This window comes from Pseudomonas sp. ADAK2 TE3594, assembly GCF_053628675.1.
Map to the genome: position 1 here is coordinate 115343 of NZ_JBRJGV010000001.1, position 114473 is coordinate 229815.

Consider the following 114473-nt stretch of genomic DNA (forward strand, 5'->3'; position numbering starts at 1 on the left):
AGCAGGAAAGCGCTTCGACCGGCGCCAAAGGCCCGACCAAGCAAGAGAAAACCGGCATCTACAAGCACCTGCTGACCGGTGTCTCGTTCATGTTGCCGATGGTGGTGGCGGGCGGTCTGATGATCGCCTTGTCGTTCGTGTTCGGCATTACCGCGTTCAAGGAGGAAGGCACGCTCGCGGCGGCGCTGATGCAGATCGGCGGCGAGACGGCATTCAAGCTGATGGTACCGCTGCTGGCGGGGTACATCGCCTACTCGATCGCTGACCGCCCGGGCCTGGCGCCGGGGATGATCGGTGGTTTGCTGGCGAGCACCCTGGGCGCCGGTTTCATCGGCGGGATCATTGCCGGTTTCATCGCCGGCTATGCGGCCCAGGCGATCAACCGTTATGCGCGTTTGCCGCAGAGTCTCGAGGCGCTGAAACCGATCCTGATCATCCCGTTGCTGGCGAGCCTGTTCACCGGTCTGGTGATGATCTACGTGGTCGGCAAACCGGTGGCCGGGATGCTTGCAGGGCTCACGCACTTCCTCGACAGCATGGGCACCACCAACGCCATTCTGCTGGGTGTGCTGCTGGGCGGCATGATGTGCGTCGACCTCGGCGGGCCGATCAACAAAGCGGCTTACGCGTTTTCGGTAGGGCTTCTGGCGTCGCAAAGTTATGCACCGATGGCCGCGACCATGGCCGCCGGCATGGTGCCGCCGATTGGCCTGGGCATCGCCACATTCATTGCCCGGCGCAAGTTCGCCCAGACTGAGCGCGAGGCTGGTAAAGCGGCGCTGGTGTTGGGGCTGTGCTTTATCTCCGAGGGCGCGATTCCGTTTGCGGCGAAAGACCCGCTACGGGTTATTCCGGCAAGCATCGCCGGCGGCGCGCTGACCGGTGCATTGTCGATGTATTTCGGCTGCAAACTCATGGCGCCCCACGGTGGGTTGTTCGTGATGCTGATCCCGAATGCGATCAACCATGCGCTGTTGTATCTGCTGGCGATCGTGGCCGGGAGTCTGCTGACGGCGGTGACGTACTCGGTGCTCAAACGGCCTGAGACGGTGGAGTTGGCAGTAGAGCCGGTCAGCGCCTGACCTTATAGGTAGGAGCGAGGCTTGCCCGCGAAGGCGCAAGAGGCCTTAACATCTAAGTCGCCTGAAACGACGCCTTCGCGGGCAAGCCTCGCTCCTACGGGGGAGTGGATTGGCATTCGGACGCATCTGTCTGTCATACCGGTTTCATACAGCCATGCTTAAGTTTTCCTTTTTCAGGGAGAACACCATGAGCGAATTCGACCTCAGCCGTCGTCGTGTCATGCAAGTCGTCGGCGCCGGGCTGTTGCTGCCCGGCTTGGCCCCGGCGGTGATTGCTTCGGTCAAGGATCGGCCGCAACTCACCGATGGCGTGCAGTCCGGCGACCTGATGGGCGACCGGGCGATGATCTGGAGCCGTAGCGACCGTGCAGCGCGGATGGTGGTGGAGTGGGACACGCGCAGCCTGTTCAGTAATCCTCGTCGATTCGTTTCGCCATTGGCCGATGCCCACACCGACTTCACCGCCCGGGTCGAACTCACTGGCCTGCCCGCCGACCAGGCGATTTTCTACCGCGTGACTTTCGAAGACGCCCAAAGCGGTGTCACCAGTGAACCCTGGTTTGGCCATCTGCGCAGTGTGCCCACCGCTCGACGGAATATTCGGTTTGTCTGGAGCGGCGACACGGTCGGTCAGGGCTTTGGCATCAACCCGGACATCGGCGGCATGCGCATCTACGAAGCCATGCGCTTGCGCCTGCCGGACTTTTTTATCCACAGCGGCGACACCATCTACGCCGATGGCCCGGTGCCGGCGCAACTGACCACCGAAAGTGGTCGGGTGTGGCGCAACATCACCAGCGAAGCCAAGAGCAAAGTCGCCGAAACCCTCGACGACTATCGCGGCAATTACCGTTACAACCTGATGGACGAAAACATCCGTCGCTTCAATGCCGAGGTCCCACAGATCTGGCAGTGGGACGACCACGAAGTGGTGAACAACTGGTCGCCGGGCAAGCAACTGGATGAGCGTTACAAAAGCAAAGATATCCACAGCCTGGTGGGCCGTGCGCGCCAGGCCTGGCTGGAATACGCGCCGATGCGCTTGCAGAGCGCCGATGACGGCGGGCGGATTTATCGCAAGCTGAGTTATGGGCCGATGCTTGATGTGTTCGTGCTCGACATGCGTAGTTATCGCGGTGCTAACGACGATAACCTGGGTGCCGCCAAGCCGTTTCTCGGTCGAGAACAATTGGACTGGCTCAAGCGTGAATTGAAGGGTTCCCAGGCCCAATGGAAAGTCATTGCCGCCGACATGCCCATCGGCCTCGGCGTACCCGACGGTGAGGTCAGCCCCGGTGTGGCGCGGTGGGAAGCGGTGGCCAATGGTGATCCAGGCCCGGCTCAGGGCCGTGAAGTGGAGATCGCTGAATTACTCGGTTTTCTGCGGGCGCAGCAGGTGCGCAATTTCGTGTTTCTGACGGCCGATGTGCATTACTGCGCGGCGCACCATTACCACCCGGACCGCGCGGCGTTTCAGGACTTCGAACCGTTCTGGGAATTTGTCGCGGGGCCGTTGAATGCGGGGAGCTTCGGGCCGAATGCGCTGGATAAAACCTTCGGTCCCGAAGTGGTGTTCGAGAAAGCACCACCTGCGCAGAACACCTCGCCGTTTGCCGGGTTTCAGTTTTTTGGCGAGGTGAACATCGATGGGCAGACGGGGGAGTTGAGTGTGGTGTTGCGGGATCTGGATGGGGTGGGGGTGTTTGAGCGTAAGTTGCAGCCGGTTTAAGGCTGGCAACTATCGTTTGATTGGACATCGATCAAATGTGGGAGCGGGCTTGCCCGCGATAGCGGACTGTCAGCAACATCAATGTTGGATGTGATGGCCTCATCGCGGGCAAGCCCGCTCCCACAGGGGATCAAGGGTGTCAGTAGACGTCGCGGCGGTAGCGGCCTTGTTCGATCAGGCGGTCGACCTCTTCAATGCCGAGCAATTCGTTGAGCACGTGATCCACCCCTGAAGCCATTCCCTGCAAGCTGCCGCAGATGTAAATCACGGCGCCATCGGCCAGCCATTTCTTCAACTCATCGGCAGACTCGCGCAGGCGATCCTGCACATAGATCTTCTCGGCCTGATCTCGCGAGAATGCCAGATCCAGTCGCGTCAGATCACCGTTGATCAACCACTCTTCCAGTTCCGCGCGGCACAGGTAGTCGTGCTCGCGATGACGCTCGCCGAACAGCAGCCAGTGACGCTGCTGCCCGTCGGCAATCCGCGCCTTGAGCAAACTGCGCAATCCGGCCAGGCCGGTGCCGTTGCCCAGCAGGATCATCGGCACGGGTTCGTTCGGTAGATGGAAACCACTGTTGCGTCGTACCCGCAAACTGATGCTGCTACCCACGGGAGCGTGTTCGGTCAGCCAACCGGAACCGACGCCCAGGCTGCCGTCGGCATGCAACTCCTGACGCACGATCAATTCCAGCACGCCGTCGGCGGCGATCGAGGCGATGGAGTATTCGCGCATGGCCAACGGCACCAGGGCGTTTGCCAGCGCTTGCGCGTGCAGGCCGACCAGATGCGCGCGGTTTTCGGGCAGTTGGCGGCTGGCGAGGGCTTGTTCCAGCGTTTGCGACAGGCCATCGAACTCAACCGTGGCCCGACCGTCGATCCCCAGGCCGTCGAGGAAATGCTCAATGGCCCACGGACAATTGCGTGGCAGTACTTCCACCAGATCCCCGGCCAGCCAGCTGCTGGTGGTGGGGGCGCTGAGGCCGAGCAAATACACGGGCGAACCGCTGCTGTCCGGGTTCATCAATTCGCGGCGAGTCAGGGTCCAGTTGTCGTAGCTTGGCGCTTGCCAGGTATCTACCGGTGCCTGACCCGTCAGCAGGCCGAGTTGCTGTTGCCAGTGGCGCAGGGCGTAGGGGTCACCGCTGTCGACTTCCACCGGGGCAAACAAGGTCTTGCCGCCGTGCTCGCCCAACCAAGCGTGCAAGCGGCGGGCAAAGCCGCAGAAGTGTTGATACTGGCGGTCACCGAGGCCGAGCACGGCATAGTTAAGGCTGTCGAAGCTCAGCGCACGTCCCAGCACTTTGCGTTCGAATCCTCGGGCGCTGTCCGGTGCTTCACCGTCGCCGAAGGTGCTGACCACAAACAGCGCGTTGCTGGAATCCTGCAGGTCCTGTTCGCTGACATTGGCCAACGGTTGGACCTTCACCGGCAACCCGGCGGCCTGCAATTGTCCGGCGGTCTGCCAGGCGAGCTGTTCGGCGAATCCGCTCTGGCTGGCGAAGCCGATCAGCCATGCCGGTGCATCACCGCCCGGTTGCGCGAGGCCTTTGCGGGCATCCTTGATCTGACGTTTCTTGCGTCGACGATCCAGGTACAGCAACCAGCCAGTGATGAAAAACAGCGGCATGGTCAGCGCGGCGATTGTCAGGATAATCCGCCCGATCATCCCGAAATAACTGCCGACGTGCAGCGCATAGATGCTGGTCAGCAGCTGCGCCTTGAGGCTCTTGTCGCTGTAACGGTCATGACGGCTGACGATGCCGGTCGCCGGATCGAGGGTGATCTGGTTCCGCGCCTGGTCGTGGGGCGAATCTTTCAGCAGGTAGAACACGGTTGCCGGTTGCCCGGCCACGGGCGGCATACGCACGTTGTAGGACGAAAGACCAGGGCCGGCGGCGCTGTAGATGCTGCTCCATATCGCGGCGTAATCGGCGGTGGGGGCCGGGCCGCTTGGCGCGGGACCGCGACCACTGCGCACCCGCTCGTTCTGCGGCGAGTCGGAAAGCAGCCGAGTCAGGCCTTTGTTGTACCACTCGTACGACCAGGACAACCCGGTCAGCGCCGCCAAAAGGTAGAACACCAGGCACCAGGTACCGGCCACCGAGTGCAGGTCCCAGTTGAAGCTGCGACCCTTTTTCTTCCAGTCCAGCGTCAGCCAGGCGCGCCAGCTTTTCCACTGGCGTGGCCAGCGCAGGTACAGACCGGACAGGCAGAAAAACACCAGAATCAGCGTACAGGCACCGGTGATTTGCCGGCCGATATCGCCCATGGCCAGGACCCGGTGCAGTTGCAGCATCAGGCCAAAGAAGTCCTGGCCCGTGACGTCGCCCATGAACTCGCCGGTGTACGGGTCGAAGTAACGCATCGGCCCGCGACGTTCACCGGGTGGCGCGGTGAAGATCACCCGCGCGGCGTTGCCGCTGTCGGTCTCGACCCAGAGCATCGAGACGGTCTTGCCCGAGGCGCCTTCGATTTTCTCCACCAGTTCGGCCGGTGGAAGAACGCCGGCAATCTGCTTCTCGACGTGCAGCACAGAGGGGTTCAACGCCCGCAGGATTTCATCCTGGAACGATACCGCCGCCCCGGTAATGCCCATCAGGGCCAGGACCAGTCCGGCGCTGATGCCGAAAAACCAGTGCAACTGGAACAGGGATTTCTTCAACACGTCGCTCGCCTTGTTCGTTCAAAAGTCATCATCACGGCGCGCATTATGCCGTGAGTTGTCGAGAAGCATTCTTTTTTACACACAAAAGCCCCGTTCACTTCGATGAACGGGGCTTTGGCCTTCACGCTTCTATTATCAGAAGTGGAAATTGGCACTCAGCAGAGCGGTACGGCCCGCCGCCACATGGGCGTAGTGGTTCTGGAGTATCTGGTCGAAGTAACGCTTGTCGGTCAGGTTCTGCACGTTGAGTTGCAGGTCGACATTCTTGGTCAGGCGGTAGTGGCCATCGCGTCTTAGCGCCAGTAGGACGGAATCTCCATCGCGGGGAAGTCCTCGACGGCGATCGCCTCAGACGATTCTGATTGCCGCTTTTTAACTTGGCCGATAATGCATGGCAGTTGGGTGTGTGTTTGTATATTTGTTCTTGGTGACTGACGGTGGTGAGTGATCATTAGTGTGTTGGGTATGTGCGTACATTTTGAATTGGCTTGGTTGTTGGGTAATTTTGTTTTGTTGTTTAGTCTTTGTATGAGGTCTGGAAGTTATATTCGGTTTTAGACTTTTTATCCAGCTTTCTAGTTTTGACTTATTAATGGCTAATTAAAGGAATGATTATGTCCAATGAAAACCTGTGGGGCGAAGCATTAAAAAATGCAACCCCTGATGAAATCGTGCGTATCGCAACTGCAGCGCCAAAATTATTTAGTGATGCTTCCACTTCGCAAAGTGAAAGTGTTGTTCGTGATACGGGTCTGTTGCTGACCAAAAAACAAATCATTGATTTGCGGAAATATGAAGCGGCCGGCCTGGCGCTGCCCTATACATTGAATGATGTTACGGACTATCTCCGTTTTGGTGCAGGGCAGGACGGTGGTTCGGGGCTGAGGCCTGAAGACTTCTTAAGTACTTTTTTAAATACCAGAAATCATGCCAGACGCTGGTCGCCATTACGTGAGCGGATCATGATGACGGGCCGCGGTCTCAAGGATTTTGCCAAAAGCATGCTGACCTATGGTGCCTCGATGAAAGAGGTCTACAGTGAAGTGAAAGCTTCCGGTCTGCTGGATCAACACAATGTAAAGACTCTGGAACAACTGAAGAAGCTTGAGTTGGAGCTGGGCGATAAATTTCCAGGTGTCGAGCTGGAGGATGACACTGTCAGTACGCTGGATTATTACCTTCAACGAATTTTCGAGAAGATTGATTATAATCTTCAGGTGGTGGAAGGTATTAAAACAGATCTTGATATGTTTGGTTATGATCTGCGCGAGTACATCTTGCCGGATATCAAGCTGAGAGTAGGGCTGATTGAAAGCAGCTCTTTGGCTGAAGATATCAAGCAGCTGAAAATAGTTATCGATGAGCGTGCAAAAGAAATCGATATCAAAAATACCGAGTACAAGGCCGCTGTTCAAGAGGCGCTGAAGGCTGCCGCAGGGATGAACATTGTCGGACTGGCGATGGCCATTTACATGGGCGTGGAAGCGGAAAATATCCGCGCTCGGCGCAATGAGCTGTATGCCCAGCAGGAAAAGGATATCCAGATTCTCACCAGCAAGAACCAAACTCTGGGTTCGCTGGCACGGGTGAAGCATGATCTGCAAAGCCTGATGATTGTAGCGATCGATGCCGATATTGCCACGCAGAACCTGATGCACGTGTGGAGCGTCCTGCACCTGTGCATCAAAAATTCTACGGGGGCGGCAGGTCGTATCAATGACGCATTGAGTCTCAGGATTTTCATGACCGAGTTTGAAGAGGTGGTTAATCCGTGGCAGCAAATCGAATCTGATTCGGACAAGCTGATCCGGGTCTTCAAAGAGGCCGATGAGGAATATGAGCGCAATTACGGGGTAAGGGGGCGTGCAATGGGGTTCACTGTGCCGCTTCAGCAGGCTTATCCGACACTGGATCTGGCCACGTTGCGCCTTGCCCGTGAGCAGATGAGCGATCACCGCACCCAGGCGCAAGTCTGGCGGGTAAAGCTGAACTATCTGCCGGATCTGTTCGACCGCTTCAATCGGCTCGTTCAAGGTGTCGGCCAAAGTTCGAGCCAACTACAAAGTACCGCGTTTGAAGGTATTAATGAGCTTGAAAACGGTTTGCGACGGCTCGCCAGAATCGAGAAGGATCTGGACGAAACGAGCGATGCGCAGGAGATTGAAGAAATCAAGGACGAGCGCCGAAAGCTGTTGAGTCATTGCGCAGAATCGATTCGCCAGCAAGGTTCGCGGATCCGCAGTTGCCTGAATGAAATCCGTGACCCGTTCGACCGGCGTTTGACCCTGGGTTATATCGCTGACTTTGAGCGTGAAGAAGCGCTGGCAAACGCCGAAGTCATTCAATTGCGAGCAAAAGTGATCGCTTTCCAGGCTGAGCGAAAAGTCATTGCTGATGCTATCGCTTTGCTGGAAAAGAAGGGCATTGAAGGGCTGGGCAAGGACATTACGCTGACCATCGAAAAAGTGAAGGCGTTGGGTCTGGCACCGCCAGAGGTCCAGCTGGTGATGTTCGCCATTGAACAACTCAAGAAAACAATTGGCGATATCGGTAACGGTATTCGTTTTCTGGATATGGTTCGTGAGAGCGAAAAACTGCGAGAAAAAATCGAAGCGGTCACTGCAGAGATCGATCGTCAAGACGGCGTTGTCAGTGCATCGGCCGGCAAGATCAAGTACCTGCAAGCCATCCACTCGATTGAAGATCAACGCAAAGTCTATGTAGCGGGTTACAGTCCAGCGATTACAGCATTTGAGCAATACCTGGCTGCTACCGACGAGATTTCATTTACTGATGATGACGCCCGCAGCGCCGGGTTCAAACAGCAAGCGAATCTGTTTATGGCGTTCCTTGTGCCTGTATCGGTGCCTAACCGTTAAATTCAACTTCGTCACCCTCGGTGCCAAGCGATCGGTTGACACCGAGGGTTGGTGATGATGAGGAACCTGCAGATGCTCGATTACTTACTGGCACAAAAGAACTTTGTTACATTGAAAGAGTATGTCGACTTTCTGAATGAGCTACCTGAGACTTTGGCGGAAATCAAACATCTTTCCGATAACATTGCGCGATCAGGCCACACTATGTTGCCGCCGCCTAATGCCGAGGCATTGATTGAGACGGCAATGGTAAACGCCACTCACTGGCGGACAATCACCGCAGATGTACCTGTGTTGGGCAATGTAACGGCGCAGACTTTTGAAGAGACTTATGGTTTTACCCAAGAGTTTCGTCAAAGGACAGCAGGCGTAAGCCCAAAGTCCCCAGTCAGTGAGCTTGATGCCACACAGTTTAGTGTGGTCAAGTCCAGAGATTGGTACTTGCCTCCCCCTGCGGATGTAATCGATGTCATGCGTGAACTTTGGTCTCGGCTGGAACGGTGTAAGTCAGGCGTATCAAGATTTAAAGAAATAGTACGCAGCGTCGGTGAAACGATACACAGTATTTTTGTTCGATTCATCGAATCGATCGGGCTTCCCTTATGCCAATGCCACGATCCTATTCCCAAGATCGAAGCCTATTACTCGCAAGGTCGGATTGGTCTTCCGGGCATGCAGTTTGACCCCAGCCGGCCCTATTCTCAGCAGGAACGGCTGGGCATGGCGAGAGAGCATCTTGCTCGGCTGTCCGAGCTATACCGGCGCACCACAGGGGCGGTGAACAATCTCAGCGACTTCTGTTATCGGCTGACGTACATCCTGGGTGAAGCCCAGCGGGATCTTCAAACCAATCATCCCGGGCAAACCGTGGCCCGTGCCAACAGCTCGCTCAGACTGGTGGATTTTTCGCTGGCTGAAGTTAAAGCCATGTCTGATCAACTTTTACAGACAATGAATGCGGTCAAATAAAAAAAGCCCATGACACGTCATGGGCTTTTTGATTTCTGCGTGTAGCGCTTACACGTAGAAAGATTTCAGCGGCGGGAAGCCATTGAATTCAACGGCGCTGTAGCTGGTGGTGTAAGCACCGGTCGACAGCCAGTACAAACGGTCACCGATCGCCAGGTTCAGCGGCAGACCGTACTTGTAGTTTTCGTACATGATGTCGGCGCTGTCGCAGGTTGGACCGGCGATGACCACTTCTTCCACTTCGCCTTTCTTCTCGGTCCAGATCGGGAACTTGATGGCTTCGTCCATGGTTTCGATCAGGCCAGAGAACTTGCCCACATCCGTGTACACCCATCGCTCGACGGCGGTACGGGATTTACGCGCCACCAGCACCACTTCACTGACCAGGATGCCGGCGTTGGCGATCAGCGAACGGCCTGGTTCCAGGATGATTTCCGGCAGGTCGTCGCCGAAGTCTTCCTTGAGGAAACGGATGATTTCTTCAGCGTAGGTTTCCAGGCTGTTGGTACGGGTGATGTAGTTGGCCGGGAAGCCGCCACCCATGTTGATCAGCTTCAGGTGGATGCCGTCTTCTTCTTTCAGGCGTTCGAAGATCACTTTGACCTTGGCGATCGCTGCGTCCCAGACGCTGATGTCGCGCTGCTGCGAACCGACGTGGAACGAGATGCCGTAAGGTACCAGGCCCAGGTCACGAGCGAGGATCAGCAGGTCCATGGCCATGTCGGTCTGGCAGCCGAATTTGCGCGACAAAGGCCAGTCGGCGGTGGTCGAGCCTTCGGTCAGGATACGCACATAGACTTTCGAACCCGGTGCAGCCTTGGCGATGTTGCGCAGGTCGGCTTCGGAGTCGGTGGCATACAGACGCACGCCCTTGTCGTAGAAGTAGCGAATGTCTTTGGATTTCTTGATGGTGTTGCCGTAGCTGATGCGATCCGGGCCGACGCCCTGGTTCATCACTTTGTCGAGCTCGTAGATCGAGGCGATGTCGAAGTTCGAGCCTTTCTCTTTGAGCAGGTCGATGATTTCAACGGCCGGGTTGGCCTTGACTGCGTAGTAGACCTTGGCGAATTCGAAACCGGCGCGCAGGTCGTCGTAGGCCTGGCTGATCATCGCGGTGTCGATCACCACGAACGGGGTTTCTTGTTTGTCGGCGAACGCCTTCATTTTCTGGAAGGTATCGCGCGCGAAATAGTCTTCGACGTTGATCGACATGCTGGGAACTCCTACTGGCAAACTGAAATTATCAATGGGTGCAAATGAACGCCCTCCGTATCCCCACTTTGGTTCGCCTACTTCCCAAGGCATGTCGCCGAAAGCAAAAAGGCCATGGGAGGCGGTGCTTTCCCTTGGCCTTGCTGTCTCGTCGTCAGTACTTGAGCCGGATGGATCGTTTCCAGCATGGACGTTCGGCGCGAACTTTAGGGCGTGAGGCGCTTGAGATCAACAAAAAATGTCGCGTTTTTGCACGCATCCGTCGTGCGGTGCCGCTCTGTCTCTGATGTAACCGACCCACATGACAGGTTGATGTTCCACTTGATCGCATTTTTTCGCTGAAGGTCTGGATGAACGGATGGCAATAGCGCCGATGTTTTTAATTTCGATAAAGTATTGAAATGCCCTCAATACTGTTATTTCTGACAGGTGTTGGATGGGCGGAATCTTATTAAGGTAAGAGCGCTTATTGGTATTTTTTCGGGCTTTTCTAAAGACGTAATAGATTTGAACCGAAGTTGTGCGGTGGCGCTGCCTGACGTTCATTAAGTCTGATGGGGAAAGTGTGCGTCTTGTTGTCCATTAATATCATTCACGGGAGTGCATAAAAATGTACAGGATAATTACCTTGCTGTTGGCGTTGGTGATAGCGGGTTGTGCAACACAAGACATTACACCGATCAACGTGTCGGGCTCTGACGGGCAAGTAGTCGAATCCCGCTCGGTCGGAGCCTTGGGTGCGGCTTCCGGCCCGGTAACTGCGCAATACCTCACGGAACGCTACAAAAACAAGATCAACATGTGCCGGAGTAATCCCTCTGCACCGGCCTTCCTGTGCTCTGGTGTGCTGTTGCGGGCGACCGAGCACTCCACACAATTCCACTTCTGGAACCCGAACCCTTCTTCTACCGGGGTTTCGTTTTCTTATCTGCGGGCAGATGCCAAGTTTAGCAAGTTGGTGTTTGGCTATAACAATGGATTTATTTTTTATCCGGTCTTTTATGCCCCCGTCGATAAGATAGATCCAGAAATACTGTGTTTCTTCCCGGTGGACGGCGCAACGGGCAGTCGTGATCAACAAGGTTGTGGACAGGTGGCTGGAGTGCCTTCGGGGCGTGAGTGTCAGTCCCAAGGTATTAACAGCGCGGCTCAATACATCGCCCATTACAACAGCTACCCGAGCAAGTACGGATATTTGTGTGGGTTTAACGTGCGCGACAGTTTGAACCAAGGGGCAACCACTGCTTTTAATGAGGCGATCAAGGCGCAGGGCATGGGCGGCACGTTTGCCTTTAATACGCAGAACGAATTCCGCCTGGCCAAGTGGGGCCAGAATCTTGGTAAAACCCTGCCGGTCGAGGCGGTTTTCTACGTCAACGAAGCTGGCAAGGCGGGTGCGCAATACGATCAACGGGATTTCAAGGCGCAAACCGGTATCTGGATCCCTGTAATCCGTATCACGCTTCCGCAAACGACCACTGCTGATGTGATCTTCCAGTTCATTCCCGCCGATCAGGCGATTTCCTCCTGATTGAACAACCGGGCCGTGCTCCCACAGGTACTGTGTAAAACCTGTAGGAGCGAGGCTTGCCCGCGAAGACGTCAAATCAGGCGACAGCAGTCTCGGCTGGCGAAACAATACTGGTCTTGCCCCCACGAGACTTGCCGGAACTCAAATACTCGGCAATCGATTCCTGAGTCACCTCGCCGAGGAACACCCGCTCGGCATCCATCACCGGCAACCACGAACGGTTGAACTCGTACATGCGCGACAGCAGGATGCGCAAATGCTCATCGTAGACCGCGGTGGCGTTGAACTCGCGCAGGTATTGCGCGCAAGTGCCGGTCTGACGGTGCAGATCGCGGCGGCGCACGTAGCCCAAGGCCTTGTTCTCGGCACAGGTCACCACCACGTAGCGACGGTCCAGTTCGTCCATCAACTCCAGCGCTTCGGCCACCGGCGTTTCCGGGCTCACCGAGGGCGCGTTGTCCGCCGCGTCTTCGGCTTTCACCAGCAATAGACGCTTAAGGGTGCTGTCCTGGCCGACGAAGTTGCTGACAAAGTCGTCCGCCGGGTGCGCCAGCAGCGTATCCGGGTGATCGATTTGCAGCAGTTTGCCCGCGCGGAAAATCGCGATCTTGTCGCCGAGCTTGATGGCTTCGTCGATGTCGTGGCTGACCATGATCACGGTCTTGTTCAGCGCCCGTTGCATCTCGAAGAATTCGTTCTGGATCATCTCGCGGTTGATCGGGTCGACCGCGCCGAACGGTTCGTCCATCAACAACAGTGGCGCATCCGCCGCCAGGGCGCGAATCACGCCGATCCGCTGCTGCTGGCCACCGGACAATTCACGCGGATAGCGAGTCAGATACTGCTTGGGTTCGAGCTTGATCATGCTCATCAACTCGCGGGCGCGGTCGTGGCATTTCTGTTTGTCCCAGCCGAGCAGGCGCGGAACGATGGTGATGTTTTCTTCGATGGTCATGTTCGGGAACAGACCGATCTGCTGGATCACATAACCGATGTTGCGACGCAGGGTCACGGCGTCGAGGTCAGTGGTGTCTTCGCCGTTGATCAGGATCTTGCCCGAGGTCGGTTTGATCAGGCGGTTGATCATCTTCAGCGTGGTGCTTTTGCCGCAGCCCGATGGCCCGAGGAACACGCAGATTTCGCCTTCATTGACGGTCAGGCTTACCGAGTCCACGGCTTTCACATCTTTGCCGTTGCTTTGGAAGGTCTTGCTGAGGTTTTGAAGTTCGATCATTTGAGCAGTCCTTTTGGAGTCAGCGTGCGTTGCAGCCATTGCAGAAGCAGGTCGGCGAAGATGGCCAGGAGACTGACCAGCACGGCGCCGACAATCAGCATCGACATGTCGCTGCGGCTGATGGAAGCGAGAATGAGTACACCGAGGCCACCGGCGCCGATGGTCGCGGCGATGGTCATCACACCGATGTTCATGACCACGGCGGTGCGCACGCCGGCGAGGATCACCGGCACGGCAATCGGCAGTTCGACCATGCGCAGGCGTTGGCCGAAGGTCATGCCGATGCCACGCGCCGCTTCACGAATGCCAGGTTCCACACCGGTCAGCGCCAGGTAGGTGTTACGCATGATCGGCAGTAGGGAGTACAGAAATACTGCGGTGATCGCCGGCATCGGGCCGAGGCCCTGGCCGAATTTCGAATAGAACGGCAGTAGCAGGCCGAACAGCGCAATCGATGGCACGGTCAGCAACACCGTAGCGCTGGCTTGCAACGGGCCGGCCAGCGTCGGGAAGCGGGTCATCAGGATGCCCAACGGCACGCCGACCAGAATCGCCAGGGTCACGGCGATGCCAACCAGGGTGATGTGCTGCCAGGTCAGGTGCAAAACCTGCGGCCAATCGAGATGGGAAAAGGCGTTCAAGAATTCCATGGCTTTTCCTCCTCAGTGGATGGGGTGCTGGCGCAGGAAATCTGCAGCAACGGATGAAGGACTTTCGTGATCGACGTCGACCCGCGCATTGAGCTGACGCATGGTGGCGTCGTCGAACAGTTCGGCCAGCGGCTTGAGCTCTTCGGCGAGTTTCGGGTGGGCGTCGAGGTAAACCTGACGCACCACCGGCGCGGCGGTGTAATCCGGGAAGTAATGCTTGTCGTCTTCCAGCAACTTGAGCTTGAAGGCGTTCAAGCGACCGTCGGTGGTGTAGACCAGACCGGCAAACACCTGGCCATTGCGCAGGGCGGTGTAGACCAAACCAGCGTCCATCTGCCGGATGTTTTTGCGGGTCAGGTTCATGCCATAGAGGTCCACCATGCCATCGAGACCGTCGGAACGGTTGGCGAACTCGGTGTCCAGGGCGACGAGGTGATGGGTCTTCGCTTCAGCCTGCATCACCGTGTTCAGCTCGCTGATGGTGTTGATCTGCGGGTAAGCCTTCGCGGTGTTTTCCGGCAGGGCCAGCGCGTAGGTGTTGCTGAATTTCGACGGGGTAAGCCAGATCAGGCCTTTTTTCGCGTCGAGTTCTTTCACTCGGGCGTAGGACTGAGCGCTGTCGAGCTTGTCAGTGATGTGGTTGTAGGCCACCAGCGACACGCCGGTGTATTCCCACATCAAGTCCAGTTGGCCACTTTCGTGGGCACTGCGAGCCAGGTTGCTGCCCAGACCGCCGGTCACCTGGGTGTCGTAACCCTTGGCGCGCAGGTATTGGGAAGTGATTTCCGCCAGCAGGGTTTGTTCGGTGAACACCCGGGCGCCGATGCGGATAACGGGTTTTTCAGCGGCTTGGGCAAAACCTGCGAACAGCAGAACGCAGCCTATTAAAAAGCTTAATTTTTTCATGAATATTCCTTTGCCGAGGCTTAAGACGGGCGCAAGCCGCGTTCGAGCCAGAGGCGGCTGGCGAGTGTCACCAGGCCGTCGAGCAGCAAGGCCAGCAGGGCGGTGCACGCCGCGCCGAGCAGCAGTTGCGGCTGATTGTTCAGGGCGATGCCGGGGAAAATCAGGCTGCCCAGGCTGTTGGCGCCGATCAGGAACGCCAGCGGTGCGGTACCGACGTTGATCGCCAGCGCCACGCGCACGCCGCCAATGATGATCGGCACGGCGTTCGGCAGTTCGACCCGCCATAGCACCTGAGTCGGTGTCATGCCGATGCCGACGGCCGCTTCCTTCAGCGAACCCTGAACATTTTTCAGGCCTTCATAGGTATTGCGCACGATCGGTAACAGCGAGGCGAGGAACAAGGCGAAGATCGCCGGGCCACTGCCGATGCCGAGAATCCCCAGGGCGATGGCCAGTACGGCGAGTGGCGGCACGGTGTTGCCGATGTTGAAGATCTGCATGAAGCGTTCGGCGCGTCCAACCATGGTCGGGCGGCTGAGGAAGATACCGGCGGGTATGCCCACTACAAGGGCGGCCAGCATGGAAGCGAGGACGAGAATCAGATGAGCTTGCAGGTAAAACAACAAATCGTCGCGGTACTGTTCGATCGTGTTGATGCCAATCCAGTGGACCAGCAGGGCCAGAAGGGCGACGACAACCGCACCTCCTATCAGCCCTTTGCCATAGCGAATAGCCACAGGCGGACTCCTTTTTTCAGTCGGCGGACGCAGTCCCGTGTGGCATGCCATTCCTGGCTGCCGGGAAATCAACGTTCGCGAGAAGCAGCTCTATCAGTGCCGGTAAACGGCATGAAATCGAGCCATAAGCGCAGCCTCGTCAGACTAACTTGCTGATTTTTCAGCCCCTGACGATGGGTCGTAACAGGGGAGTGGACGCCTCCACCTTTTAAAAGGTTCCATAATTAACAGCATTTAGCTACCACGTAGGAGCTGCCGAAGGCTGCGATCTTTTGATCTTGATCTTCGGTGGCCTTGAAAAAACAAGATCAAAAGATCGCAGCCTTCGGCAGCTCCTACAGGGGGGGCGGTGTTCGGGAAGCCCTACGGACGGTGGTTCGTCGGTTAATTTTTAAGCTATACTCGCCGCCCTTTTTTGAATCACCTGCCAGGCGATTTCCCATGACCAAACAGGCCGCCGAAGTCGCGAAACGCCGCACTTTCGCCATTATTTCCCACCCCGATGCCGGTAAGACCACCATCACCGAGAAGCTCTTGCTGATGGGCAAGGCGATTGCGATTGCTGGCACGGTGAAGTCGCGTAAATCCGACCGCCATGCCACCTCCGACTGGATGGAAATGGAAAAGCAGCGTGGTATCTCGATTACCACGTCGGTCATGCAGTTCCCGTATCGCGATCACATGATTAACTTGCTCGACACCCCGGGCCACGAAGACTTCTCCGAAGATACCTACCGCACCCTGACAGCGGTCGACTCGGCATTGATGGTCCTCGACGGCGGTAAGGGTGTAGAGCCTCGGACCATCGCGCTGATGGACGTTTGCCGTCTGCGTGACACGCCGATCGTCAGCTTCATCAACAAACTCGACCGTGACATCCGCGACCCGATCGAACTGCTCGACGAAATCGAAGCGGTCCTTAAGATCAAGGCCGCGCCGATCACCTGGCCGATCGGTTGCTACCGCGATTTCAAGGGTGTTTATCACCTCGCCGACGATTACATCATCGTCTACACCGCTGGTCATGGCCACGAGCGCACCGATGTGAAAATCATCGAGAAGCTCGACTCCGATGAAGCCCGCGCGCACTTGGGCGATGAGTACGATCGCTTCGTTGATCAGCTGGAACTGGTGCAGGGCGCCTGCCACGAATTCAATCAACAGGAATTCCTCGACGGCCAACTGACGCCGGTGTTCTTCGGTACTGCACTGGGCAACTTCGGTGTCGATCACGTGCTCGACGCTGTGGTCAACTGGGCGCCGAAACCGCTGGCCCGTGTCGCCAACGAACGCACCGTGGAACCGGTTGAAGAGAAATTCGCCGGCTTCGTATTCAAGATCCAGGCGAACATGGACCCAAAACACCGCGACCGTATCGCCTTCATGCGTATTTGTTCCGGCAAGTACGAAAAAGGCATGAAAATGCGCCACGTGCGCACCGGTAAAGACGTGCGGATCGGCGACGCGCTGACGTTCTTCTCCTCCGAGCGTGAGCAGCTGGAAGAAGCCTTCGCTGGCGACATCATCGGTTTGCACAACCACGGCACCATCCAGATCGGCGACACCTTCACCGAAGGCGAAGTCCTGGGCTTCACCGGCATTCCGCACTTCGCCCCGGAACTGTTCCGTCGCGTGCGTCTGCGTGATCCGCTGAAATCCAAGCAGCTGCGTCAGGGCCTGCAGCAACTGGCCGAAGAAGGCGCCACTCAGGTGTTCTTCCCCGAGCGCAGCAACGACATCATCCTGGGTGCCGTTGGTGTGCTGCAGTTCGACGTGGTCGCCAGCCGTTTGAAAGAGGAATACAAGGTCGAGTGCTCATATGAGCCGATCACTGTTTATTCCGCGCGCTGGATTGATTGCGACGATAAGAAGAAGCTTGAGGAATTCCGGGTCAAGGCCGTGGAAAACCTTGCGGTCGATGGTGGTGGTCACCTGACCTACCTGGCTCCGACCCGGGTCAATCTGGCGCTGATGGAAGAGCGCTGGCCGGACGTGAAATTCCGCGCGACGCGTGAGCATCACTAAGCGCTGAGCCGTAACCCCCAAAGCCCCGATGCGTAAGCCTCGGGGCTTTTTTATTGACCACTGTTCCCCTGTGGGAGCGAGCCTGCTCGCGATAGCGGTCTGGCATTCAGGTATGTGTCGACTGGCTGTCCGCCATCGCGAGCAGGCTCGCTCCCACAGGGGCATTGTTGTTAGTGGGTTTGGATATAACCCTTATTCGAAACCAATCTCTTCGCCAGCGGCATTTTCTGCTACCCGGTAGCGTCTTGTCTGGAGAACCCGGTCAATCGGAACTAAATTTCACTCAGTACCTTTCAGGCATCCACGCGTCACTCAAGAAAGGATGGAATCGGCTATGAGTATTTTTCAACGCATTGTGTTGTTGCTTAAGGTTTTGGTGATGCTGTCCCTCGGCACGTCGGCGGTGGCGTGGGCAGAGTGTGAGGACCATGAAAAACAGGCCTTGAACGGGCAAGGCGTGCACAGCGAGCAGATGATCGCCGCGACCGAATCAGACGATGACGACCCAGACGCCGATGAGGATGAGGAAGACAAGCAAACGTAATTGACGGACCAAAGAAAACCCCTCCTGCCGGACTGATGCGCAATCTGGCGGAAGGGGTCTGGTCAACTCGGTAAAAGCGCGCCCCGATATCCGAGGCGCGTTTTTTTATGCCGCGCCGTCGAGGAATTGCTCGGCGTAGTGGCAAGCCACCTGACGGGTGTCGACCAGGCGCAGAAGCGGTTCTTCTGTGGTGCAGCGCTCGGTCGCGTACGGGCAGCGCTTGTGGAAGGCGCAGCCGGACGGCGGGTTCAGCGGGTTGGGCAACTCGCCGACGATCTTGATTTTTGGCTTGTCCGGATCCGGGTGGATGGTCGGAGTGGCCGACAACAGCGCCTGGGTGTACGGGTGCAGAGGGCGAGTGTAGATGTCTTCTTTCGGGCCCATTTCCACCGGGCGACCGAGGTACATCACCATCACGTGATCGGCAACGTGACGCACCACTGCCAGGTTGTGGGAGATGAACACGTAGGCAGTGTTGAACTCTTGCTGCAAATCCATGAACAGGTTCAGTACCTGCGCCTGAATCGATACGTCCAGCGCCGAGGTCGGTTCGTCCGCCACCAGCACTTTGGGTTGCAGCATCATCGCGCGGGCCAGGGCAATCCGCTGGCGCTGACCGCCGGAGAACATGTGCGGGTAGCGCTGGTAATGCTCAGGCCGCAAGCCCACCTGTTTCATCATCGCCTGGACTTTCTCGCGACGTTCCGAGGCGCTCAGGTTGGTGTTGATCAATAAAGGCTCTGCAAGCTGATCACCGATCTTCTGCCGTGGGTTCAGCGATGCGTATGGGCTCTGGAACACCATCTGCACGTCTTTGCGCAGCTGCTTGCGCTGAGCCTTGTCGGCGCCGGCGACTTCCTGCCCGGCGATTTTCAAGGAACCGGAGGACGGTTCTTCGATCAGCGTCAGGGCACGGGCCAGGGTGGATTTGCCGCAGCCCGATTCGCCCACAACGGCGAGGGTCTTGCCGGCTTCCAGTTCGAACGACACACCGTTAAGGGCGCGCACGGTCGCATGACCCTTGAACAGGCCACGGGACACTTCGTAGTGACGGGTCAGGTTTCGGGCGGTAAGTACGACGGCCATTACGCCACCTCCTGATTCAGCGGGTAGAAGCAGCGGGCGAGGCTGTTGCTTTTCGGGTCAAGGGCCGGACGCTGGGTGCGGCAGTTGTCCTGCACGTAGGGGCAGCGCGGCGACAGCAGGCAGCCTTGCGGGCGGTCGTAGCGACCGGGAACGATGCCCGGCAGTGTCGACAGGCGCGCAGCACCCAGGCTGTGTTCCGGAATGGCCTTGAGCAGCGCTTCGCTGTACGGGTGCGCCGGGATGTCGAACAGTTGTGGCACCTGACCGACTTCAACCGCCTGGCCGGCGTACATCACGCACACGCGCTGAGCGGTTTCGGCCACGACCGCGAGGTCGTGGGTGATCAGCACCAGGCCCATGTTCTGCTCTTTTTGCAGGGCCAGCAGCAGGTCCATGATCTGCGCCTGAATCGTTACGTCGAGCGCGGTGGTCGGTTCGTCGGCGATCAGCAGTTTCGGTTCGCCGGCAATCGCCATGGCAATCGCCACGCGCTGGCTCATACCGCCGGACAGTTGATGCGGATAGGCGTCCATGCGGCTGGCGGCGCCCGGGATTTCCACTTTTTCCAGCAGTTCGATGGCACGCTTGCGGGCGTCCTTACGGGACATTTTCAGGTGCAGGCGCAGCACTTCCTCGATCTGGAAACCGACGGTGTAGCTCGGGTTCAGCGCGGTCATCGGGTCCTGGAAAACCATGGCCAGGTCTTTGCCGACGATTTTGCGACGTTGACGGTTGCTGAGCTTGAGCATGTTCTGGCCGTCGAAATTCAGCGCGTCGGCAGTGACGATCCCCGGATGCTCGATCAGGCCCATCAGCGCCATCATGGTCACGGATTTACCGGAACCCGATTCGCCGACGATGGCCAGCACTTCGCCCTTGTCCACGGAAATGTCGAGACCGTCGACCACCGGAACAGCGTTGGCGTCGCCGAAGCGAACGTTGAGATTCTTGATTTCTAACAGTGACATTTGAATCTCCTCAGGCGGCGTTCTTGAGTTTCGGGTCCAGCGCATCGCGCAGGCCGTCGCCCATCAAGTTGATTGCCAGCACGCTGAGCAAAATGGTCAAACCAGGCAGACTTACCACCCACCAGGCGCGTTCGATGTAGTCGCGAGCCGAAGCCAGCATGGTGCCCCACTCAGGCGTTGGCGGTTGTACGCCAAGGCCGAGGAAGCCCAGTGCCGCGGCATCGAGAATCGCCGAGGAGAAGCTCAAAGTGGCCTGAACGATCAGCGGTGCCATGCAATTTGGCAGCACGGTGATGAACATCAGGCGCGGCAGACCGGCACCGGCCAGGCGCGCGGCGGTCACGTAGTCGCGGTTCAGTTCGCCCATCACCGCGGCGCGGGTCAGACGAACATAGGACGGCAACGAAACCACGGCGATGGCGATAATGGTGTTGATCAGGCCAGGGCCGAGGATGGCGACAATCGCCACAGCCAGCAGCAAGGACGGCAGGGCCAGCATGATGTCCATCAGACGCATGATGGTCGGGCCGAGCACGCGCGGGAAGAAGCCGGCGAACAGCCCCAGCAGAATGCCCGGGATCAGCGACATCACCACCGACGAAAGGCCGATCAGCAGCGACAGGCGCGAGCCGTGAATCAAACGCGACAGCAGGTCGCGACCGAGTTCATCGGTACCCAGCAGGAATTGGATTTGCCCGCTTTCCAGCCAGGACGGCGGGGTCAGCAGGAAGTCGCGGTACTGCTCGCTTGGGTTATGCGGTGCGACCCATGGGGCGAAGATCGCGCAGAAAATCACCAGCAGCATGAACATCAGGCCGGCGACGGCACCTTTGTTTTTTGAGAATGCTTGCCAGAATTCTTTGTACGGGGACGGATACAGCAGGCTTTGATCGACTGCTACCGGTGTAGTGAGAGTGGTCATGGTCTTGATCTCAGCGCTGGTGACGAATGCGTGGGTTGGCAAAGCCGTAGAGGATGTCCACTACGAAGTTGACCAGAATCACCAGGCAGGCGATTAACAGGATGCCGTTCTGCACCACGGGATAGTCCCGTGCGCCAATGGCTTCGATCAGCCATTTGCCAATGCCGGGCCAGGAGAAAATGGTTTCGGTCAGGACCGCACCGGCCAGCAGAGTGCCGACTTGCAGGCCGACCACGGTCAGTACCGGAATCAGTGCGTTACGCAGGCCGTGAACGAACACCACGCGCGATGGCGACAGGCCTTTGGCGCGGGCGGTACGGATGTAGTCTTCACGCAGCACTTCGAGCATCGACGAACGGGTCATCCGCGCGATCACCGCCAGCGGGATGGTACCGAGCACGATGGCCGGCAGGATCAGGTGATGCAGGGCATCGAAGAACGCCCCGACGTCATCGGCCAGCAGCGTATCGATCAGCATGAAACCGGTGCGCGGCTCAATGTCGTAGAGCAGGTCGATCCGCCCGGACACCGGGGTCCAGCCCAGGCTCACCGAGAAGAACATGATCAGGATCAGGCCCCACCAGAAGATCGGCATCGAGTATCCCGCCAGGGAGATGCCCATCACCCCGTGGTCGAACAGGGATCCTCGCTTGAGTGCCGCAATCACCCCGGCCAGAAGGCCCAGGATGCCGGCGAACAACAGGGCGGCCATGGACAGTTCCAGGGTCGCGGGGAATAGAGAGCTGAACTCGGTCCAGACGCTTTCACGGGTACGCAGGGATTCGCCGAGATCGCCGTGGGCCAACTTGCCGATGTAATCCAGGTATTGGGCATACAGGGGTTTGTTCAGACCTAGGCGTTCCATTGCCTGAGCATGCATTTCGGGGTCGACTCTACGTTCGCCCATCATTACTTCCACGGGGTCGCCTGGAATCATGCGAATCAACGCGAAAGTCAGCAAGGTGATGCCGAAGAACGTGGGGATCAATAACCCCAATCGGCGGGCAATAAAACTAAACATCTTGTGTGGTACCTCATCAGCCGGTTAGGCGTGCCCGGCAGCGCTGGGGTCAGCGATGCCGGGCGTTTCTTATCTACTTCACCTGGGTGGTGGCGAAGTTATTCGTGGTGAGGGGGCTAATGTGATAGCCCTCTACGTTGGTGCGCATTGCGGTGAACATACGGGTGTGCGCCATGCTGATCCACGGCTGGTCCTGATTGAAAACAGCCTGGGCCTGTTCGTAGAGCGCCGTGCGTTCGTCCGGGTTCACTTTAGCCCGTGCTTCGTCGATCAGCGTCTGGAACTTTTCATTGCACCAGCGAGCGTAGTTTTCGCCGTTTTTGGCGGCCTCGCAACTGAGCATAGGCGTCAGGAAATTATCCGGATCGCCGTTATCGCCAGCCCAACCGGCGGACACCATGTCGTGCTCGCCGTTTTTCGCGCGCTTGAGCATTTCGCCCCATTCCATGACCCGAATATCGACCTTGATCCCGACTTTGGCCAGGTCGGCCTGCATCATCTGCGCGCCGAGCATCGGGTTCGGGTTGGTCGGGCCGCCGCCGTTACGGGTGAACAGGGTAAACGTGGTGCCTTCCGGTACGCCGGCTTCCTTGAGCAGGGCGCGAGCCTTGTCCAGATCACGCGGCGGGTTGGTCAGTGTGTGGTTGTAGCCCAGCAGGGTGTCCGGGTACGGGTTGACCGCCACGGTCGCATTGCCTTTGCCGAACAGCGCGTTGACGTACGCAGCCTTGTCGAAGGCGATGTCGATGGCTTTACGCACGCGCACGTCGCTCATGTACGGGCGTGCGGTGTTCATGGCGACATAGGACACGGTCATCGCGTTCAGCTCATCAACCTTCAGGTTGGCGTCTTTCTTGATGCTCGGGATGTCATCCGGTTTCGGATACAGCGCGATCTGGCACTCATTGGCCTTGAGCTTTTGCAGGCGCACGTTGTTGTCGGTGGCAATCGCCAGGACCAGCGCTTCAGCCGGTGGCTTGCCACGGAAGTAGTCCGGGTTGGCCTTGAAGCGAACCTGAGCATCCTTGGCGTAACGCTGGAAGACGAACGGTCCGGTGCCGATCGGCTTGTTGTTCAGGTCGCCGGCCTTGTTGGCCTTGAGCAACTGATCGGCGTACTCGGCGGAGTAGATCGAGGAGAAGGCCATGGCGATGTCGGCCAGGAACGGCGCTTCACGGCGGGTCAGGGTGAATTTGACCGTGTTGTCGTCGACTTTCTCGACGCTTTTGAGCAGTTCTTTGAAGCCCATGCTTTCAAAGTACGGGAAGCCCACGCTCGACAGTTTGTGCCATGGGTGTTTCGGGTCCAGCTGACGCTGGAAGCTCCAGACCACGTCGTCGGCATTCATGTCGCGGGTCGGCTTGAAGTAGTCGGTGGTGTGAAACTTGACGCCTTTGCGCAGGTGGAACGTATAGGTCAGACCGTCGTCGCTGATGTCCCACGACTCGGCCAGTGCCGGGATCACTTCAGTGGTGCCGGGCTTGAAGTCCGCCAGACGATTGAAGATGGTTTCGGCCACCGCATCGGCTGTGACTGCAGTCGTGTACTGGACCATATCGAAGCCTTCCGGGCTGGCTTCGGTACAGACCACCAAGGGTTTGGCCGAGACGCCGACGGCGACACTCAGCAACGCGGCAGCGATGGCCGCTCGTAGGGGAAGCATTTTCATCTAGAGCCCTCTGCAATCGGTTGAACAGGAAAAAACCGAACGGCCGACTCGTCATGAGTCAGCCGCCGGCATGCGCTTTACAAAATGTTGAACGGGATGGTGGTCACGAGACGGAACTCGTTGAGGCTGCCATCGGCCTGGTTTTCGCTGGCGCGGTGAGCGGTGTAGGTTGCGCGAACAGTGGTGGCCTTCAGCGGGCCGCTCTGTAGGGCGTAGGTAGCACCGATACCGTATTCGTAATGGTGTTCGCCATCCTGGGACTGGATGCCGTCATAACCCTTGCCCGCCACACCGCCGTTGCCGGTGTACTGAGTGCCGTCGATACCCCAGCCACGAGCCTGGTAGATGTTGAACTTCAGGCCCGGGACGCCGTATTCGGCCATGTTCAGGCCGTAGGCGATCTGGAAGGATTTTTCGTTCGGGCCGTTGAAGTCCGACAGCAGGGAGTTGGCAAGGTAGATGCCGTTGGTTTCGTGCAGGTAGTCGAAGTACTCGTTACCGTTCACTTCCTGATACGAGAAGGTCAGGGTATGAGCCTGGTGGGTCAGACCGAACGACAGGGAGTAGGTGTCGTTGTCGATCCTGCCGATAAGGGCTTTACCTTCTTCCTGGGTTTTGTAGTAGTTCAGGCCGGTGGTCAGGCTCAGGACCTGGCTGTCGCCCAGCACATGGCTGGCGCCGAAGTAGTACTGGTTCCAGATGTCTTCGGCCTGGGTTGCCCAGAGGCTGGTGGTCAGGCTGGCGAATGGGGTGTAGGTAATACCGCCGGTGTAGACGTGATCGGTTTCAACAATGCCGTTGGCGTATTCGGTACGGAATTTACGCTGGCTTTCTTCGGTACGCGGAGAGTTGCGATCGAAGGTGGCCAGGTCGAAAGCCAGGTTATTCAGCTCTTCGCTGTGGATGGCCACACCCTGAAAGCTCGAAGGCAGCGCACGGTTACCGATGACATCGACCATCGGGCTACTGAAGTTCTGGCGGCCAGCGGTCAGGGTGGTGTTGGACACACGGGCCTTGACGTTGGCCAAGCCCAGTTTGCTCCACTGGCCGACGGCGTCGCCACCTTCTTCGGTCAGGGTACGGTTGTTGCCCGCGCCAGGACGGGTACCTGGTGCGCCACCGTTGTTGGATGCCAGATCCTTGCGATCACGATCCAGAGCGATAGCGTTGTAGGCCGCCACTTCGGTGCTGAAACCTACAGTGCCTTCTGTAAAACCGGAGTTGTACTTGAGGATGGTGCCCTGAACCCAGTTGATACGACGGTCAGTCTGGTGAGTTTCACCATTCTTACGGTAGTTGAGTGTTGCACCCCGCTTGAAATGCTCGTTGGCATACCAGTTACGCGTGCTGCCGGTGATCGATTGACCTTCGACAAAACCAGTGGCTTCGCTCTGGGCACTTTTCTCGTTAACGGTAACCGGCGTGAACGCCTGGCTCTGGGATTCTGCGTACGCCGTGGCGGTCACGCTGCTGATGGCCAAGGCCAATAACGCGGTGCTGCTCAGTTTCATGGATGAAGCTCCTTACTTTCTTTTTTTTAATGCCGGTCTTTTTCGGTGATCCGGCTATTTGGTTTAGAACTCATGCAGGCATCGCAAACGTTTGCTATAGGCCTGATTGGCGAATTACGGCAATACGCTTGCGTGAGGGCGCAATTCGCCCCCAGCGTTCTGACTAATCGGTTATTGGTCGATACTGACGCCCGAGAACACGTTACGACCGAAAGGACTCACCTTGAATCCTTCGATTTTGGCGCTCAACGGCTGGTTGACCGTCGAGTGGGCGACCGGCGTGATCGGCACCTGCTGCTTGAGGTACTGTTGCGCCTGTTTGTAGAGCACGGTTCGCTGATCGCGATCGGTCACGACCTTGGCTTGCTTGATCAGCTTGTCGTAAGCCGGATCACACCACATGGAGTAGTTGTTGCCGCCAATGGCATCGCAGCTGTAAAGCGTGCCGAGCCAGTTGTCCGGGTCACCATTATCACCGGTCCAGCCGATCAGGCTGATGTCGTGCTCGCCGTTCTTGGTGCGCTTGATGTATTCGCCCCATTCGTAGCTGACGATCTTGACCTTGAGGCCGATCTTCGCCCAATCCGCCTGGAGCATTTCGGCCATCAACTTGGCGTTGGGGTTGTACGGACGCTGGACCGGCATGGCCCAGAGGGTGATTTCGGTGCCTTCCTTGACGCCGGCAGCCTTGAGCAGCTCCTTGGCTTTTTCCGGGTTGTAGGCGGCGTCTTTGATGGTCTCGTCGTAGGACCATTGGGTCGGTGGCATGGCGTTGACCGCCAGTTGACCGGCACCTTGATAGACGGCGTTGAGAATCCCTTGCTTGTTCACCGCCATGTCCAGCGCCTGGCGCACTTCGAGCTGGTCGAACGGTTTGTGCCGCACGTTGTAGGCGATGTAACCGAGGTTGAAACCGGGCTTCTCGATGAGCTTGAGCGTCGGGTCGTTTTTCAGCGCGGTCACGTCGGCGGGGCGCGGGTGCAGGGTGATCTGGCATTCGTTGGCCTTGAGTTTCTGCACGCGCACCGAGGCGTCGGTGTTGATGGCGAAAATCAGGTTCTCGAGCTTGACCCGGCTCGGGTCCCAGTACTGCTTGTTGCCGCTGTAACGGATGTTGGAATCTTTCTGGTAGCTCTTGAACACGAACGGCCCGGTGCCGATCGGCTTCTGGTTAATGTCGCTCGGCTTGCCTTCGGCCAGCAGTTTGTCGGCGTATTCGGCGGACAGGATGGCGGCGAAGCTCATGGCGATGTTCTGGATGAACGCGGCATCGACGCTGTTCAGCGTCATGACCACGGTCAGCGGCCCGGTCTTCTCGACTTTGGCGATGTTCTTGTTCAGGCTCATCCCGTTGAAATACGGGAACTCGGTTGGATAAGCCTTTCGGAAGGGTTGCTGCGGGTCGAGCATGCGATTGAACGTGAACAGCACGTCATCGGCGTTGAAATCGCGGGTCGGTGTGAAGTATTTGGTGGTGTGAAATTTCACCCCTTCGCGCAGATGAAAGGTGTACTTGAGACCGTCCTCGGAAATATCCCAACGGGTTGCCAGGCCCGGTACGACGTTGGTGGCGCCTTTTTCAAATTCTGCCAATCGGTTGTACAGCGGCTCGGCGGCATCATTATCGGTCGCCGTGGTGTACTGCGCGGTGTCGAAGCCCGCCGGACTGCCTTCGGAGCAGAACACCAGGCTGTTATTGGCGGCCTGGCTAATGGACGTGGCGGCCAGCAGGCCGGTGCCCAGCAATGCGGATAAAACCAAGGTATGGCGCATGACGCTCCCTCTTGTTTAGTGTTTTATCAATGAGCCGTATCCCTTCCAGGGACGTTGAGGCCATTGATCTCAAACCATCGCGTGCAGCGATTACCGAGAGCCCACGCACAAACTGGTCAGATCCCGACGGTATGAGCCGTAGGTCTGGCAGTAAATGCGTAAATGCCTGAAAGACTCGTAGGAAAAGGCGACGCGTCCTAAGCCTCTGCTGCGGTGCGCAGTGGATTGGGATGTCAGTGAATTCCTACTTTCTCGGCAGATAAAGCAACGGCGACGTTAATAACGTCGCCGTTGCAATCCTTATTTGCTGACGCTGACGCCGTAGAAGGAGTTCAAGCCGAATGGGCTGATCTTGAAGTCCTGCACGTTGGCGCGCATGGGTTGGAACACCGTCGAGTGAGCGATAGGTGTCATTGGAACGGCGTCTTTGAGGACGTGTTGCGCCTGTTTGTACAGTTCGGTGCGCTTGGCCTGATCGGTGGTGCGCTTGGCTTCCTTGACGATGCCGTCAAACTTCTTGTCGCACCATTTGGAGAAGTTGTTGCCGCTCAGCGAGTCGCAACCGAACAGCACGTTGAGCCAGTTGTCCGGGTCACCGTTGTCGCCGCTCCAGCCGATGATCATCGCCTGGTTCTCGCCACCTTTGGAACGCTTGATGTACTCGCCCCATTCGTAGCTGGTGATCTTGACGTTCAGGCCGATCTTCTTCCAGTCGGACTGCAGCATTTCAGCCATCAGCTTGGCGTTCGGGTTGTACGGGCGCTGTACCGGCATCGCCCACAGAACGATTTCGGTGCCTTCCTTGACGCCGGCTTCCTTGAGCAGCGCCTTGGCTTTCTCGGGATCGTACTTGGCATCCTTGATGGTGGTGTCGTAGGACCATTGGGTCGGCGGCATGGCGTTGACGGCCAATTGGCCCGCGCCCTGGTAAACCGAGTCGATGATCTGTGGCTTGTTGACTGCCATGTCCAGTGCCTGACGCACGCGCAGGTCGGCCAGCGGGTTCGGCTCGTTGCTGCCCTTGACCTTGTCCATCACGTTGTAGGCGATGTAGCCCAGGTTGAAACCAGCCTGGTCAGGCATCTTCAGTGCCGGGTCTGCTTTCAGTGCCTGCAGGTCAGCCGGACGCGGGAACAGAGTGATCTGGCACTCGTTCTTCTTCAGTTTCTGGATACGTACCGACGGGTCGGTGGTGATGGCGAAGATCAGGTTGTCGATCTTCACGTCGTCAGGCTTCCAGTAGTCCTTGTTCCCGGTGTAACGGATGTTGGAGTCTTTCTGGTAGCTCTTGAACACGAACGGGCCGGTGCCGACCGGTTTCTGGTTGATATCGGCAGCCTTGCCTTCCTTGAGCAGCTGGGCGGCGTACTCGGCGGACTGGATCGAGGCGAAGCTCATGGCCATGTTCTGGATGAACGCGGCATCAACTTCTTTCAGGATGAACTTGACGGTGTGGTCGTCGACTTTATCGATCTTGGTGATGTTGGTGTCCATCCCCATGTCGGTGAAGTACGGGAATTCGGTCGGGTACGCCTTACGGAACGGGTCATCCTTGTTAATCATGCGATTGAAGGTGAACAGCACGTCGTCGGCGTTGAACTCACGAGTCGGCTTGAAATACGGGGTGGTGTGGAACTTGACGCCTTCACGCAGGTGGAAGGTGTACGTCAGGCCATCATCGGAAATGTCCCACTTGGTCGCCAGGCCAGGAATCACGGCGGTGCCGCCGCGCTCGAACTGGGTCAGGCGGTTGAACATGGTTTCTGCAGAGGCGTCGAAGTCGGTTCCGGTGGTGTACTGACCAGGATCGAAACCGGCCGGGCTCCCTTCGGAGCAAAACACCAGGTTAGTCGCCGCTTGGGCGAAAGGTGCGCTGGCTAATAAGCTTGCGCCGACTAAAAACGGAATGACCGCGTGTTTAAGCATGGTGGCCTCATGATTTGTTGTCATTTTTGGAATTAGAGGACGACCTCGTGAGTCGACCTGCGGATACTTATGCAGGGGCCATACCCAATGCAAGATCCTGAATGGCTACAAACCTTAAACAGTGGAACGAACGTACCTTAATGTCGCATATGTATAAATTCCCGCACATTTGACCGTTTGCGCAGGTTTTTTACGGTGCAAAACGCGCACCGACACGGGGCAGCCGGGGCGTCTGGTGCACCCGGTTGGCGCCTGGTGTTACTTATTTATACCCACTCCATAGAAGGGTGTAAGGCCGAAAGGGCTGATCTTGAAGTCGGTCACTTCCTTGCGCAGTGGCTGGAACACTGTCGAGTTGGCGACAGGTGTGATAGGTACTTGTTGTTTAAGGATTTGCTGTGCCTGCTGGTACAGTTTGACCCGCTGCTGTTTGTCCGTGGACACCTTCGCTTGCTGCACCAACTTGTCGTAGGCCGGGTCGCACCATTTGGCGTAATTGCTACCTTTCACCGCAGCGCAGCTGTAGAGCACGCCGAGCCAGTTGTCCGGGTCCCCGTTGTCGCCGGTCCAGCCGTAGATCATCGCGTCGTGCTCGCCGTTCTTGGCGCGCTTGATGTACTCGCCCCACTCATAGCTGACGATGTTGGCCTTGATCCCGACTTTCTCCCAATCCTGCTGGATCATCTGTGCCGACATCCGCGCGTTAGGGTTGGAGGCGCGCTGCACGGTCATGGCCCACAAATTAATGGTGGTACCGGGCGCAACCCCTGCTTCTTTTAGTAGCGCGCGGGCTTTGGTCGGGTCGTGCGGTGCATCCTTGATGGTCGGGTCATAGGACCATTGCGCCGGGGGCAGGGCGTTCTGCGCGAGCTGCCCGGCACTCTGGTAGACCGCTTTGATGATCGCCGGTTTATCGATAGCCATGTCCAGGGCCTGACGGACCTTGAGCTGGTCCAGCGGTGGATGGGTTACGTTGTAGGCGAGGAAGCCGAGGTTGAAACCGGCCTGTTTGAGCACGGTCAGGTTCGGGTCTTTCTCCATGACGTCGATGTCTGCCGGACGTGGGTAGCCGCTGACCTGACACTCGCCGGCCTTGAGCTTCTGCAAGCGCACGGCGGCATCGGGTGTGATCGAGAAAATCAGGTTGTCGAGTTTCACGTCCTCGGGCTTCCAGTAGGCCTTGTTGGCGGCGTAGCGGATCTGCGAGTCCTTTTGATAGCGCTTGAACACGAACGGGCCGGTGCCGACCGGTTTCTGGTTGAGGTCGGCGGCTTTGCCTTCCTTTAACAGTTGGGTGGCGTATTCGGCGGACTGCACCGAGGCGAAGCTCATGGCGAGGTTCTGCACGAACGCAGCGTCAATGTTGTTCAGGCTGAAGCGCACGGTGTGGTCGTCGATCTTGTCGATGCTTTTGATCGTGGTGTTCAGGCCCATGTCGGTGAAGTACGGCGATTCGGCGGGGTAGGCTTTGCGGAAGGCGTTTTGCGGGTCGAGCAGGCGTTGGAAGGTGAACAGGACGTCGTCGGCGTTGAAGTCGCGGGTCGGGGTGAAGTAGTCGGTGGTGTGGAATTTCACGCCGTCGCGCAGGTGGAAGGTGTAGCTGAGGCCGTCCTGGGAGACATCCCAGCTGGTGGCCAGGCCGGGTTCGACTTCGGTGCCACCGCGTTTGAATTGGGTGAGGCGGTTGAAGACGGTTTCGGCTGAGGCGTCGAAGTCGGTGCCGCTGGTGTATTGGCTGGGGTCGAAACCGGCGGGGCTGGCTTCGGAGCAGTAGACCAGGGTGGTGGCGGCTTGGGCGGTTTGTGCGAGTGATGCGGTTGTAGCGAGGGCGAGAGCAAGCAGAAGTGGTTTGACGGTGGTTCTTTCCATGGAGTCCCCGTGGGTTTGGCGGCGATGTTTCACTGAGGGTAGCGTTGTTGGTGAGATTGGCGGAAATATCCGTTTGTAAGGGGAACCCCTCTATCTCGGCATATTCAAGCTGGTTGTTGGCTTGGCGGCCTTCTAGCCGACCAAGCTCTTGCGGATTGAGTACATATCCGTTGCTGCGGTAAAGGCGGCTTAGGGTTTCGCCCTTACGGCGACTCACTTTTCCAGACGCCGAAAAGTAAGCAAAAGGCTTCGCCCCAAGCGTCCGGCCCCTCGCTGAGGCTCGGCGTTCCTTCGCTCCGGTATCCATCTGGGGGCATCGCCCTACGGTCTGCTTCGCTACGACCTACATGCGATGGGTTCGACTGCGTCGAACGGCGCTGCGCGCCAATCCCCAGATGAACACCTCCACTCAGCCTCCCGAAGGGGCGGGTGGATCAAGATCAAAAGCTGCAGGCGAGCTAACGCTCGGCCTGTTGAGTGGTGAGGGGCAGGTGTACGCCGATGGCTTTTTGTAGGAGCGAGGCTTGCCCGCGAAGACGGCCTGGCAGCCGACCAATCTGTTATTGAATGTTTAAGAAATTGGTATGAATCGCAGAAGTTTCCCACGCAATTTTCAGGTTGTCGGTCGGACGTGGGCCTTCTAGTCTTTGGCTGTCGCTGCAAAACCAGCGAGCAGGTGTGGAAACCTGACCCTTAAGTAGTTGCATTGCATCACCATCGTAATCGTTGCCGATGTCTTCTTTCGTCTGCAAACTGCGTTATGGCGGCTGTGCGTGGGCAGACTTCGGTCTGGCCGGGTGCCTACTTACCGGTTTTCCACCCTGCGTACAGCTGCCACCTTTTGTCGTGTGGAAACGACAAAAGGATGGCTCCCACCCGCAAGTAGGAGTTTTTATATGGATAAGTTAATCCCGGACCCACCCTTCAACACCACCACCCCCAACGCCGAAGCTTCGCGCACCGAAGAATTACTCAAAGACCGCGAAGCCATAAAACGCGCCCTCGACTACTACCTCGATCCTCCCGTCCCCTATGCCGCAAAACCCCGTCGTCCCAGCACGATGTATATGATCGCCCCCAACATGGATACCGAAAGCCTGTTGGCACAAGCCTGCGAGTCATTGGCCTCGGCCAGTGTCCTGGCCAGTGATTTCGCCACCCACCTGATCGGCCCGCAGCGCAATACAGTGTTGGCGATTCAACAGATCATCATGTTGGCGGAGTTGGCGGTGAATCGGGTGTTGGATAACGTCGATCCAGCGTAGACCGCGTTATCGTTCATCGCGGGCAAGCCCGCTCCCACAGGATTTTTGCTGATTTGAAATTGGCGCATGACCTTGTGGGAGCGGCGGTGCGGCGATTCGACTTGCCCGCGATGGACGGCAGATCAATCAACACAAGGCCTGACGGACAAACTCCATTTCTTCAGGGCAAAAAAAACCGGCGATCACTTATTGATCGCCGGTTTTCGTTTACCCCTTATCCAATCACTGCATCAACACTTCAATCGCCCCATCCGCCGTCATGCTGACCTGGCTGGTGCCGGCTTCAACTTCCGGCGTCACCGGCGCTGAATCCATACCGGCGGCGGCTTTCATCATCATTGGCCCGCGCATGTACGGTTGTGGATAACCGTTGCTGTTGAGGTTCAGGTTGACGATTTTGTAGCTCTTGCCACCCAGGGCGTCGGTGGCCAGTTGGGCACGGGACTTGAAGGCGGTCACGGCTTCTTTGAGCAGGGCGTCTTCGCTGGCTTTGCGGGTTGGGGTGGCGATGGCGAAGTCCATGCCGCCCATTTTCAGGTCGGTGAGCAGTTCACCGGTGAGTTTGGAGAGGGCCGCGAAATCCGAGCTTTCCAGGCGCAGTTCGGCGCGTTCACGCCAGCCGGTAATTTTCTGGCCTTTGGTGTCGTAGATCGGGTAGCTGTTGCGGCTGCCCTGGCGCAGGGTGATGTCTTTGACTTCTTTAGCCTGTGCCAGCGCCTTGTTCATGGCGGTACTGACGTCGGCGGCGAGTTTGGCCGGGTCGCTGTTTTGCTCTTCGGTGTAGAGGGTCACGATCATCAGGTCGCGGGCCACTTCCTGGCTGACTTCGGCGCGCAGGGAGATCTGGTTGTAATGCAGTTCGTCGACGGCCAGGGCCGGAAGGCTGGCGACGGTGCCAACGCTTAAGGCAAGAAGGGCGGCGCTGCGGCGCAATGTGTGCATGAAAAGCTCCTTGGACGATGCGCAGGGGTTAAGGTCCGAACCTGCGTGAAACCATCAGACTCTAGCTTCAATGGTCCGGTTCGCACAGTTACAACTTCTATACAGATAATCAGCAGGTGGCTGCTTCGCAGCCAATCGCGGGCAAGCCACGCTCCCACAGGGGAACGCATTCCAATGTGGGAGCGTGGCTTGCCCGCGAAGGCGTCCTTATAGACGCAGCAATCCTTTCTGCCATGTGGTCGTTTGCCGCACTTTCGCCTCTCAGGCCCGTGGCTTGGTTATACTCCGTGCGATCCGCCTGGAGCGCTCATCAGGAGAGCTCATGCTCGCCCCCGTTCAAATCACTTCCGCCACTCGCCAGAACCTCTGGCGGCTCACGTTCATCCGCACGTTGGTGCTGGCCGCTCAGGCCGGTTCCGTAGGCCTGGCCTACTGGTTCGACCTGCTGCCGTTGCCCTGGCTGCAATTGGCGATCACCCTCGGTTTTTCCATGGTGCTCTGCGCACTGACCGCGATTCGCCTGCGCACGTCGTGGCCGGTGACCGAGCTTGAATACGCCGTGCAACTGGCCTGCGACCTGTTTATCCACAGTGCCTTGCTGTACTTCTCCGGTGGTTCGACCAACCCGTTCGTCTCTTATTACCTGGTGCCGTTGACCATCGCCGCCGTGACCTTGCCGTGGCGCTATTCGGTAATTCTGTCGGGCATCGCCCTGGCGTTGTATACGTTGCTGCTGGCGCGGTTCTATCCGCTGGAAACGTTCCCGATCGCCCGGGAGAACCTGCAGATCTACGGCATGTGGCTGAGTTTCGCCCTGGCTGCGGCGGTTATCACATTCTTCGCCGCCCGCATGGCCGAAGAGCTGCGTCGTCAGGAAGAATTGCGCGCCATTCGTCGCGAAGAAGGCCTGCGCGATCAGCAATTGCTGGCCGTTGCGACCCAGGCAGCCGGCGCTGCCCATGAACTGGGCACGCCGCTGGCGACCATGAGCGTGCTGCTCAAGGAAATGCGCCAGGATCATCCCGACCCGCTGCTGCAGGACGATTTGAGCGTGTTGCAGGATCAGGTCAAACTCTGCAAGGAGACCTTGCAGCAGTTGGTTCGGGCGGCGGAAGCCAATCGTCGCTTGGCGGTGGAGATGCAAGACGTCACCGACTGGCTCGACGAAGCCCTGAACCGCTGGCACTTGATGCGTCCGGAAGCCAGTTATCGCTTCCAGCGCTTGGGCCAGGGGACCGTGCCGCGCATGGCACCGCCGCCGGACCTGACCCAGGCCCTGCTGAATTTGCTGAACAACGCCGCCGATGCCTGTCCCGAAGGCTTGCAAGTGACCCTGGACTGGAATGCCGAGGACTTGACCATCAGCATTCGTGACCACGGCGCCGGCGTGCCACTGGCCATTGCCGAGCAGATTGGCAAACCGTTTTTTACCACCAAGGGCAAAGGTTTCGGCCTGGGCCTGTTTTTGAGCAAGGCCAGCGTGACACGCGCCGGCGGCTCAGTGAAACTCTACAGTCATGAGGAAGGTGGCACGCTTACCGAGCTGCGCCTGCCCCGTGTCGCCCGAGGAGACGAACATGAGTGACGAGATCCAAGTTGAAGGCGAAGAACTGCCGCATTTGCTGCTGGTAGACGACGATGCAACCTTCACCCGCGTGATGGCCCGTGCCATGGCCCGCCGTGGTTTTCGCGTGAGTACCGCAGGGTCCGCCGAAGAAGGCCTGACCATCGCCCAGGCCGACATTCCGGATTACGCCGCCCTGGATCTGAAAATGGACGGCGATTCGGGTCTGGTGTTGTTGCCCAAACTGCTGGAACTCGACCCGGAAATGCGCGTGGTGATCCTCACGGGTTATTCGAGCATTGCCACCGCCGTCGAGGCGATCAAGCGCGGCGCCTGCAATTACCTGTGCAAACCGGCGGACGCCGATGACGTGCTGGCCGCGTTACTCTCCGAGCACGCCGACCTCGACACCCTGGTGCCGGAAAACCCGATGTCCGTGGACCGCCTCCAGTGGGAGCACATCCAGCGCGTATTGACCGAGCACGAAGGCAACATCTCCGCCACTGCCCGCGCCTTGGGCATGCACCGTCGCACGCTGCAGCGCAAACTGCAGAAGCGCCCGGTCCGTCGCTGAACCGGCGCTGAACAATTGTTGTCACACCTCGTTACAAGCCGAGCCGTTCATTTATGATCGGCTCGTGTGTGTTCTTTTCTTTATCGAGCCTTATCCATGAATCAGAACGCTGAATATTGCGCGGTCAACGATGCTGTGCGCGGGCAGTTTTTTCGCAAAGTCTGGGCGATGACCACGCCTTACTGGCGCAGCGAAGAGAAGGGCAAGGCCTGGACGTTGCTGATCGCTGTGATCGCATTGTCGCTGGTCAGCGTGGGGCTCTCGGTGTGGTTCAACACCTGGTACAAGGATTTTTACAACGCCCTGCAACAAAAGGACGAGGCGGCCTTCTGGCGGCTGATCCTGTATTTCTGCGGGATCGCGGCGGTGGCAATCATCGCTGCCGTCTACCGGCTCTATCTGACCCAGATGCTGACCATCCGCTGGCGAGCCTGGCTCACCGAAAAGCATTTTGCCCGCTGGCTCGGCAACAAGAATTACTACCAGCTGGAACAGGGCGGTTACACCGATAACCCGGACCAGCGGATTTCCGAAGACCTCAACAACTTCACCTCGAACACCCTGGAATTGGGCATTGGTTTGCTTCGCAACATTGTCAGCCTGGTGTCGTTCTCGATCATTCTGTGGGGCGTGTCGGGCAGTATCGAAGTGTTCGGTTTCACCATTCCCGGCTACATGTTCTGGTGTGTGCTGGTCTATGCCGTGATCGGCAGCTGGCTGACGCATTTGATCGGCCGCCGTTTGATCGGCCTGAACAACCAGCAACAACGTTTCGAAGCCGACCTGCGTTTTTCCATGGTCCGGGTTCGCGAAAATGCCGAAAGCATTGCGTTGTATAACGGTGAGCCCAATGAAAACCGTCGTTTGAGCAGCCGTTTCGGCATGGTCTGGCACAATTTCTGGGACATCATGAAGGTGTCCAAGCGTCTGACGTTCTTCACCTCCGGTTATAGCCAGGCCGCCATCATCTTTCCGTTCATGGTCGCTGCACCGCGTTACTTCGCTGGCAAGATCGAGCTCGGCGATCTGATGCAAATCAGTTCGGCGTTCGGCAACGTGCAGGAGAGTTTCAGCTGGTTTATCAGTGCGTATCAGAATCTCGCTGCGTGGCGTGCCACTTGTGATCGTCTGCTGAGTTTCCGTCAGGCCATGACCGACAACGAAGAGCGCGCGCCGGCCATCGACGTGCAGAATCAAGGCTCGGCGTTGAAGGTGCACAACCTTGGCCTCGACCTCGCTGACGGTCGTCATCTGCTGACCAACGCCGACATGACTGTGGAGGAGGGCGAGCGCGTCATGCTCAGCGGTCGTTCCGGCAGCGGCAAATCGACGTTGCTGCGGGCGATGGGGCACCTTTGGCCGGCCGGCCACGGCAGCATCCGCCTGCCTATGGGGCGTTATCTGTTCCTGCCGCAAAAAACCTATCTGCCGATTGGCACCTTGCGCGAGGCGCTGAGTTATCCACAGCCCAGCGATACCTACCCGAACGAGCGCTACGTCCACGTGCTGGAAACCTGCCGCTTGCCACACCTGGTTTCGCGTCTGGATGAAGCCAACCACTGGCAACGCATGCTTTCGCCGGGCGAGCAGCAACGTCTGGCCTTCGCCCGTGCGCTGCTTTATGCGCCGCAATGGCTGTACATGGACGAAGCCACTTCGGCGATGGACGAAGAAGATGAGGCGTCGCTGTATCAGGCGTTGATCGATGAATTACCGGGTTTGAGCATCCTCAGCGTCGGGCATCGCAGCAGCTTGAAGCGCTTCCATCCACGGCATGTGCGTATCGAGAATGGCCATTTGGTGGATCAGACCGTGACCGCCTGAATTCCACCACCTCTGTAGGAGCGAGGCTTGCCCGCGAAGAACGATGACTCGGTCCTCAGTCGGAAACCGCGTGAAGGCTTTCGCGGGCAAGCCTTGCTCCTACAGGTGGTAGTGGTGGTGATCGTACAACCGCGTTGAGCTATGATGCGGATTCAGCCGCTTTTTCGAGAAAGACGTTCACCATGGAAAACCCGATCGACGCACCTCGCCTCCCTCGCAAGCGCCGCAGCCTCGCGCAGGAACTGGTGACGGTGCTGTCCGAGCAGATCCGCGACGGTCACCTCAAGCGTGGCGACAAGTTGCCCACCGAATCGGCGATCATGGATGCCCATGGCGTCAGCCGCACTGTGGTGCGCGAAGCGATTTCCCGTTTGCAGGCCGCAGGACAAGTGGAAACCCGGCACGGCATCGGCACCTTCGTGCTCGATACCCCGAGCCCGAGCGGTTTCCGTATCGACCCGGCCACCGTGGTGACCTTGCGCGATGTGTTGGCGATTCTGGAATTGCGCATCAGCCTGGAAGTGGAATCCGCTGGCCTTGCCGCGCAACGTCGCAGCCCTGAGCAGTTGGCGTTGATGCGAGCGGCGCTGGACGCCCTCAACGAAAGCGTCTCCCACGCCAGCGATGCCGTGGCGTCCGATTTCCAGTTCCACCTGCAAATTGCCCTGGCCACCGGCAACCGCTACTTCACCGACATCATGACCCACCTGGGCACCAGCATCATTCCGCGCACGCGTCTGAACTCCGCACGCCTGGCCCATGACGACCAGCAGCACTACATGAATCGTCTGAGCCGTGAGCACGAAGAGATTTATGACGCGATAGCCCGCCAGGATTCCGATGCGGCGCGTGCGGCCATGCGGTTGCATTTGACGAATAGCCGGGAGCGGCTGCGCCAGGCCCATGAAGAGGCGCAGGCGCAGCGGGGGTAGAGTTTCAGGTTGGGTGATTTGCTGCCTGACAGATAGCCATCGCGAGCAGGCTCGCTCCCACAGGGTTTTGTGTCGATCACAATAATGCGATCACACACAGATCCAATGTGGGAGCGAGCCTGCTCGCGATGAGGTCAGTAGCCTTCCTGGAATATGTCAGCCAGTTCTCAAAATCGAACGATCCACCCGCACCGCCAACTCAGCAGCCCCAGGTTTGGCATCGAACGCCACATACCCGCGTTCATCCACAACCGCCCGGGCAACCGGCACGCCCTTCGACAACAACTCCAGCGGCGCACCTTTCAGCGATTGGCCAGAAGCCAATTCCAGTTTCAGTTTGATAGTCATCAGTGATCTCCTTATCAGGCATTGGCCGCTGAATTCAGCACGCCGGTTGGTTTGTAGTCCTTGAGCAGCAGATAGGTACTCCACCCCCACCAGTCATCAACGGTCGCGGTGTCGTTCAGGTTATTGACGTCCTTGCGCCGCAACACCTTGTTGCCCTCGACCTTGAACAGTGGCGAGAAATTGTTCGCCGGGTTCAATACCGCTTGCAGATCAGGCAGCTTTTTCAATGCAGCAAAGCTGCCGGCCGACGGGGCGATGCCACTGAGGTACGCCGCGAACACTTCATCCGCAGAGACCTGAACCGCTTGATTCACTTGGGCGCGATTGGCGCTGTCGATGGTGTCGAAATAGCGTTTGTCGCCGTAGGCGCGCCAGCGATCACCGTTGCCATTGCTCACGTTGAGGCCGAACTTGCTGTCTTCATCGTGCATGAAACGGGTAATCAACGAACCCAGATCACTGGGCGTGACCACTGCCGCCAACTGTTTGCGCGGTACTCGCAGGTGACCGGCGGAAAACAGGTCGGTCAGAGAGTGATCGGCAAAAGCGTTCATCGCATAGGCCAGCTCCAACTGCTTTTCATCGCCGCTGTTGTGGGCCAGTACCGCTTGTTGCAGCGCTGCCGTGTGCCCGGCGATGTAGGCCAGCAACGCCCATTCGCCAAAGTGATCGGCATTGTTGGCGGCCAGTTTCAGATAACGCCCCAAAGGGAACAGCGCCGAGACAAAACTGCCGCCACCGGTGATCTTGTTCCACTCTTCCGACAACGTATCACCGAGGGCGTCATAAGCCTCGTGAGGCTGTTTTCCGTCCCTGATCGCTTGATTGACGGCGGCGATTTCCTTCTGCATGACACCGAGGATCAACTTCGCCTCGGCATTTGAGGCCGGCAGTACCGCCAGGGAATTGAAGGCGTTGGCAAAGCGCTGGATTCGCTCGGCGGGTGTCGCGCCTTCGTTGATCGGTTGATCGGGAATTCCATAGAAATCCCCCCCCAGCGCGATGACCTGGCCATAGGTCAGCGCCAGCCCGTTGGGTAGATGCAGCTCTACCTGTGAGGCTGGAATAGCGGGGGCGTCCTTGATGAAACGCAACAAGGTGCTGTCGCCGATAGCGGTGTGTTCAGCACCCTCGAACCTCAGTTGCGGCGCACCTTTCAGGGTTTTTTTCGGTGAGATGGGTTGCTGATTTTTGTGAGTGTGATGGCTGCTCGCGAGTAGTTTCAGGGTGTCTCCATCACCAGAAAGGGCGATGCCGTGCTCGGTAAAAAGATCATCCAGATCGGCAATGACCTGTCGGGTATTTTCCTTCGGTTTTGCGTGTAGACCTGACATTTCTAGCTCCTTGATATGTCGTAGGTAGAGTCAAATTTAACTGTATGTATATACAGTTATTTCGACTATAGATGAGATCTTTCCTACGTCAAGGAATTACATTTTCCGACGCGAATTTTGCGGCTCGCGATGAAATGCAGTTGACGGTTGTATTTTAAGTTGTACGATGACCTACAACTTCGGCGAAGGCTGAACGATTTTCTCACACAACGTTGCTACCCAGGGTGTTCGAATAATGAATCCACAAGAACTGAAGTCCATCCTCTCTTCCGGCCTGCTGTCATTCCCGGTCACCGACTTCAATGCCCAGGGCGATTTTCATCGCGCGGGCTACATCAAGCGTCTCGAATGGCTGGCCCCATACGGCGCCTCGGCATTGTTCGCCGCGGGCGGCACCGGTGAGTTCTTCTCTCTGGCGGCCAGCGAATATTCGGAAATCATCAAGACGGCAGTCGATACCTGCGCCACCAGCGTTCCGATCCTTGCCGGTGTCGGTGGCGCCACCCGCCAGGCCATCGAATACGCACAGGAAGCCGAGCGTCTGGGCGCCAAAGGCTTGTTGCTGCTGCCGCACTACCTGACCGAAGCCAGCCAGGACGGCGTTGCCGCCCACGTTGAAGCGGTGTGCAAATCGGTGAAGATCGGCGTGGTGGTTTACAACCGCAACGTCTGCCGCCTGACCGCGCCACTGCTGGAACGTCTGGCCGAGCGCTGCCCGAACCTGATCGGTTACAAGGATGGTCTGGGCGATATCGAGTTGATGGTGTCGATCCGTCGCCGCCTGGGCGATCGCTTCAGCTACCTGGGCGGTTTGCCGACCGCCGAAGTCTACGCCGCGGCCTACAAGGCGCTGGGCGTGCCGGTTTACTCCTCGGCGGTGTTCAACTTCATCCCGAAAACCGCGATGGATTTCTACCATGCGATCGCTCGCGAAGATCACGCCACCGTCGGCAAGATCATCGACGACTTCTTCCTGCCGTACCTGGACATCCGCAACCGCAAGGCCGGTTACGCCGTGAGCATCGTCAAGGCCGGGGCAAAAATTGCAGGCTATGACGCAGGTCCTGTGCGTGCGCCGCTGACCGATCTGACGGGCGAAGAGTACGAAATGCTCGCCGCGCTGATCGACAAGCAAGGTGCGCAATAACACTCGATAAAACCAGGGCCGCTGAGCAATCAGCGGCTTTTTGCGTGAGGAGATCTTCAAGTGGCAGATGCAAAGCATTTCGATAACTACATCAACGGCGAATGGGTGAAGGGCAGTGATTACTGCGCCAACATCAACCCGTCCGAGCTGAGCGATACCATCGGCGAATACGCCAAGGCTGATCTGGTTCAGGTCCACGCCGCCATCGACGCCGCTCGCGCCGCGTTCCCGGCCTGGTCCACTTCCGGCATCCAGGCTCGCCACGATTCACTGGATAAAGTCGGCACTGAGATCCTCGCCCGCCGCGAAGAACTCGGCACGCTGCTGGCCCGGGAAGAGGGCAAGACCCTGCCCGAAGCCATCGGCGAAGTGACTCGCGCCGGTAACATCTTCAAGTTCTTCGCCGGTGAATGCCTGCGCCTGTCCGGTGACTACTTGCCGTCGGTGCGTCCGGGCGTCAACGTCGAAGTCACTCGCGAAGCCCTCGGAGTGGTCGGCCTGATCACCCCGTGGAACTTCCCGATTGCGATCCCGGCCTGGAAAATTGCTCCGGCCCTGGCCTACGGCAACTGCGTTGTCCTGAAACCGGCGGATCTGGTGCCGGGCTGCGCCTGGGCGCTGGCGGAAATCATTTCCCGCGCAGGCTTCCCGGCCGGCGTGTTCAACCTGGTGATGGGCAGCGGTCGCGTGGTTGGCGATGCGCTGGTGCAGAGCCCGAAAGTCGACGGCATCAGCTTCACCGGTTCCGTGGGCGTGGGTCGCCAGATCGCTGTTAGCTGCGTGTCGCGCCAAGCCAAGGTTCAGCTGGAAATGGGCGGCAAGAACCCGCAGATCATTCTCGATGACGCCGACCTCAAGCAAGCGGTCGAGCTGTCGGTACAGAGCGCGTTCTATTCCACCGGCCAGCGTTGCACCGCCTCGAGCCGCTTCATCGTCACCGCCGGGATTCACGACAAATTCGTCGAAGCCATGGCCGAGCGCATGAAGTCGATCAAGGTTGGCCACGCGCTGAAAACCGGCACTGATATCGGTCCGGTTGTCTCGCAGGCTCAGCTTGAACAAGACATGAAGTACATCGACATCGGCCAGTCCGAAGGTGCGCGTCTGGTCAGTGGCGGTGGTCTGGTGACGTGCGACACCGAAGGCTACTTCCTCGCGCCGACGCTGTTTGCCGATAGCACAGCGGCGATGCGTATCAGCCGCGAAGAGATCTTCGGCCCGGTGGCCAACGTGGTTCGCGTCGCGGATTACGAGGCAGCGCTGGCCATGGCCAACGACACCGAGTTCGGTCTGTCGGCGGGTATCGCCACCACATCGCTGAAGTACGCCAACCACTTCAAACGCCACTCCCAGGCCGGGATGGTGATGGTCAACCTGCCGACCGCCGGTGTGGATTACCACGTTCCGTTCGGTGGGCGTAAAGGTTCATCCTATGGATCACGTGAGCAAGGTCGCTATGCACAAGAGTTTTACACGGTCGTAAAAACTGCCTACATCGGTTCCTGATACACCGCAGTACCTGTGGGAGCTGGCTCGCCTGCGATAGCATCACCGCGTTGAGGCTGACTCTGCGCGGTGCCTGCATCGCGGGCAAGCCCGGCTCCCACAAAAGCCAGATACGACAAAAAAATTGTTATTACCCGCATAAAAATAATCAGTGGGAGTACATCTACAATGCAATCGACCAAGCCGACTCACGTCCGCTATTTGATCCTGCTCATGCTGTTTCTGGTGACCACGATCAACTACGCCGACCGGGCCACCATCGCAATCGCCGGCTCCAGCCTGCAAAAAGACCTCGGTATCGACGCGGTCACCCTCGGTTATATCTTCTCCGCATTCGGTTGGGCCTACGTGGCCGGGCAAATTCCTGGTGGTTGGCTGCTGGACCGTTTCGGTTCGAAAAAAATCTACGCGCTGAGCATCTTCACCTGGTCGCTGTTCACCGTGCTGCAGGGCTATGTCGGTGAGTTCGGCATGTCCACGGCGGTGGTTGCGCTGTTCATGCTGCGCTTTTTGGTGGGCCTGGCCGAAGCGCCATCCTTCCCCGGCAACGCACGCATCGTGGCGGCCTGGTTCCCGACCGCTGAACGCGGTACGGCGTCTGCGATCTTCAACTCGGCGCAATACTTTGCCACCGTGTTGTTCGCACCGCTGATGGGTTGGATCGTTTACAGCTTCGGCTGGCAGCACGTGTTCATCGTCATGGGGGTGATCGGCATCATCTTCTCGGGGATCTGGCTGAAGGTGATCTACAGCCCGCGCCAGCACCCGATGATCAACGACGCCGAGTTCAAGCACATCGCCGACAACGGCGGCATGGTCGACATGGACCAGGACAAAGGCAAAGGCAAAAAAGGCGACGGTCCGAAGTGGGACTACATCCGCCAACTGCTGACCAACCGCATGATGCTCGGCGTGTATCTGGGCCAGTACTGCATCAACGGCATCACTTACTTCTTCCTCACCTGGTTCCCGGTGTACCTGGTGCAGGAGCGCGGCATGACCATCCTCAAGGCCGGTTTCATTGCCTCGTTGCCGGCGATTTGCGGGTTTATCGGTGGTGTGCTTGGCGGGGTGATTTCCGATTACCTGCTGCGCAAAGGTCACTCGCTGACCTTCGCCCGCAAGGCGCCGATCATCGCCGGCCTGCTGGTTTCCAGTAGCATCGTGGCTTGCAACTATGTAGACGTGGAATGGATGGTCGTCGGCTTCATGGCCTTGGCTTTCTTCGGCAAAGGCGTGGGCGCGTTGGGCTGGGCCGTGGTGTCCGACACCTCACCGAAACAGATCGCCGGCCTCAGCGGTGGCCTGTTCAATACCTTCGGCAACATTGCGTCGATCACCACGCCGATCGTTATCGGTTACATCATCAGCTCCACCGGCTCGTTCAAATGGGCGCTGGTGTTCGTCGGTTGCAACGCGCTGGTAGCCGTCTTCAGCTATCTGGTGATCGTTGGCCCGATCAAACGTGTGGTACTCAAAGAGCCACCTGTCAGCGGTCCTGAAACCAACAATAAGTTATCTGAAGCGCATTCCTGAGGAGCGGCGTCATGCAGTTGATTGAACATTCCGACTCGCCGCGCTACATCCGCCTGCACGAGCGGGACAATGTGGTGATCGTGGTCAACGATCAGGGCGTGCCGGCCGGCACTGAATTCCCCGATGGTTTGGTGACCGTGGATTTCGTGCCGCAGAGCCACAAGGTCACTCTCGAGGACATTCCCGAGGGCGGCCAGGTGATTCGTTACGGCCAGACGATCGGCTACGCGTTGCAGCCGATTCCTCGCGGCAGCTGGGTCAAGGAAGATCAACTGCGCATGCCGACCGCGCCGCCGCTGGACAGCCTGCCGCTGTCCACCGAAGTGCCGGCCGCGCAGGCACCGCTGGAAGGCTTCACTTTCGAGGGTTATCGCAACGCCGACGGCACCGTCGGCACGCGCAACATTCTCGGCATCACCACCACGGTGCAATGCGTTACCGGGGTGCTTGATCACGCGGTAAAACGCATCAAGGACGAACTGCTGCCCAAGTACCCGAACGTCGATGACGTGGTGGCGCTGACCCACAGTTACGGCTGCGGCGTGGCGATCACCGCCACCGACGCGTACATCCCGATTCGCACCGTGCGTAACCTCGCGCGCAACCCGAACCTGGGTGGCGAAGCGCTGGTGATCAGCCTGGGCTGCGAGAAATTGCAGGCCGGGCAGGTGATGCATGAGAACGACAGTTCGGTGGATCTGAGCGAGCCGTGGTTGTACCGCTTGCAGGACTCCAGCCACGGTTTCACCGAGATGATCGAACAGATCATGGAACTGGCCGAAACCCGCTTGAAGAAGCTCGATCTGCGTCGTCGGGAAACCGTGCCGGCGTCCGAGCTGATCCTCGGCATGCAGTGCGGTGGCAGCGATGCGTTCTCTGGCATCACTGCCAACCCGGCGCTCGGTTACGCCTCGGACCTGTTGCTGCGGGCCGGTGCGACGGTGATGTTTTCTGAAGTCACCGAAGTGCGTGATGCGATCTACCTGCTGACGTCCCGCGCCGAAACCGAGGAAGTAGCTCAGGAGCTGGTGCGGGAGATGGACTGGTACGACCGTTACCTGGCCAAGGGCGAAGCGGATCGTAGCGCCAACACCACGCCGGGGAACAAGAAGGGCGGGTTGTCGAACATAGTCGAGAAGTCCTTGGGCTCGATCGTCAAGTCCGGCAGCAGTGCAATCAACGGAGTGCTTGGCCCGGGCGAACGGTTCAAGCGCAAAGGGCTGATTTTTTGCGCGACCCCGGCCAGTGATTTTGTCTGTGGGACGTTGCAGTTGGCGGCGGGGATGAACCTGCATGTGTTCACAACCGGACGGGGTACGCCTTATGGGTTGGCGATGGCACCGGTGGTGAAGGTCTCGACCCGGACCGAACTGGCGCAACGCTGGCCGGATTTGATCGATATCGATGCCGGGCGAATTGCTACCGGGCGAGCGTCGATTGAAGAGCTTGGCTGGGAGTTGTTCCACTACTACCTGGACGTGGCCAGCGGCAAGAAACAGACGTGGGCGGAGCAGCATAAACTGCACAACGACATTACCTTGTTCAACCCTGCGCCTATCACGTAATGATCGTTCCCACGCTCTGCGTGGGAACGCAGCCCGGGACGCTCTGCGTCCCAAAAGCGTGACGCAGAGCGTCACAAGAGGCATTCCCACGCAGAGCGTGGGAACGATCCGGGTGAAAGTGGCTTATCATTAGCCCCCTAACGACGCCCACCCAAGGTTCTCCCGGCATGCTGGCTATTTTCCTCGAAACCCTGAACATCACCGCGCCGGTGTTTGCCATGCTGTTTCTGGGGGCGCTGCTCAAGCGCATCGACTGGATCAACGACAACTTCATTCACACCGCGTCGGCCTTGGTGTTCAACGTCACCATGCCGGCGTTGCTGTTTCTGGGTATCTTGCATGCGGACCTGCATGCCGCACTGCAACCGGCGCTGCTGATCTACTTCTCGGTCGCGACGCTGCTGTGTTTTGCGATTGCCTGGGGCTGGGCGATCTGGAAATGCCCGCGGGAAGACCGGGGCATCTATACCCAGGGCGCGTTTCGCGGCAACAACGGCGTTATCGGTCTGGCCCTTGCGGCGAGTATGTACGGCGACTACGGGATTTCCCTCGGGGCCATTCTCGCGGCGCTGGTGATCCTGTTTTACAACACGCTCTCGACCATCGTGCTGGCGGTCTACAGCCCGGTGATCAAGTCTGACCCGTGGAGTATCTGCAAAAGCGTGATGGTCAACCCGCTGATCATCAGCGTGTTTGCGGCGGCACCGTTTGCCTATTTCAAGATCGGTTTGCCGGGGTGGCTGGAAACGTCTGGCCAGTACCTGGCGCAAACCACCTTGCCGTTGGCGCTGATCTGCATCGGTGGCACGTTGTCGCTGGCGGCGATGCGCAAAAGCGGCACCATGGCGCTGAGTTCTAGCCTGGTGAAGATGATCGGACTGCCGGTGCTGGCGACCTTGGGGGCCTGGCTCTGGGGTTTTCGCGGGGCTGAGTTGGGGATTCTGTTTCTGTACTTCGGCAGCCCGACCGCCGCGGCCAGTTTCGTCATGGCTCGGGCGGCCAATGGCAATCATGAACTGGCGGCGGCGATCATCGTGATAACCACGCTGATGGCGGCGGTCACCACCAACATCGGGATCTTTTTGTTGCAGTGGGGTGGGTGGATTTAACCGAAGGCTTTGCGGAGTTCTTCAGGGCCTCATCGCGGGCAAGCCCGCTCCCACAAAGGTCTTCAGTGCTTATGCAATTTATGCAACAAGGCAAATCCCTGTGGGAGCGGGCTTGCCCGCGATGGCGATATCACTGACGGCGAAAATCCTGAGGCTTACTCAGGTTTCTGGTAGCTATCAATCACTTCCTGCGCCGCCCGGAACGCATCGATCGCCGCCGGCACACCGGCATACACCGCGCAATGCAGCAGTGCCTCGCGAATCTCTTCCACGGTGCAGCCGTTGTTCAGCGCACCGCGCACATGGCCTTTCAATTCTTGCGGGCACTTCAATGCGGTCAGCGCGGCGAGGGTGATCAGGCTGCGGGTTTTCAGCGGCAGACCTTCGCGATTCCACACACCGCCCCAAGCGTGTTCATTGACGAAGTCCTGCAACGGCTGGGTGAACTCGGTGGCGTTGCCCAAGGCGCGGTCGACGAAAGCGTCGCCCATCACTTGGCGGCGGACTTCAACGCCAGGTTTCTTATTGTCAGTCATGGCAATTCCCTCTTGTGGTGTTGGCGACGCCAGGCGCGTAGCGAGGTGAACAGCAAAAACGCCACCAGCGCCGGCAGGACGAAAAACAGCATCAGGTGTTCAAGTTTGCCGGCCAGCGGCATTCCCGTGGTGAACGACACCACGTGCAGCCCATAGGCCAGGTACAAACCCAAGAACAGCAGGCCCTCGGCGCGCGTCACCCGGTAGCCGGAATAGAACACCGGCAGGCACAGCACCGCGACACCGAGCATCACCGGCAGGTCGAAATCCAGGGCATTGGGCGAGACCGACAGCGGCGACGGCGCGATCAATGCGGTAAGCCCGAGCACGCCCAAGAGGTTGAACAGGTTGCTGCCGATCACGTTGCCCACTGCGATGTCCCGCTGACCGCGTAACGCGGCGATCAGCGAAGTGGCCAGCTCCGGTAGGGAAGTGCTGACGGCGACGATGGTCAGGCCGATGATCCGCTCCGACAAGCCCAGGTCGGTCGCGACCGCCACCGCAGCGCCGAGCAGCAAGTGCCCGGCGAACACCAGCATCGCCAGCCCGGCGACAATCAGCAGCAGGCTGCTGAACCACGGTGCCTGCGGTGCGTCATGAACGCCCGATGGCGGACGGGCCGAGTGCCGCGACTGGCGCAGCAGCAAGCCCAGGTACAGCACCAGCGCGGCCAGCAGAATAATGCCGTCTGTGCGGTTCAATTCTTCGTTCCACGCCAGTACGAACACCAGCAGGCTGGCGCCGATCATCAGCGGAATATCCAGGCGCACCAATTGCCGTGAAACCCGCAGCGGAATAATCAGCGCCGAGAGCCCGAGGGTGACGAGGATGTTGAAGATGCTGCTGCCGATCACGCTGCCGACGGCGATGTCGGCGTTTTGCGCCAGGGTGGCTTGCAGGCTGACCGCCATCTGCGGTGCGCTGCTGCCGAGGGCCACGATGGTCAGGCCTATGATCAGCGGCCGCACATGCAGTCGCGCGGCCAGGCGCACGGCGGCGCGCACCATCAATTCGGCACCGGCGATCAGTAAAAACAGACCGCAGAACAATTCAATCACGCTGATCAGGGGTAAATCGGCAAGTCCGAAAATAGTCAGCGCTCCGTCTATCAGTCGTCGAGGGTTTGCACGCGAACTTTCGCGGTGCCACTGCGCAGCATGCCCAATTGTTCGGCCGCTTCACGTGACACGTCGATCAGGCGCCCGCGAGAGTACGGCCCACGGTCGTTGACGCGCACCACGCAGGACCTGTCGTTATTGAGGTTGGTAATCTTCACCCGGGTGCCGAACGGCAACTGGCGATGGGCGGCGGTCAGGCCGTGCTGGTTGAAACGCTCGCCGCTGGCGGTGCGTTTGCCATGATGTTTGGCGCCGTAATACGAAGCTACGCCGGTCTTGTCGTAGCCGTGTGGATCGATGGTATCCGTACTGGCACAACCGGCCAGCAGAGAGAGCAGGGCGCAGGCACTGAGCAGACGCTTCATAAAAGGTATCCCTGACACAAATGTGGGAGCGGGCTTGCCCGCGATGGCAATGTATCTGATACACCGCCATCGCGGGCAAGCCCGCTCCCACAGGGTTTGAGTCGGACACAACATCCCACCCGCACCATTGATCGCAATCAGCCTTCGAGCTTGCTTTTCAGCAGTTCGTTGACCTGTTGCGGGTTGGCCTTGCCTTTGGAGGCTTTCATGGCCTGGCCGACGAAGAAGCCGAACATCTTGCCGCGTTTGGCTTCGTCTGCCGCGCGGTATTGTTCGACCTGTTCGGCGTTGGCCGCGAGCATTTCGTCCAGCACCGCCGAGATCGCACCGGTGTCGGTCACTTGCTTGAGGCCGCGCTTGTCGATGATCTCGTCTGCGCTGCCTTCACCGTTGGCCATGGCTTCAAAGACCACCTTGGCGATCTTGCCGGAGATGGTGTTGTCCTTGATGCGCAACAGCATGCCGCCCAGTTGCTCGGCCGAAACCGGCGACTGGTCGATGTCCAGCCCTTGCTTGTTCAACAGGCTGCCCAGTTCAACCATCACCCAGTTGGCCGCCAGCTTGGCGTCGCCGCCGATGCTCACGACTTTCTCGAAGTAATCGGCTTGCTCGCGGCTGGTGGCCAGGACGCTGGCGTCGTAGACCGACAGACCGAACTGTTCCTGGAAACGCTCGCGTTTCTGCGGTGGCAGTTCCGGCAGGGTGGCGCGTACGTCGTCGAGGAACGAGTCCTCGATGACCACCGGCAGCAGGTCCGGATCGGGGAAGTAACGGTAGTCGTTGGCTTCCTCTTTGCTGCGCATCGGACGGGTTTCGTCCTTGTTCGGGTCGTACAGACGGGTCTGCTGGATCACCTTGCCGCCGTCTTCGATCAGCTCGATCTGACGTTGCACTTCGCTGTTGATCGCCTTCTCGATGAAGCGGAACGAGTTGACGTTCTTGATCTCGCAGCGCGTGCCGAATTCAACCTGGCCCTTTGGACGGATCGACACGTTGCAGTCGCAGCGCAGCGAGCCTTCGGCCATGTTGCCGTCGCAGATGCCGAGGTAGCGTACCAGCGCGTGGATCGTCTTGACGTAGGCCACGGCCTCCTTGGCGCTGCGCATGTCCGGCTCGGAAACGATTTCCAGCAGCGGCGTGCCCGCACGGTTCAGGTCGATGCCGGTGGCACCGGTGAATTCTTCGTGCAGGCTTTTGCCGGCGTCTTCTTCCAGGTGCGCACGGGTTACACCGACACGTTTGATCGTGCCGTCTTCCATGGCGATGTCCAGGTGGCCCTTGCCGACGATCGGCAATTCCATCTGGCTGATCTGGTAGCCCTTGGGCAGGTCCGGGTAGAAATAGTTTTTACGGGCGAACACGTTGTGCTGACCGATCTCGGCATCGATGGCCAGACCGAACATCACCGCCATGCGCACCGCTTCCTGGTTCAGCACCGGCAATACGCCAGGCATGCCGAGGTCAACCAGGCTGGCCTGGGTGTTCGGCTCGGAACCAAAAGTGGTGGAGCTACCGGAAAAGATTTTCGACCGGGTGGTGAGCTGGGTATGAATCTCCAGCCCGATCACGACTTCCCATTGCATGTGTTTCTCCTCAGAAGCCGGTTGGGGTGCGGGTGTGCCAGTCAGTGTTGAGCTGATACTGATGGGCAACGTTCAACAGGCGACCTTCCTGGAAATACGGGGCGAGCAACTGCACGCCGACCGGCAGGCCATCGACAAAACCTGCAGGCATGGACAAGCCCGGCAGACCGGCGAGGTTGGCGGTGATGGTGTAGACGTCTTCCAGGTACGCAGCGACCGGGTCGCTGTTCTTGGCGCCGAGCTTCCAGGCCGGGTTCGGCGTGGTTGGGCCGAGGATGATGTCGACCTCATTGAAGGCCGCCATGAAGTCGTTCTTGATCAGACGACGGATTTTCTGCGCCTTCAGGTAGTAGGCGTCGTAGTAACCGGCCGACAGCGCGTAGGCACCGACCATGATCCGGCGCTGCACTTCCGGGCCGAAACCTTCGCCACGGGAACGCTTGTACAGGTCTTCCAGGTTTTTCGGGTCTGCGCAGCGGTGGCCGAAACGCACGCCGTCGAAACGCGACAGGTTGGAAGACGCTTCCGCCGGGGCGATCACGTAGTACGCAGGGATCGCGTGCTGCATGTTCGGCAGGCTGATTTCCTTGACCACGGCGCCGAGCTTTTTCAGCTCTTCAACGCTGGCCATGACCAGGTCGGCGATGCGTGGGTCCAGACCTGCGCTGAAGTATTCCTTCGGCACGCCGATGCGCAGGCCTTGCAGCGAGCCGTTGAGGCCGGCGCTGTAATCAGGCACGGGCTCGTCGATGCTGGTGGAGTCCTGCGGGTCGAAGCCGGCCATGCCTTGCAGCAGGATCGCGCAGTCTTCGGCGGTGCGGGCCAATGGACCGCCCTGATCGAGGCTGGATGCGTAAGCGATCATGCCCCAGCGCGAAACGCGACCGTACGTCGGTTTCAGGCCGGTGAGGTTGGTCAGCGCGGCAGGCTGACGAATCGAACCGCCGGTGTCGGTGCCCGTCGCCGCTGGCAACAGACGAGCGGCAACCGCTGCCGCCGAACCGCCAGACGAACCGCCCGGGACGTGTTCCAGGTTCCACGGGTTTTTCACCGCGCCGTAGTAGCTCGACTCGTTGGCCGACCCCATGGCGAATTCGTCCATGTTGGTCTTGCCCAGGGTCACGGCCCCGGCAGCAGCCAGTTTGGCGACCACGGTGGCGTCGTACGGTGCTTTAAAGTTGTCGAGCATCTTCGAGCCGCAGCTGGTGCGGATGCCCTGGGTGCAGAACAGGTCTTTGTGGGCGATCGGCGCGCCGAGCAGGGCGCCGCTCTCACCGTTGGCCCGACGAGCGTCAGCGGCTTTCGCCTGCTGCAGCGCCAGGTCTTCGGTGAGGCTGATGAAACTGTTGAGCTGCGGGTCAAGCTGGGTGATACGCGCCAGCAGGACTTTGGTCAGCTCTTCGGAAGAAAACTTTTTATCGGCGAGTCCGCGGGCGATCTCGGCCAGAGTCAATTGATGCATTGCAGGCTCTTTCCCTTTAGTCGATGACTTTCGGAACCAGATACAGGCCGTTTTCGACCGCTGGTGCGATGGACTGATAGGCCTCGCGATGATTGGTTTCGGTCACGACGTCTGCACGCAGGCGCTGGCTCGCTTCCAATGGGTGGGCCAGCGGCTCGATACCGTCGGTATTGACCGCTTGCATTTCGTCGACCAGCCCGAGAATGCTGTTCAGGGCCGAAGTGATGTGTGGAAGATCGGCATCATTGAGGCCAAGGCAGGCCAAATGAGCGATTTTTTCCACGTCGGAGCGTTCAAGCGCCATGGGATTCTCCAGTGGAAAACAGAACGGACGGCGTCCGTGTGTTAGATTGTCGGAACACTACCGCATTTCTACGGTCTCAAGGCCGCGATTGTGGGGCTTGGTGCACAGAAAAGCCGCCAATTTAACATATTGGCGCCTTGCCCAAAATCCCTGTCGTTGTTAGAGTTTGCCGCACTTTTTTACCCACGCGTTGCCTAGGGTCCCTTTCCCATGTTCAAGAAACTGCGTGGCATGTTTTCCAGCGATCTCTCCATTGACCTGGGCACTGCCAACACCCTTATTTACGTGCGCGAGCGCGGTATCGTCCTGAATGAGCCCTCCGTTGTGGCTATTCGGACACACGGTAACCAGAAAAGTGTCGTTGCTGTCGGCACCGAGGCCAAGCGCATGCTCGGCCGTACGCCGGGCAACATTGCTGCCATTCGTCCGATGAAGGACGGTGTGATCGCCGACTTCAGCGTCTGCGAAAAAATGCTGCAGTACTTTATCAACAAGGTTCACGAAAACAGCTTTCTGCAGCCTAGCCCTCGTGTGCTGATCTGCGTTCCGTGCAAATCGACCCAGGTTGAGCGTCGTGCCATCCGTGAATCGGCCCTTGGCGCCGGTGCCCGTGAAGTGTTCCTGATTGAAGAGCCAATGGCTGCTGCAATCGGTGCCGGCCTGCCAGTTGAAGAAGCTCGTGGTTCGATGGTTGTCGATATCGGTGGCGGTACCACTGAAATCGCGCTGATCTCCCTCAACGGTGTGGTCTATGCCGAATCCGTACGGGTTGGCGGCGACCGCTTCGACGAAGCGATCATCACCTACGTGCGTCGCAACTACGGCAGCCTGATCGGCGAATCCACCGCCGAGCGCATCAAACAGGAAATCGGCACGGCCTACCCGGGCGGCGAAGTTCGTGAAGTCGACGTTCGTGGCCGTAACCTGGCCGAAGGCGTTCCACGCGCATTCACCCTGAACTCCAATGAAGTGCTGGAAGCTCTGCAAGAGTCCCTGGCCACCATCGTTCAGGCTGTGAAAAGTGCGCTGGAGCAATCGCCTCCGGAGCTGGCGTCGGATATCGCCGAGCGTGGTCTGGTACTGACCGGTGGTGGCGCCTTGCTGCGCGACCTCGACAAGTTGCTGGCCCAGGAAACCGGTCTGCCGGTGATCGTCGCCGAAGACCCGCTGACCTGCGTTGCTCGTGGCGGTGGCCGTGCATTGGAAATGATGGATAAACACACCATGGATCTGCTTTCCAGCGAATAAGTCGCCGGATCGCCTCTATGCTGTTGAGCGCGCAGGCAGCACTTTGCAGTGCTGCCTGTTGGCGTTTATCTTCTGTCAGTCTGCATCCAGGCCGGTTTGATGCCGTATGAATAAAGAGAACATTTGCCTGGGAGGAGCGGCTTATTAAACCGCTTTTCACCAAAGGCCCCTCACTGGGCGTGCGCTTGTTGGTGCTGGCCGTGCTATCGGTCGCGCTGATGGTGGTCGATGCCCGCTTCACACTGCTCAAGCCAGTGCGTAGCCAAATGTCGCTGGTGCTGATGCAGTCTTACTGGATCACCGACCTGCCGCAGCGGCTATGGCAGGGTGTGGCCAGCCAATTTGGCAGCCGGACCGAACTGGTCGCCGAAAACGAAAAACTCAAAACCGAAAACCTGCTGTTGCAGGGCCGCATGCAAAAGCTGGCAGCCCTCACCGAGCAGAACGTTCGGCTGCGCGAGTTGCTCAACTCTTCCGCGCTGGTCAACGAAAAGGTCGAAGTGGCCGAGTTGATTGGCATGGACCCCAACCCCTTCACCCATCGCATCATCATCAATAAAGGTGAGCGCGACGGTGTGGTCCTCGGTCAGCCGGTACTCGATGCCCGCGGCCTGATGGGGCAGGTGGTGGAGTTGATGCCGTACACCTCCCGCGTACTGTTGCTGACTGACACCACTCACAGCATTCCGGTGCAGGTGAACCGAAACGGTCTGCGGGCGATCGCCAGCGGCACCGGTAACCCGGAACGCCTTGAGCTGCGTCACGTGGCCGATACCGCCGACATTAAAGAAGGCGATCTGCTGGTCAGCTCCGGCCTAGGCCAGCGTTTCCCGGCGGGTTACCCGGTGGCGACGGTCAGGGAAGTGATCCACGATTCCGGTCAGCCATTTGCCATCGTCCGTGCGGTGCCGACCGCAGCGTTGAACCGCAGTCGTTATCTGTTGCTGGTGTTCACTGACGGTCGCACAGCCGAGGAGCGCGCCAACGAAGCCGCGCAGGCTCAGGAAACTCTGGACCAGCACGGCGGTGGGCCGATCATTCCAGCGACCGTGCCGAAACCGGCCGCGTCGGTGATACCGGCTGCTGTCGCGGCTCCGGTTGTTCCAGCGGCTGCACCTGTTGCTGCACCTGCTGCCACGACCCCGGCAAAACCTGCCGCTGCCCATGCTGCCAGCAAGCCACCCGCGTCGGCACCCGCCGCCACCAAACCACCGGTGGCCCAACCTGCTGCCGTGAAGCCTGCTGCCAAACCGCCTGTCTCCGCGCCGGCTACCACTGGGGGAAGAGAATAATGGGCGGTGCAACTTCATCCCGAAATGGCTGGATGGTCTGGTTGACCTTCGCCATCGGCATGCTGCTCAGCGTCTCGCCGCTGCCGCAGTTCATGGAAATCCTGCGTCCTTTGTGGCTGGCCTTGCTGTTGGCCTTCTGGGCGTTGGCCCTGCCGCAGAAAGTCGGCATGGTGACCGCCTGGTGCCTGGGGCTGGCCGAAGACGTGCTGTATGGCACGTTGCTGGGTCAGAACGCGTTGATCCTCACGCTCATTACGTTCCTGGTGCTGTCGTTGCAACAGCGCCTGCGCATGTTCCCGATGTGGCAACAGAGCCTGGTGATTCTGGTGATCTTCGGCCTCGCCCAACTGGTTCAGTTGTGGCTGAGCGCCCTGACCGGCAATCGTCAGCCGACCCTGGCGCTGGTGTTGCCGGCACTGGTCAGCGCGTTGCTCTGGCCATGGATCAGCTACGGTTTGCGCGGTTTGCGTCGACGCTACAAAATCAATTAATTCGGTCAGGCATGTGCTCGCACCGGTGCCCTGTCTCGACAAAAAGGAACAGTATTTGTGAGACAGGGCGCTAGCAGGGAGATGTCTTGATGAAACAGCTGTACCTCGCCTCAGGCTCGCCACGTCGGCGTGAACTGCTCACGCAGATCGGCGTGTCGTTCTCCGTCATCAGCGCGGACATCGATGAAACCCCTTTACCTGAAGAATCCCCATCGGCCTATGTCGAGCGTCTGGCGCGCGGCAAGGCCGAGGCCGGGCACGAGACGATCGTGTCCGATGCGGATTTCTGCGTACTGGGTGCCGACACCGCCGTGGTGCTGGACGGGAAAATTCTCGGCAAGCCGGTGGACGAAGCCGACGCATGCGCCATGCTTATGCTGTTGTCCGGGCGCGAACATGAAGTGCTGACCGCGATTGCGGTGCGCAATGGCGAGCGTTGCGAGTCTTTGGTGGTGCGCAGCCTGGTGCGTTTTCGCAACATCGACCCCGACGAAGCAGCGGCCTATTGGGCCAGCGGCGAACCCCGGGACAAGGCTGGCGGTTACGGGATTCAAGGACTGGGCGCGGTGTTCGTCGCCGGGCTCAACGGCAGTTACTCGGCGGTGGTCGGATTGCCCCTGTGCGAAACCTGCGAGCTACTCGGCCATTTCGGCATACCCTGTTGGCAAACCTTTAACGCGCGTTGAGCGTCGTACTGACAAGATGCGGCCATTATCGTGAACATGCCTGAACGAGACCCTGCCATGAGTGAAGAGATCCTGATCAACATCACGCCGATGGAATCGCGCGTGGCGGTGGTCGAAAACGGTGTCCTGCAAGAGGTCCACGTCGAGCGCACGCAAAAGCGCGGGATCGTCGGCAACATCTATAAAGGCAAGGTCGTGCGGGTATTGCCGGGCATGCAGGCAGCCTTCGTCGATATCGGGCTGGACCGCGCCGCGTTCATTCATGCCTCGGAAATTTCCCTGCGCGAAGGCCCTGCGGTGGAGAGCATCAGCGCGCTGGTTCATGAAGGTCAGAGCCTGGTGGTACAAGTCACCAAGGACCCGATCGGCTCCAAAGGCGCACGCCTGACGACACAACTGTCGATTCCGTCGCGCTATCTGGTGTACATGCCGCGCACCGCCCACGTCGGCATTTCCCTGAAGATCGAGGACGAAGCCGAGCGCGAACGCCTCAAGCAGGTGGTCACCGACTGCGTGGCCAAGGAAGGTATCAAGGAAGCCGGCGGTTTTATTCTGCGTACCGCTGCCGAAGGGGCCGGGGCCGATGAAATCCTCATGGACATCCGCTACCTGCGCAGGCTCTGGGACCAGATCAACGAACAGATCAAGACCATCAACGCGCCGAGCGTGATCTACGAAGACCTCGGCCTGGCGTTGCGGACCTTGCGTGACCTGGTGAGCCCGAAGATCGAAAAGATCCGCATCGACTCCCGGGAAACCTTCCAGAAAACCACGCAGTTCGTCGCTGAACTGATGCCAGAAATCGCCGACCGTCTGGAGCATTACCCCGGCGAACGGCCGATCTTCGACCTGTACGGTGTCGAAGACGAAATCCAGAAAGCCCTGGAACGCAAGGTGCCGCTCAAGTCCGGCGGCTATCTGGTGGTTGATCCGGCGGAAGCCATGAGCACCATTGACGTCAATACCGGGGCCTTTGTCGGTCATCGCAACCTCGAAGAAACCATCTTCAAGACCAACCTCGAAGCCGCCACCGCCATTGCTCGTCAGTTGCGCCTGCGTAACCTGGGCGGGATCATCATCATCGACTTCATCGACATGGAGGATGAAGAGCATCAGCGGCAGGTATTGCGCACGCTTGAGAAGCAACTGGAACGCGATCACGCCAAGACCAACATCATCGGCATTACCGAGTTGGGCCTGGTACAGATGACCCGCAAGCGCACCCGCGAAAGTCTTGAGCAAGTGCTGTGCGAACCGTGCAGCAGCTGCCAGGGTCGGGGCAAGCTCAAGACTCCGGAAACCGTGTGTTACGAGATCTTCCGCGAAATCCTGCGTGAGGCCCGGGCCTATCAGGCCGAAGGCTATCGGGTGCTGGCGAATCAGAAAGTGGTCGACCGTTTGCTCGATGAAGAGTCAGGCAACGTCGCCGAGCTCGAAGGCTTTATCGGACGCACTATTCGGTTCCAGGTGGAAACCATGTATTCCCAGGAACAATACGACGTGGTGTTGCTCTGAATCGTTGTGTTTCACCTCCACTAGAACGGCTGGCCTCAGCTTTTTGCAGTATTTTTGCCATGGGAGCCAACTGACATGGACCGTCTGACACGCATTTTGGCCGCACTGACCCGCTGGGGTCTGGGCCTGTGTGCGTTGGTTTTGGTGCTGATGGCGCTGTTCGTCAGTCTCGGCCGGGAGCTGACGCCGCTGGTGGCCGAGTACCGTGCCGACGTCGAAGACAAAGCCAGCGATGCCTTGGGCATGCCCCTGCAGATCGGCAAGCTGGAAGGCAGTTGGAGCGGCCTCGCTCCGGTTCTGCTGGCCCATGATGTGATGGTCGGCGAGGGTTCCAATGCCTTGCGCCTGGATCAGGTGCGCGCGGTGCCGGATCTCTGGGCCAGCCTGCTGGCACGCGAAGTGCGCATCGCACACCTGGAACTCAACGGCCTGAAGATCAGCCTCAAGGAAGGCGAAGACGGTCATTGGGCGCTGGAAGGGTTGCCGGTGCAGCAGGACCAGCCGCTGGACCCGGAGCAACTGCTCAATCGCATGCAGATGGTCCAGCAGCTGTCGGTGCTCGACAGCCAGATCACCTTGCAGCCGTTGGGAGAGTCGCCGCTGACCCTGACCTACGTTGGCCTGAATCTGAAAACCGGTCCATCCCGCCAGCGGCTCGATGCCCGTTTGACCCTGCCCGACGGCCAGCCGGTGGCGATGAGCCTGCGCACCCGTTTGCGCGCAGCCCAATGGAAGGACGGCGAAGCGGACGCTTACTTGAGCCTGCCGCAAAGCGATTGGTCGAAATGGCTGCCCGAGCGCCTGACCCAGCAATGGAATTTCTCCGAGATCAAGGCCGGTGGCGAGCTCTGGATGAACTGGAGCAAAGGCACCCTGCAACGCGCCGCGATTCGTTTGAACGCGCCGCAACTCAAGGGCGCCTATGCCGAGCGCAAGCCGATCCAGATCAACAATCTGGCGCTTAACGGGTATTTTCAGCGCAGTTCCACTGGCGTCCTGGTGACCCTGGATTCTCTGGCGATGAACCTGGGTGACACCCGCTGGGAATCGAAACTGCAATTTAAACAAACTGCCGCGACAGACAAGGCGCCAGAGCTCTTGCATCTGCAAGCCGACCGTCTCGATCTCACACCGCTCACTCCGCTGCTGAACGCACTGGGCCCGCTGCCCGAAGGTGTCGCCACGGCGGTCGAGCGGCTCAAGGTCACCGGAGTTTTGCGCAACGTGCTGATCGACTTCCGCCCAGCCGCTACCGATGACAGCAAATTCAGCTTTGCCGCCAATCTGGAAAAGGTCGGCTTCGATGCTTATCGCGGTGCACCAGCGGTGCGAAATGTCAGTGGCAGCATCAGCGGCGACCTCGGGCAGGGCGAGCTGCGCATGGACAGCAAGGATTTTTCCCTGCACCTGGACCCGATTTTCGCCAAGCCATGGCAATACATTCAGGCCAACGCCCGGTTGACCTGGAAACTCGACAAAGAAGGTTTCACCCTGATCTCGCCGTACCTGAAGGTGCTGGGCGAGGAGGGCAAGATTGCCGGCGATTTCCTGATACGCCTGCATTTCGATCACACCCAGGAAGACTACATGGACCTGCGTGTCGGCCTGGTCGACGGCGACGGTCGCTACACAGCCAAGTACCTGCCGACGGTTCTCAGTCCGGGGCTGGACGAATGGCTACGCACGGCGATTCTCAAGGGCGCGGTGGATGAAGGCTTCTTCCAGTACCAGGGTTCGCTGAACCACGGCGCCGCCGAAACGGCTCGCAGCATCAGCCTGTTTTTCAAGGTCCACGATGCCGAGCTGGCGTTTCAGCCGGGCTGGCCGCATGTCAGCAAGGTCAGCGGCGATGTGTTCATCGAAGACAGCGGTGTGCGGATCCTCGCGAGCAAGGGCCAATTGCTCGACACCCAGGTCAGCGACGTCTACGTCAATATTCCCCGTGTACCTGCCGGGCAGAGCACTCATCTGTTTCTCGACGGCGCGTTCGCTGGCGGGTTGGGCGATGGTCTGAAGATTCTGCAGGAGGCGCCCATCGGCACCTCCGACACGTTTGCCGGTTGGGAAGGCGAGGGTGATCTGCAAGGCAAGCTCAAGCTCGATATCCCGCTGGTCAAAGGCGAGCAGCCGAAAATCCTCGTCGACTTCAAGACTGACAAGGCCCGCTTGAAACTTAGCGAGCCGACTCTGGAATTGACGCAACTCAAGGGCGATTTCCGTTTCGACAGCACCAAGGGGCTGAGCGGGCAAAAGATCACGGCGCGAGCGTTTGACAAGCCAGTGACCGCACAGATATTCGCTGAAGGCAGCCCGGGCAAGCTCAACACTCGGGTCACCGCGTCGGGTGAGGTCGAGGTCAAGAAACTCACCCAATGGCTGAACGTCACTCAGCCGTTGCCGGTGACGGGCATGATCCCTTATCAGTTGCAGCTGAACCTTGATGGCGCCGACAGTCAATTGATGGTCAGTTCCAACCTCAAGGGCGTGGCGGTGGATTTGCCGGCGCCGTTCGGCATGGCGGCCGATGTCGGGCGCGACACCGTGTTCCGCATGACCCTGCAAGGCCCGGAGCGGCGTTACTGGGTCAACTACGGTGAACTGGCGAACTTCACGTTTGCGGCACCGACCGGCAATTTCGCCGACGGTCGCGGCGAGTTGCTTCTCGGTGGCGGCAATGCCGTGTTACCCGGTGCCAAAGGCTTGCGCGTGCGTGGTGTACTGTCCGAGCTGGATGTCGCTCCCTGGCAGGATCTGCTGACCAGGTATGCCGGTCAGGATCCAGGTGGCAGTGCCAAACAGTTGCTCAGTGGCGCGGATTTGAAGGTTGGAAAACTCACTGGTTTCGGCACCACCCTCGATCAGGCGTCGGTGCAGTTGACGCGTAAACCGGCCGCGTGGGCCTTGCAACTCGACAGTCAGCAGGCCAAGGGCAGTGTCGGTATTCTCGATGCGAAAGCCGCACCGATTGCGGTCAATCTGCAATACGTACGTTTGCCGGCACCAGACCCTACGGTGCTGGCTGACGAGAATTCGCCGGACCCGCTGGCCACCGTGGACCCCACGAAGATCCCGGCGCTGGATATCACCATCAATCAGCTGTTCCAGGGGCAGGATCTGGTGGGCGCCTGGCATTTGAAAGTTCGGCCGACCGCCAAGGGAGTTGCCTTCAATACCCTGGATCTGGGCCTCAAGGGCATCCTCTTGCAGGGCAGCGGTGGCTGGGAAGGCACGCCGGGTAATTCCAGCAGTTGGTACAAGGGCCGAGTCAGTGGCAAGAACCTTGCCGACGTGCTCAAGGGCTGGGGGTTTGCGCCGAGCGTCACCAGCGAAGAGTTTCACATGGATGTCGACGGTCGCTGGCCTGGGTCACCGGCGTGGCTGGCGACCAAGCGCTTCACCGGCAGCCTTGATGCGTCACTGAATAAAGGTCAGTTTGTTGAAGTCGAGGGCAGCGCTCAGGCGCTGCGGGTATTTGGCCTGCTCAACTTCAACTCCATCGGCCGCCGTTTGCGCCTGGACTTTTCCGACCTGTTCGGCAAAGGCTTGAGCTATGACCGGGTCAAAGGCTTGCTGGTCGCAAGTAACGGGGTCTACGTGACCCGTGAACCCATTCTGCTGACCGGTCCGTCGAGCAATGTGGAGCTCAACGGCACGCTGGACCTGGTGGGTGATCAGGTCGATGCCAAGTTGTTGGTGACTTTGCCGGTGACCAACAACCTGCCGATTGCGGCACTGATCGTCGGTGCACCGGCCGTCGGCGGGGCGCTGTTCCTGATCGATAAGTTGATTGGTGACCGCGTGGCGCGCTTTGCCAGCGTCAAATACACCGTCAAAGGGCCATGGAAAGAACCGAAAATCACCTTCGACAAGCCTTTTTGAATTCTTTTGAAAAAGCACTCTCTGGGCCTATGGAGTAGCATGTCCGTACGTTCGAATGCGCCTGTAGGAGCGAGGCTTGCCCGCGAACCGACGCACCGCGGTGCGTCAGGACAGACGCCTTCGCGGGCAAACCCTCGCTCCTACAGGTCATGTGTTGTTTTGAGTAAGGAAATGGCCATGTCTGTAGCGGTGATTCAAATGGTCAGCCAGAGCGATGTGCTGGCCAATCTGGCCCAGGCCCGTCGTCTGCTTGAGCAGGCGGCGACCGGTGGTGCGCGGCTAGCCGTGCTGCCGGAAAACTTCGCTGCCATGGGCCGTCGCGACATTGCCGACATCGGCCGCGCCGAAGCCTTGGGCGAAGGCCCGATCCTGCCGTGGTTGAAACAGACCGCCCGTGACCTCAAGTTATGGATAGTGGCCGGCACATTGCCGTTGCCGCCGGTGGATCAACCGACGGCCAAAGTGCATGCATGCTCGTTGCTGGTGGATGATCAGGGCGAGACTGTGGCACGGTACGACAAGCTGCACCTGTTCGACGTGGACGTGGCGGACAATCGCGGGCGTTATCGCGAATCCGATGACTATGCTTATGGCAGTGGTGTGGTGGTTGCCGACACACCGGTGGGCCGGGTCGGGCTGACGGTTTGTTACGACCTGCGTTTCCCGGAGCTGTACAGCGAATTGCGTGCAGCCGGCGCGGAGTTGATTACTGCACCGTCGGCCTTTACCGCGGTGACCGGCGCGGCCCATTGGGACGTGCTGATTCGCGCGCGGGCTATCGAGACTCAGTGTTATGTGCTCGCGGCCGCCCAGGGTGGGACGCATCCGGGGCCACGAGAAACCTTTGGTCATGCCGCGATTATCGACCCATGGGGGCGTGTGCTGGCGCAACAGGATCAAGGCGAGGCCGTGCTGCTGGCCGAACGCGACAGCAGCGAACAGGCGTCCATCAGGGCGCGGATGCCGGTGTCCACTCACCGGCGCTTTTTCTCGCAGGGCGCCCAGCGACCTGCATCAGAACGACGAATTTAAGGCGTAAAGCATATGAGCGAGTTGTTGTCCTCCGTCAGTGAACACCTCCTGGCGCCCGGCGGCGTAACGATCGAGAGCCTGCAAGGTGTGCTCGGCGATCTGGCCGGCCCGGGCATCGATGCCGCCGACCTGTATTTCCAGGGGCAAATTTCCGAGTCCTGGGCACTGGAAGACGGGATCGTCAAGGAAGGCAGCTTTAACCTCGACCAGGGTGTCGGCGTGCGTGCGCAATCGGGCGAAAAAACCGGTTTCGCCTACAGCAATGCGATCACTCTCGAAGCGCTGGGCGCGGCTGCCCGTGCGGCCCGTTCGATCTCCCGGGCCGGGCAGAACGGCACTGTGCAGGCATTCACCACCCAGGATGTTGCCCAATTGTATGGGCCGGACAACCCGCTGGAAGTGATGACCCGTGCCGAGAAAGTCGAGTTGCTCAAGCGTATCGACGTGGCGACCCGTGCCCTCGACCCGCGTATCCAGCAAGTCACCGTGAGCATGGCCGGGGTCTGGGAACGGATTTTGATTGCTTCCACCGACGGCGGGCTGGCGGCGGATGTGCGGCCGCTGGTGCGTTTCAACGTCAGCGTGATCGTCGAGCAGAATGGCCGTCGTGAGCGCGGTGGTCATGGCGGTGGCGGTCGTACCGATTACCGCTATTTCCTCAGCGACGACCGCGCCATGGGCTATGCCCGCGAAGCGTTGCGTCAGGCGCTGGTGAATCTGGAAGCGATCCCGGCCCCGGCCGGTACGTTGCCGGTGGTGTTGGGTTCCGGTTGGTCCGGCGTGTTGCTGCACGAAGCTGTCGGTCATGGCCTGGAAGGCGACTTCAACCGCAAGGGCAGTTCGGCCTACAGCGGGCGCATGGGCGAGATGGTTGCATCGAAGCTCTGCACCATCGTCGATGACGGCACCCTTGCCGGGCGCCGTGGTTCGCTGAGCGTCGACGACGAAGGCACACCGACCGAGTGCACCACGCTGATCGAAAACGGTGTGCTCAAAGGTTATATGCAGGACAAGCTTAACGCGCGCCTGATGGGCGTGGCCCGCACCGGTAACGGTCGTCGCGAATCCTACGCGCACCTGCCGATGCCGCGCATGACCAATACCTACATGCTGGCGGGCGAAAGCGATCCGGCGGAAATCATCGCTTCGGTGAAGCGCGGCATCTACTGCGCCAACCTCGGCGGTGGTCAGGTGGACATCACCAGCGGCAAGTTCGTGTTCTCCACCAGCGAGGCGTACCTGATCGAAGACGGCAAGATTACCGCCCCGGTCAAAGGCGCGACGTTGATCGGCAACGGCCCGGAAGCCATGAGCAAAGTATCGATGGTCGGTAACGATCTGGCGCTGGACAGCGGTGTGGGGACGTGTGGCAAGGATGGGCAGTCGGTGCCGGTGGGTGTCGGCCAGCCAACGCTGAAAATCGATGCGATCACTGTGGGTGGCACAGGCGCATGAAGATGTCCCTTGTAGGAGCTGCCGCAGGCTGCGATCTTTTGACTTTTGATTTTACAAAATCAGGATCAAAAGATCGCAGCCTGCGGCAGCTCCTACAAGAGATGCGGGACGTTAGCGCAGACCGCGTTGAGTCTCGTCCAGCTCACGGATGTACTTGAAGATTTTACGGCTCGAGGCCGGTGGCTTGTTGGTCGCCAGTTCGTGCTGGGCCTGACGGATCAGGGAGCGCAATTGCTGACGATCAGCTTCCGGGTAGTCGAGCACGAACTTCTCCAGGACTGCATCGTCGCCCGCGATCAAGCGATCGCGCCAGCGTTCCAGGCCATGGAAACGTTCGTTGTACTGCCGAGTGGAGGCATCCAGTTGATCGAGCAGAGTCAGAATGGCGTCAGTGTCCTGATCGCGCATCAGTTTGCCGATGAACATAAGGTGCCGTTTACGCGCGATATTCGCGGTGTGCTTGGGCGCATCGGCCAGGGCCCGGCGCATAGCGTCGGTCAACGGCAGTTTTGCCAGCAAGTCAGGCTTGAGTGTTGTAAGGCGCTCGCCAAGGTCAACCAGAGCATGCAGCTCGCGTTTAACCTGGGATTTGCTTTTTTCTCCCGTATCGAGGGAGTCGTCGTAAGAATCAACCATGGTGGCCGTCCGCAAAGAAACGCCGCCATGATAACCAGTCGGGGGCCGCTTGTCCGGCCCGGTCGCTCGAAGGCCCCAGCCGAAAGCAGAATTTGAGTGGAGAACAGCATGAGTGCAGTTGAAAGCGTCGGCCCACAAGCGTTGCCGGCACTGCAAGAACAAGTCGAGCAGATCATCGCTGAAGCCAAGCGCCAGGGTGCCAGTGCCTGTGAAGTGGCCGTGTCGCTGGAGCAGGGCTTGTCGACCACGGTGCGTCAGCGGGAAGTCGAAACCGTTGAGTTCAATCGCGATCAGGGCTTTGGCATCACCTTGTATGTGGGGCAGCGCAAAGGCTCGGCCAGCACCTCGGCCAGCGGTTCGGAAGCGATTCGCGAAACCGTCGCCGCCGCGCTGGCCATTGCCAAGCATACCTCCGAAGACGAAGCCTCAGGCCTTGCGGATGCCGCGTTGATGGCCAAGGATCTGCAGGATTTCGACCTGTTCCACCAATGGAATATCACCCCGGAGCAAGCCATCGAGCAGGCCCTGGCCTGTGAAGCAGCGGCGTTTGCCGCCGACAGCCGGATCAAGAATGCCGACGGCACCACCCTCAGCACGCACCAGGGCTGCCGGGTTTACGGCAACAGCCACGGTTTTATCGGTGGTTACGCGTCGACTCGTCACAGCCTCAGCTGCGTGATGATCGCCGAAGCCGATGGCCAGATGCAGCGCGATTACTGGTACGACGTGAACCGTCAGGGCAATTTGCTGGCCTCACCTGAGAGCATCGGCCAGCGTGCCGCGCAACGGGCGGCGAGCCGTCTGGGGGCGCGTCCGGTGCCGACCTGCGAAGTGCCGGTGCTGTTTTCCGCAGAACTGGCCGGTGGCTTGTTCGGCAGTTTCTTGTCGGCGATCTCCGGCGGCAGTTTGTACCGCAAATCCTCGTTCCTCGAAGGCACGCTGGGGCAGAAGCTGTTCCCGGAATGGTTGACCATCGATGAACGTCCGCACCTGATGCGCGCCCTGGGCAGTTCGGCCTTCGACGGCGATGGCCTGGCGACCTACGCCAAACCGTTCGTGGAGAAGGGCGAGTTGGTGTCCTACATACTCGGCACCTACTCCGGTCGTAAGCTAGGCATGCCGAGCACCGCCAACGCCGGCGGCGTGCACAACCTGTTCGTCACCCACGGCGACGAAGATCAGGCAGCCTTGCTACGCCGCATGGGCCGTGGCCTGCTGGTCACCGAACTGATGGGGCAGGGCCTGAACATGGTCACAGGCGATTACTCCCGTGGGGCGGCGGGTTTCTGGGTCGAGAACGGCGAAATCCAGTTCGCGGTCCAGGAAGTGACCATCGCCGGCAACATGCGCGACATGTTCAAGCAGATCATTGCGGTCGGTAATGACCTGGAATTGCGCAGCAACATTCGCACCGGTTCGGTGTTGATCGAGCGGATGACGGTGGCGGGTAGCTAAGCCCTTACCGGTACAAAAAAAGGCGCGCCACCTATTGGATGGCGCGCCTTTTTTATTGGTCGCAAGACAGATCCTGTGGGAGCGGGCTTGCCCGCGATAGCGTCATTTCAGCCGACATCGATGTTAAATCTTCAATCGTCATCGCGGGCAAGCCCGCTCCCACAAAGTACTCAGTGCTTTGCAGATCTTGTTTTGGTTCTCATTATCATCTAATAATAAATCTCATTACCGAATGAGCCCGGATCATGAGTTCTGCCTTGCACGAGCAGCCTTACCTCGAAAGCTGGCGCTGGATGAGTCGCCAGATCCGTTGCGCCATGGACCCTGACGAGCCGCGCCTGATTGAACATTACCTGGCCGAAGGCCGGTATCTGGCGTGTTGCACGGCCACCTCACCCTGGACCATCGCCGAAACTTCCTTCCGTTTATTACTCGACACAGCCGCCGACGTCGCGCTGCCCTGGCACTGGCGCAGCCTGTGTCTCGACCAGGCCTGGCGACCGCTACGCGATCTCGAACGGCAATCACTCTGCAAATGCCGCCTCAAACGTTGGCAAAGCTACGCGTGGCAATTGGCGACCTGCGAGTTGCGACCTTCGATTCCTCTCATAGAACTGGTGCAAGGATCTCCTGATGAATAACACACGTATCGAACGCGACAGCATGGGCGAGTTAAACGTCCCGATTGATGCTTTGTACGGCGCGCAAACCCAACGTGCGGTGGATAACTTTCCGATCAGCGGCAAACCGATGCCCGTGCAGTTCATTCGCGCGCTGATTCTGGCCAAGGCTGCGGCCGCCCGAGCCAACGTCGAGCTCAAGCAGATCAGCGAATCCCAGGGCAAGGCGATCGTCGACGCCGCTCAAGGCCTGCTTGAAGGCGACTTCATGCAGCACTTCCCGGTGGATATCTTCCAGACCGGTTCCGGCACCAGTTCCAACATGAACGCCAACGAAGTGATCGCCACCTTGGCTAGCCGCTTGTTGGGCGAGCCGGTCAATCCCAACGATCACGTCAATTGCGGCCAAAGCAGCAACGACATCATCCCCACCACCATCCATGTCAGCGCCGCATTGAGCTTGCATGAGCAGTTGCTGCCGGCGCTGGTGCATCTGGTGCAGGTGATCGAACACAAGGCCGAGCAGGTTCATCCGTTCGTCAAAACCGGGCGTACCCATTTGATGGACGCCATGCCCGTGCGCATGAGTCAGGTGCTCAATGGTTGGGCGCAACAGTTCAAGGCCAACATCGGTCACCTGCAGGATCTGCTGCCAAGCCTGCAATCGGTGGCCCAGGGCGGCACGGCGGTGGGCACCGGGATCAATGCCCATCCAGAGTTTGCGGCGCGTTTCAGCCAGCAACTCAGCCAACTGACCCAGGTGCAGTTTACGCCGGGCAAGGACCTGTTTGCGCTGATCGGCTCGCAGGACACTGCGGTCAGCGTTTCAGGGCAGCTCAAGGCCACAGCGGTTTCCTTGATGAAAATCGCCAATGACCTGCGCTGGATGAATTCCGGCCCGTTGGCCGGGCTCGGTGAAATCGAACTCGAAGCCTTGCAGCCCGGTTCGTCGATTATGCCCGGCAAGGTCAATCCGGTGATCCCGGAAGCCACCGCGATGGTCGCCGCTCAGGTGATTGGCAACGACACGGTGATCACCGTCGCCGGTCAGTCGGGCAATTTCGAGCTGAACGTCATGCTGCCGATCATCGCCCAGAACCTGCTGAGCAGTATCGAGTTGCTGGCCAACGCCAGCCGTCTGCTGGGCGACAAGGCTATTGCCAGCTTCAAGGTCAACGAGGCCCGGCTCAAGGAAGCGCTGTCGCGCAATCCGATTCTGGTCACTGCACTCAACCCGATCATTGGTTACCAAAAAGCCGCTGAGATTGCCAAGAAGGCATATCAGCAGGGCCGGCCGGTGATCGATGTCGCCCTGGAACACACCGACCTGACGCGCAGCCAACTGGAAGAATTGCTCAACCCAGAGAAGCTCACCGCAGGCGGCGTGTAATCACCGCTACCGCTTTGGAGGCTCACCATGGAGCACTGGAAACGCACGATCGAAAGAGCAAATCACTGTTTCATGCTGGGCCAGCTGGTCGATGCCCGCGAGGTTTATTTGCAGGCATTGGCCTTGGCCCAAGTGTTGTTCGAGCGCTGGGCCGATGCCGACGAAGCGGTGGCGGCTTGCGTGATTTCCCACCATAACCTGGCGGACCTGCACTTGCGTCTGAACCAGCCGGAGGAGAGCGCCGAGTATTTGTGCGCGATCCATCAACGACTGTTGCAGACCATGCAGGACCCGCGACTGGCGCCCGCTTTGCGTGAAGCCGCGCTGCGCCAGAGCAGCAAAACCTATGTCGAGCTGCTGAATTTCATCAGCGATCACGGCGAGTATCCGCGCACCCACCGGTTGCTGCGTACCGACACCGCTTCGACCTCGCATCAGCCTGCGCCCTTACAACATGGAGTTCATTGAAATGGCTTTTACCTTGCCTGCCTTGCCGTACGCCTATGACGCCCTGGAACCGCACATCGATGCGCAGACCATGGAAATCCACTACACCAAACACCACCAGACCTACATCAACAACCTCAACGCCGCGGTCGAAGGCACTGAGTTTGCCGAATGGCCGGTGGAAAAACTGGTGGCGGCGGTCCAGCAATTGCCGGAAAAGCTCCGTGCGGCGGTGATCAATCAGGGCGGCGGGCATGCCAACCATTCGTTGTTCTGGGAAGTCATGTCGCCCGGCGGTGGTGGCCAGCCTGAAGGTGCGTTGGCCAAGGCGATCGACGAGCAATTGGGTGGCCTCGACAACTTCAAGGAGGCTTTCACCAAAGCTGCGCTGACCCGTTTCGGCAGCGGTTGGGCCTGGTTGAGCGTGACGCCGCAAAAGACCTTGATCGTTGAAAGCAGCGGCAACCAGGACAGCCCGTTGATGAGTGGCAATACGCCGATCCTCGGCCTGGACGTTTGGGAGCACGCTTATTACCTGCGCTATCAGAACCGCCGCCCGGAATACATCAATGCGTTCTACAACGTGATCAATTGGCCCGAAGTCGCCGCGCGTTATCAGGTTGCGCTGGTTTAGTTGAGAACGCCCCCTAAGTCTCTATAAAATAATCCAGGGCTGACTATGGGCACTGAAACACTGGCGGTCGGAAGTGGACGGATGTTTCGTTACGCACTGGGATCGCTGTTACTGCTGGCGGGCATGACGTTGTTGGCTGCCCAAGGGCTGAGCTGGCTGGACCTCGAACCGAAACTGCAGCGCGCCCTGCAAGGCGGGGCGATTTGCGCCCTGGGCACAGCTTTGGGCGCAGTGCCGGTGCTGGTGATTCGGCGGATGCCCCAGGCAGTCAGCGATACGCTGCTGGGTTTCGGGGCCGGGGTGATGCTCGCGGCGACGGCGTTTTCGCTGATCGTGCCGGGCATTGCCGCGGCCGAAAACCTCGGGCTGACGCCTTGGGCGGCCAGTGGCCTGATCAGTTTTGGCATCATGCTGGGTGCATTCGGGTTGTTTCTGGTGGATCGCAAGGTGTCCGGCGCTACACCTGAAATGCTCGTGGGGACACTGGAGCGATCGGTGATTGCACCGCGGATCTGGTTGTTTGTGTTCGCCATCATCGCCCACAACATCCCTGAAGGTATGGCGGTCGGCGTCTCGGCCGGTGGTGGCATGCCTGACGCCGACAGCCTGGCCATGGGCATCGCCTTGCAGGATGTGCCGGAAGGTCTGGTGATCGCGTTGGTGTTGGCCGGAGCAGGGATGTCGCGGGTCAAGGCGTTCCTGATCGGTGCTGCGTCAGGGTTGGTCGAGCCGGTCTTCGCATTGTTGTGCGCCTGGCTGGTGAGCCTGGCCGAACTGTTGTTGCCGTTGGGTCTGGCACTGGCGGCCGGTGCGATGCTGCTGGTGGTGACTCACGAAGTCATCCCCGAATCGCGACGCCATGGTCACGACAAACTGGCCAGCCTTGGGCTGCTGATCGGGTTTTGTCTGATGATGGTGATGGATACCGCGTTGGCTTGAAAAACAGGATCAAAAGATCGCAGCCTCGTTTCACTCGACAGCTCCTACAAGGATCGGCATACCGTAGGAGCTGTCGAGTGAAACGAGGCTGCGATCTTTTGACTTTTATCCGCCTTCGTCGAAGTAGCGGTTGATCAAGTCTGTCAGCGCATCCAGCGCTTTTTGCTCATCTTCGCCTTCGGTACTGATATAGATTTTGGTGCCCTTGCCTGCAGCGAGCATCATCATTGCCATAATGCTTTTGCCATCGACCGTGGATTCCGGCGTGCGTCCTACCCGGATCGTGCAATCCTTGAACTCACCGGCGACCCCAACGAATTTTGCAGACGCGCGGGCATGCAGGCCCAGCTTGTTGATGATTTCGATTTCCAGAGCAGGCATCGCGATGTGAATCCTTTAGCTGAGGTCGCGGTGGCGAACCTGGACGTTCTTCAGGGTTTTTTGCAGGACCTGACCCAGACGTTCGGTCAGGTAGACAGAGCGGTGATGCCCGCCGGTGCAGCCAATGGCAATGGTGACATAGGCGCGGTTGCTGGCGGCAAAGCGGGGCAGCCATTTGAGCAGGTACGAGGAAATGTCCTGGAACATCTCTTCGACGTCAGGTTGTGCCGCCAGGTACTCGGCCACCGGTTGGTCGAGCCCGGACTGTGCCCGTAGCTCCGGCTTCCAGTAAGGGTTGGGCAGGCAGCGCACGTCGAACACCAGATCGGCGTCCACCGGCATGCCCCGCTTGAACCCGAAAGATTCCACCAGGAACGCAGTGCCCGGTTCCGGTTGATTCAGCAGGCGCAACTTGATGGTATCGCGTAGCTGATACAGGTTCAGATTGGTGGTATTGACCTTGAGGTCGGCCAGATCGGCAATCGGCCCCAGCAGATTGGTTTCGTCCTCTATCGCCTCCGCCAGCGAGCGATTTGCGCTGCTCAGCGGGTGACGACGGCGAGTTTCCGAAAAGCGTTTGAGCAAGGTTTCTTCGTCAGCGTCCAGGTACAGCACATCGCACTGGATATGCCGGCTGCGGACCTCTTCCAGCAATTCGGGGAACCGTGACAGGTGGCTCGGCAGGTTGCGTGCATCGATGGATACGGCCACCAGCGGTTGTGCCAGTTCGGTGTGAATCAGCGCGCGTTCGGCCAGTTCCGGCAGCAAGCCGGCAGGCAGGTTGTCGATGCAGTAGTAGCCGTTGTCCTCGAGCACATCGAGGGCGGTACTTTTACCTGAGCCGGAGCGGCCACTGACGATGATCAGGCGCATGATTAGTGACCGTTCTGCTCGTCCAGGACAACCTGATACAACGCTTCGTTGCTCGGGGCGCTGCGCAGTTTTTCACGCACCTCCTTGCGATCCAGCATGCTGGCGATCTGGCGGAGCAATTCCAGGTGTGCATCGGTGGCGGCTTCCGGGACCAGCAGTACAAACAGCAGGTCAACCGGCGCACCGTCGATGGCGTCGAAATCGATGGGTGCATCCAGGTGCATCAAGGCACTGATGGGCGATTCGCAGCCCTTGAGACGGCAGTGGGGGATGGCGATGCCGTTGCCAAAACCGGTGGAGCCGAGTTTTTCACGGGCGACCAGACTCTCGAAGACATCCTGCATGGCCAGATCCGGCACTTCGCGATGGATGAGGTTGGCAATTTGCTCGAGGGCTTTCTTTTTACTGCCGCCCGGCACGTTCACCAGGGAACGGCCGGGGGTCAGGATGCTTTCAAGTCGGATCATGGGTTGGGAGTGTTAACGACCGGTCGCGCCCTGGAGGAGGCTCTGGGTCTTTTCCTTATGCTTTTTGAGTTGTTTATCCAGCTTGTCGGTCAGTGCGTCGATCGCTGCGTACATATCGGTATGTTCCGCATTAGCGACCACTTCATTGCCGGGAATATGCAGCGTGGCTTCGATTTTCTGCTTGAGCTTCTCGACCGTCATCGTGACCTGCACGTTGGTGATCTTGTCGAAATGCCTCTCTAATCGTTCGAGTTTTTCGCCGATGTAGGTGCGAAGAGGTTCGGTCACTTCCAGTTGGTGTCCACTGATGTTGACTTGCATACAGCTTCTCCTTCGTTGCCAGTGCATAAAGCGGTAGATCAGATGATCTACCACTGGAACGCTGTGGCGTGGCTCTACATCAACCGCTTGCGTTCGCTCGAAGGCGCGATCCCGAGGGATTCGCGGTACTTGGCGACGGTGCGGCGAGCCACCTGAATGCCTTGTGCCTCCAGTAAACCAGCGATCTTGCTGTCACTCAACGGCTTTTTCTGATTTTCCGCGGCAACCAGTTTTTTGATGATCGCGCGGATCGCCGTGGACGAGCATTCACCGCCTTCTGAGGTACTGACGTGGCTGGAAAAAAAGTATTTCAGTTCATAGATGCCCCGCGGGGTATGCATGAATTTTTGCGTGGTCACCCGTGAAATCGTCGATTCATGCATGCCCACCGCTTCGGCGATGTCGTGCAGCACCAACGGCTTCATGGCTTCGTCACCGTATTCAAGAAAGCCGCGTTGATGCTCGACGATCTGGGTGGCGACTTTCATCAGGGTTTCATTGCGGCTTTGCAGGCTCTTGATGAACCAGCGAGCTTCCTGCAACTGATTACGCATGAAGGTGTTATCAGCGCTGGTATCGGCGCGACGCACGAAACCGGCGTATTGGGCGTTGACACGCAGGCGTGGCACCGATTCCTGATTCAACTCCACCAGCCAGCGCTCGTTGTCCTTGCGCACAATCACATCGGGAACGACGTATTCGGCTTCGGTGGACTCGATTTGTGAGCCTGGGCGCGGGTTGAGGCTCTGGACCAATTCGATGACCTGACGCAGTTCATCTTCCTTGAGCTTCATGCGACGCATCAGTTGGCTGTAGTCGCGGCTGCCGAGCAAGTCGATGTAATCGGTGACCAGGCGCTTGGCCTCGGCCAGCCAAGGGGTCTTGGCGGGCAGCTGGCGCAGTTGCAGCAGCAGGCATTCACCGAGGTTGCGGGCGCCGATGCCTGCGGGTTCGAACTGCTGGATGCGGTGCAGGACGGCTTCGATTTCGTCCAGTTCGATGTCCAGTTCCGGGTCGAACGCCTCGAGGATTTCCTCAAGGGTTTCGTCCAGGTAGCCCTGATTATTGATGCAGTCGATCAGGGTCACGGCGATCAGGCGATCGGTGTCGGACATCGGTGCCAGGTTCAGTTGCCAGAGCAAATGGCTTTGCAGGCTTTCACCGACGGATGTGCGGGTGGTGAAATCCCACTCGTCGTCATCGTTGCTCGGCAGGCTGCTGGCGCTGGTCTGGTAGACGTCTTCCCAGGCAGTATCGACGGGCAATTCGTTGGGAATGCGCTCATTCCAGTCGCCTTCCTCGAGGTTGTCCACCGTTGGGGCGGTTTCCTGGTAGGAGGGTTCCTGAATGTCGGCGTTGGGTTTCTGTTCGGCGCTATCGGCCAAGGGGTCGGCGTTATCGAAGTCGTCGCCTTCTTCCTGGCGTTCGAGCATCGGATTGGACTCCAGGGCCTCCTGGATTTCCTGTTGCAGGTCCAGGGTCGACAATTGGAGCAGGCGGATGGCCTGTTGCAGCTGCGGTGTCATCGTCAGCTGCTGGCCCATTCTCAAGACTAGCGATGGTTTCATGGCAGGGGCTTAACACCTTATTCGCCGGCGCACATGCGCCATCCACTACAGGGCGCCGAAGCGCCAAACATAAGCAAATTATATGCCTGAAACTGAAGTGTTTGCCTAGAGCGCTGTAACAATAAAAACTTATTGATTTTTTATTGAAGTGCGCGCGCTCTCGGCGACCCGGGCACCTCAGTGCTTACAGGCGGAACTCATGACCCAGATACACTTCCTTGACCAGCTCATTGGCCAGGATGGTGGCGGAGTCACCTTCAGCGATCAGTTGGCCGTCGTTGACGATGTAGGCGGTTTCGCAGATATCTAGGGTTTCGCGGACGTTGTGGTCCGTGATCAGCACACCAATGCCTTTGGCCTTGAGGTGATGAATGATCTGCTTGATGTCGCCCACCGAAATCGGGTCCACACCGGCGAAGGGTTCGTCGAGGAGGATGAATTTCGGATTGGTGGCCAGTGCCCGGGCGATTTCCACGCGGCGGCGTTCACCACCGGACAGGCTCATGCCGAGGTTGTCGCGGATGTGGTGGATGTGAAATTCCTGCAGCAGGCTTTCCAGCTCTTTGCGACGACCGGCCTTGTCGAGTTCCTTGCGTGTCTCGAGGATGGCCATGATGTTGTCGGCCACCGACAGTTTGCGGAAGATCGACGCTTCTTGCGGAAGATAGCCGATACCCGCCTTCGCACGACCGTGCATCGGCTGGTGGCTGACATCCAGGTCGTCGATCAGTACGCGACCCTGATCGGCCTGTACCAGGCCGACAATCATGTAGAAACAGGTGGTTTTACCGGCGCCGTTAGGGCCAAGCAGGCCGACGATCTGACCGCTGTCGATGGACAGGCTGACGTCGCGCACGACCTGACGGCTCTTGTAGCTCTTGGCCAGATGCTGAGCTTTCAGAGTTGCCATTACTGGGCCTTTTGCTCGTCGGTTTTCTTCTTCGGCTGGATCACCATGTCGATGCGAGGACGTGTCTCGGTGACCTTGTTACCCGTGGCGCGACCGGCGCTCGCAAGCTTTTTCACCGTGTCGTAGACGATTTTCTCGCCTTGGGTGGTGTTGTTGTCTTTGTCGACGACTTTTGCCTTGTCGATCAGCACGACGCGGTTTTGTGCGGCGTGGTACTGGATGGTCACCCCCCAGCCCTGAACAGGCTTGGTGTCGCCAGCGGTCTGCAGTTGCTCAAAGTAGGCGAGGTTGCCCACCGAAGTCACCACGTCAATGTCGCCGGTAGGTGTGCGGGTGATGGTCACGGTGTTGCCTTTAACGATCATCGAGCCCTGGGTGATGATCACATCACCTTTATAGGTGGCAACGCCATTCTTGTCGTCCAGTTGGGCATCGTCGGCCTGAATGCGGATAGGCTGCTCTTGATCGTTCGGCAGAGCCCAGGCGCTCACGCTTCCCAGTGCTGCGCCCAGACTGAGCAAAATAGGGAGAGTTTTAACGAGCCTCATACTGTCCTCTTACGTTCGATAGCAGGTGTATCCTGCTTTCTTTCAAGTACGCTTTCATTCCGTTGCCTGTCGATACACCGCCAGCGCCGTCGATTCTAACGGGTTGATCGGTCTGCGCATATTGCTGCTGCGGGAACACGGTCATACGGGTGGTGGTAATCAGGGTTTTACGGTTTTTTTCGTCGAAACGAGTGATACGTACCGAATCAATCAGCTCGACCTGAGTGCCGTCCGGATTGACTTCGCCGCGCTCGCTCTGGACATGCCAGGGGAACTCGGTGCCACGGAACATATTCAGGTCAGGATTGGTCAGCAGCGTCACTTCGGTCGCTTTCAGGTGTTCGACCTTGTCCGACGTCATTTCGTATTGCAGTTTGCCGTCGGGCAGGAACTGCACGCTGTGGGCGTTGACGGCGTAATAGTCGATCGCGCTTTCATCGACCTTCACCACCGGTTTGTCGAGAAAGCGTTCCGGGCTGATGTTCCAGTAGCCGACCGCTGCAAAAATCGCTGCGATGCAACCGAACATCAGGATGTTGCGAATCTTTTTGCTCAGCATGATGGGCTCACAGGTACGCGGCGTTGGCCGCATCGAGGCGGCCCTGGGCCCGCAGGATCAATTCGCAGAATTCGCGAGCAGCACCCTCGCCACCACGGGCCTGGGTGATGCCGTGGGCGTGTTCGCGCACGAAACTGGCAGCGCTGGCCACCGCCATGCCCAAGCCGACACGGCGAATCACCGGCAGGTCTGGCAGGTCGTCGCCAAGGTAGGCCACTTGTTCATAGCTCAGGTTGAGCTGGGCAAGAAGTTCGTCGAGCACCACCAGTTTGTCTTCGCGACCCTGGTAAAGGTGTGGAATGCCGAGGTTCTTCGCGCGCCGTTCAACCACCGGGGTCTTGCGGCCGCTGATGATAGCGGTCTGCACGCCGGCTGCCATCAACATCTTGATGCCCTGGCCGTCAAGGGTGTTGAAAGTCTTGAATTCGCTGCCGTCTTCGAGGAAGTACAGGCGCCCATCGGTCAGTACGCCGTCGACATCGAATACCGCCAGTTTGATCTGTTTGCCGCGTTGCAGCAGGTTCGTGCTCATTACATTACTCCCGCACGCAGCAAATCGTGCATGTTCAAGGCGCCGACCGGGCGGTCTTCGCTGTCGACCACTACCAGTGCGTTGATCTTGTGGTCTTCCATGATTTTCAGGGCCTCGGCGGCGAGCATCTCGGCGCGGGCGGTCTTGCCATGGACGGTCATCACTTCATCAATGGTCGTGCTGTGGATATCGATCGTGCGGTCCAGCGTGCGGCGCAGATCGCCGTCGGTGAAGATCCCGGCGAGCTTTCCATCCGTGCTCAGTACAACGGTCATGCCCAACCCCTTGCGGGTCATTTCCATCAAGGCATCCTTGAGCAACGTACCGCACATCACTTGCGGTAATTCGGTGCCGGCATGCATGACATTTTCAACTTTCAGCAACAAACGGCGGCCAAGGGCACCACCCGGGTGGGAAAAGGCAAAGTCTTCAGCGGTAAAACCGCGAGCTTCAAGCAAGGCAACGGCTAGAGCATCGCCCATGACCAGCGCCGCGGTGGTCGATGAGGTGGGTGCCAGGTTCAGCGGACAGGCTTCGTGTTCGACGCTGACATTGAGGTTGACTTCCGCAGCCTTGGCCAGCGGCGAATCGGGGTTGCCGGTCAGGCTGATCATCTGAATGCCCTGGCGCTTGATCAGCGGCAGCAAGGTGACGATTTCATTGGTGGAGCCGGAGTTCGACAGCGCCAGAATGATGTCGTCACGGGTGATCATGCCCATGTCGCCATGGCTGGCCTCGGCCGGGTGCACGAAGAAAGCCGTGGTGCCGGTGCTGGCGAGGGTGGCGGCAATCTTGTTGCCGATGTGCCCCGATTTGCCCATGCCGACCACGACCACCCGGCCTTTGCTGGCCAGAATCATCTCGCAAGCACGTACGAAATCTGCATCGATATGGGGCAGCAAGCCTTGTACGGCTTCCAGTTCGAGGCGGATGGTACGTTGTGCTGATTGAATCAGGTCGCTGGATTGGTTCATGTCGGAAATCGAATAGCCTGATGAAAAGGCGGCGATTATAACGGTAATGATCAAAACCCTCACGCAAGTTCGTCGCGGTTTGTCATTACTTGTTACCGAATCTCTCTAAATAGATGATTTCAGGCGGTCATGTTGCTGAACATGCCCGGCTTGGGCCTTGGGCGCTTGGCCTTTGCAGTGATATAGTTCGCCGCCAGTTCGGCCTGCCCGGGGGAGGTATGTGCTTTCGCCAGAAAGCCAGGCGTCCGAGTGAGAGGCTGCATCGCAAGGAGTTTAGATGAGTGCCGATAACGCCTACGCGGTCGAGCTGAAGGGACTGACCTTCAAGCGCGGTTCGCGCAGCATTTTCAATAACGTCGATATTCGCATACCGCGCGGCAAGGTCACCGGCATCATGGGGCCTTCCGGGTGTGGCAAGACCACGCTGTTGCGGCTGATAGGTGCACAATTGCGCCCTGCCAGCGGCGAAGTCTGGGTCAATGGCCAGAACCTGCCAACGTTGTCGCGCAGCGATCTGTTCGATGCGCGCAAGCATATGGGTGTGTTGTTTCAGAGCGGCGCGCTGTTTACCGATCTTGATGTGTTCGAGAACGTCGCCTTTCCGCTGCGTGTTCATACCGGGCTGCCGGAAGAAATGATCCACGACATTGTCCTGCTCAAATTGCAGGCCGTGGGCTTGCGTGGCGCCATCGACCTGATGCCTGACGAATTGTCCGGCGGCATGAAACGTCGCGTCGCGCTGGCCCGGGCAATTGCGCTCGATCCGCAAATCCTCATGTACGACGAGCCCTTTGTTGGCCAGGACCCGATCGCCATGGGCGTGCTGGTACGCCTGATCCGCCTGCTCAACGATGCGCTGGGCATCACCAGCATCGTGGTTTCCCACGATCTGGCCGAGACCGCGAGCATCGCCGACTACCTCATTGTGGTGGGTGACGGGCAAGTGCTGGGGCAAGGTACGCCCAAGGAACTGATGAGCTCGGACGAACCACGTATTCGTCAATTCATGACGGGTGAACCCGACGGCCCGGTCGCATACCACTTTCCAGCGCCGGATTACCGCGCAGATCTTCTGGGGAAGCGCTGATGCGCAAGATTTCACTGATAGAAAGAGTGCGCCGCTTCGGTTACGCCGGCATCGATGTGCTGGCGGTATTCGGGCGTTCGGCGCTGTTCCTGTTCCATGCCTTGCTCGGTCGTGGCGGCATCGGCGGCGGTTTTGGCCTGCTGGTCAAGCAGCTGCATTCGGTGGGCGTGATGTCCCTGGTGATCATCGTGGTCTCCGGGGTTTTCATCGGCATGGTGCTGGCGCTGCAGGGTTTTAACATTCTGTCCAGCTACGGTTCGGAGCAGGCAGTCGGGCAGATGGTTGCGCTGACGCTGTTGCGTGAACTGGGCCCGGTGGTCACGGCCTTGCTGTTCGCCGGACGCGCGGGTTCGGCACTGACCGCCGAAATCGGCAACATGAAGTCCACCGAACAGTTGTCCAGTCTGGAAATGATCGGGGTCGACCCGCTCAAGTACATCATTGCCCCGCGCCTGTGGGCCGGCTTCATTTCCCTGCCGGTGCTGGCAATGATTTTCAGCGTGGTGGGCATCTGGGGCGGTTCGTGGGTGGCCGTCGACTGGCTGGGTGTCTATGAAGGCTCCTACTGGTCGAACATGCAAAACAGCGTGACGTTTGTCGACGATGTGCTCAACGGCATTATCAAAAGCATCGTTTTTGCCTTCGTCGTGACCTGGATCGCCGTATTCCAAGGCTATGACTGCGAGCCCACTTCCGAGGGGATCAGTCGTGCCACTACCAAGACCGTGGTGTATGCCTCTTTGGCTGTACTCGGCCTGGACTTTATTCTGACCGCCTTGATGTTTGGAGATTTCTGATGCAAAACCGCACCCTGGAAATCGGTGTCGGCCTTTTCTTGCTGGCTGGCATCCTGGCTTTGCTGTTGCTTGCGTTGCGGGTCAGTGGTCTGTCCCCTAGTGCAACCACCGAAACTTATAAACTTTATGCGTATTTCGACAATATCGCCGGTTTGACGGTCAGAGCTAAAGTGACCATGGCCGGTGTGACTATCGGCAAGGTCACGGCGATCGATCTGGACCGCGACAGCTTTACCGGTCGGGTGACCATGCAACTGGAAAAGCGCGTAGATAATCTGCCGACTGACTCCACTGCATCTATCCTGACCGCTGGCCTGCTGGGTGAGAAATACATCGGTATCAGCGTGGGTGGGGAAGAAACCCTGCTCAAGGAGGGTGGAACCATCCACGACACGCAGTCGTCGCTGGTGCTCGAGGACCTGATCGGTAAATTCCTGCTCAATACCGTTAGCAAAGACGCCAAATGAGGAGCTTTTGAATGATCTCTATCTTGCGACGTGGCCTGTTGGTAATACTCGCGGCCTTGCCGTTGATGGCTAACGCCGTGGCGGCGCCTTCCGCGCACGATCTGGTACAGGACACCACCACCCGGTTGTTGGCGGATCTTGCCGCCAACAAAGCAAAGTACAAGCAGGACCCGCAGGACTTTTATACGGCGCTGAATACCATCGTCGGGCCTGTGGTAGATGCCGAAGGTATTTCCAAGAGCATCATGACGGTCAAGTATTCACGCAAGGCCACCCCCGAGCAGATGCAGAAGTTTGTCGAGAACTTCAAAAAAGGCCTGTTCCAGTTCTATGGCAATGCTTTGCTTGAGTACGACAACCAGGGCATCGTCGTCGATCCTGCCAAGGATGAGACAGGCGACCGTACCAGCGTTGGAATGACGGTCAAGAGCAGTAGCGGCGCGATCTATCCTGTGTCTTACACACTCGAGAAGATCAATGGCGAGTGGAAGCTGCGCAACGTGATCATCAACGGCATCAACATCGGCAAGCTGTTCCGCGATCAGTTCGCTGATGCGATGCAGCGCAATGGCAACGACCTGGACAAGACCATCAACGGTTGGGCCGGGGAAGTCGCCAAAGCCAAGGAAGCCACCGAACAATCTACCGAGAAGAAAACCCAATGAGTGAGTCGGCCATTCGCATGAGCGAATCCGGCGAACTGCTGCTCAGTGGCGTGCTGGATTACCGGACAGGCCCGAACCTGCGCAAGCAGGGGCAGGCGCTGATCAAGTCCAGTAACGCGGCTGCGCTGGTGGTTGATTGCTCTGCGGTGGAGAAGTCCAGCAGCGTCGGCTTGTCGCTGCTGCTGTGCTTCATGCGCGATGCCCAGGCGGCCGGCAAGGCCCTGAGCATTCGTGCGATACCCGAAGATATGCGTGAAATCGCTCAGGTCAGCGAATTGACCGAGCTATTGGCGCATCCCTGAACCGCATCTATAAAGAAGCCCCCCGTCAGAGTCCTGCTTCGCGGGGTTCGCAGGCGCGGGGCTTTTTTGTATGATGTCCGACCCGCGCGCACAGGGCGCCGATTGAGGTTGAGCATGCAGGCCGTAGAAGTGAAGAGCTTCCTTGAAGGAAAGCTGCCAAACACGAAGGTGGAAGTTGAAGGCGAAGGCTGCAATTTCCAGCTGAACGTGATTAGCGATGAACTGGCGGCGTTGAGCCCGGTGAAGCGTCAGCAGCAGGTCTATGCCCATTTGAACCCATGGATCACCGATGGCAGCATCCATGCGGTCACTATGAAATTTTTCAGCAGCGCGGCCTGGGCCGAGCGCACCTGAGCCCAAGGGCGTCGAGATTCTTATGGATAAATTGATTATTACCGGTGGCGTTCGTCTTGATGGCGAAATCCGCATCTCCGGGGCAAAGAACTCTGCCCTGCCGATCCTGGCTGCAACCCTGCTGTGCGATGGCCCGGTTACCGTTGCCAACCTGCCGCACCTGCACGACATCACCACCATGATCGAGCTGTTCGGTCGCATGGGCATCGAGCCGGTGATCGACGAGAAGCTCAGCGTCGAAATCGACCCGCGCACCATCAAGACCCTGATCGCGCCGTACGAACTGGTGAAAACCATGCGTGCCTCGATCCTGGTGCTGGGCCCGATGGTTGCCCGTTTCGGCGAAGCCGAAGTTGCGCTGCCTGGCGGTTGCGCCATCGGTTCGCGTCCGGTCGACCTGCACATCCGTGGCCTCGAAGCCATGGGCGCGGTCATCGACGTTGAAGGCGGCTACATCAAGGCCAAGGCCCCTGAGGGTGGCCTGCGCGGTGCGCACTTCTTCTTCGACACCGTCAGCGTGACCGGTACCGAGAACATCATGATGGCGGCCGCTCTGGCCAAGGGCCGTAGCGTGCTGGCGAACGCCGCTCGCGAGCCTGAGGTCATCGACCTGGCGAACTTCCTGAACGCCATGGGCGCCAAGATCACTGGCGCTGGCACCGACACCATCACCATCGATGGCGTCGAGCGTCTGCACCCGACCACTTACAAGGTGATGCCTGACCGTATCGAGACCGGCACCTACCTGGTGGCGGCGGCGGTGACCGGCGGTCGTGTGAAGGTCAAGGACACTGATCCGACCATCCTCGAAGCCGTTCTGGAAAAGCTCCGCGAATCGGGTGCTGAAATCACCTGCGGCGAAGACTGGATCGAGCTGAACATGCACGGCAAGCGGCCAAAAGCCGTTAACGTGCGGACTGCTCCATACCCGGCGTTCCCGACCGACATGCAAGCGCAGTTCATCTCCCTCAACGCCATTGCCGAAGGCACTGGTGCGGTGATCGAGACGATCTTCGAAAACCGCTTCATGCACGTTTACGAACTGCACCGCATGGGCGCTCATATCCAGGTCGAAGGCAATACCGCCATCGTCACCGGCATCGAAAAGCTCAAGGGCGCGCCAGTAATGGCCACCGACCTGCGTGCTTCGGCCAGCCTGGTGATCTCGGCGCTGATCGCCGAAGGCGATACCCTGATCGACCGCATCTACCACATCGACCGTGGTTACGAGTGCATCGAAGAGAAACTGCAGATGCTCGGCGCGAAGATCCGCCGCGTACCGGGCTAGTTTCTGCTGCATGGGTGCAGGGACGCGCCCGTTGAATTCGTTTCAAGTCGAGCCTGTTTCAGGCTCGATGTGTGTCCGGCGCCGTTTGCGACCGGGCATGAGTACCTTGATAAGGACTGACGTTTCCCATGTTGACTATCGCACTGTCCAAGGGCCGCATCCTTGACGACACCCTGCCGCTTCTGGCTGAAGCGGGCATCGTGCCGACCGAGAATCCGGACAAGAGCCGCAAGCTGATCATCCCCACGACCCAGGCCGATGTACGCCTGCTGATCGTGCGCGCCACCGATGTGCCGACCTACGTCGAGCATGGTGCCGCCGACCTGGGCGTCGCCGGTAAAGACGTGCTGATGGAATATGGCGGCCAGGGTCTGTACGAGCCTCTGGATCTGCGAATTGCCCTCTGCAAGCTGATGACCGCCGGCCGTGTCGGCGATGTCGAGCCCAAGGGCCGTCTGCGGGTGGCGACCAAATTCGTCAACGTCGCCAAGCGTTACTACGCCGAGCAGGGCCGTCAGGTCGACATCATCAAGCTCTACGGCTCGATGGAGCTGGCGCCGCTGATCGGTCTGGCAGACAAGATCATCGACGTGGTCGACACCGGTAATACCCTGCGTGCCAATGGCCTGGAACCCCAGGATTTCATTGCCGACATCAGCTCGCGGCTGATCGTCAACAAAGCTTCGATGAAAATGCAGCACGCCCGTATCCAGGCGTTGATCGACACCCTGCGCAAGGCAGTGGAGTCTCGACACCGCGGCTGATTTACCTGCGCGACCGCAAGGCGCGCCGTCTATCCGCCTCATAGCCAGAATTCTCAGGTGCCCAAGCGGATCGAATGTTAGCTTCGGGCGCCTGAGTTTTTGCCATTCCTATGAGGCTCTCGCTATGACCGCACCGACTGCAATTCGCCGACTCAACGCTGCTGACCCGGATTTTGCACATCATCTGGATCATCTGCTGAGCTGGGAAAGTGTGTCTGACGACTCGGTCAATCAGCGGGTGCTGGACATCATCAAGGCTGTTCGCGAGCGTGGCGACGCGGCGCTGGTGGAATTCACCCAGAAGTTCGACGGCCTGCAAGTCGCCTCCATGGCAGACCTGATCCTGCCGCGCGAACGCCTGGAACTGGCATTGACCCGCATCACCGTGCCTCAGCGCGAAGCGCTGGAAAAAGCCGCGGCCCGCGTGCGCAGCTACCACGAAAAACAGAAACAGGATTCCTGGAGCTACACCGAAGCTGACGGCACAGTGCTGGGCCAGAAGGTCACGCCGCTGGATCGCGCCGGTCTGTATGTGCCAGGCGGCAAGGCGTCATACCCATCCTCAGTGCTGATGAACGCAATTCCGGCCAAGGTTGCAGGCGTGACCGAAGTGGTCATGGTCGTGCCGACTCCACGCGGCGAAATCAACGAGCTGGTGCTGGCCGCGGCCTGCATTGCCGGGGTTGACCGGGTGTTCACCATCGGTGGCGCCCAGGCAGTTGCGGCGCTGGCTTACGGCACCGAAAGCGTGCCGAAGGTCGATAAGGTTGTCGGCCCTGGCAACATCTATGTCGCCACCGCCAAGCGCCACGTGTTCGGTCAGGTCGGCATCGACATGATCGCCGGCCCGTCGGAGATCCTCGTGGTGTGTGACGGTCAGACCGATCCGGACTGGATTGCCATGGACCTGTTCTCCCAGGCCGAGCACGACGAAGACGCCCAGGCGATTCTGGTCAGCCCGGACGCCGAGTTCCTCGACAAAGTCGCCGCCAGCATCGCCAAACTGCTGCCGACCATGGAGCGCGCTGAAATCATCGAAACCTCGATCAATGGTCGCGGTGCGCTGATCAAGGTTCGCGACATGGAACAGGCCATCGAAGTGGCCAACCGCATTGCGCCAGAACACCTGGAGTTGTCGGTTGCCGATCCGCAGGCCTGGTTGCCGCAGATCCGCCACGCTGGCGCGATTTTCATGGGCCGTCACACGTCCGAAGCCTTGGGCGATTATTGCGCAGGTCCAAACCACGTGTTGCCGACGTCTGGCACCGCGCGTTTCTCCTCCCCGCTGGGTGTTTACGACTTCCAGAAACGTTCGTCGATCATCTTCTGCTCCGAGCAGGGTGCCTCCGAACTGGGCAAAACCGCCTCCGTGCTGGCCCGTGGCGAGTCGCTGACCGCTCACGCGCGCAGTGCCGAATACCGCATCGTTGACGAAGACTCTCTACAAGGGCAGGGCAACTGAAGATGAGTAAATTCTGGAGTCCCTTCGTCAAGAGCCTGGTGCCTTACGTCCCGGGTGAGCAGCCGAAGCTGGCGAAACTGGTGAAGCTCAACACCAACGAAAACCCGTACGGTCCATCGCCCAAAGCGTTGGCCGCGATGCAGACCGAACTGAACGATAACCTGCGTCTGTACCCGGACCCGAACAGCGACCTGCTCAAGCAGGCTGTTGCCAAGTATTACGGCGTGCAGGGTAATCAGGTGTTCCTCGGCAATGGTTCCGATGAAGTGCTGGCGCACATTTTCCACGGTTTGCTGCAACACGATCAGCCGCTGCTATTCCCGGATATCAGCTACAGCTTCTACCCGGTTTACTGCGGGTTGTACGGCATCGCATTCGACGCGGTGCCGCTGGATGAGCAATTCCAGATCAACCCGGCGGACTACGCCAAGCCGAACGGCGGGATCATTTTCCCCAACCCGAACGCGCCGACCGGATGCCTGCTGGCGCTGGACGCGGTTGAGCAAATCCTCAAGGCCAGCCCGGATTCGGTGGTCGTGGTGGATGAGGCTTACATTGATTTCGGCGGTGAAACGGCGATCACACTGGTGGACCGTTATCCGAACCTGCTGGTGACCCAGACCCTGTCCAAGTCCCGTTCACTGGCGGGCCTGCGGGTTGGTCTGGCGGTGGGGCATCCGGACCTGATCGAGGCGCTGGAGCGGATCAAGAACAGCTTCAACTCCTACCCGCTGGATCGCTTGGCGATTGTGGGGGCTGCGGCAGCGTTCGAGGATCGTGAGTATTTCGACAAGACCTGCCGGTTGGTCATCGACAGTCGCGAGAAGGTGGTTGCGCAGCTGGAGGCAAAAGGGTTTGAGGTATTGCCGTCGGCAGCAAACTTCATTTTTGCCCGTCACCCGAAGCACGATGCAGCAGGGCTGGCGGCGAAGCTGCGCGAACAGGGCGTGATCGTTCGGCACTTCAAGCAGGAACGGATTGCCCAGTTCCTGCGTATTTCCATCGGCGCGCCAGAACAGAATCAGGCGCTGATCGACGGCCTAGGCGACCTCTGATCCAGCGCTGAACCCGTAGGAGCGAGGCTTGCCCGCGAAGAACGATGACACGGTTTATCTGTTTCACCGAGTTATCGTTCTTCGCGGGCAAGCCCCGCTCCTACAGGGGGTGGTGGGTTACTCGTGATGCGGTTCGCCAAGGAAGGTCAGCGACGTGAACAACCCGCGTGTCGCCACATCCGGGTTGTCCTTCAGCGAAATCTCCATCTGCGCCGCAATCACGTTCAATCCTTCATTACGCACCATTACTTGCGCCCGGCCCTCTGCGTCGGTCTCGGTGCTTAACGTATTCGGCGCGCTGCGATAGTCGCCCACCAGCTTCACACCCGCCGCCGGCTTACCGTCCAATAGCACTCGAACCGGCAACGATTTACCCGGCCCGACCGTCAGCGGATCGACCTCCGGAAGAATCAGCAATTTCATCTGATCGAGCTTCGGCAACTTCGCCCCCGGCTGGTATATCGCCAGGCTGTACTTGAAGGTCTGGGTCGACTCAATGGCCCCCGGTACTTTGCTGCGCCCTTCGTTGATCCATTTTTTATCCGCCGTCTGCGACCACATGCCATTGTTCAGCGCCACGGCCATCACCGCCGGTGGTTTCAACGGCTGCAGGCGGGCGTGGTCGGCCAGCCGTTGCACGTTCACCGGGATCATTTTGCCGCTGGCGTCATAAGCCCACGCGCCACTGATTTTCTGCGCCTTGAAGGCGTTGTCTTCGGCGCCATGGCCGTAGATGACTTCGATGTTGCCGCGACGTTGTTCGGTCCAGAGACCGTGGGCCGAGACTTGGCTGGCGCATAACAAGCCGAGCAGCAGGCCGGGTACTGCCAAAGATTTGAGGTGTTGCATGGTGACGTCCTTTTACAGATTGAGTGTCAGGCTGACGGTGAAATTGCGCGGCTCGCCGGGGTTGACCCAGTAGTTGCTGTAGGAGCGCTCGAAGTATTTCTCGTCGAAAAGATTGTTCAGGTTCAGGCCCACGGTGACGTTTTCGCTGGCCTTGTAATGGGCCAGCAGGTCGACGGTGTGGTAGGCCGGCAATTCGAAATCGCTGCCGGCTTCACCCGAGCGATCGCCGACATAGGTGAACGCTGCTCCAAGGTCCGAACCGCGCAAATGGCCATCCTGAAATTCATAAACGCCCAGCACACTGCCGCTGCGTTTGGCCACACCGAGAATTCGGCTGCCGGTGGGAATCACCTTGTCGCCTTGGGTGACTTCGGCGTCGATGTAAGCGAAAGCACCGATCACTCGCACGGCATCGGTTATTTGCCCGGTGACTTGCAGGTCGACACCCTGGCTGCGAGCCTTGCCCATGGCGCGGCTGGAATCGGTGCTCGGATCGAGCGCCAGGACGTTTTCCTTTTCGATATGGAAGGCGGCGAGGGTGGTGCTCAAGCGATCGTCGAACAGCTCGCTCTTGATCCCGACTTCATAACCGACGCCTTCTTCCGGGGCGAAGGATTTGCCGGCGGCGTCCAGCCCGTTGTTCGGTTTGAACGAGGTGGAGGCGTTGGCGAACAAGCCCACTTCGGGCGTCATCTGGTAGAGCAGGCCGGCTCGCTGGGTCAGTGCGTCGTGGCGCTGGCGGCTGGTCGCGTTGCGGCTGTGATCGTCGATGTTTTGTTCGAAATGCTCGAAGCGCGCACCGAGCATGCCGCGCAGTTTGTCGGTGAAGACGATCTGGTCCTGAAGGTTCAGCGCCTGGCTTTCGACGTGCTCGAAGAAGTCGGTCCCGGAGCGTGCGCCATTGGGTTTCGGCTGGCCATAGATCGGTCGATAGATATCGATGGCATACGGGCCGCCGGCAATGGTCGTGACCCGTTCGTTTTTGCGGAAATTCTCGTATTCGCTGCCGATCAGCAGTTCGTGTTGCCAGCTACCGATGTCGAACAAACCGCGCAGTTCGAGTTGGGTGATGCTGTCGTGCCAGTTGGTGTCGCGCTCGCGGTAGCGACGGTTGATGGTGTGGCCGTCGGCGTTCAAGGGACGGTTCTCGGAGGCGAAGCCCCAGAGCTTGCCTTCCTTGTAATGGCTGGCGAGGCGTAGTTTCCAGCGGTCGTTGAGCTGATGTTCGAGGGCGGCTTGCAGCAGATTGTTATGGTTGTCGATGTTGCCGTCGTTGGGTTCACCAAGGAAGGTCGAACGGGAGACACCGCTCCATTTATTGTTCGGCGCGACGATACCGCGATCGAAGGTCGAGCTGTGGCGGACGAACTCGCTCTCCACCAACAGGCTGGTGTCCGGGTTCAGTTGCCAGCTGAAGGAGGGCGCAACGAACACACGCTGGCTGTCGACGTGATCGCGGAAACTGTGGTTGTCCTCGACAGCCAGGTTCACCCGGGACAGAACGTTGCCGTCATCATCCAGCGGTGTGTTGACGTCCACGGCGGTGCGATAGCGATCCCAACTGCCGGCGCTGGTTTGCAGTGTGGTGAAGGCTTCGGGCTGGGGTTTCTTGGTGACGATGTTCACCGTGCCGCCCGGATCGCCACGACCGTAGAGGCTGGCGGCCGGGCCTTTGAGCACTTCGATGCGTTCGATGTTGGCCACATCCGGCGTGCTTGGATAACCTCGGTTGGCGCTGAAGCCGTCCTTGTAGAACTCCGAAGTAGTGAAGCCGCGCACGCTGTATTCGTAGAGCGTCAGGCCACCGAAATTGTTCTGTTTCGACACGCCGCCGGCAAATTCCAGTGCACGTTCGACGCTGGTGCTGCCCAGGTCCTTGAGCACACTGACGGGAACCACACTGATCGATTGCGGGATATCGCGAATGGCCGTGTCGGTTTTGGTTGCGCTGGAGGAGCGCGTGGCGCGGTAACCCTTCACCGGGCCAGTGGGGGATTCGTAGTCGGAGGTGACGCTGATGGCGTCCAGTTCAACGGTTTGCGATTCTTCGGCGAAGACCGGATCCCCCAGCAAACCGAGGGCCAGGCCTGCGAGGGAAGCCATTGTTCGAGACGACATGTTATGTTGTTCCAATAGTGATATTGAAACAATATAACATGCCTAATGAGAATGTCTGCTGTTAACAGCTTCGGAGTTATGGAGCTGCTGAGGGCGCAGCTCCTACCGGCTTACTCTTCTTCTTTTTCCTTGATCGGCGCGGGTGGCGGACGCAGACCGATTTCTGCCGTGAGCTTGAGCTCTTTGCCGTTGCGCATCACCTGAATGGTGACCTTGTCGGTCGGCTTGATCCGTGCCACCTGGTTCATCGAGCGGCGACCGTCGCCGGCCGGTTCACCGTCGATGCTGAGGATCACGTCGCCCAGTTGCAGGCCGGCCTTCTGCGCCGGGCCATCACGGAAAATCCCCGCGACCACAATCCCCGGACGCCCGGACAGACCAAACGATTCCGCCAGTTCCTGACTCAATGGTTGTACTTCGATGCCGAGCCAGCCGCGAATCACCTGGCCATGTTCGATGATCGACTTCATCACTTCCATCGCCAGTTTGACCGGGATCGCGAAGCCGATGCCCTGCGAGCCGCCGGACTTGGAGAAGATCGCCGTGTTGATACCGGTCAGGTTGCCGTTGGCGTCCACCAGTGCACCGCCTGAGTTACCGGGGTTGATCGCGGCATCGGTCTGGATGAAGTCTTCGTAGTTGTTCAGCCCGAGCTGATTGCGCCCGGTGGCGCTGATGATGCCCATGGTCACGGTCTGGCCGACGCCGAACGGGTTGCCGATGGCCAGGGCCACGTCGCCGATGCGGATATTGTCGGAGCGGCCGACGGTGATCGACGGCAGGTTTTTCAGGTCAATCTTCAACACCGCGAGGTCGGTTTCCGGGTCGCTGCCGATGACTCGGGCCAGGGTTTCACGACCATCCTTGAGCGCCACCACGATCTGGTCGGCACCACTGGTCACGTGGTTGTTGGTCAGCAGGTAACCTTCCGGGCTCATGATCACACCCGAACCGAGGCTCGACTCCATGCGCTTCTGCTTGGGCGAGTTGTCGCCGAAGAAGCGGCGGAACTGAGGATCTTCGAACAGCGGATGGCTGGGCTTGTTGACCACTTTGGTGGTGTACAGATTGACCACTGACGGCGCGGCCGTGGTCACCGCGTCGGCATAGGACACCGGACCCTGCTGCAGACCGATGGTTTGCGGGGCTTGCTGCAGATTGACGTCCAGGCTCGGTAACCCGACCCATTGCGGGTAACGCTGCATAATCAATAGAGCAACAAGCACACCGGCCAACAGCGGCCAGCCGGAAAAACGCAGCGCCTTGAGCATTAAGCACGTCCTACAGAGGTTGCAGGCGGTGTGAGACCGCCCATAATGTCGCGCATTATACGAGGCCGCGCGCGCCTCTGAACGGGATATTTAGGAGTCTTTTATGGCCGTCGCCCTGAGCACCCTGGTCGAAGAAGCCGACCGCTACCTGGCAAGTGCGAAGATCGCCGATTACTGCCCCAATGGTTTGCAGATCGAAGGCCGGCCGCAAGTGATGCGCATCGTCAGCGGTGTTACCGCCAGCCAGGCGTTGCTGGACGCCGCGGTAGAGGCCCAGGCCGATCTGGTGCTGGTGCATCACGGCTATTTCTGGAAAGGCGAGAACCCGTGCATCACCGGCATGAAGCAGCGCCGGTTGAAAACCCTGCTCAAGCACGACATCAGCCTGCTGTCCTATCACTTGCCGCTGGATCTGCACCCGGAAGTCGGCAACAACGTGCAGCTTGCCCGGCAACTGGATATCACTGTTGAAGGCCCGCTGGATCCGGACAATCTGAAAGTTGTTGGCTTGGTCGGCTCGTTGAGCGAACCGATGACCCCTCGCGATTTCGCCCGTCGCGTGCAGGAAGTCATGGGGCGCGAGCCGTTGCTGATCGAAGGCAGCGAGATGATTCGTCGGGTCGGCTGGTGCACCGGTGGCGGCCAGGGTTACATTGATCAGGCGGTGTTGGCTGGCGTCGATCTGTACCTCAGCGGCGAGGCCTCCGAGCAGACGTTCCACAGCGCCCGGGAAAACGACATCAGCTTCATCGCCGCCGGCCACCATGCCACCGAACGTTATGGTGTGCAGGCTTTGGGCGATTACCTGGCGCGACGTTTCGCCCTCGAGCACATCTTCATCGATTGCCCGAACCCCATCTGATTTCAAAACTGGATGGGGTTGCAATGTAGGAGCGAGGCTTGCCCGCGAAGAACGATAACGCGGTATTCCTGATGAACCGAGTTATCGTTCTTCGCGGGCAAGCCTCGCTCCTACAGGGGCCGTTGTGCCAAACGAGGGGGTATATTCATATACCCTTTCGATCTAGCCAGCGTCCTGATTAGAAGGGGGCGCTGTGCTAGGATTCCCCGCTCGAACACGGCCCGCAGGCCGTCCATAAGATCGTTTTCGTGAGTAGCCATGGTCGACAAACTGACGCATCTGAAACAGCTGGAGGCCGAAAGCATCCACATCATCCGCGAGGTCGCCGCCGAGTTCGATAACCCGGTGATGCTGTACTCCGTCGGTAAAGACTCCGCCGTGATGCTGCACCTCGCGCGCAAGGCATTCTTCCCGGGCAAACTTCCCTTTCCGGTGATGCACGTCGACACCCAGTGGAAGTTCAAGGAAATGTACGCGTTCCGCGACCGCATGGTCGAAGAGCTCGGCCTGGACCTGCTGGTGCACGTGAATCCCGAGGGTGTTGCGCAGGGTATCAACCCGCTCACCCACGGCAGTGCCAAGCACACCGACATCATGAAGACCGAAGGCCTGAAACAGGCTCTCGACAAGTACGGCTTCGATGCGGCATTCGGTGGCGCTCGTCGCGACGAAGAGAAATCCCGGGCCAAAGAGCGCGTGTATTCCTTCCGTGACACCAAGCACCGCTGGGACCCGAAAAACCAGCGCCCGGAGTTGTGGAACGTCTACAACGGCAACGTCAACAAGGGCGAATCGATCCGCGTATTCCCGTTGTCGAACTGGACCGAGCTGGACATCTGGCAGTACATCTACCTCGAAGGTATCCCGATCGTGCCGCTGTATTTCGCAGCCGAACGCGACGTTATCGAGATGAATGGCACCTGGATCATGATCGACGACGAGCGCCTGCTCAATCACCTGAGCGACGAAGACAAGGCGCGCATCGTCAAGAAGAAGGTCCGTTTCCGTACGCTGGGCGACTACCCGTTGACCGGTGCGGTCGAGTCCGAGGCCACCAGCCTGACCGACATCATTCAGGAAATGCTCCTGACGCGAACTTCCGAACGCCAGGGCCGAGTCATCGATCACGATGGCGCCGGTTCGATGGAAGAAAAGAAACGTCAGGGTTATTTCTAAGGGGTTGTCATGTCGCACGCATCTGATTTGATCAGCGAGGACATCCTCGCCTATCTGGGCCAGCACGAACGCAAGGAAATGCTGCGCTTTCTTACCTGTGGCAACGTCGACGACGGCAAGAGCACCCTGATCGGGCGCCTGCTGCACGACTCCAAAATGATCTACGAAGATCACCTGGAAGCCATTACCCGCGACTCGAAAAAAGTCGGCACCACCGGTGAAGACATCGACCTGGCGTTGCTGGTCGACGGCTTGCAGGCCGAGCGCGAGCAGGGCATCACCATTGATGTCGCCTACCGCTATTTCTCCACCGCCAAGCGCAAATTCATCATCGCCGATACCCCCGGCCATGAGCAGTACACCCGCAACATGGCCACCGGTGCATCCACCTGTGACCTGGCGATCATCCTGGTGGACGCCCGTTACGGCGTGCAGACCCAGACCCGTCGCCACAGCTTTATCGCTTCGTTGCTGGGCATCAAGCACATCGTTGTCGCCATCAACAAAATGGACCTCAACGGCTTCGACGAAAGCGTGTTCGAGTCGATCAAGGCCGATTACCTGAAGTTCGCCGAAGGCATCGCGTTCAAGCCGACCACCATGGCGTTCGTGCCGATGTCCGCTCTCAAGGGCGACAACGTAGTGAACAAGTCCGAGCGCTCGCCGTGGTACACCGGCCAGTCGCTGATGGAAATCCTGGAAACCGTCGAAATCGCCAGCGACCGCAACTACACCGATTTGCGTTTCCCGGTGCAGTACGTCAACCGCCCGAACCTGAACTTCCGTGGTTTCGCCGGCACCCTGGCCAGCGGCATCGTGCACAAGGGCGACGAAGTCGTTGTGTTGCCGTCGGGCAAGAGCAGCCGCGTGAAATCCATTGTCACCTTCGAAGGTGAACTGGAGCATGCAGGTCCTGGTCAAGCCGTGACGCTGACCATGGAAGACGAAATCGACATCTCCCGCGGCGACTTGCTGGTGCATGCCGACAACCAGCCGCAAGTGACTGACGCCTTCGACGCCATGCTGGTGTGGATGGCTGAAGAACCAATGCTGCCGGGCAAGAAATACGACATCAAGCGCGCCACGACTTACGTGCCGGGTTCGATCACCAGCATCGTCAATCGCGTTGACGTAAACACCTTGGCCGAAGGTCCCGCCAGCTCGTTGCAGCTGAACGAGATCGGTCGGGTCAAGATCAGCCTCGATGCTGCCATCGCGCTGGACGGTTACGACAGCAACCGCACCACCGGTTCGTTCATCGTCATCGATCGACTGACCAACGGCACCGTCGCGGCCGGCATGATCATCGCCCAACCGTTGAGCCATGGCACCAGCACCCACCACGGCAAACTGGCTCACGTGGCTACCGAAGAACGTGCCCAGCGCTTTGGTCAGCAACCCGCCACCGTGTTGTTCAGCGGCCTGTCGGGCGCTGGCAAAAGCACCCTGGCCTACGCGGTTGAACGCAAGCTGTTCGACCTGGGCCGTGCGGTGTTTGTACTCGATGGCCAGAACCTGCGTCACGACCTGAACAAAGGTCTGCCACAGGATCGCGCCGGGCGTACCGAGAACTGGCGTCGTGCGGCGCACGTTGCGCGTCAGTTCAACGAAGCCGGTCTGTTGACCTTGGCAGCCTTCGTTGCGCCGAGCGCTGAAGGACGTGAGCAAGCCAAGGACCTGATCGGCAAGGAGCGTCTGCTGACGGTCTACGTCCAGGCCTCTCCGACGGTCTGTGCCGAGCGTGATCCGCAAGGTCTGTATGCGGCGGCCGGGGATAACATCCCGGGCGAATCCTTCCCGTACGACGTGCCGCTGAATGCCGATCTCGTGATCGACACCCAGTCGCTGTCGCTGGAAGAAAGCGTCAAGCAAGTGCTGGATCTGCTGCGTAAACGTGGCGCGATCTAAGCGTTAGCTGCAAATAAAAAACCCGCAGATGAGTGATCGTCTGCGGGTTTTTTTGTGTCTGGGAGGACGCCTTCGCGGGCAAGCCTCGCTCCTACAGAGCAAAGGAACCTGTAGGAGCGAGGCTTGCCCGCGAATAGGTCGGTGCAGACACCTCAAACCTTGGCGGTGTACTCGCGGTGCATCTGCCCCAGCAGCGCATCCTTGTCATTCCACAGCTGATTGATCCACCCCTGAAACTCAAGCCGATACACCCCATCCTGGTCGTAGTTCTTGCCGACGAACTGCGGTGGAATCTTCAGTTCCTGAAAGTGCACCACCACATCCTTCACGTTCCCACAGAGCAAATTCCAGTAACCCGGACGCCCGGCCGGATAGTGAATGGTCACATTGACGATGGCTTCCAACTGGTCGCCCATGGCATCCAGCACGAAGGCAATGCCACCCGCTTTCGGCTTGAGCAGGTAGCGGAACGGTGAGCTCTGCTGTACGTGCTTGCCCTCGGTGAAGCGCGTGCCTTCGACGAAGTTGAAAATCCCCACCGGGTTATTGCGGAACTTGTCGCAGGTCTTGCGGGTGGTTTCCAGGTCTTTGCCTTTCTTCTCTGGATGCTTTTCCAGATAGGCCTTGGAGTAACGCTTCATGAACGGAAAACCGAGCGCCCACCACGCCAGGCCAATCACCGGCACCCAGATCAGTTGCTGTTTGAGGAAGAACTTCAGCGGGCGAATGCGACGGTTGAGCACGTACTGCAACACCATGATGTCGACCCAGCTCTGGTGATTGCTGGTGATCAGGTACGAGTGCTGATAGTCCAGGCCTTCCAGCCCGCTGAGCTGCCAGCGCGTATGCCCGAGCAGGTCCATCCAGGCCTTGTTGTTGCTGATCCAGGTTTCGTGGATGTGGCCCATCAGCCAGTCGGTGAAACGCTGGGCGGCGGGGAAGGGCAGCAGCAGTTTGAAGATCGCCACCACGAACAGCGGCGTGCAGCAGACAATCGTGTTCAGCGCCAACAACAGCGAGGCGATCACGCCGCGCACGGGTGCAGGTAGAAAATCCAGCATTTAAAGATCCATAGGTCGGTTGGCAGCTTGGATCGCGGTCAACGCGATGGTGTAAACGATGTCATCGACCTGCGCGCCGCGCGGCAAGTCGTTCACCGGTTTGCGCAGGCCTTGCAGCATCGGCCCGAGGCTGACGCAGTCGGCGCTGCGCTGCACGGCTTTGTGGGTGGTGTTGCCGGTGTTCAGGTCGGGGAACACGAACACCGTGGCACGACCGGCCACCTGACTGTTCGGCGCCAGTTGCCGCGCCACGGTTTCGTTGGCGGCGGCGTCGTACTGCAACGGGCCGTCGATCAGCAGCGAGTTTTGCTGTTCGTGGGCGAGCAATGTGGCCTCGCGAACCTTCTCGACTTCTTCACCGCTGGCCGACTCACCGCTGGAATAGCTGATCATCGCCACGCGCGGCGTGATGCCGAACGCCGCGGCCGAATCGGCGCTTTGCAAGGCGATCTCGGCCAGTTCGCTGGCGCTCGGATGCGGGTTCATCACGCAGTCGCCGTAAACCAGCACTTCTTCCGGAAACAGCATGAAGAACACCGAAGACACCAGCGTGCAACCCGGCGCGGTCTTGATCAGTTGCAGAGCCGGGCGGATGGTGTTGGCGGTGGAGTGAATAACCCCGGACACCAGCCCGTCGACTTCATCCAGCGCCAGCATCATGGTGCCAATCACCACGGTGTCTTCCAGTTGTTGCTCGGCCATCGGCGCGTTGAGGCTTTTAGTCTTGCGCAGCGCAACCATCGGCTCGACGTAACGCTCACGGATCAGGTCCGGGTCGAGGATTTCCAGCCCCGGCGGCAACTCGATGCCTTGGGCGCGTGCGACCGCTTCGACGTCCGCCGGTTTCGCCAGCAACACGCAGCGGGCAATGCCGCGCGCCTGACAGATTGCCGCGGCTTGCACGGTCAAAGGCTCGCTGCCTTCGGGCAGGACGATGCGTTTGTTGGCGGCCTGGGCGCGCTGGATCAATTGATAACGGAACACCGCTGGCGACAGGCGCATTTCCCGTGGCGTGCCGCAACGCTGGTGCAGCCAGTTGGCGTCGAGGTGGCTGGCGACGAAATCGGTGATGATTTCCGCACGTTCGCGGTCGTCGATCGGGATTTCCTTGTTCAAGCCGTTCAACTGGTTGGCGGTGTCGTAGGAACCGGTGCTGACCGACAACACCGGCAAGCCGGCCTGCAAGGCGCCACGGCACAAATCCATGATGCGCGGGTCGGGCAGGGTGTCGCTGGTCAGCAACAGGCCGGCCAGAGGCACGCCGTTCATCGCCGCGAGGCTGACGGCGAGGATGATGTCGTCGCGATCGCCGGGGGTTACCACCAGCACACCGGGCTTGAGCAGCTCCACGGTGTTGCGCATGGTACGCGCGCAGATAATGATTTTGGTCATGCGCCGGGTTTCGTAATCGCCGGCGTTGAGCACCTGAGCGCCCATCAGATCGGCCACGTCACGGGTGCGCGGTGCGTTCAGTTCCGGTTGATACGGGATGCAGCCGAGCAGGCGGAAGTCGCCACTGCGCAGCAACGGCGAGTGCTCCTTCAGGCGCGAGGCGAAGGCCTCCATGCTTTCGTCGGTCTTGACCTTGTTGAGGATCACGCCCAGGACTTTCGGGTCTTTCGGCCCGCCGAACAATTGCGCCTGCAACTCCACCCGGCCGGACAATTCAGTCAGCACTTCGTTTTCCGGTGCCGAGACCAGAATCACATCGGCGTCCAGGCTCTTGGCCAAATGCAGGTTGACCCGCGCCGCGTAACTGGCGCTGCGGGTCGGGACCATGCCTTCGACGATCAGCACGTCTTTGCCGACAGCTGCTTGCTGATAAAGGGTGATGATTTCTTCGAGCAGTTCGTCCAGCTGACCGTCGCCGAGCATCCGCTCAACGTGGGCCAGGCCCAGTGGCTGAGGCGGTTTCAAACCGTGGGTGCGGGCCACCAGTTCGGTGGAGCGTTCAGGCCCCGTGTCGCCCGGGTGCGGCTGGGCAATTGGTTTGAAAAAGCCGACTTTGAGACCGGCCCGCTCAAGCGTACGCACCAGCCCGAGGCTGATGGAGGTCAGACCCACACCAAAATCGGTGGGTGCGATAAAAAAAGTTTGCATGCGAATTCTCTAAGGGTGCATGGCAATGGTGAGCACCTATGGCTGGTGTTCTACCGAATTTCAGTCGCCAAGGTTATCGCTAACCGAGCCTTGTGCGCACCAACCACAATCAAAGGGCTGGCCTATTTTTTCATTACGCAGCGAAGGGTCCAGCACCCAGGCCCGGGATTGCCACGGCGGCTGGTGCCGCAGGTGTTGGGTATGGCCGCAGGAAAGCTCGGCCACCCAGTGTCCGTCTTCGTCCTGATGAAAACCTGTGATGGTCGAGGCTTTCGTCGCGACCCGTCTGTCCGGGTTGTGTTCGCTTTCGGGCGATTGCTTCGCTAAACTTGGACATTCATCTTTCTTATGCAAAAGGTCTCGCCCCATGCTGATCGCCGCCAATAAGGCTGTCTCCATCGACTATACCCTGACCAACGACGCTGGTGAGGTCATCGACAGCTCCGCCGGCGGCGCGCCGCTGGTCTACCTGCAAGGCGCAGGTAATATTATCCCGGGCCTGGAAAAGGCACTGGAAGGCAAAGCAGTCGGTGACGAACTGACTGTCGCCGTAGAACCTGAAGATGCCTACGGCGAATACGCTGCCGAACTAGTCAGCACCCTGAGCCGCAGCATGTTCGAAGGCGTCGACGAACTGGAAGTGGGCATGCAGTTCCACGCTTCCGCGCCGGACGGCCAGATGCAGATCGTCACCATTCGCGATCTGGACGGCGACGATGTCACTGTCGACGGCAACCACCCGTTGGCCGGTCAGCGCCTGAATTTCCAGGTCAAGATCATCGACATCCGTGACGCCAGCCAGGAAGAAATCGCTCATGGTCACGTCCATGGCGAAGGTGGCCATCACCACTGATTTTCTGCGCTAAGCTTTCGAGAGCTGGAGAGGCGCCCGAGGGCGCCTTTTTAGTCCGCGGCTGTCCTTGATGGCACCGCCAAGTGGCTGTTTTGAGAAGAACACTGGAATTTGGAGTTCGTCATGAGTGCTTTTCACGACCTTAAACTGACAGCCCTGGATGGTCAGGAGCTACCTTTGGCGCCCTTCAAGGGGCGTGTCGTGCTGGTGGTCAACGTTGCCTCCAAATGTGGTTTGACCCCACAGTACGCGGCGCTGGAAAACCTCTACCAGCAATACAAGGACAAGGGGTTCAGTGTGCTGGGCTTACCGTGCAACCAGTTTGCCGGGCAGGAACCGGGCACCGAGCAAGAGATCCAGGCATTCTGCAGCCTCAACTATGGCGTGACCTTTCCGTTGTCCAGCAAGCTGGAAGTCAACGGTCATGAACGTCATCAGTTGTATCGTCTGCTGGCGGGCGAAGGCGCGGAATTCCCGGGCGACATCACCTGGAACTTCGAAAAATTCCTGCTGGGCAAGGATGGTCGTGTGCTGGCGCGGTTCTCGCCTCGAACGGCGCCGGATGATCACTCTGTCATCCAGGCGATCGAAAAAGCGCTGGGCTGACATCCCCTCTGTGTAGGAGCGAGGCTTGCCCGCGAAGGCGTCATATCAGTCGATATCAATGTTGAATGATATGACGCCTTCGCGGGCAAGTCGGATCGCCGCACCGCTCGCTCCTACAATGTTTTCTGTCTTTTGATCCTTAATCACTTAAATCAATAGTGCTGTTCAAGGCTTGGCAGTCTCCATATTATCGCCGTCATAAAGTCTATCCCGTGGAGCGTCCCATGCCCGTCAAAGCCCTGTTCAAACCTTTTCACCTAGGCGCTCTCGAGTTGCCGACCCGCGTCGTCATGGCGCCGATGACTCGCTCGTTTTCGCCGGGCGGCGTGCCCAATTCCAAAGTGATCGAGTACTACCGTCGTCGCGCCGCTGCCGGGGTTGGGCTGATCATCACCGAAGGCACCACCGTCGGTCACAAGGCCTCCAACGGCTATCCGAACGTGCCGCACTTCTATGGTGAAGCGGCATTGGCCGGCTGGAAGAAAGTCGTCGATGCGGTGCATGCCGAGGGCGGGAAAATCGTTCCGCAACTGTGGCATGTAGGCAGCGTGCGCCGCATCGGCACAGAGCCGGATGCCAGCGTGCCGGGTTACGGCCCGTCAGAAAAATTGAAGGACGGTCAGGTCGTGGTTCACGGCATGACCAAGGAAGATATCCAGGACGTGATCGCCGCGTTCGCCCAGGCTGCCAAAGACGCTCAGAGCATTGGCATGGACGGCGTGGAAATCCACGGTGCCCACGGTTATCTGGTGGACCAGTTTTTCTGGGAAGGCAGCAATCAGCGCACTGACGAATACGGTGGCAGCCTGGCGAACCGTTCGCGCTTCGCCATCGAACTGATTCAGGCGGTGCGTGCAGCGGTCGGCGAGGGTTTCCCGATCATCTTCCGTTTCTCCCAGTGGAAGCAGCAGGACTACACCGCACGTTTGGTGCAAACCCCGGAAGCCTTGGGTGAGTTCCTCAAGCCATTGTCCGATGCTGGCGTGGACATTTTCCACTGCTCGACGCGACGTTTCTGGGAGCCGGAGTTCGACGGTTCCGAGCTGAACCTGGCCGGTTGGACCCGCAAGCTCACGGGCAAGCCAACCATCACCGTCGGCAGCGTCGGCCTGGACGGTGAGTTCCTGCAATTCATGGTCAACACCGACAAGATTGCGCAACCGGCCAGCCTGGAAAAACTGCTGGAGCGGTTGAATAACGATGAGTTCGATCTGGTGGCAGTGGGTCGTGCATTGCTGGTGGACCCGGACTGGGCGCAGAAAGTGCGGGACGGTCGTGAGCAGGACATTCTGCCGTTCAGCCGTGAAGCGTTGATGACGCTGGTTTAAGCTGAGCCTGGAAGGGCCCCATCGCGGGCAAGCCCGCTCCCACAAGGTTTTGTGGTGGTCACATGATCTGTGAACACCCCGGAACACTGTGGGAGCGGGCTTGCCCGCGATGACTGACTCGATATCACCAGAGATCTCAGGGCATGGTCGGTGCATTTGGCACCACCTGCTCCCCGACACAAGCCCCCCGCAACTGCCCCTCGAACTGCTCGATAATCGCCGCCCAACCCTGACGACTCGCATGCTGGCGCGCATTAAGGCGCACGCAGCGCAAAGTTTCTCGCTCCTCCAGCAGCCAACGTGCGGCATCGCAGAACGCCTCTTCATCCCCGGGCATGGCCAGTACGCCGTTGTAGCCATGGCGAATATGCTGGGCCGCCGCAGCCTGATCGTAAGCGACCACCCCCAGCCCCGAGGCCAATGCCTCAAGCACCACATTGCCGAAGGTTTCGGTCAGGCTTGGAAACAGAAACACATCCCCCGACGCATAGTGACTGGCCAAGGCTTCGCCGCGTTGTGAGCCGCAGAAAATCGCCTCGGGTAATTCCTTCTCCAGCATCGATCTTTGCGGACCATCACCGACCACAATCAATTTCATTTTTCGCTGTGGATAAGTCATTTTCAGCGTGTCGAAACTGCGCTTGAGCAAGCCAAGATTCTTCTCCTGGGCCAAGCGTCCTACGTGGATGAAAGCAATATCATCCTCGGCCAGTCCCCATTGCTCGCGCAGCGATTTCAACCGTTTGGCCGGATGAAACAACTGGCTGTCGACACCTCGAGAGAGCAGCGCCAGGCGCTCGAAACTGCGGCGTTCCAGTTCCAGTCGCTGGCTGGCGCTGGGCACCAGGGTCAGGGTCGAGCGATTGTGAAACCAGCGCAGGTAGTGAGTCAGCAAGCGCGTCAGCAGCCCGAGGCCGTACTGGCTGGAGTACTGCTGAAAATTGGTATGAAAGCCGCTGACCACCGAAATCCCCAAGCGCCGCGCCGCGCGCAATGCGGATAACCCCAGCGGTCCTTCAGTGGCGATGTACAACACGTCCGGACGATGGCGTTTCCAGCGCCGCAGCAACTTGTGCATCGACGACTGACCCCATTGCAGGCCGGGATAACCCGGCAACGGCCAGCCTCGACACAACAGCAACTCATCATTGCTGCCCATGAGCGGGTCGCCACCCTGACGTGGCCGCACCAACTCCACCTGATGCCCGCGCGCGCGCAAACCATCGAACAAGCGGCCAAGGGTATTGGCCACGCCGTTGATTTCCGGAGGGAAGGTTTCGGTGATCAGGGTGATATGCAGAGCTGTCGTCATGACCTCAGTGTCGGCTGAGGCCATGTCGTCATTGTGACGGTGGGATGATGGATTTGTGACGAGATACCTGGCGGTGACGATTTGTGTTCATCGGACATCGCTCAGTAACCCTTGAACTCAAGGGCTCCGCTATCACCACGGCACTGGCGGTGGATGGGCTACGGCGCGGGCGATACACGACCGTGACTTATGGTCGATCGGGGCGTTCGGCGAGTCCCAGGTGCGCTGCCCCAATGGCAGTAACCACGATTTCAGCTGAGTCCACATTTCCTCGGGCGAACTGAACTCCGGCTTCTCGATCCACAATTGGATGCCTGCCCCCGCCATCGCCGGACTTTGCGCAGGAATTTCGGTGAAAGCACCTCCTGCCTTGTCCATGAAGCGGTTGGCTCGCCAGACATCATAAATGCCATGAGGCGAATGTTTGGCGTGGAAGAGGTTGTCCCAGGTTTTGTTGATAACGAAGTAGAAGTCACCGTGGGCGTTGGTCACGGTATAGCCGGCATCCACCAACTCCTGCACGTTCATAAGGTTTTTCACGCTGCCCCAGATGCTCCAGCATTCGATTTGAACGCGTTTGTCCAAGGCGATGATTTGATTTTTTTGTACGGCTCCATCGTTCCAGACCCGGGCGATTTTGCCTTTCACCCTTACGAAATCCGCCAGTTCATTAACGAAGTACCTGACGGCATCCTCGGAGTCAGCTGCTGGATTACCTGAAGCTTCACGGGCGTATTGAGCCAATTGGGGCGTGTTGTTCGGGGTGATCGGACTTAGAAAGTATTCGTCTGCCCCCAAATGGACATATCGACTGTCTGGAAACATATCCAATAGGTCGCAGAACAGTGTTTTCAGAAAGTCCCGGGCGGCGGGGATGCTGAAGTCGAGGGCTTTCGAGACAACGGTACCGTTACTGAGCTTGAGTTGAAACTCTGGTCTGTCGCGCAATATCCAGTCCATGTGCCCAGGCATATCCAGCTCTGGAATAACCTGGACATGATAAGCGGCGGCGGTGTCGAGCACGCGCTTCAGATCTGCTGCACTCCAGGCATCATCGCTGGAAATGTCCGGGAAGGAAGGGAACATTACCCTTACCCCCTCATTGTCGGTCAGGTGTAGATGCAGTGTGTTGAGCTGGTTCCACGCCATTTCCTGAATCAGACGGATCACCCACTCAGGACTGAACTGCCGACGCCCCATATCAATCATCATCGAGCGTTCGGCATAGACGGGGGCGTCGATCACTACGCCAGGGTCAAGCACCTTGGATACCCGAACCGCTTTATGCAGGGTCGTCAGCGCACGGGCCATGGCTCCCGGATTTTGCGCGGTGACGCGAATGGAGCGAGTGATATCGATCCGGTAGACCTCGCCTTCACCATTGGCAGGGATAGGTGTATCTGCGGTATCTGGAGTGGACAGTGTTAACACTACATCGCCATCACCCGCCGGAGGGATACCTTCCGACCTCAGTACGATTGCTGGTGGTTGTGTGAGTTCGGCTGCACCCGTGAAGCCGAATGCCAAGCGTGTTGCCAAAGTTCGAAGACGCTCATCGTCAATAAGTATTCGCGTGCTCGCACTGACTACAAATCCTGCATGAGGCTCAGAAAATCCTGCATGAGGCTCAGCGTGGAGTACGGATGGACTCATGCTGAGCCATGGGAAGCGCTCATTTTCACAGTGGGCATTGTGGCTTTCTGCAGCTGTTGTCATCGGTCTGATCTCCAAAAGTCGAGGGCGTCACTCAACCCTGACTACTTGAAGGTTTTTGACATGACTGAGCCCGAAGACTTATTGAATACCTGGCGCTGGCGGCTGGCTACTGTCAGAAGTAACAGGTAAGAAAAGGGCGGTGGCTAAAACAGAGCAACGGTCCTGTTGGATTGAAGGCCCGGGAAACAGGGATGAGACTCTCACGAGGTAGCACCCCTGTGCTTAAAGCCGAGCTCTAATCAGCAGATCGTGTCACCAGATTTTCCGCGCCACGCTCACGCACCCAGAACAGCGTCGCCCCGGCCACGGCCGCCGGCATCATCAGAATGTTGACCACCGGAATCAGCAACACCAGATACACGCTCCCGCCGAAGCCGAGGCTCTGCCAGCGCTTCTGCCGCAGCCAGGCGAGCATTTCGTTCCAGCCCAGTTTGTGGTTATCCGCCGGGTAATCGATGTACTGGATCGCCATCATCCATACCCCGAACAGCAGCCACAGCGGCGCGGCGATGATGTTGACCACCGGGATGAACGACAGGATGAACAGGCCGATGGCCCTGGGCAGGAAGTAGCCTAGTTTGCGCATTTCCCGGGACAGGGTGCGCGGGATCATGGCGATCAGTTCGCCCCAGCTGAAGGTCGGGAAGTCGTCGGTGCCGCGCACTACCACTTCGACTTTCTCCGCCAGGAAGCCATTGAATGGCGCGGCGATAACGTTGGCCAGCATGGTGAAGGTGAAGAACACCATCAACACCACCAACACGACGAATATCGGCCAGAGGATGTAGCTGAGGAAGCTCAGCCAATCAGGCAGGGACGGCATCAGCGTATCGACCCACATACTGAACTGATGGCCAGCCAAATAGATCAATCCGACGAACAGCACCAGGTTGATCGCCAACGGCAACAACACAAACAAGCGCAGGCTTGGGCTCAGGACCAGCTTGAGGCCCTCGCGCAGGTATTGCGGGCCAGACAGAACGGGGGCGGGCATAACGTGCTCCGAGCAAAGGGGAAACGCGCCGACCTTACCGGCTTTGCCTGACAGGCGAAAGCGCGGTAGCGGCATCGACATTAACTGTAACAAAGGCGTCTATATATTCACTGCAATGGGATAGAGACCGCCTATGAGCTGGATTGTTAAACCGTATTTCCTTAATCTTCGCCCCCTCGATACGCTGCACCCATTCTTTTACAGGACTGTCGAGCCCAAGCCTTCCCCAAGTGCTTTCAACGGTCCTTTTTTATTCCCGCCGGCAATCCGGCGTTCCGCGCCCAGTGTTTCGGGCGCGGTCAACAGGAGCAGGTCATGTCTGAAGTTCGTCATTCGCGAGTGATTATTCTCGGTTCCGGCCCTGCCGGTTACAGCGCCGCGGTCTATGCCGCCCGTGCCAACCTCAAGCCACTGTTGATCACCGGCATGCAGGCCGGCGGTCAACTGACCACCACCACCGAAGTCGACAACTGGCCGGGCGACGTCCACGGCCTGACCGGCCCGGCGCTGATGGAGCGGATGAAAGAGCACGCCGAGCGCTTTGAAACCGAGATCGTGTTCGATCACATCAATGCCGTGGACTTCGCCGCCAAGCCCTACACCCTGATTGGCGACAGCGCGACTTACACCTGCGACGCATTGATCATCGCTACCGGCGCCAGCGCCCGCTACCTCGGCCTGCCGTCGGAAGAAACGTTCATGGGCAAAGGCGTTTCGGCCTGTGCGACGTGTGACGGCTTCTTCTATCGCAACAAGCCCGTGGCTGTGGTGGGTGGTGGTAATACTGCTGTGGAAGAAGCCCTGTACCTGGCCAACATCGCCAGCACCGTCACCTTGATCCACCGTCGCGAAACGTTCCGCGCCGAGAAGATCCTGATCGACAAGCTCAATGCCCGGGTTGCCGAAGGCAAGATCATCCTGAAGCTGAACTCGACCCTGGACGAAGTGCTGGGCGACAACATGGGCGTGACCGGTGCTCGCCTGAAGAACAACGATGGCAGCTTCGACGAGCTGAAAGTCGACGGCGTGTTCATCGCCATCGGCCACACCCCGAACACTTCGTTGTTCGAAGGTCAGCTGACGTTGAAAGACGGCTATCTGGTTGTGCAGGGCGGCCGTGATGGCAACGCCACTGCAACCAACCTCGAAGGCATCTTCGCCGCCGGTGACGTGGCTGACCACGTTTACCGTCAGGCCATCACCTCTGCCGGTGCCGGTTGCATGGCGGCACTGGATGCCGAGCGTTACCTCGACGATCTGCAGAACGCTTGATTCTGTAGAAAGCAAAAAACCGGCTTCGGCCGGTTTTTTTGTGCGTGCGATTTGTTGCCGATCAAAGTACCTGTGGGAGCGAGCCTGCTCGCGATAGCGGTGTATCAGTCGACATCAAGATTGAATGGTAAATCGCTATCGCGAGCAGGCTCGCTCCCACATGGACTGTGTGGACTTTGAGGTCAAGTCAGCTTCGCGAGGCACGCCTCAAGGATATCCAGCCCTTCCTCCAGCACTGCCGCCTCTGTAGTTAAAGGCGCGAGCAGCCGAATGATGTGCCGCGATCTGCCGCTGGGCATCAGCAGCAAGCCCGAGTCGCGCGCGAGGGCCAGCAGCTGCGTCAACTGCGCCGAAGCCGGTGTACCGTCGGCGTTGATCAGCTCGATGCCGCGCATTGCCCCGACCCCGGTCAAGCGACCCAGATACGGTGACAGTTCGCGGGCTCGCCAGGATTCGTAGCGGCTGACAATCGTCTCTTCCTGTTGCATACCCCAGGCGTGCAGATGCGCGTCAGTCATTTCGTCCAAGGTCGCCAACGCGGCGGCGCAGGCGATGGGGTTGCCCGAGTAGGTGCCGCCCAATCCGCCCTTGGGCAAGTTATCGAGTAGTGACTTGCGCCCGACAACCGCACCCAGCGGCACGCCGCCGGCAATGCTTTTGCCCAGCAGGATCAGGTCCGGCTCAATGCCCAGTCGCGAGAACGCAAACCGCTGGCCGGTACGGCCGAAGCCGGACTGGATTTCATCGGCGATCAACAGGATGCCTTTGTCATCACAGAAGCGTCGTAGCGTCTGGGCGAATTCCACGTCCATCGCCAGGAAGCCCGCTTCACCCTGCACCGGTTCGACGATAAAACAGGCCACGTCATCAACGTCGATCTCGACGCTGAACAGCCGATCCATCGCCTTCAGGGCCTCGGCGCAGGTCACGTCATTGTCTTTGCTGGGGAAGGGCAGGTGAAACACTGGCCCCGGTAGCACACCGACTTTCTGCTTGTAGGGCGCGACTTTGCCGTTGAGGTTGAGGGTGGCGAGTGTGCGACCGTGGAAGGCGCCGTCGAAGGCGATGACTGCCGTGCGACCGGTGGCGCCACGGACGATCTTCAGGGCGTTTTCCGCCGCTTCCGCACCGCTGTTGGTAAGCATGCCGCTGACCGGGTAATCCACCGGAATAAACGCCGTCAGGCGATCCATCAGTTCGAGGTAAGTCACATGCGGGGCGGCGTTGAACGCGTAGTGGGTCAGCCGGGTGGCTTGTTCGCGAATGGCCTCGACGATGCGCGGGTGGCAATGGCCGAGGTTCAGCACGCCGATACCACCGACAAAGTCGATGTAGCGTTTGCCATCGGTATCCCAGACCTCGGCATTTTTACCGTGGCTGAGCGTGACGGGATGAACGATGTTGATTGACCGACTGATGTTTTCGCTGCTCATGGATACCGGACTCAGAAGAAGGGATGCTTCTTTTATCTAAGCCGCGAGCAGAGGTGCCCGGCAAACGAAATAAAGTTGCCGGGTCAATATTAAAAGTCGGGATGTGCGGTAAGGGATGAATGGCAAAAGATCAAAAGATCAAAAGATCGCAGCCTTCGGCAGCTCCTACGTTGGAATCGCGTACACCCATGAAGTATCGGGCGGACACAAATTCTGTAGGAGCTGCCGAAGGCTGCGATCTTTTGATGTTGATCTTTCGCGAATCAGCGACGAGTCAGCGGCTGCTGCGAGAACTTCACACCGGCCAACCCATGGGCAATCAACGCGCGGATATTGCCGTGGTCGCTGCCTTCAGGCGTGGCCACCACCGAACGGTAATGCTCGCCAAACGCTAACAGCGCTTCTTCATCACTGAAGCCTTCGAGCAATGCCAGACCCAGGGTCTTGCACGAACCTTCGTTCTGCCCGGCGGCGTTTTCCACACCACCGTTATTGAACGATTGGGGCTGATAGTCGTAACCGGCTGCGATGAATGCCAAGGTATCGGCGAAAGCGTGTTCGCCGCTCTTGAGGCTGGCGCGCAGGGTGTTCAAATCACTCATTGGGTTTTCCTTTGGCGAACGCCGCTTGCTGGTCGGCGCTGGCTTCGTTCTGGTATTGGGCTTTCCACTCGGCGTACGGCATGCCGTAGACCACTTCGCGGGCTTCATCGAGGCTGACGTCGATCTGGCGTTCGTCGGCGGCGGCCTTGTACCACTTGGACAGGCAGTTGCGGCAGAAACCCGAGAGGTTCATCAGGTCGATGTTCTGCACGTCCTTGCGGCTGTCCAGGTGGGCAACCAGCCGGCGAAAGGCGGCGGCTTCAAGTTCCAGGCGTTGTTGATCGTTCATGAGAGGTCTCTGCGAGACAGCTGCAAGCGGCAAGCTTCGAGCTGCAAGATGGATTGCGGTGGCTCGAGTTTACAGCTTGGCGCTTGAAGCTTGAAGCTAGCGGCTCGCTGCAAGCGTTATCGATACCGACTCGGCGAAGCGCAAGGCATGAGGCTTGTCGACTTCGACTTCGGCGTACAGCACCGACTCGTTGACCATGATCAGGTCCAGCAACTCCTGGGTCAGGCGTTCAAGCAGGGCAAAGCGATTGCCCTCCACGTGGGCAATGATCGCCTTGGTAATGGTGCGGTAATTCAACGCGTGATCGATATCGTTGTCACGCACTGCGTCCTGGGCGGCGTACAGGATGGTCAGGTTGATCAGCACATCCTGCTTGTTGAGGATTTCGTCCTCGTTGATCCCGATGAAAGTTCGCAAACACAGGTCCTTGACCCGAATGCGTGCCATTCCTGGTTGAAGTTGTGGCATTGCTACTTGCTCCGTCCAATCAATTGCAGGAACTCCTGGCGGGTATTGCTCGACTCGCGGAAGGCGCCGAGCATTACCGAGGTGTTCATGGTCGAATTCTGTTTTTCGACGCCGCGCATCATCATGCACATGTGCTGGGCTTCGATGACCACCGCGACACCGGCGGCGTCGGTTACTTGCTGCACGGCGTCGGCGATTTGCCGGGTGAGGTTTTCCTGGATTTGCAGTCGGCGGGCGAACATATCCACAAGCCGCGCAATCTTCGACAGGCCCAGCACCTTGCCCGTTGGAATATAAGCCACATGGGCCTTGCCGATGAAGGGCAGCATGTGATGTTCGCAGAGCGAGTACAGCTCGATGTTGTCGACGATGATCATTTCATCGTTGTCTGAGGCGAACAGCGCGCCGTTGACGATCTCGTCGACACTTTGCTCGTAACCATGACACAGGTATTGCATCGCCTTGGCGGCGCGAACCGGGGTGTCTTGCAGTCCTTCGCGGTCGGGGTTTTCACCGAGACCGATCAGGATCTCGCGATAGCTCTGGGACAGGGTGTTCTGAGGCAGGAATAACGTCATGGGACATCCTCGCGGGAGCGGCTTATTTGACGTGCCGTCCGCCGTTGACGGTCAGGGTCGTGCCGGTGACATAAGGGTTGTCGAGCAAATAGCGCAGGCTCTGGTAGATCACTTCGCTGCCGGGCTCGATGCCCAGTGCCGATTTGGCCAGAACCCTGGCGCGGTACGCCGCGTCGTCGTCGGGATTGAACAGTAGCAGGGCTGGCGCGATACCGTTGACCTTGATTCCCGGTGCGTACTTCGCGGCAAAGGACAGGGTCAGGCTGTCGAGCCCGGCTTTGCTGGCGCAGTAGCCGATGTGCTTGCTGCTGCCCCTGCGGGTCACGTCATCACTGATGTGTACGATGTCAGCGGGATTTGAACGCCGTAGCAAATCGGCACAGTGCAGGTTGATCAGGTAAGGCGCCAGCATGTGCACGCTGAACATGCGGGTGAAGGCCGCGGCTTCGGTGCCCGGGGTTTCTGCCTGCCATTCGGAAGCGTTATGGACAATCGCCCGCAAACTGTCGGTGTGGTTTTTCAGTTCGCCGATGAACGCAAGGATTGCGGACTCGCTGGAAAAATCCGCAAACACAGCGGTCGCCCCCAGGTCGCGCAGGGTTTGCACACCCGGCCGTTCGCTGCGGTAGCTGAAAATGACCGGATGGCCGTCTTCGAGCAAACGCTGCGCACAGTGCAGGCCGACACGCTGGCCGGCACCGGTGATGAGGATTGGGGCTGCGGTAGAGGTCATGAACGGCTCACGTCGCGGTAAGAGCAAAACTATACCAGCGACGGGAGTTGTTCACCTACGTCCTGCGATGGCCTTGCCTTTGTAGGAGCGAGGCTTGCCCGCGAAGGAGACGACTCGGTCTATCGGTCAAACCGCGTCATCATTCTTCGCGGGCAAGCCTCGCTCCTACAGAGGGCTATTGATTTTGGGGGGTGGGTTCGGCGGGCAACGGACGTGCCGATGGGGTTTGCAGCCACCCGGACAGCAGACGAGTCGACAACGGAATGAAGAAGTAAACCATCAATGGCGTCAGGCACAGGGTGCTGACAAACACGCGGGTCAGTAAACCCGTTTCAGCCAGCAGCGGCCCCAATACAAAGTTGAACAACAGGGACACCGGAAAGAACGCCAGCCAGATGGCCACGGCCTGTTTCCAGCGTGGTGGACGTTGACCGACCGCACCGAACCAGCCATCGATGCCACGGACCCGATGTTCCGAAGGGTTGGCAAACAGATCACTGCCGCGTCCCAGCCAGGCAGTGCGCGATGCGGAATGCTCCCAGGCGTGCATGGTCTGCTCGTCGGCGAAGCGAAAGATAATCTGGAATTCGTCATCATCGGGCGGTGGAGCGAGCACACCAGAGCCGAGGTAACCGGGGAAGTCGGTGGCCAGTTGTTCGCCTTCGCGCAACCAGGCCATCAGGTCCTGATAACGCCCATTGGCGACGCGGCGCGCAACCATCAGCGTGACGGGTGAGGTAGACATTATGTATCTCCGTAGGGCAAACGCGTCGCTCCGGATAAGAGCTTCGCCAGACACAGCGCCGGGGTGGTGGGCTGCATCTCAAGACAAGCAAGGATTATTCCTGATTATGCCATGGACGTCTGTGCCAATTGGTTCAACAACATGTTGAGCACTAATGGGGCTGCGGAGTTAGAATTGGATCCAATTTTATACATGGACGTAGATTTCAAAATGCCTGTGCTGACCGACGTTGCACCTGGCTTGCCCCCCAGCACCTCGCTGATGCGAGAAGAGCTGTTTCCGATTCGTGAGGTCGCGCGCCTGACAGGGGTCAACCCGGTCACGCTACGCGCATGGGAGCGGCGGTACGGTTTGATACAACCCACGCGCACCGAAAGCGGACACCGTTTGTATTCGATGACCGATATCGAGCGTGTTCGCAGCATCCTCGGCTGGATCGAACGCGGCGTCGCGGTCAGCAAGGTCGGCAAGATACTGGCCAAGACCGAACCGCTCAAGGTGCTGGCGCAGGTCATTCCCAACGAACTCGTTCAAGCCGACTACGACCAATGGCAGCAGCAGGTCAAGGCGGCGGTGGGTGCTTTTGACGAAGTTCAACTGGAGCATGTCTACGGTCAGATTTTTTCCAGTTACCCGCTGACAGTGGTGTTTCAGGACATTCTGATTCCGATCTGGAAGCTATTGCTGCAACGCCATGAAGCATTCGGTCAGACCAGCGAGTGGCTTTTCCTCGATGGTTTTCTGCGTTCTCGAGTGTTGCAACGCCTGCTGCTGGTACGTGTCATGCAACCGCGACGAGTGATTGTCTGCGCCCTGGCCGATCAATGTCGCGAGCTCGATGTGCTGGTCACGGCGCTGTATCTGAGCAGTGTCGATTCGGCTATTCAGTTGTTGGCGATCGGTCAGCCCTTCGACGAGTTGATTTTGGTCTGCGAGAAAATCAGGCCAAAGGCACTGATACTGGTTTCCAATCACGCGCCGGCTGCCGAACTGCCTAGACGTTTGAAACGCTTGGCCATGAGCCTGGATTGTCAGGTGTTGCTGGTCGGGGATGCGTCGGACCTGGCAGAGGAGAGCCTGGCCGGATCATCGATCGGTTGTCTGGGAAACGAGGGAGTGTTGATGCGCCAGCGTCTGAAACAGTTCCTGGCGGGAAACCTGGATACCTGAGCGCAGGTAGACAGAACGATCAGATATGCAGTGCAGGATGAGTCAGACGATGTTGCTGAAGGATGTACTGACGCAACCGTTCGGTTTCGTCCTTGTCGCTCTGGCTCAACTCGTAGGCGTAGAAACCCTGCTCGGTTTCACGCTCGAAGGTACCGCGCAACGCAATCCGCTCATAACCTGACGGGCTGAACCACAGCGCGAAGTGCTTTGGCGCCTTGGTCTTGTTGCGAACCTCCAGCAAAACCCCTTTGAACGATATTTCGTGCACCCACATCGTGCCGGGTTGCCCCTTTGAATTTTCCAGCGCCACGGGTTCTTCGAGCGCCAGACGCCATGGCCGAATCATCGGTCCGTCTTCATAGATGCTGGGGACGCCGAGGCGTAGATGCATGGCGTGAAATTCATCTTCCACCAAGTGCAGCGGGAAGGTCATTTGCTGATTTTCGAAATTGGCCTGGATAGTGACTTGTTCATGAGCGGCCAGGCGTGTGAGCAAATCACGAATCTGCGAACCACCGTTGACGAGCAGGCTCGACGTCGCATCTCGCACATTGAGCTGCGGGTTGTGTTGCATGTTCTGGATAAAATCCAGCTCATCCTGCGTCAGGAGTGCGTCGCGCTGCATGATTTTGCTCGAAAGTAATAATTACAAAGTCATCGGTGATTGTAGTAAATGACCACTAATTCGCAGATTGGTTTGGACCGTTCGTCGTTTTGAGTGCGGCAAGTTCCGCCTGTACCTCAGCCAACTGCGCCTCCAGTTGCGCGACTCGCTGCTGCGCCTTGACCTGAACCGTGACGTCTTTCTGCACCCCTACAAAATAGGTCTGTCCGTCGTGCGGGTTTTTTACCGTGGAAAGCGACAGTTCGTTCCAGAACGGGGTGCCGTCCTTGCGATAATTCCTGAGGATTTCCCGGCAGGAGCCACCACTGCCCAACGCCTGCCGAATCAAGGCGAGGGCGGCCTGATCGCGGTCTCCTGCCTGCAAGAAGCGGCAATCCTGATAAAGGATTTCTTCGCTGGTATAACCCGTCAGGCGCTCGAATGCCGGGTTTACGTAAATCAGGATGTTGTCCTGTTCGCCTTCCTTTTCGGCAATCACGATGCCGTCATTGGAGGCGTCAATCACCATTTGCAGCAGTGAGGCATTGATCATCGCAGAGTCCTTTGCGTATTGATTGATACGCCGCATTCTAAAAGATCAATGAGGTCGGTGCTGTTAATATCTCGTACTTATATTTAGATTCAGGATCAGATTGATGAAAGTCGCCATCCTTTCCGGCTCGGTGTACGGCACGGCTGAAGAAGTCGCCCGCCACGCTGCAAGCATTTTGAACGCCGCCGGTTTTGAAACCTGGCACAACTCGCGCGCGGCACTCGCCGATGTTCAGGCGTTTGGCCCCGAAGCGTTTCTGGCCGTGACCTCGACCACCGGCATGGGCGAGTTGCCGGACAATCTGCAGCCGTTGTATTCGGCGATTCGCGATCAATTGCCCGCCGCCTGGCGTGGTTTGCCGGGGGCGGTGATCGGGTTGGGTGACTCGAGTTATGGCGATACGTTCTGCGGTGGCGGTGAGCAAATGCGTGAACTGTTCGGCGAACTGGGCGTGCGCGAAGTGCTGCCAATGCTGCGCCTGGACGCCAGCGAAACCGTGACGCCGGAAACCGACGCCGAGCCTTGGCTGGCGGAACTGGTCAGCGTTTTGCGGGGCTGACTTGTGGGAGCGAGCAGGCTCCCACAAGTGTGCGGGTGCTTTGACATGGATCCAGATTCACCCGCGCACTGACTCGTTCGGCCATCAAGCTGGCTGCCAATGCAACTACCCGAAGTCCGAGGGCTGACTAGACTGCTGTAACGCAGTAAAAACAATAAAAACCAGAAAAATAAAAAAGGGAATTCTTGCCGTGAGCGTAGCCCCCGTCCAATCGCCACACAGCATCAAAGACAAGGTCAGTGCCGCCGAATGGCAGGCCCGGGTCGACCTGGCTGCCTGTTATCGTCTGGTCGCCCTGCATGGCTGGGACGACCTGATCTTCACGCACATTTCGGCCAAGGTGCCGGGCACTGAAGACTTTCTGATCAACCCGTTCGGGCTGATGTTCCATGAAATCACCGCGTCGAGCCTGGTCAAAGTCGATCAGGCCGGCAACAAGCTGATGGACAGTCCTTACGAGATCAACCCGGCGGGTTACACCATCCACAGCGCCGTGCATGAAGTCCGTCATGATGTCGTGTGTGTGCTGCACACCCACACAGCGGCGGGGGTGGCGGTATCGGCGCAGAAGCAGGGCATCTTGCCGATCAGTCAGCAGTCCTTGTTCGTCCTTTCCAGCCTGGCCTGTCACGCCTATGAAGGTGTTGCGCTGAACCATGAAGAAAAGGCGCGACTGCAAGCCGACCTCGGAGAAAACAGTTTCCTGATGCTGCACAACCACGGTCTGTTGACCTGTGGTGGCACCATCGCCGACACGTTCCTGATGATGTTTACCTTCCAGCGCGCCTGCGAGATTCAGGTGCTGGCGCAGAACGGTGGCGCGGAGCTGATCGCCATCGAACCGCAGATTCTGGCGGGCGCCAAGGCGATGATCGCCGGTGTCACCAAAAGTACTCAAGGGATGGGCGGCGCGTTGGCCTGGCCGGCGCTGCTGCGCAAACTCGATAAACAAGACCCGGGTTATAAACTCTAAATGGCCCTCGCCGAGATTCCCCTGTGTGTCTGGCGCAAGCGCGGCCAGACGTTCGTATTTCACGGTCAGACCATCCGCTATTGGACTGCTGGGCAGGGCGAGCCGCTGTTGTTGATCCATGGCTTCCCGACCGCCAGTTGGGACTGGCATTACCTGTGGCAACCGCTGGCGCAGCGCTATCGGGTAATTGCCTGCGACATGCTCGGCTTCGGCGATTCGGCCAAACCGGTGAGCCACGACTACAGCCTGCTGGAACAGGCCGATTTGCAACAGGCTCTACTGGAGCATCTGAACGTCGAGCAACCGATGCATGTGTTGGCACACGATTATGGTGACAGCGTGGCCCAGGAACTGCTGGCCCGGCACTATGAAACGCGCGCTGATATCGCCAGTTGCGTCTTCCTCAATGGCGGGCTGTTTCCCGAAACCCATCGTCCGGTGTTGATGCAAAAACTCCTGCTCAGCCCCTTCGGCTGGATGATCGGGCGAGCCTTTAGCCGTGACGCGCTGGTGAAGAGTTTCCAGCAGATTTTCGGCCCACAGACCCGGCCCACCGAAAGTGAACTGGATGATTTCTGGAGCCTGGTCGACAGCAATCACGGGCAACGGATCATGCACAAATTGATCAGTTATATCCCGCAGCGCCGTGTCCAGCGTGAACGTTGGGTCAGCGCCATGCAGCGTGGCGAGGTGCCGTTGCGGGTCATCGATGGCGAGGTCGATCCGGTTTCCGGCGCGCACATGGTGGCGCGCTATCGGCAACTGATTCCCGCCCCGGACACCGTCCTGCTGCCTGAGATTGGCCATTACCCGCAGATCGAAGCGCCGGCGCAGGTGCTCAAGCACTATCTGGAATTTCGCGACCGGCTGGTTTCACCGCCGCGCAAAGTAGCGTGTTCCTGACTATCCCGCTGCCTTATTGCGCACCATTCAGCCGCCCCCGTATTCATTGTGACCGGCAGCCCCGTGGCTGACACTCGCACTCATTGTCCCCTGGCCTGCTGGAGTTCCCCATGAATGAGTCTGTGCGCTTCGAAGATAAAGTGGTGATCGTCACCGGTGCGGGCGGTGGCTTGGGGCGGGCGCACGCGCTGCTGTTCGCAAAGCAGGGCGCCAAAGTGCTGGTCAATGATCTCGGCGGTTCGGCTCAAGGCGAAGGCGCCAATGCGTCGGCTGCCGATCGTGTGGTCGCACAAATTCGCGAAGCGGGCGGCACCGCCGAGGCCAACCACGACTCCGTCACCGACGGTGACAAAATCGTCCAGAATGCTCTCGACACTTTTGGCCGTGTCGATGTCGTGGTGAACAACGCCGGCATCCTG

The 114473-nt window shown here is 58.9% G+C and carries 106 protein-coding genes and 1 pseudogene (2 of these 107 running past the window's edge); 53 read left to right on the forward strand and 54 right to left on the reverse strand.

Features of this window, described 5'->3' with window-relative positions; all coding sequences use genetic code 11:
- Positions 1-1082, forward strand: the 3' portion of a protein-coding gene (locus AB7M22_RS00485) for a PTS fructose-like transporter subunit IIB (RefSeq protein ID WP_454184875.1). 658 nt of this gene lie to the left of the window's left edge; the window shows 1082 of its 1740 coding nt (coding positions 659-1740); the start codon falls outside the window, past its left edge; its stop codon occupies positions 1080-1082.
- Positions 1083-1269: 187 nt separating this feature from the next.
- Positions 1270-2811: an alkaline phosphatase D family protein gene (locus AB7M22_RS00490; RefSeq protein ID WP_454184876.1), complete on the forward strand. Its 1542-nt coding sequence runs from the start codon at positions 1270-1272 to the stop codon at positions 2809-2811.
- A 139-nt stretch (positions 2812-2950) separates the two neighbouring features.
- On the opposite strand, the gene AB7M22_RS00495 is transcribed toward AB7M22_RS00490, so the two are convergent.
- The gene (locus AB7M22_RS00495; RefSeq protein ID WP_454184877.1) at positions 2951-5479 is read right to left on the reverse strand and encodes a PepSY domain-containing protein; all 2529 of its coding nucleotides are present in this window, start codon (positions 5477-5479) and stop codon (positions 2951-2953) included.
- Between the two features lie 135 nt (positions 5480-5614).
- A pseudogene (locus AB7M22_RS00500) lies at positions 5615-5793 on the reverse strand (hypothetical protein); the annotation flags it as partial.
- A gap of 300 nt (positions 5794-6093) precedes the next feature.
- Between AB7M22_RS00500 and AB7M22_RS00505 the strand changes: the two are divergent.
- Positions 6094-8358, forward strand: coding sequence for an alpha-xenorhabdolysin family binary toxin subunit A (locus AB7M22_RS00505; RefSeq protein WP_454184878.1), 2265 nt, complete (start codon positions 6094-6096; stop codon positions 8356-8358).
- A gap of 72 nt (positions 8359-8430) precedes the next feature.
- Positions 8431-9327 carry a hypothetical protein gene (locus tag AB7M22_RS00510; RefSeq protein ID WP_454184879.1) on the forward strand — a complete coding sequence of 299 codons (897 nt, stop codon included), beginning with the start codon at positions 8431-8433 and terminating at the stop codon, positions 9325-9327.
- Positions 9328-9375: 48 nt separating this feature from the next.
- Here AB7M22_RS00510 and AB7M22_RS00515 read toward each other — a convergent pair whose 3' ends face one another.
- Positions 9376-10539 (reverse strand): type III PLP-dependent enzyme, encoded by a 1164-nt coding sequence (locus tag AB7M22_RS00515; protein ID WP_007900403.1) that lies wholly within the window; start codon positions 10537-10539, stop codon positions 9376-9378.
- Between the two features lie 610 nt (positions 10540-11149).
- Between AB7M22_RS00515 and AB7M22_RS00520 the strand changes: the two genes are divergently transcribed.
- Positions 11150-12070: a hypothetical protein gene (locus AB7M22_RS00520; protein ID WP_454184880.1), complete on the forward strand. Its 921-nt coding sequence runs from the start codon at positions 11150-11152 to the stop codon at positions 12068-12070.
- Positions 12071-12146: 76 nt separating this feature from the next.
- Here AB7M22_RS00520 and AB7M22_RS00525 read toward each other — a convergent pair whose 3' ends face one another.
- Genes AB7M22_RS00525 through AB7M22_RS00540 form a run of 4 tightly spaced genes read right to left on the reverse strand, consistent with a single transcriptional unit; the run spans position 12147 to position 15597 of the window.
- A complete protein-coding gene (locus AB7M22_RS00525; RefSeq protein WP_007900398.1) occupies positions 12147-13304 on the reverse strand; it encodes an osmoprotectant ABC transporter ATP-binding protein OsmV in 1158 nt (385 codons plus the stop codon).
- Positions 13301-13954, reverse strand: a complete 654-nt coding sequence (locus AB7M22_RS00530) for an ABC transporter permease (protein WP_007900392.1) — start codon at positions 13952-13954, stop codon at positions 13301-13303. The genes AB7M22_RS00525 and AB7M22_RS00530 overlap by 4 nt, the downstream gene beginning before the upstream one ends.
- A gap of 12 nt (positions 13955-13966) precedes the next feature.
- Entirely contained in the window at positions 13967-14860 is an 894-nt protein-coding gene (locus AB7M22_RS00535; RefSeq protein WP_454184881.1) for a glycine betaine ABC transporter substrate-binding protein, read from the reverse strand.
- Positions 14861-14880: 20 nt separating this feature from the next.
- A complete protein-coding gene (locus tag AB7M22_RS00540) occupies positions 14881-15597 on the reverse strand; it encodes an ABC transporter permease (protein WP_074873724.1) in 717 nt (238 codons plus the stop codon).
- A gap of 441 nt (positions 15598-16038) precedes the next feature.
- On the opposite strand from AB7M22_RS00540, the gene AB7M22_RS00545 reads away from it, so the two are divergent.
- Positions 16039-17622 carry a peptide chain release factor 3 gene (locus tag AB7M22_RS00545; RefSeq protein WP_007942808.1) on the forward strand — a complete coding sequence of 528 codons (1584 nt, stop codon included), beginning with the start codon at positions 16039-16041 and terminating at the stop codon, positions 17620-17622.
- Between the two features lie 334 nt (positions 17623-17956).
- Complete coding sequence (locus AB7M22_RS00550) at positions 17957-18166, forward strand: hypothetical protein (protein WP_008009641.1); 210 nt, start codon at positions 17957-17959, stop codon at positions 18164-18166.
- Positions 18167-18271: 105 nt separating this feature from the next.
- Here AB7M22_RS00550 and AB7M22_RS00555 read toward each other — a convergent pair whose 3' ends face one another.
- From AB7M22_RS00555 to AB7M22_RS00595, 9 genes are all read right to left on the reverse strand, one after another.
- On the reverse strand, positions 18272-19252 hold the full coding sequence (locus AB7M22_RS00555) for a peptide ABC transporter ATP-binding protein (protein ID WP_008009640.1): 981 nt from the start codon (positions 19250-19252) through the stop codon (positions 18272-18274).
- The gene (locus AB7M22_RS00560; RefSeq protein WP_007900381.1) at positions 19252-20220 is read right to left on the reverse strand and encodes an ABC transporter ATP-binding protein; all 969 of its coding nucleotides are present in this window, start codon (positions 20218-20220) and stop codon (positions 19252-19254) included. The genes AB7M22_RS00555 and AB7M22_RS00560 overlap by 1 nt, the downstream gene beginning before the upstream one ends.
- A gap of 10 nt (positions 20221-20230) precedes the next feature.
- Entirely contained in the window at positions 20231-21142 is a 912-nt protein-coding gene (locus tag AB7M22_RS00565; protein ID WP_008009639.1) for an ABC transporter permease subunit, read from the reverse strand.
- 10 nt (positions 21143-21152) lie between these two features.
- Positions 21153-22163, reverse strand: coding sequence for an ABC transporter permease subunit (locus AB7M22_RS00570; protein ID WP_007900379.1), 1011 nt, complete (start codon positions 22161-22163; stop codon positions 21153-21155).
- 73 nt (positions 22164-22236) lie between these two features.
- Positions 22237-23832 (reverse strand): ABC transporter substrate-binding protein, encoded by a 1596-nt coding sequence (locus tag AB7M22_RS00575; RefSeq protein ID WP_454184882.1) that lies wholly within the window; start codon positions 23830-23832, stop codon positions 22237-22239.
- Positions 23833-23909: 77 nt separating this feature from the next.
- The gene (locus tag AB7M22_RS00580; protein ID WP_454184883.1) at positions 23910-25343 is read right to left on the reverse strand and encodes an OprD family porin; all 1434 of its coding nucleotides are present in this window, start codon (positions 25341-25343) and stop codon (positions 23910-23912) included.
- A 171-nt stretch (positions 25344-25514) separates the two neighbouring features.
- Positions 25515-27116 carry an ABC transporter substrate-binding protein gene (locus AB7M22_RS00585; protein ID WP_454184884.1) on the reverse strand — a complete coding sequence of 534 codons (1602 nt, stop codon included), beginning with the start codon at positions 27114-27116 and terminating at the stop codon, positions 25515-25517.
- 300 nt (positions 27117-27416) lie between these two features.
- Positions 27417-29042, reverse strand: a complete 1626-nt coding sequence (locus tag AB7M22_RS00590; protein ID WP_007900370.1) for an ABC transporter substrate-binding protein — start codon at positions 29040-29042, stop codon at positions 27417-27419.
- Positions 29043-29300: 258 nt separating this feature from the next.
- Entirely contained in the window at positions 29301-30911 is a 1611-nt protein-coding gene (locus AB7M22_RS00595; RefSeq protein ID WP_454184885.1) for an ABC transporter substrate-binding protein, read from the reverse strand.
- 896 nt (positions 30912-31807) lie between these two features.
- On the opposite strand from AB7M22_RS00595, the gene AB7M22_RS00600 reads away from it, so the two are divergent.
- Entirely contained in the window at positions 31808-32176 is a 369-nt protein-coding gene (locus AB7M22_RS00600; protein ID WP_454184886.1) for a DUF6124 family protein, read from the forward strand.
- 222 nt (positions 32177-32398) lie between these two features.
- On the opposite strand, the gene AB7M22_RS00605 is transcribed toward AB7M22_RS00600, so the two are convergent.
- Positions 32399-33118, reverse strand: a complete 720-nt coding sequence (locus tag AB7M22_RS00605) for an SIMPL domain-containing protein (protein WP_454184887.1) — start codon at positions 33116-33118, stop codon at positions 32399-32401.
- Positions 33119-33440: 322 nt separating this feature from the next.
- Between AB7M22_RS00605 and AB7M22_RS00610 the strand changes: the two genes are divergently transcribed.
- From AB7M22_RS00610 to AB7M22_RS00625, 4 genes are all read left to right on the forward strand, one after another.
- A complete protein-coding gene (locus AB7M22_RS00610) occupies positions 33441-34703 on the forward strand; it encodes an ATP-binding protein (protein WP_007901384.1) in 1263 nt (420 codons plus the stop codon).
- Positions 34696-35256: a response regulator transcription factor gene (locus AB7M22_RS00615; protein WP_007901386.1), complete on the forward strand. Its 561-nt coding sequence runs from the start codon at positions 34696-34698 to the stop codon at positions 35254-35256. Before AB7M22_RS00610 ends, AB7M22_RS00615 begins: the two co-directional genes overlap by 8 nt.
- Before the next feature lie 96 nt (positions 35257-35352).
- Positions 35353-37080, forward strand: coding sequence for an ABC transporter ATP-binding protein/permease (locus AB7M22_RS00620; protein ID WP_454184888.1), 1728 nt, complete (start codon positions 35353-35355; stop codon positions 37078-37080).
- 182 nt (positions 37081-37262) lie between these two features.
- The gene (locus AB7M22_RS00625; RefSeq protein WP_032836338.1) at positions 37263-38012 is read left to right on the forward strand and encodes a FadR/GntR family transcriptional regulator; all 750 of its coding nucleotides are present in this window, start codon (positions 37263-37265) and stop codon (positions 38010-38012) included.
- 156 nt (positions 38013-38168) lie between these two features.
- Here the strand turns inward: AB7M22_RS00625 and AB7M22_RS00630 are convergent, their stop codons facing one another.
- Positions 38169-38360, reverse strand: a complete 192-nt coding sequence (locus tag AB7M22_RS00630) for a hypothetical protein (RefSeq protein ID WP_454184889.1) — start codon at positions 38358-38360, stop codon at positions 38169-38171.
- Positions 38361-38374: 14 nt separating this feature from the next.
- Positions 38375-39694, reverse strand: a complete 1320-nt coding sequence (locus tag AB7M22_RS00635) for a phospholipase (protein ID WP_454184890.1) — start codon at positions 39692-39694, stop codon at positions 38375-38377.
- 235 nt (positions 39695-39929) lie between these two features.
- Between AB7M22_RS00635 and kdgD the strand changes: the two genes are divergently transcribed.
- The 5 genes from kdgD (at position 39930) to AB7M22_RS00660 (ending at position 46557) form a co-directional block, all read left to right on the forward strand.
- Positions 39930-40841: a 5-dehydro-4-deoxyglucarate dehydratase gene (gene kdgD, locus AB7M22_RS00640; protein WP_008015297.1), complete on the forward strand. Its 912-nt coding sequence runs from the start codon at positions 39930-39932 to the stop codon at positions 40839-40841.
- A gap of 60 nt (positions 40842-40901) precedes the next feature.
- Positions 40902-42347 carry an aldehyde dehydrogenase family protein gene (locus tag AB7M22_RS00645; RefSeq protein WP_454184891.1) on the forward strand — a complete coding sequence of 482 codons (1446 nt, stop codon included), beginning with the start codon at positions 40902-40904 and terminating at the stop codon, positions 42345-42347.
- A 168-nt stretch (positions 42348-42515) separates the two neighbouring features.
- Positions 42516-43883, forward strand: a complete 1368-nt coding sequence (locus AB7M22_RS00650) for an MFS transporter (protein WP_008015294.1) — start codon at positions 42516-42518, stop codon at positions 43881-43883.
- An 11-nt stretch (positions 43884-43894) separates the two neighbouring features.
- A complete protein-coding gene (gene garD, locus AB7M22_RS00655; protein WP_454184892.1) occupies positions 43895-45448 on the forward strand; it encodes a galactarate dehydratase in 1554 nt (517 codons plus the stop codon).
- A gap of 167 nt (positions 45449-45615) precedes the next feature.
- Complete coding sequence (locus AB7M22_RS00660) at positions 45616-46557, forward strand: AEC family transporter (RefSeq protein ID WP_454184893.1); 942 nt, start codon at positions 45616-45618, stop codon at positions 46555-46557.
- Positions 46558-46712: 155 nt separating this feature from the next.
- Here AB7M22_RS00660 and AB7M22_RS00665 read toward each other — a convergent pair whose 3' ends face one another.
- From AB7M22_RS00665 to gatC, 6 genes are all read right to left on the reverse strand, one after another.
- Positions 46713-47093 (reverse strand): carboxymuconolactone decarboxylase family protein, encoded by a 381-nt coding sequence (locus tag AB7M22_RS00665; RefSeq protein ID WP_007901416.1) that lies wholly within the window; start codon positions 47091-47093, stop codon positions 46713-46715.
- Positions 47090-48151 carry a calcium/sodium antiporter gene (locus tag AB7M22_RS00670; RefSeq protein ID WP_454184894.1) on the reverse strand — a complete coding sequence of 354 codons (1062 nt, stop codon included), beginning with the start codon at positions 48149-48151 and terminating at the stop codon, positions 47090-47092. Before AB7M22_RS00670 ends, AB7M22_RS00665 begins: the two co-directional genes overlap by 4 nt.
- Before the next feature lie 50 nt (positions 48152-48201).
- Entirely contained in the window at positions 48202-48576 is a 375-nt protein-coding gene (locus AB7M22_RS00675; protein WP_454184895.1) for a septal ring lytic transglycosylase RlpA family protein, read from the reverse strand.
- A gap of 137 nt (positions 48577-48713) precedes the next feature.
- On the reverse strand, positions 48714-50159 hold the full coding sequence (gene gatB / locus AB7M22_RS00680; RefSeq protein WP_007901424.1) for an Asp-tRNA(Asn)/Glu-tRNA(Gln) amidotransferase subunit GatB: 1446 nt from the start codon (positions 50157-50159) through the stop codon (positions 48714-48716).
- 10 nt (positions 50160-50169) lie between these two features.
- Positions 50170-51621 carry an Asp-tRNA(Asn)/Glu-tRNA(Gln) amidotransferase subunit GatA gene (gene gatA, locus AB7M22_RS00685; RefSeq protein ID WP_454184896.1) on the reverse strand — a complete coding sequence of 484 codons (1452 nt, stop codon included), beginning with the start codon at positions 51619-51621 and terminating at the stop codon, positions 50170-50172.
- A gap of 16 nt (positions 51622-51637) precedes the next feature.
- Positions 51638-51925, reverse strand: a complete 288-nt coding sequence (gene gatC, locus AB7M22_RS00690) for an Asp-tRNA(Asn)/Glu-tRNA(Gln) amidotransferase subunit GatC (RefSeq protein WP_007901429.1) — start codon at positions 51923-51925, stop codon at positions 51638-51640.
- A 210-nt stretch (positions 51926-52135) separates the two neighbouring features.
- Here gatC and mreB point away from each other — a divergent pair, with 210 nt between their 5' ends.
- From mreB to tldD, 8 genes are all read left to right on the forward strand, one after another.
- Positions 52136-53173 (forward strand): rod shape-determining protein MreB, encoded by a 1038-nt coding sequence (gene mreB / locus AB7M22_RS00695; RefSeq protein ID WP_002555108.1) that lies wholly within the window; start codon positions 52136-52138, stop codon positions 53171-53173.
- Positions 53174-53316: 143 nt separating this feature from the next.
- Positions 53317-54465: a rod shape-determining protein MreC gene (mreC, locus tag AB7M22_RS00700; protein WP_454188744.1), complete on the forward strand. Its 1149-nt coding sequence runs from the start codon at positions 53317-53319 to the stop codon at positions 54463-54465.
- Positions 54465-54956 carry a rod shape-determining protein MreD gene (gene mreD, locus AB7M22_RS00705; RefSeq protein WP_038978956.1) on the forward strand — a complete coding sequence of 164 codons (492 nt, stop codon included), beginning with the start codon at positions 54465-54467 and terminating at the stop codon, positions 54954-54956. Before mreC ends, mreD begins: the two co-directional genes overlap by 1 nt.
- Positions 54957-55045: 89 nt before the next feature.
- On the forward strand, positions 55046-55642 hold the full coding sequence (locus AB7M22_RS00710; RefSeq protein ID WP_454184897.1) for a Maf family protein: 597 nt from the start codon (positions 55046-55048) through the stop codon (positions 55640-55642).
- Positions 55643-55699: 57 nt separating this feature from the next.
- On the forward strand, positions 55700-57157 hold the full coding sequence (gene rng, locus AB7M22_RS00715; protein ID WP_007901490.1) for a ribonuclease G: 1458 nt from the start codon (positions 55700-55702) through the stop codon (positions 57155-57157).
- Between the two features lie 75 nt (positions 57158-57232).
- Positions 57233-61036, forward strand: coding sequence for a YhdP family protein (locus AB7M22_RS00720; protein WP_454184898.1), 3804 nt, complete (start codon positions 57233-57235; stop codon positions 61034-61036).
- A gap of 177 nt (positions 61037-61213) precedes the next feature.
- Positions 61214-62068: a carbon-nitrogen hydrolase family protein gene (locus AB7M22_RS00725; RefSeq protein ID WP_454184899.1), complete on the forward strand. Its 855-nt coding sequence runs from the start codon at positions 61214-61216 to the stop codon at positions 62066-62068.
- Positions 62069-62080: 12 nt separating this feature from the next.
- Positions 62081-63523, forward strand: coding sequence for a metalloprotease TldD (gene tldD, locus AB7M22_RS00730; protein ID WP_454184900.1), 1443 nt, complete (start codon positions 62081-62083; stop codon positions 63521-63523).
- 111 nt (positions 63524-63634) lie between these two features.
- Here the strand turns inward: tldD and yjgA are convergent, their stop codons facing one another.
- On the reverse strand, positions 63635-64159 hold the full coding sequence (gene yjgA, locus AB7M22_RS00735; RefSeq protein ID WP_007901505.1) for a ribosome biogenesis factor YjgA: 525 nt from the start codon (positions 64157-64159) through the stop codon (positions 63635-63637).
- A 108-nt stretch (positions 64160-64267) separates the two neighbouring features.
- Between yjgA and pmbA the strand changes: the two genes are divergently transcribed.
- From pmbA to AB7M22_RS00765, 6 genes are all read left to right on the forward strand, one after another.
- Complete coding sequence (pmbA, locus tag AB7M22_RS00740; protein WP_454184901.1) at positions 64268-65614, forward strand: metalloprotease PmbA; 1347 nt, start codon at positions 64268-64270, stop codon at positions 65612-65614.
- A 245-nt stretch (positions 65615-65859) separates the two neighbouring features.
- Positions 65860-66255, forward strand: coding sequence for a FagA protein (locus tag AB7M22_RS00745; protein ID WP_454184902.1), 396 nt, complete (start codon positions 65860-65862; stop codon positions 66253-66255).
- The gene (locus tag AB7M22_RS00750; protein WP_454184903.1) at positions 66248-67624 is read left to right on the forward strand and encodes a class II fumarate hydratase; all 1377 of its coding nucleotides are present in this window, start codon (positions 66248-66250) and stop codon (positions 67622-67624) included. The genes AB7M22_RS00745 and AB7M22_RS00750 overlap by 8 nt, the downstream gene beginning before the upstream one ends.
- A 27-nt stretch (positions 67625-67651) precedes the next feature.
- Positions 67652-68092 (forward strand): hypothetical protein, encoded by a 441-nt coding sequence (locus AB7M22_RS00755; RefSeq protein WP_454184904.1) that lies wholly within the window; start codon positions 67652-67654, stop codon positions 68090-68092.
- Position 68093: 1 nt separating this feature from the next.
- Positions 68094-68705, forward strand: a complete 612-nt coding sequence (locus tag AB7M22_RS00760; protein WP_454184905.1) for a superoxide dismutase — start codon at positions 68094-68096, stop codon at positions 68703-68705.
- A 45-nt stretch (positions 68706-68750) separates the two neighbouring features.
- Positions 68751-69644 carry a ZIP family metal transporter gene (locus AB7M22_RS00765; RefSeq protein ID WP_454184906.1) on the forward strand — a complete coding sequence of 298 codons (894 nt, stop codon included), beginning with the start codon at positions 68751-68753 and terminating at the stop codon, positions 69642-69644.
- 105 nt (positions 69645-69749) lie between these two features.
- Here AB7M22_RS00765 and AB7M22_RS00770 read toward each other — a convergent pair whose 3' ends face one another.
- The 10 genes from AB7M22_RS00770 to AB7M22_RS00815 form a co-directional block, all read right to left on the reverse strand.
- Positions 69750-70025 (reverse strand): HPr family phosphocarrier protein, encoded by a 276-nt coding sequence (locus AB7M22_RS00770; protein WP_008008621.1) that lies wholly within the window; start codon positions 70023-70025, stop codon positions 69750-69752.
- Between the two features lie 15 nt (positions 70026-70040).
- Positions 70041-70898 carry an RNase adapter RapZ gene (rapZ, locus tag AB7M22_RS00775; RefSeq protein WP_008008622.1) on the reverse strand — a complete coding sequence of 286 codons (858 nt, stop codon included), beginning with the start codon at positions 70896-70898 and terminating at the stop codon, positions 70041-70043.
- Positions 70899-70900: 2 nt separating this feature from the next.
- Positions 70901-71365 (reverse strand): PTS IIA-like nitrogen regulatory protein PtsN, encoded by a 465-nt coding sequence (gene ptsN, locus AB7M22_RS00780; RefSeq protein WP_454184907.1) that lies wholly within the window; start codon positions 71363-71365, stop codon positions 70901-70903.
- 12 nt (positions 71366-71377) lie between these two features.
- Complete coding sequence (gene hpf / locus AB7M22_RS00785) at positions 71378-71686, reverse strand: ribosome hibernation-promoting factor, HPF/YfiA family (RefSeq protein WP_007941242.1); 309 nt, start codon at positions 71684-71686, stop codon at positions 71378-71380.
- Positions 71687-71760: 74 nt separating this feature from the next.
- Entirely contained in the window at positions 71761-73254 is a 1494-nt protein-coding gene (locus AB7M22_RS00790) for an RNA polymerase factor sigma-54 (RefSeq protein WP_032835202.1), read from the reverse strand.
- Positions 73255-73438: 184 nt separating this feature from the next.
- Positions 73439-74164: an LPS export ABC transporter ATP-binding protein gene (gene lptB / locus AB7M22_RS00795; RefSeq protein ID WP_007901537.1), complete on the reverse strand. Its 726-nt coding sequence runs from the start codon at positions 74162-74164 to the stop codon at positions 73439-73441.
- A complete protein-coding gene (lptA, locus tag AB7M22_RS00800) occupies positions 74164-74712 on the reverse strand; it encodes a lipopolysaccharide transport periplasmic protein LptA (protein WP_454184908.1) in 549 nt (182 codons plus the stop codon). The genes lptB and lptA overlap by 1 nt, the downstream gene beginning before the upstream one ends.
- Positions 74699-75271, reverse strand: coding sequence for an LPS export ABC transporter periplasmic protein LptC (gene lptC, locus AB7M22_RS00805; RefSeq protein ID WP_007901543.1), 573 nt, complete (start codon positions 75269-75271; stop codon positions 74699-74701). The genes lptA and lptC overlap by 14 nt, the downstream gene beginning before the upstream one ends.
- Before the next feature lie 7 nt (positions 75272-75278).
- On the reverse strand, positions 75279-75803 hold the full coding sequence (locus AB7M22_RS00810; protein ID WP_454184909.1) for a KdsC family phosphatase: 525 nt from the start codon (positions 75801-75803) through the stop codon (positions 75279-75281).
- Complete coding sequence (locus AB7M22_RS00815; RefSeq protein ID WP_454184910.1) at positions 75803-76777, reverse strand: KpsF/GutQ family sugar-phosphate isomerase; 975 nt, start codon at positions 76775-76777, stop codon at positions 75803-75805. The genes AB7M22_RS00810 and AB7M22_RS00815 overlap by 1 nt, the downstream gene beginning before the upstream one ends.
- Before the next feature lie 277 nt (positions 76778-77054).
- Between AB7M22_RS00815 and AB7M22_RS00820 the strand changes: the two genes are divergently transcribed.
- The 10 genes from AB7M22_RS00820 to hisC all read left to right on the forward strand — a co-directional run bounded on the left by AB7M22_RS00820 (position 77055) and on the right by hisC (position 85018).
- The gene (locus AB7M22_RS00820) at positions 77055-77864 is read left to right on the forward strand and encodes an ATP-binding cassette domain-containing protein (RefSeq protein WP_454184911.1); all 810 of its coding nucleotides are present in this window, start codon (positions 77055-77057) and stop codon (positions 77862-77864) included.
- A complete protein-coding gene (gene mlaE / locus AB7M22_RS00825) occupies positions 77864-78661 on the forward strand; it encodes a lipid asymmetry maintenance ABC transporter permease subunit MlaE (RefSeq protein ID WP_008008628.1) in 798 nt (265 codons plus the stop codon). Before AB7M22_RS00820 ends, mlaE begins: the two co-directional genes overlap by 1 nt.
- On the forward strand, positions 78661-79128 hold the full coding sequence (gene mlaD, locus AB7M22_RS00830) for an outer membrane lipid asymmetry maintenance protein MlaD (protein WP_007901560.1): 468 nt from the start codon (positions 78661-78663) through the stop codon (positions 79126-79128). The genes mlaE and mlaD overlap by 1 nt, the downstream gene beginning before the upstream one ends.
- Before the next feature lie 11 nt (positions 79129-79139).
- Positions 79140-79793 (forward strand): MlaC/ttg2D family ABC transporter substrate-binding protein, encoded by a 654-nt coding sequence (locus AB7M22_RS00835; protein ID WP_454184912.1) that lies wholly within the window; start codon positions 79140-79142, stop codon positions 79791-79793.
- Complete coding sequence (locus tag AB7M22_RS00840) at positions 79790-80095, forward strand: STAS domain-containing protein (RefSeq protein WP_007901565.1); 306 nt, start codon at positions 79790-79792, stop codon at positions 80093-80095. Before AB7M22_RS00835 ends, AB7M22_RS00840 begins: the two co-directional genes overlap by 4 nt.
- A gap of 114 nt (positions 80096-80209) precedes the next feature.
- Entirely contained in the window at positions 80210-80449 is a 240-nt protein-coding gene (locus AB7M22_RS00845) for a BolA family protein (protein ID WP_007901566.1), read from the forward strand.
- Between the two features lie 22 nt (positions 80450-80471).
- Entirely contained in the window at positions 80472-81737 is a 1266-nt protein-coding gene (gene murA, locus AB7M22_RS00850) for a UDP-N-acetylglucosamine 1-carboxyvinyltransferase (protein ID WP_007901567.1), read from the forward strand.
- 128 nt (positions 81738-81865) lie between these two features.
- Complete coding sequence (hisG, locus tag AB7M22_RS00855; protein ID WP_007901570.1) at positions 81866-82501, forward strand: ATP phosphoribosyltransferase; 636 nt, start codon at positions 81866-81868, stop codon at positions 82499-82501.
- A 124-nt stretch (positions 82502-82625) separates the two neighbouring features.
- Positions 82626-83963 (forward strand): histidinol dehydrogenase, encoded by a 1338-nt coding sequence (gene hisD, locus AB7M22_RS00860; protein WP_008008633.1) that lies wholly within the window; start codon positions 82626-82628, stop codon positions 83961-83963.
- 2 nt (positions 83964-83965) lie between these two features.
- Positions 83966-85018 (forward strand): histidinol-phosphate transaminase, encoded by a 1053-nt coding sequence (gene hisC, locus AB7M22_RS00865; protein ID WP_454184913.1) that lies wholly within the window; start codon positions 83966-83968, stop codon positions 85016-85018.
- A gap of 117 nt (positions 85019-85135) precedes the next feature.
- Here hisC and AB7M22_RS00870 read toward each other — a convergent pair whose 3' ends face one another.
- From AB7M22_RS00870 to algW, 3 genes are all read right to left on the reverse strand, one after another.
- Positions 85136-85867 (reverse strand): DUF4198 domain-containing protein, encoded by a 732-nt coding sequence (locus AB7M22_RS00870; protein WP_454184914.1) that lies wholly within the window; start codon positions 85865-85867, stop codon positions 85136-85138.
- Between the two features lie 12 nt (positions 85868-85879).
- Entirely contained in the window at positions 85880-87985 is a 2106-nt protein-coding gene (locus tag AB7M22_RS00875; RefSeq protein ID WP_454184915.1) for a TonB-dependent siderophore receptor, read from the reverse strand.
- A 110-nt stretch (positions 87986-88095) separates the two neighbouring features.
- A complete protein-coding gene (gene algW, locus AB7M22_RS00880) occupies positions 88096-89256 on the reverse strand; it encodes a Do family serine endopeptidase AlgW (RefSeq protein WP_008008637.1) in 1161 nt (386 codons plus the stop codon).
- Positions 89257-89359: 103 nt separating this feature from the next.
- On the opposite strand from algW, the gene AB7M22_RS00885 reads away from it, so the two are divergent.
- From AB7M22_RS00885 to cysN, 3 genes are all read left to right on the forward strand, one after another.
- Positions 89360-90118, forward strand: a complete 759-nt coding sequence (locus tag AB7M22_RS00885) for a Nif3-like dinuclear metal center hexameric protein (protein ID WP_454184916.1) — start codon at positions 89360-89362, stop codon at positions 90116-90118.
- A 258-nt stretch (positions 90119-90376) separates the two neighbouring features.
- On the forward strand, positions 90377-91294 hold the full coding sequence (gene cysD, locus AB7M22_RS00890) for a sulfate adenylyltransferase subunit CysD (RefSeq protein WP_064679702.1): 918 nt from the start codon (positions 90377-90379) through the stop codon (positions 91292-91294).
- A 9-nt stretch (positions 91295-91303) separates the two neighbouring features.
- Entirely contained in the window at positions 91304-93202 is a 1899-nt protein-coding gene (gene cysN, locus AB7M22_RS00895) for a sulfate adenylyltransferase subunit CysN (RefSeq protein ID WP_427623328.1), read from the forward strand.
- A 152-nt stretch (positions 93203-93354) separates the two neighbouring features.
- Here the strand turns inward: cysN and AB7M22_RS00900 are convergent, their stop codons facing one another.
- Genes AB7M22_RS00900 through AB7M22_RS00910 form a run of 3 tightly spaced genes read right to left on the reverse strand, consistent with a single transcriptional unit; the run spans position 93355 to position 96762 of the window.
- Complete coding sequence (locus tag AB7M22_RS00900; RefSeq protein WP_454184917.1) at positions 93355-94263, reverse strand: acyltransferase; 909 nt, start codon at positions 94261-94263, stop codon at positions 93355-93357.
- Entirely contained in the window at positions 94264-96363 is a 2100-nt protein-coding gene (pta, locus tag AB7M22_RS00905) for a phosphate acetyltransferase (RefSeq protein WP_454184918.1), read from the reverse strand. It abuts the gene before it with no gap.
- A gap of 60 nt (positions 96364-96423) precedes the next feature.
- On the reverse strand, positions 96424-96762 hold the full coding sequence (locus AB7M22_RS00910) for a DUF3565 domain-containing protein (RefSeq protein ID WP_454184919.1): 339 nt from the start codon (positions 96760-96762) through the stop codon (positions 96424-96426).
- Here AB7M22_RS00910 and AB7M22_RS00915 point away from each other — a divergent pair.
- The 3 genes from AB7M22_RS00915 to AB7M22_RS00925 all read left to right on the forward strand — a co-directional run bounded on the left by AB7M22_RS00915 (position 96731) and on the right by AB7M22_RS00925 (position 99150).
- The gene (locus AB7M22_RS00915) at positions 96731-97216 is read left to right on the forward strand and encodes an FKBP-type peptidyl-prolyl cis-trans isomerase (RefSeq protein WP_007901600.1); all 486 of its coding nucleotides are present in this window, start codon (positions 96731-96733) and stop codon (positions 97214-97216) included. The two genes, AB7M22_RS00910 and AB7M22_RS00915, sit on opposite strands and share 32 nt — an antisense overlap.
- 123 nt (positions 97217-97339) lie before the next feature.
- Positions 97340-97822, forward strand: coding sequence for a glutathione peroxidase (locus AB7M22_RS00920; RefSeq protein ID WP_454184920.1), 483 nt, complete (start codon positions 97340-97342; stop codon positions 97820-97822).
- Between the two features lie 224 nt (positions 97823-98046).
- Complete coding sequence (locus AB7M22_RS00925; protein WP_008008644.1) at positions 98047-99150, forward strand: NADH:flavin oxidoreductase; 1104 nt, start codon at positions 98047-98049, stop codon at positions 99148-99150.
- Between the two features lie 136 nt (positions 99151-99286).
- Here AB7M22_RS00925 and AB7M22_RS00930 read toward each other — a convergent pair whose 3' ends face one another.
- The 3 genes from AB7M22_RS00930 to cysZ form a co-directional block, all read right to left on the reverse strand.
- Positions 99287-100486, reverse strand: coding sequence for a glycosyltransferase family 4 protein (locus AB7M22_RS00930; protein ID WP_454184921.1), 1200 nt, complete (start codon positions 100484-100486; stop codon positions 99287-99289).
- Between the two features lie 108 nt (positions 100487-100594).
- Entirely contained in the window at positions 100595-102178 is a 1584-nt protein-coding gene (locus AB7M22_RS00935) for a family 20 glycosylhydrolase (RefSeq protein WP_454184922.1), read from the reverse strand.
- 235 nt (positions 102179-102413) lie between these two features.
- On the reverse strand, positions 102414-103172 hold the full coding sequence (gene cysZ, locus AB7M22_RS00940; RefSeq protein WP_454184923.1) for a sulfate transporter CysZ: 759 nt from the start codon (positions 103170-103172) through the stop codon (positions 102414-102416).
- 315 nt (positions 103173-103487) lie between these two features.
- On the opposite strand from cysZ, the gene trxB reads away from it, so the two are divergent.
- Positions 103488-104444 (forward strand): thioredoxin-disulfide reductase, encoded by a 957-nt coding sequence (gene trxB, locus AB7M22_RS00945; RefSeq protein ID WP_008008648.1) that lies wholly within the window; start codon positions 103488-103490, stop codon positions 104442-104444.
- A 182-nt stretch (positions 104445-104626) separates the two neighbouring features.
- On the opposite strand, the gene AB7M22_RS00950 is transcribed toward trxB, so the two are convergent.
- The 7 genes from AB7M22_RS00950 to AB7M22_RS00980 form a co-directional block, all read right to left on the reverse strand.
- Positions 104627-105877: a 2-aminoadipate transaminase gene (locus tag AB7M22_RS00950; protein WP_454184924.1), complete on the reverse strand. Its 1251-nt coding sequence runs from the start codon at positions 105875-105877 to the stop codon at positions 104627-104629.
- A gap of 263 nt (positions 105878-106140) precedes the next feature.
- Complete coding sequence (locus tag AB7M22_RS00955) at positions 106141-106479, reverse strand: HopJ type III effector protein (RefSeq protein WP_454184925.1); 339 nt, start codon at positions 106477-106479, stop codon at positions 106141-106143.
- A complete protein-coding gene (locus AB7M22_RS00960; RefSeq protein ID WP_008008651.1) occupies positions 106472-106768 on the reverse strand; it encodes a DUF1244 domain-containing protein in 297 nt (98 codons plus the stop codon). The genes AB7M22_RS00955 and AB7M22_RS00960 overlap by 8 nt, the downstream gene beginning before the upstream one ends.
- A 96-nt stretch (positions 106769-106864) precedes the next feature.
- On the reverse strand, positions 106865-107236 hold the full coding sequence (gene folX / locus AB7M22_RS00965; RefSeq protein WP_007901645.1) for a dihydroneopterin triphosphate 2'-epimerase: 372 nt from the start codon (positions 107234-107236) through the stop codon (positions 106865-106867).
- 2 nt (positions 107237-107238) lie between these two features.
- Complete coding sequence (gene folE, locus AB7M22_RS00970) at positions 107239-107814, reverse strand: GTP cyclohydrolase I FolE (protein ID WP_223486202.1); 576 nt, start codon at positions 107812-107814, stop codon at positions 107239-107241.
- A 22-nt stretch (positions 107815-107836) separates the two neighbouring features.
- Positions 107837-108547 (reverse strand): dihydromonapterin reductase, encoded by a 711-nt coding sequence (gene folM, locus AB7M22_RS00975; RefSeq protein ID WP_454184926.1) that lies wholly within the window; start codon positions 108545-108547, stop codon positions 107837-107839.
- Between the two features lie 175 nt (positions 108548-108722).
- Positions 108723-109292, reverse strand: a complete 570-nt coding sequence (locus AB7M22_RS00980) for an antibiotic biosynthesis monooxygenase (protein ID WP_454184927.1) — start codon at positions 109290-109292, stop codon at positions 108723-108725.
- Between the two features lie 210 nt (positions 109293-109502).
- On the opposite strand from AB7M22_RS00980, the gene AB7M22_RS00985 reads away from it, so the two are divergent.
- Positions 109503-110462 carry a MerR family transcriptional regulator gene (locus tag AB7M22_RS00985; protein WP_454184928.1) on the forward strand — a complete coding sequence of 320 codons (960 nt, stop codon included), beginning with the start codon at positions 109503-109505 and terminating at the stop codon, positions 110460-110462.
- A gap of 19 nt (positions 110463-110481) precedes the next feature.
- Here AB7M22_RS00985 and AB7M22_RS00990 read toward each other — a convergent pair whose 3' ends face one another.
- Positions 110482-111087, reverse strand: coding sequence for a hypothetical protein (locus tag AB7M22_RS00990; RefSeq protein WP_008008656.1), 606 nt, complete (start codon positions 111085-111087; stop codon positions 110482-110484).
- A gap of 55 nt (positions 111088-111142) precedes the next feature.
- Entirely contained in the window at positions 111143-111619 is a 477-nt protein-coding gene (locus AB7M22_RS00995; protein WP_454184929.1) for a PAS domain-containing protein, read from the reverse strand.
- A gap of 103 nt (positions 111620-111722) precedes the next feature.
- Here AB7M22_RS00995 and AB7M22_RS01000 point away from each other — a divergent pair, with 103 nt between their 5' ends.
- The 4 genes from AB7M22_RS01000 to AB7M22_RS01015 all read left to right on the forward strand — a co-directional run.
- The gene (locus AB7M22_RS01000) at positions 111723-112178 is read left to right on the forward strand and encodes a flavodoxin (RefSeq protein ID WP_454184930.1); all 456 of its coding nucleotides are present in this window, start codon (positions 111723-111725) and stop codon (positions 112176-112178) included.
- 190 nt (positions 112179-112368) lie between these two features.
- On the forward strand, positions 112369-113151 hold the full coding sequence (locus AB7M22_RS01005; RefSeq protein ID WP_454184931.1) for a class II aldolase/adducin family protein: 783 nt from the start codon (positions 112369-112371) through the stop codon (positions 113149-113151).
- A complete protein-coding gene (locus AB7M22_RS01010) occupies positions 113152-114054 on the forward strand; it encodes an alpha/beta fold hydrolase (RefSeq protein WP_454184932.1) in 903 nt (300 codons plus the stop codon).
- 110 nt (positions 114055-114164) lie between these two features.
- Positions 114165-114473: the start of an SDR family oxidoreductase gene (locus AB7M22_RS01015; RefSeq protein ID WP_454184933.1), read on the forward strand. The gene runs 603 nt beyond the window's last position; 309 of the gene's 912 nt are visible here — the first part of the coding sequence; the start codon lies at positions 114165-114167; its stop codon lies beyond the right edge, outside the window.

Coding starts and splice junctions, on each gene's coding strand:
- AB7M22_RS00490 (WP_454184876.1), top strand. CDS start 1,270: ATGAGCGAATTCGACCTCAGCCGTCGTCGTGTCATGCAAGTCGTCGGC.
- AB7M22_RS00505 (WP_454184878.1), top strand. CDS start 6,094: ATGTCCAATGAAAACCTGTGGGGCGAAGCATTAAAAAATGCAACCCCT.
- AB7M22_RS00510 (WP_454184879.1), top strand. CDS start 8,431: ATGCTCGATTACTTACTGGCACAAAAGAACTTTGTTACATTGAAAGAG.
- AB7M22_RS00515 (WP_007900403.1), bottom strand. CDS start 10,539: ATGTCGATCAACGTCGAAGACTATTTCGCGCGCGATACCTTCCAGAAA.
- AB7M22_RS00520 (WP_454184880.1), top strand. CDS start 11,150: ATGTACAGGATAATTACCTTGCTGTTGGCGTTGGTGATAGCGGGTTGT.
- AB7M22_RS00525 (WP_007900398.1), bottom strand. CDS start 13,304: ATGATCGAACTTCAAAACCTCAGCAAGACCTTCCAAAGCAACGGCAAA.
- AB7M22_RS00530 (WP_007900392.1), bottom strand. CDS start 13,954: ATGGAATTCTTGAACGCCTTTTCCCATCTCGATTGGCCGCAGGTTTTG.
- AB7M22_RS00535 (WP_454184881.1), bottom strand. CDS start 14,860: ATGAAAAAATTAAGCTTTTTAATAGGCTGCGTTCTGCTGTTCGCAGGT.
- AB7M22_RS00545 (WP_007942808.1), top strand. CDS start 16,039: ATGACCAAACAGGCCGCCGAAGTCGCGAAACGCCGCACTTTCGCCATT.
- AB7M22_RS00550 (WP_008009641.1), top strand. CDS start 17,957: ATGAGTATTTTTCAACGCATTGTGTTGTTGCTTAAGGTTTTGGTGATG.
- AB7M22_RS00555 (WP_008009640.1), bottom strand. CDS start 19,252: ATGGCCGTCGTACTTACCGCCCGAAACCTGACCCGTCACTACGAAGTG.
- AB7M22_RS00560 (WP_007900381.1), bottom strand. CDS start 20,220: ATGTCACTGTTAGAAATCAAGAATCTCAACGTTCGCTTCGGCGACGCC.
- AB7M22_RS00565 (WP_008009639.1), bottom strand. CDS start 21,142: ATGACCACTCTCACTACACCGGTAGCAGTCGATCAAAGCCTGCTGTAT.
- AB7M22_RS00570 (WP_007900379.1), bottom strand. CDS start 22,163: ATGTTTAGTTTTATTGCCCGCCGATTGGGGTTATTGATCCCCACGTTC.
- AB7M22_RS00575 (WP_454184882.1), bottom strand. CDS start 23,832: ATGAAAATGCTTCCCCTACGAGCGGCCATCGCTGCCGCGTTGCTGAGT.
- AB7M22_RS00580 (WP_454184883.1), bottom strand. CDS start 25,343: ATGAAACTGAGCAGCACCGCGTTATTGGCCTTGGCCATCAGCAGCGTG.
- AB7M22_RS00585 (WP_454184884.1), bottom strand. CDS start 27,116: ATGCGCCATACCTTGGTTTTATCCGCATTGCTGGGCACCGGCCTGCTG.
- AB7M22_RS00590 (WP_007900370.1), bottom strand. CDS start 29,042: ATGCTTAAACACGCGGTCATTCCGTTTTTAGTCGGCGCAAGCTTATTA.
- AB7M22_RS00595 (WP_454184885.1), bottom strand. CDS start 30,911: ATGGAAAGAACCACCGTCAAACCACTTCTGCTTGCTCTCGCCCTCGCT.
- AB7M22_RS00600 (WP_454184886.1), top strand. CDS start 31,808: ATGGATAAGTTAATCCCGGACCCACCCTTCAACACCACCACCCCCAAC.
- AB7M22_RS00605 (WP_454184887.1), bottom strand. CDS start 33,118: ATGCACACATTGCGCCGCAGCGCCGCCCTTCTTGCCTTAAGCGTTGGC.
- AB7M22_RS00610 (WP_007901384.1), top strand. CDS start 33,441: ATGCTCGCCCCCGTTCAAATCACTTCCGCCACTCGCCAGAACCTCTGG.
- AB7M22_RS00615 (WP_007901386.1), top strand. CDS start 34,696: ATGAGTGACGAGATCCAAGTTGAAGGCGAAGAACTGCCGCATTTGCTG.
- AB7M22_RS00620 (WP_454184888.1), top strand. CDS start 35,353: ATGAATCAGAACGCTGAATATTGCGCGGTCAACGATGCTGTGCGCGGG.
- AB7M22_RS00625 (WP_032836338.1), top strand. CDS start 37,263: ATGGAAAACCCGATCGACGCACCTCGCCTCCCTCGCAAGCGCCGCAGC.
- AB7M22_RS00630 (WP_454184889.1), bottom strand. CDS start 38,360: ATGACTATCAAACTGAAACTGGAATTGGCTTCTGGCCAATCGCTGAAA.
- AB7M22_RS00635 (WP_454184890.1), bottom strand. CDS start 39,694: ATGTCAGGTCTACACGCAAAACCGAAGGAAAATACCCGACAGGTCATT.
- kdgD (WP_008015297.1), top strand. CDS start 39,930: ATGAATCCACAAGAACTGAAGTCCATCCTCTCTTCCGGCCTGCTGTCA.
- AB7M22_RS00650 (WP_008015294.1), top strand. CDS start 42,516: ATGCAATCGACCAAGCCGACTCACGTCCGCTATTTGATCCTGCTCATG.
- garD (WP_454184892.1), top strand. CDS start 43,895: ATGCAGTTGATTGAACATTCCGACTCGCCGCGCTACATCCGCCTGCAC.
- AB7M22_RS00660 (WP_454184893.1), top strand. CDS start 45,616: ATGCTGGCTATTTTCCTCGAAACCCTGAACATCACCGCGCCGGTGTTT.
- AB7M22_RS00665 (WP_007901416.1), bottom strand. CDS start 47,093: ATGACTGACAATAAGAAACCTGGCGTTGAAGTCCGCCGCCAAGTGATG.
- AB7M22_RS00675 (WP_454184895.1), bottom strand. CDS start 48,576: ATGAAGCGTCTGCTCAGTGCCTGCGCCCTGCTCTCTCTGCTGGCCGGT.
- gatB (WP_007901424.1), bottom strand. CDS start 50,159: ATGCAATGGGAAGTCGTGATCGGGCTGGAGATTCATACCCAGCTCACC.
- gatA (WP_454184896.1), bottom strand. CDS start 51,621: ATGCATCAATTGACTCTGGCCGAGATCGCCCGCGGACTCGCCGATAAA.
- gatC (WP_007901429.1), bottom strand. CDS start 51,925: ATGGCGCTTGAACGCTCCGACGTGGAAAAAATCGCTCATTTGGCCTGC.
- mreB (WP_002555108.1), top strand. CDS start 52,136: ATGTTCAAGAAACTGCGTGGCATGTTTTCCAGCGATCTCTCCATTGAC.
- mreD (WP_038978956.1), top strand. CDS start 54,465: ATGGGCGGTGCAACTTCATCCCGAAATGGCTGGATGGTCTGGTTGACC.
- AB7M22_RS00710 (WP_454184897.1), top strand. CDS start 55,046: ATGAAACAGCTGTACCTCGCCTCAGGCTCGCCACGTCGGCGTGAACTG.
- rng (WP_007901490.1), top strand. CDS start 55,700: ATGAGTGAAGAGATCCTGATCAACATCACGCCGATGGAATCGCGCGTG.
- AB7M22_RS00720 (WP_454184898.1), top strand. CDS start 57,233: ATGGACCGTCTGACACGCATTTTGGCCGCACTGACCCGCTGGGGTCTG.
- AB7M22_RS00725 (WP_454184899.1), top strand. CDS start 61,214: ATGTCTGTAGCGGTGATTCAAATGGTCAGCCAGAGCGATGTGCTGGCC.
- tldD (WP_454184900.1), top strand. CDS start 62,081: ATGAGCGAGTTGTTGTCCTCCGTCAGTGAACACCTCCTGGCGCCCGGC.
- yjgA (WP_007901505.1), bottom strand. CDS start 64,159: ATGGTTGATTCTTACGACGACTCCCTCGATACGGGAGAAAAAAGCAAA.
- pmbA (WP_454184901.1), top strand. CDS start 64,268: ATGAGTGCAGTTGAAAGCGTCGGCCCACAAGCGTTGCCGGCACTGCAA.
- AB7M22_RS00745 (WP_454184902.1), top strand. CDS start 65,860: ATGAGTTCTGCCTTGCACGAGCAGCCTTACCTCGAAAGCTGGCGCTGG.
- AB7M22_RS00750 (WP_454184903.1), top strand. CDS start 66,248: ATGAATAACACACGTATCGAACGCGACAGCATGGGCGAGTTAAACGTC.
- AB7M22_RS00755 (WP_454184904.1), top strand. CDS start 67,652: ATGGAGCACTGGAAACGCACGATCGAAAGAGCAAATCACTGTTTCATG.
- AB7M22_RS00760 (WP_454184905.1), top strand. CDS start 68,094: ATGGCTTTTACCTTGCCTGCCTTGCCGTACGCCTATGACGCCCTGGAA.
- AB7M22_RS00765 (WP_454184906.1), top strand. CDS start 68,751: ATGGGCACTGAAACACTGGCGGTCGGAAGTGGACGGATGTTTCGTTAC.
- AB7M22_RS00770 (WP_008008621.1), bottom strand. CDS start 70,025: ATGCCTGCTCTGGAAATCGAAATCATCAACAAGCTGGGCCTGCATGCC.
- rapZ (WP_008008622.1), bottom strand. CDS start 70,898: ATGCGCCTGATCATCGTCAGTGGCCGCTCCGGCTCAGGTAAAAGTACC.
- ptsN (WP_454184907.1), bottom strand. CDS start 71,365: ATGATCCGACTTGAAAGCATCCTGACCCCCGGCCGTTCCCTGGTGAAC.
- hpf (WP_007941242.1), bottom strand. CDS start 71,686: ATGCAAGTCAACATCAGTGGACACCAACTGGAAGTGACCGAACCTCTT.
- AB7M22_RS00790 (WP_032835202.1), bottom strand. CDS start 73,254: ATGAAACCATCGCTAGTCTTGAGAATGGGCCAGCAGCTGACGATGACA.
- lptB (WP_007901537.1), bottom strand. CDS start 74,164: ATGGCAACTCTGAAAGCTCAGCATCTGGCCAAGAGCTACAAGAGCCGT.
- lptA (WP_454184908.1), bottom strand. CDS start 74,712: ATGAGGCTCGTTAAAACTCTCCCTATTTTGCTCAGTCTGGGCGCAGCA.
- lptC (WP_007901543.1), bottom strand. CDS start 75,271: ATGCTGAGCAAAAAGATTCGCAACATCCTGATGTTCGGTTGCATCGCA.
- AB7M22_RS00810 (WP_454184909.1), bottom strand. CDS start 75,803: ATGAGCACGAACCTGCTGCAACGCGGCAAACAGATCAAACTGGCGGTA.
- AB7M22_RS00815 (WP_454184910.1), bottom strand. CDS start 76,777: ATGAACCAATCCAGCGACCTGATTCAATCAGCACAACGTACCATCCGC.
- AB7M22_RS00820 (WP_454184911.1), top strand. CDS start 77,055: ATGAGTGCCGATAACGCCTACGCGGTCGAGCTGAAGGGACTGACCTTC.
- mlaE (WP_008008628.1), top strand. CDS start 77,864: ATGCGCAAGATTTCACTGATAGAAAGAGTGCGCCGCTTCGGTTACGCC.
- mlaD (WP_007901560.1), top strand. CDS start 78,661: ATGCAAAACCGCACCCTGGAAATCGGTGTCGGCCTTTTCTTGCTGGCT.
- AB7M22_RS00835 (WP_454184912.1), top strand. CDS start 79,140: ATGATCTCTATCTTGCGACGTGGCCTGTTGGTAATACTCGCGGCCTTG.
- AB7M22_RS00840 (WP_007901565.1), top strand. CDS start 79,790: ATGAGTGAGTCGGCCATTCGCATGAGCGAATCCGGCGAACTGCTGCTC.
- AB7M22_RS00845 (WP_007901566.1), top strand. CDS start 80,210: ATGCAGGCCGTAGAAGTGAAGAGCTTCCTTGAAGGAAAGCTGCCAAAC.
- murA (WP_007901567.1), top strand. CDS start 80,472: ATGGATAAATTGATTATTACCGGTGGCGTTCGTCTTGATGGCGAAATC.
- hisG (WP_007901570.1), top strand. CDS start 81,866: ATGTTGACTATCGCACTGTCCAAGGGCCGCATCCTTGACGACACCCTG.
- hisD (WP_008008633.1), top strand. CDS start 82,626: ATGACCGCACCGACTGCAATTCGCCGACTCAACGCTGCTGACCCGGAT.
- hisC (WP_454184913.1), top strand. CDS start 83,966: ATGAGTAAATTCTGGAGTCCCTTCGTCAAGAGCCTGGTGCCTTACGTC.
- AB7M22_RS00870 (WP_454184914.1), bottom strand. CDS start 85,867: ATGCAACACCTCAAATCTTTGGCAGTACCCGGCCTGCTGCTCGGCTTG.
- AB7M22_RS00875 (WP_454184915.1), bottom strand. CDS start 87,985: ATGTCGTCTCGAACAATGGCTTCCCTCGCAGGCCTGGCCCTCGGTTTG.
- algW (WP_008008637.1), bottom strand. CDS start 89,256: ATGCTCAAGGCGCTGCGTTTTTCCGGCTGGCCGCTGTTGGCCGGTGTG.
- AB7M22_RS00885 (WP_454184916.1), top strand. CDS start 89,360: ATGGCCGTCGCCCTGAGCACCCTGGTCGAAGAAGCCGACCGCTACCTG.
- cysD (WP_064679702.1), top strand. CDS start 90,377: ATGGTCGACAAACTGACGCATCTGAAACAGCTGGAGGCCGAAAGCATC.
- cysN (WP_427623328.1), top strand. CDS start 91,304: ATGTCGCACGCATCTGATTTGATCAGCGAGGACATCCTCGCCTATCTG.
- AB7M22_RS00900 (WP_454184917.1), bottom strand. CDS start 94,263: ATGCTGGATTTTCTACCTGCACCCGTGCGCGGCGTGATCGCCTCGCTG.
- pta (WP_454184918.1), bottom strand. CDS start 96,363: ATGCAAACTTTTTTTATCGCACCCACCGATTTTGGTGTGGGTCTGACC.
- AB7M22_RS00915 (WP_007901600.1), top strand. CDS start 96,731: ATGCTGATCGCCGCCAATAAGGCTGTCTCCATCGACTATACCCTGACC.
- AB7M22_RS00910 (WP_454184919.1), bottom strand. CDS start 96,762: ATGGAGACAGCCTTATTGGCGGCGATCAGCATGGGGCGAGACCTTTTG.
- AB7M22_RS00920 (WP_454184920.1), top strand. CDS start 97,340: ATGAGTGCTTTTCACGACCTTAAACTGACAGCCCTGGATGGTCAGGAG.
- AB7M22_RS00925 (WP_008008644.1), top strand. CDS start 98,047: ATGCCCGTCAAAGCCCTGTTCAAACCTTTTCACCTAGGCGCTCTCGAG.
- AB7M22_RS00930 (WP_454184921.1), bottom strand. CDS start 100,486: ATGGCCTCAGCCGACACTGAGGTCATGACGACAGCTCTGCATATCACC.
- AB7M22_RS00935 (WP_454184922.1), bottom strand. CDS start 102,178: ATGACAACAGCTGCAGAAAGCCACAATGCCCACTGTGAAAATGAGCGC.
- cysZ (WP_454184923.1), bottom strand. CDS start 103,172: ATGCCCGCCCCCGTTCTGTCTGGCCCGCAATACCTGCGCGAGGGCCTC.
- trxB (WP_008008648.1), top strand. CDS start 103,488: ATGTCTGAAGTTCGTCATTCGCGAGTGATTATTCTCGGTTCCGGCCCT.
- AB7M22_RS00950 (WP_454184924.1), bottom strand. CDS start 105,877: ATGAGCAGCGAAAACATCAGTCGGTCAATCAACATCGTTCATCCCGTC.
- AB7M22_RS00955 (WP_454184925.1), bottom strand. CDS start 106,479: ATGAGTGATTTGAACACCCTGCGCGCCAGCCTCAAGAGCGGCGAACAC.
- AB7M22_RS00960 (WP_008008651.1), bottom strand. CDS start 106,768: ATGAACGATCAACAACGCCTGGAACTTGAAGCCGCCGCCTTTCGCCGG.
- folX (WP_007901645.1), bottom strand. CDS start 107,236: ATGCCACAACTTCAACCAGGAATGGCACGCATTCGGGTCAAGGACCTG.
- folE (WP_223486202.1), bottom strand. CDS start 107,814: ATGACGTTATTCCTGCCTCAGAACACCCTGTCCCAGAGCTATCGCGAG.
- folM (WP_454184926.1), bottom strand. CDS start 108,547: ATGACCTCTACCGCAGCCCCAATCCTCATCACCGGTGCCGGCCAGCGT.
- AB7M22_RS00980 (WP_454184927.1), bottom strand. CDS start 109,292: ATGTCTACCTCACCCGTCACGCTGATGGTTGCGCGCCGCGTCGCCAAT.
- AB7M22_RS00985 (WP_454184928.1), top strand. CDS start 109,503: ATGCCTGTGCTGACCGACGTTGCACCTGGCTTGCCCCCCAGCACCTCG.
- AB7M22_RS00990 (WP_008008656.1), bottom strand. CDS start 111,087: ATGCAGCGCGACGCACTCCTGACGCAGGATGAGCTGGATTTTATCCAG.
- AB7M22_RS00995 (WP_454184929.1), bottom strand. CDS start 111,619: ATGATCAATGCCTCACTGCTGCAAATGGTGATTGACGCCTCCAATGAC.
- AB7M22_RS01000 (WP_454184930.1), top strand. CDS start 111,723: ATGAAAGTCGCCATCCTTTCCGGCTCGGTGTACGGCACGGCTGAAGAA.
- AB7M22_RS01010 (WP_454184932.1), top strand. CDS start 113,152: ATGGCCCTCGCCGAGATTCCCCTGTGTGTCTGGCGCAAGCGCGGCCAG.